Here is a 112,978-nt window from a genome sequence, read left to right as displayed (position 1 = left end):
CGTGGATGTCCGAGCCGGACGACGCGGCCCACGCGTGCCCGAACGCGTGCCGGCCGCCGTGGGTGGCCATCGGGCGGTCGCCGTCGAAGCGGGTGCGGCCCTCGTACGCCGCCTTCAGCCCCTCGCCGTGCGCCAGGTAGCCGATCTCCTCGGCCATCACCAGCGACATGATGTGTGAGCAGTCGTGGGTGTGCAGGTAGTCCAGGTCGTGCGGCCCGACGCCCGACATCGCGAACGCCTTCTTGATCGCGGCCCGGTCCACGGCCCAGTCGGTGGGGTCCTCGTGGTACCACGGCAGGTCCGAGACGGCCTGGCCGAAGCCCTTCAGCTCGACCGGCTGGGACGGCAGCCCCTTGGCGAGGTCCGCGCGCATCAGCACCACGGCGGCCGCGCCGTCGGCGGCCTTGACGAGGCTGCGCAGGCGGGCCGGCCAAGACAGGAACGGGTTGGCGTCCGAGGTCCACATGCTCCAGGCGTCGGCGTACCCGAGCCGGGCGGCCTCGTCCTCGAGGGTCTCGCGGATCATCGCCCGGTCGGTCATCGCCGCGTGCATCCGGCGGGTGCGCGAGAGCTCGAACATCGAGCGGTCGTACTCCTCGAAGGAGACGCCGTACTTGCGCATGTAGCCCTGCGCGATGATGCCGTTGTACGTCGAGAAGATCTCGTAGCCCTGCGGCTCGCCGTACGCCTGGTTGACGCAGTAGTCCGTCCAGAGCCACATCGTCTCGTTGTCGATGTCCTCGCGCTCGTAGGGGCTGGTGCCCTGCGGGCGGTTGCCCGTGGCCTCGACGCCGACGACCAGGGCGGTGTCGATCGTCCCGGACGCGATGGCCTGCGCGGCCATGCAGACGCCGGTGGCCGTGGTCGAGCAGGCGGCGTCGATGTGGACGCCCATCGCGAGCTGGGTGCCCATCCACTTCGACAGCTGGCTGTAGGTGGCGGGCAGCTGGGAGGAGTGGGTCATCACGTTGCCGACGTAGACCGCGTCCACGTCGGGTCCGCGGATCCCGGAGTCCTCGAGGGCCTCGCGCGCGGCGTTGGCGGCGAGCTCCTGGAGGGTGAGTCCGGCGATCTCCTTGCGGGTGCGGAGGTTGCCGAACGGTGTGCAGCCGACTCCCGTCACGACGACGGGGGCGGTGAGGCGTGTGGTCATGGGAGCGCCTCCTTCCTCTACCTCGACGCTAGGAAGGAGAGGCGCCGTCGCCCATGGCTGGGACTGCACTCCTCTGGCCGCTCCCTGCACGCCCGTTCACGACTCGAGCGTCAGAACTCACGGCTCCACGGCGGTGGAGGCCTGGCTCGGTGGGTAGCCGTAGTGCGCACGGAAGGCGCGGCTGAAGTGCGCGGGGTCGGTGAAGCCCCAGCGGCGGGCCACCTGGTGGATCGCGAGGTCGCGACCCGGGCGGGTCAGGTCGGCGTGCGCCCGGGCCAGCCGGCGCCGGCGTACGTAGGCCTGGACCGTGTCGCCCTCCTCCTCGAACAGCGCGTAGAGGAGGCGCTCGGAGATCGCGTGGTGGGCGGCGATCGTGCGCGGCGAGAGGGCCGGGTCGGCGAGCCGGGCCTCGACGTAGCCCTTCACCCGCTGGCGCAGCTCGTGCCTGCGGGCGACGCCGGTGGCGGGCGTGCTCAGTGTCGACAGGGCCGCTCCCAGCAGCTCGAGCGCGGCGTTGCCCGCACCGGCCGCTGCCTCGGGGGTCAGCTCGAGGGTGGTGACGAAGCTGAGGTACGACGTCAGCAGCAGGCGGGCGGAGTTCGGGCGCAGCAACCGGGCCGTGGTCAGCTCGGGGCTGGGCACCACGTCGCGGAACCGTGCCACCGGCACCAGCAGGGTCTGCTTGCGCAGCGGTTCGAGCACGTCGAAGCGGATCGGCCGCGCGGAGTGCCAGGCGACCACGTCGCCGGCGCCCACCGCGATCTGCTCGTCGTCCTGGGTCAGCACCTCGCGGCCGTCGCGGACGACCAGCACCCCGACGTACTCGCCCTCGGTGCGGCGCAGGTCCGAGCGCAGCCGCTGCCCGCCGCACAGCCCGCACCACGTGTCGAGCAGCTGGATGTCCCCGAGCCGGCGGCGCAGGATCCGGCCCTCCACGGGATCGGCGTCGTGGGCGCTGGGGGGTGTCCGGTCGAGGGTCCACGGCAGGTGGGTGCTGGACACGATCGAGCGCCAGACCTCGTCGCGGTCGCGAGGCGCGACCTCGGCGACATCCCAGCGCTCGGTGTCCACGACCGTGTCCACGCAATCCACGCTAGGAGCGGATGCGGTGGCCGGCCATGGTCCTTGGACCCGACTCTCCGGCCGGATCTGTAAACTACATTCGTGTAATTCGTCAAGCCGACACGCCGATAGGTCTGAGAAAAGTGAGACGAAATGTTCCTTTTGGGACGAAAGTTGTCTAGCGTGCTGCGAGTGCCGCGAGGGGCGGCACCCGGATCCACGACCTGGGGGACAGCACGGTGCGAGCGCTCGGCCCGGTGGCGGCACTCGTCGCGACCCTCCTGACCGGCAGCGTGCTGACCGGAGTCGCGGTCGCCGACGACGAGACACCGTCGCGCCACGACGTCCGCGCGGCCCGGGCCGCGGTCCGCGACGGCGCGGACGACGTCGCGTCGGTGCGTGCCCGGCTCGCGGTGGCCAACCAGCACCTCCAGGACGCCGGAGTGCGCGCCGCCCAGGCCGCCGAGGCCTTCAACGGCGCCCGCTGGCGAGCGGCCCAGGCGCGCCAGGCGGCAGTCGCGGCCCGACAGCACGCGCAGGTCGCCGCCGACGACGTCGAACGCCAGCGTCAGGCGTACGGCGACGCGCTGGTGTCGTCGTACGAGCTCTCGCCGGGCCTCACCGCGCTCTCCGCGATCGTCGGCTCCGAGGGCATCGGCGAGGTCGTCGACCAGACCACGACGCTGCAGAACGCCGAGAGCGCGCTGGACGCCAACTACGACGGGTTCCGCGCCGCGGCGACCCTCGCCGACGTCGCCGTCGAGCAGGCCCGGCAGGCCGAGGACGACGCCGTCCGTGCCGCGGCCGACGCCCGCACGGCCAGGGACGCCGCCCGGACGGCCGCCGCCGACGCGGCCACCCAGGCGCAGGCGATCGCCGCCGAGAAGACCGCTCTCATCGGTCGGCTGGCCGAGCTCCAGCACGTGAGCGTCCGGGTCGCCCAGCGCCGCCAGTCGGCGCTCGAGGAGCAGGCAGCGGCCGCCGCGGCGGCTGCCGCCCAGGAGGAGGCCCAGGCCGAGGCCACCCAGGAGCAGCCCACCCCCACGCCCACGCCGACGCCCACGCCGACGCCCACGCCGACGCCGACGCCGACGCCCACCCCCGCGCCCGACCCCACGCCCGCGCCGGAACCCACGCCCACGCCCGACCCGACGCCGCCTGCTCCGCCGGCGCCCGCGTCGGGAGCGCAGGCCGCGATCGCGTTCGCCCGCGCCCAGCTCGGCGAGCCCTACCGCTGGGGCGCCGCCGGACCCAGCGCCTGGGACTGCTCGGGGCTGACGATGGGTGCCTGGGCGGCCGGCGGCACGTCGCTGCCGCACTACTCGGTCGCGCAGTACGAGCAGTCGACCCCGATCTCGGCGAGCCAGCTCCGGCCCGGGGACCTGGTCTTCTGGGGATCCTCGAGCGACCCGGGCTCGATCTACCACGTGGCGCTCTACGTCGGCGACGGCATGATCATCCAGGCGCCGCGCACCGGCCGCCCGGTCAGCGAGGACTCCATGTACTACTGGATCCCCCCGAACTTCTACGCCCGGCCATGACGCCCCCGCGGCCCCTCGTCACCGGTGGAGAGGTCCAGATCACCGCTTGAGACGGGTGCGTGCTGGGTAGCGTCCGTCCATGGCAACCGACACCGCCGCGCCCGCGTCGACCGGCTACGTCCAGCCCGAGATCGACGTACCCGCCCTCACTGCGCTCCTCGACGGCAGGTATGCCGAGGTCCGCGACCTGGTGCGCGCCAACCTCGCGGAGTACGCATCGATCCTCACCGACGCCGAGGAGCTGTCGATCGACGACTTCCGCGAGCGCGTGAAGGACGTCGTGGTCGAGATGGCGGCGACCGGGCAGACCGGGATGGGCTTCCCGGAGGAGTACGGCGGGGGCGGCGACATCGGCGCCTCGATCGCGGCGTTCGAGACCCTCGCGTACGGCGATCTCTCGGTGCTGGTGAAGGTCGGGGTGCAGTTCGGCCTGTTCGGCGGCGCGATCCTTCAGCTCGGCACGAAGGCCCACCACGACGCCTACCTCGCGGACCTCATCACCGGGAAGCTGATGGGCTGCTTCGCGATGACCGAGACCGGCCACGGCTCCAACGTGCAGGCGCTCGGCACGGTCGCGGCCTACGACCCCGAGGCGCAGGAGTTCGTGATCACCACGACGCGCGAGGACGCCTGCAAGGACTACATCGGCAACGCCGCCAAGCACGCCGAGGTGGCGGTGGTGTTCGCGCAGCTCGAGGTCGGTGGCGAGTCGCACGGCGTGCACGCGTTCGTGGTGCCGATCCGTGTCGGGGGCGAGCCCGCGCCCGGCGTACGCATCGAGGACGACGGCCGCAAGATGGGGCTCAACGGCGTCGACAACGGGCGGCTGTGGTTCGACCACGTGCGCGTCCCGAGGACCGCACTGCTCAACAGGTTCGCCGACGTCACGCCCGAGGGGGTCTACGAGAGCGCGATCGAGAACCCCAACCGGCGCTTCTTCACGATGCTCGGCACGCTCGTGCAGGGGCGGGTCTGTGTCGGCGGCGGGGGCATCAACGCCGCCAAGGTCGCGTTGGCGATCGCGACGAAGTACGCCGTACGCCGCCGCCAGTTCGAGGCGACCTCGGACGAGCACGAGGAGCTGCTGCTCGACTACGGCATGCACCAGCGCCGGCTGCTGCCGCTGATCGCGCGGACCTATGCGCTGCACTTCGCCCAGGAGGTCGTGGCCGGTCAGCTGCACGACGTCTTCTCGGGGGTGACGGACGACGACCACGCGCGCCGGGAGCTGGAGGCGCGGGCCGCCGGCACCAAGGCGCTCGGCACCTGGCACGCGACCCGCACCATCCAGGAGTGCCGTGAGGCGTGCGGGGGCGCGGGCTACCTGGCGGTGAACCGGTTTGCGGCGCTCAAGGCCGACAGCGACATCTTCACGACGTTCGAGGGCGACAACCACGTCCTGCTGCAGCTGGTCGCCAAGGGCCTGCTCACCGACTACGCCAGCGAGTTCGAGGACCTCGACCAGCTCGGGATGGTCCGGTTCGTCACCGGGATGGCGGTCGAGACCGTGATCGAGAGGACGTCGGTCCACAAGCTGCTGGAGCGGGTCCGCGACCTGCTGCCCGGGGGCGACCAGTGGGACCAGGAGGCGGGTCTGCTCGACCCCGACTACCAGCTCGCGATGCTGCGGTTCCGTGAGGAGCACATGCTCGCCGGGGTGGCCCGGCGGCTCAAGCGCGGCATGGACAACGGGATGAACCCGGGCGAGGTCTTCTCCCGCGTGCAGGACCACGTGATCGCGGCCGCCAACGCGCACGTCGAGCGACTCGTCCTGGAGGCCTTCGTCGCCAAGGTCCGCGACCTGCCCGACGGTGATCTCAAGGTGGCGCTGAACCTGCTGTGCGACCTGTTCGCGCTGACCACGATCGAGGCCGACCGGGCCTGGTTCATGGAGCACGGCCGGCTGACCGTGCAGCGATCCAAGGCGATCAGCCGCGAGATCGGCAGCCTGTGCCGCAAGGTCCGTCCGCTCGCCGTCGACCTCGTCGACGCCTGGGCGGTCCCGCGGGAGATGCTGCGCTCGCCGGACTTGGTGGGCTAGCCCGAGTCGGCGCGTCTGCACGCGGTGAGGTGTCGAGTCGGCGCGTCTGCACGCGGTGGGGTGTCGAGTCGGCGCGTCTGCACGCTGTGGGGTGTCGAGTCGGCGCGTCCGCACGCGGTGGGGTGTCGAGTCGGCGCGTCTGCACGCTGTGGGGTGTCGAGTCGGCGCGTCTGCACGCGGTGGGGTGTCGAGTCGGCGCGTCTGCACGCTGTGACGCGACCCGTCCTGGCGTGCAGTTGCGCCGAGTCGAGCTGTGTGGGCGTGCAGTTGCGCCGATTCGGGCTGTGTGGGCGTGCAGTTGCGCCGAGTCGGGCTGTGTGGGCGTGCAGTTGCGCCGATTCGGGCTCTGTGGGCGTGCAGTTGCGCCGAGTCGGGCTGTGTGGGCGTGCAGTTGCGCCGACTCGGCGAGTCCTGGGTCAGTGGCCCCCGGACGCCTTGAGGCGGTCGAAGGAGGCGTGCACCTCGGCCTCGGCCTCGGTGCGGCCGACCCACTCGGCGCCCTCGACGGACTTGCCGGGCTCGAGGTCCTTGTAGACCTCGAAGAAGTGCTGGATCTCGAGACGATCGAACTTCGAGACGTGGCTGATGTCGCGCAGGTGCTCCAGGCGCGGGTCCGTGGCGGGGACGCAGAGGACCTTGTCGTCACGCCCGGCCTCGTCGGTCATCCGGAACATCCCGATGGCGCGGCAGCGGATCAGGCACCCCGGGAACGTCGGCTCCTGGAGGATCACCATCGCGTCGAGCGGGTCGCCGTCCTGGCCGAGGGTGTTCTCGATGTAGCCGTAGTCGGCGGGGTACTGCGTGGAGGTGAACAGGGTCCGGTCCAGCCGGATCCGACCTGACTCGTGGTCGACCTCGTACTTGTTGCGCTGACCCTTCGGGATCTCCACCAGCACGTCGAACTCGAGCACGTCTTCCTCCGCCATCATCAGGTCAATCGTCAGGGGTCAATCGTCAGGGTCGAGCGGGCCCGCGGGACGGGCCGGGCTCAGTCTCGCGCACAATGTCACCAATTGGGCAGCCGGGGAAAGGTGGATCGTGGGCGGACGTGACGGATCCCACCCCTCGCGCGCGTCCCGTCTCGCCACGTGGCTGCCCGTGGTGCTGGTGCTCGCCGTCCTGGCGGCGGCCACGGTCGCGTGGCGGCTCGACCCGGCCGGCCCGGACCCGGCCGAGCAGCCCCAGGCGGTTCCGCCGCCGCCGGGGCTGGTCGTGGACGACCCACGGTCGCCCGCCCCCGTCGCCGCGGCCGCGGCCGGCGTACCTGACGCTGCGAAGGTACGCCGGGCCCTCGCGCCGGCGCTTCGTGACGCCGACCTGGGACCCCACGTGCTCGCCACGGTGGCCGGCCTCGACGGGACCCTGCTCTACTCCACCGGCACGGGAGAGGCGACCCCCGCCTCGACCCTCAAGCTGCTGACCTCGGCCGCCGCCCTGGCGACCATGGGGCCCGACCACACGTTCACGACCACGGTCGTGGCCGCCGGCCCGCGCCGCCTCGTGCTCGTCGGGGGCGGCGATCCGCTGCTGTCCGACGCCGACCTGCGACGGCTGGCCCGCGCCACCGTCGCTGCGCTCCCCGCCGGGAGCCCGGGCACGATCCGGCTGGGCTACGACACGAGCCTCTTCAGCGGCCCCGCGGTCAGCCCGCACTGGCCGCCCGACTACGTGCCCGACGCGGTGGTGTCCCCGATCGTGCCGTTGTGGACCGACGAGGGTCGTCCCCCGAGCGGCGAGGGCCGCGTCGCGGACCCGGCCGCGGCAGCCGCCGCGGCGTTCGCGACCGCGCTGGGCAGGGCCGGCGTCGCGGTGGCCGGCTCGCCCCAGGAGACGCCGGCGCCGCCGGACGCCACGGAGCTCGCTCACGTCACCAGCGACCCGTTGGCCGAGATCGTCGAGCACACCCTCGAGACCAGCGACAACGAGGCGGCCGAGGTGCTGGCCCGCCACGTCGACCTCGCGACCGGCGGCACCGGGTCGTTCGTGGGCGGTGCACGCGCCGTGCTGCGGGTCCTCGACGAGCTGGGGGTCCCCACCCAGGGCGCCACGACGTACGACGGGAGCGGGCTCTCCCGCCAGGACCGCCTCGACCCGGACACGCTGACCGCGGTCCTCGAGCTCGCCGCCTCGCCCGACCACCCGGAGCTGCGGGCGGTGCTGACCGGGCTGCCGGTCGCCGGGTTCACCGGCTCCCTGGTGGAGCGGTTCGCCGACGACGCCGTCGGCCGGGGGCTGGTCCGCGCGAAGACCGGGACGCTCTCTGGGGTGAGCGGGCTGGCCGGCGTCGTGACCGACCGCGAGGGCCGGCCCATGGTGTTCGCCCTCCTGGCCGACCGGATCGACCTGGTCGACACCCTCGGCGCCCGCGCCGCGCTCGACGCCGCCACCAGCGCCCTCGCCGGCTGCCGGTGCGGTTGAGGGGTGGCCCGGGCCACGTGACGGCGGCCGGGCCTGTGGTCGACGCGGGTACCGTCGCCGCATGAGCGCGCGCGACGCCGGCGGAGCCGGAGGCATGGTCGACTGGAACCTGGCCGTGTCCCTCGGCTCCCGGATCGCCGGCGACGGCCCGGTGGTCGACCGCGCCACGGCCGCCGCGGTGGTCGCCGAGCTCCGAGCCGACGCCGAGCGTTCGACCGGGTTGGTGCGCGACTACACCGGGCTGGTCGCCGCCGAGCGCACCGCTCCGGTCCTGGTCGTGGACCGCGCCGGGTGGGTGGCCGCGAACGCCGACGGTTTCGCCACCGTGCTCGCCCCGGTCGTCGACAAGCTCTCCGAGCGCAAGGGTCAGCCGACCGGACTGACGAAGGCGATCGGCTCGCGGATCACCGGCGCCGAGGTCGGTGCGCTCCTGGGCTTCCTCGCCGGCAAGGTCCTCGGCCAGTTCGACCCGTTCTTCGCGCCGACCGGCCGGCTCCTGCTGGTGGCGCCCAACATCGTGCACATCGAGCGCGAGCTCGGCGTCGAGCCCCATGACTTCCGGCTGTGGGTCTGCCTGCACGAGGAGACCCACCGGGTGCAGTTCACCGCCACCCCGTGGCTCGCCGGCCACCTGCTCGGCGAGATGCACGCCCTGGCCGAGACCCTCGAGCCCAGCGGCCTCCTCGAGGACGGTCTGAGCCGCATCTCCGACGCCATCAAGAGCGCCCGCGACGGCGGCGGGAGCCTCCTCGACATGGTCAGCTCTCCGGAGCAGAAGGAGATCGTCGACCGGGTCACCGGGGTGATGTCGCTGCTCGAGGGCCACGCCGACGTGGTGATGGACGGGGTCGGGCCCGGGGTCATCTCGACGGTCGCGGACATCCGCCGGCGCTTCAACAAGCGCCGCGGCGGCGTCGGTGTCCTGGACCGCGTGCTGCGGCGGGTGCTCGGCCTGGACGCCAAGATGGCGCAGTACCGCGACGGCGCGAAGTTCGTCCGCGCGGTCGTCGACAAGGCCGGCATGGCGGACTTCAACGCGGTCTGGGAACGTCCCGAGAACCTCCCCTCCAAGGCCGAGATCGCCGACCCGCAGGCCTGGATCACCCGCGTGCTGTGAGCCTCCACCCTGCGGTCGCCGCCGTCCGGCTCGCCGTACGCCGCACCCTGGCCGACGTCGAGCCGGGCCGGACCGTGCTCGTCGCCTGCTCCGGCGGCGCCGACTCCCTCGCGCTCCTGTCCGCCACGGTCTTCGAGGCCCGGCGGACCGGCTGGCGCGTGGTGGGCGCGACCGTCGACCACGGGCTCCAGGACGGATCCGCCGCCCACGCGGCCCACGTGGTCGAGCAGATGGCCGCCCTTGGCGCCGACGAGACCGTCACCGCGACCGTGCACGTCGAGGCCACGGGCCACGGCCCGGAGGCGGCGGCGCGCCAGGCCCGCTACGCCGTGCTCGGCCAGCTCGCCGAGCGCTTCAAGGCCGTCGCTGTGCTGCTCGGCCACACCCGCGACGACCAGGCCGAGACCGTGCTGCTCGGCCTGACCCGGGGCTCTGGCGGCCGGTCGCTGGCGGGCATGCGTCGCACCTTCGACGGGTTCGTCCGCCCCCTGCTCGACGTGTCGCGGGTCGACACGGTGACCGCGTGCCAGGTCGAGGGCATCGAGTTCTGGGAGGACCCGCACAACGAGGACCCCGGCTTCACCCGGGTGCGGGTGCGGCACACGGTGCTGCCCCTGCTGGAGGAGCAGCTCGGCCCCGGCGTCGCCGAGACTCTCGCCCGGACCGCCGACCAGCTGCGCGACGACATGGACCTGCTCGACGACGTCGCGGAGGCGGCGTACGACGGGCTGCGCGACCTCCCCGTCGACGGGCTGCTCGCCCAGCCGACCTCGATCCGGCGACGCGTGCTGCGTCTCGCGGCGCTCCTCGCCGGCGCCCCGGCCGCCGAGCTGTTCCACACCCACGTGCTCGCGATGGATGCGCTGCTCACCGACTGGCACGGGCAGCGGTGGGTGGACCTGCCGGGCCGTCTGCGGTGCCGGCGCGAGCACGCGCGGCTCCTGGTCGAGCGGGGCGAGATCGGCAGCACGGGGTGAGAATCCTCAGGTTCGGGTCCTGTCGGTCGATTTTCGGATCACACTCACGGTGACCAGCCGCCTGGTCCGTGCGCCCACGAACCGAGGTCAGCCCATGTCGCACTACCGTCGTACCGCCGTTCTCGTCGCCACCGGGATCGCCGCCCTGATGGTCGCCCCGCAGGCGCTCCCCGCCTCGGCGGCGCCGCACGGCGGGGCATCCGTCGCCGTCGCGCGCGCCGGGCAGGCGCTGATCCAGGGGGTGGTCGTGGACCAGTTCGGCAACCCCGTCGACGACGTGACCGTCCAGGCGACGAACGCCGACGGCGACCCGGCCGCCTCGGACATCACCTACGCCAACCAGGTGGAGGACGGTCCGCAGCACGGGTACTTCGCGCTCCACGTCTCGCGCGGCACCTACTCGGTGACCTTCACGCGCGACGGCTACAAGTCCCTCGTGCTCGACGACCTCCAGGTCGACCGGGCCCGCCAGAAGCTCAGCCTCGGCGAGATCGAGGTCCAGAAGCTGCTGCCCCAGAGCAAGACGGTCGCGACGCTCGTCGCGCGCACGATCAGCACCAAGCAGAACGGCGAGGTCGAGGTCGCCGTCACCGGCAAGGGCGGCGCCACCGGCCTGGTCGAGGTGCTCGAGGGCCGCGACAGCGTCGGACAGGGCCGGCTCAAGAGCCGCAACGGCGGCGAGCTCACGATCGTGCTCGACCGGCTCCCCAAGGGCGCCCACGTGCTCAAGGCCCACTACCTGGGGTCGGACTCTCTGCGCGACTCGACGTCGAAGACCTTCACCCTGGTCGTCACCAAGGGCCGGCACTGACCTAGAGTCTGCGCCATGCACGCATCCGACGTGGAGAACGACCTGGTCAACGTCCTCTTCACCGAGGAGCAGATCCAGGACCGGCTGGCCGAGCTGGCCCGCGAGATCGAGGTCGACTACGAGGGCAAGGACCTGCTCATCGTCGGCGTGCTGCGAGGCGCGGTGATGGTGATGGCCGACCTGGCCCGCAGCTTCTCCCGGCACCTCGAGATGGACTGGATGGCGGTGTCGTCGTACGGCTCCGGCACCAAGTCCAGCGGCGTCGTACGCATCCTCAAGGACCTCGACACCGACATCTCGGGGCGGCACGTGATCGTGGTCGACGAGATCATCGACACCGGGCTGACCCTGTCGTGGCTGACCTCGAACCTCTCCTCGCGCAACCCCGCGAGCGTCGAGATCTGCACGCTGCTGCGCAAGCCCGAGGCGCTCACGATGCCGGTCGAGGTGAAGTACGTCGGGTGGGACATCCCCAACGAGTTCGTGGTCGGCTACGGCCTGGACTACCAGGAGCGCTACCGCAACCTGCGCGACATCGGCACCCTCGCCCCCCACGTGTACTCCTGAGCGGGGACGTGACAGCGGCCCCGCTGATGGTGGTCGCCCTTCGAGGTCCCTCGTCCCTCGGCTCCTGAGGAACCGCAGCCGCGCGACCGAGCCTGCGAGGTCGCGACCGGCGTGTCGAGACCCATCGGGCTGGTGGACGGACGACGACGGGGCCCGCCGGCCACGGACGCGGACTGCGCCGGTCGGCGGATTCCTGAGACAATGCTGATTGCCGCCGTTGTGTACCGTCGGCAGTTCAGATGAGCGTCCGCCCGGCGACCCGTCCGGGGGGCGGCAAAGCCGTGTCGAGAGAAGCCTGTGAAGCGCATATTCAAGGGTCCCTGGCTGTGGATCGTGCTCGCCGTGGTCGGCGTGCTGCTCGCCCTGCAGTACCTCGCGCCTAACCGCGGGGGCGAGGAGGTCGACGCCTCCAAGATGCAGGAGTACATCTCCACCGGCGAGGTGCGGGAGATCACCTTCGTCGATGGCGGTGAGCAGCAGATCAAGGCCACGCTCGACGACGGCAAGAAGGTCACGACCTTCTGGCTCGACGGCACCCAGGCCGACATCGAGGCCGCCGTGAAGACGCAGGTCGACGAGGGCAACATCGAGACGTTCAACGTCGACGTGCCCAAGCCCAGCCTGCTCGGCTCGATCCTCGCCACGCTCCTGCCGTTCGCGCTGATCATCCTGCTCTTCCTGTTCTTGATGAACCAGGTCCAGGGCGGCGGTGGCCGCGGGGTCATGCAGTTCGCCAAGTCCAAGGCCAAGCTGATCTCCAAGGACATGCCGAAGACGACGTTCTCCGACGTCGCCGGCTGCGAGGAGGCCATCGAGGAGCTCGGCGAGATCAAGGAGTTCCTCCAGGAGCCCGCGAAGTTCCAGGCCGTCGGGGCCAAGATCCCGAAGGGTGTGCTGCTCTACGGCCCGCCCGGCACCGGCAAGACCCTGCTGGCCCGCGCCGTCGCAGGCGAGGCCGGCGTGCCGTTCTACTCCATCTCCGGCTCAGACTTCGTCGAGATGTTCGTCGGCGTGGGTGCCTCCCGGGTGCGCGACCTGTTCGAGCAGGCCAAGGAGAACGCCCCGGCGATCGTCTTCATCGACGAGATCGACGCCGTCGGCCGCCACCGTGGCGCCGGCATGGGCGGCGGACACGACGAGCGTGAGCAGACCCTCAACCAGCTGCTCGTCGAGATGGACGGCTTCGACGTACGCGGCGGCGTGATCCTGATCGCCGCGACCAACCGGCCCGACGTGCTCGACCCGGCCCTCCTGCGCCCGGGACGCTTCGACCGTCAGATCGCCGTCGATGCCCCCGACCTCAACGGCCGCCACATGATCCTCAAGGTCCACTCGCGCGGCAAGCCGATGGCACAGGACATCGACCTGCTGTCCGTCGCCCGCCGTACGCCCGGCTTCACCGGTGCCGACCTGGCCAACGTCCTCAACGAGGCGGCGCTGCTCACCGCGCGCGGCAACGAGAAGCTGATCACCAACGTGAACCTCGACGAGGCGATCGACCGGGTGATCGCGGGTCCGCAGCGGCGCACTCGCCTGATGAGCGAGAAGGAGAAGCTGATCACGGCCTACCACGAGGGCGGGCACGCCCTGGTGGCCGCGGCGCTCCCCGGCACCGACCCGGTGCACAAGATCACGATCCTGCCGCGCGGCCGTGCCCTGGGCTACACGATGGTGCTGCCCGACGAGGACAAGTACTCCCAGACCCGGTCGCAGATGCTCGACTCGCTCGCCTACATGCTCGGCGGCCGGGCCGCCGAGGAGATGGTCTTCCACGACCCGACGACCGGTGCGGGCAACGACATCGAGAAGGCCACCAACCTGGCCCGCGCGATGGTCACGCAGTACGGCATGACCGAGCGACTGGGGGCGATCAAGCTCGGCGAGTCCAACTCCGAGCCGTTCCTCGGACGCGACTTCGGCCACTCCCGCAACTACTCCGAGGAGATCGCGGCGATCGTCGACGAGGAGACCAAGAAGTTCCTCGCCAACGCCCACCAGGAGGCCTTCGAGATCCTCGAGGAGAACCGCGACGTCCTGGACGCGCTGGTGCTCGAGCTCTTCGACAAGGAGACCCTCGACAAGGAGCAGGTCGCGCGCGTCTTCGAGCCGCTGCGCCGCCGTCCCGAGCGGCCCGCCTGGACCGGCTCGGACCAGCGCAACCCGTCGGCGCTGCCGCCGGTCGAGATCCCGCAGTGGATCCGCGACCGCACGGTCGCCAACGGCCAGGCCAAGGACGAGGGCGGCGCGGGTCCCGTGCTGACGCCCCCGGGCTCCGGTGGCGACGTCCACGGCGATCCCGGGGTCGGGGGCGCCCCGGGCGGCTCGGGCCTGCCGCCCCGGTGAGCTCGGACGCGGCCGTGGGTGCGGGTCGCTAGGGTCTGGAGCATGACCGACTCGATCCGGCCGGACGGGCGCGCTGCTGCCGACGTGCCGCCGTTCGACCAGGCCCGTGCGGAGGCCGCCGTACGTGAGCTGTTGCTCGCGATCGGGGAGGACCCCGACCGCGAGGGCCTGCTCGAGACGCCGGCCCGGGTCGCTCGGGCGTACGCCGAGCTGACCGCCGGGCTGCGGATGGAGCCCGAGGACGTCCTCACCACCACCTTCGACATCGGCCACGACGAGATGGTGCTGGTGCGCGACATCGAGCTGTGGTCGATGTGTGAGCACCACCTGGTCCCGTTCACCGGCGTCGCCCACGTCGGCTACATCCCGGCCGAGAGCGGCAAGATCACCGGCCTCTCCAAGCTGGCCCGGCTCGTCGACGTCTACGCCAAGCGCCCGCAGGTCCAGGAGCGGCTCACGACCCAGGTCGCCGATGCGCTGATGCGCCTGCTCGAGGCCCGCGGCGTGATCGTGGTCATCGAGGCCGAGCACCTGTGCATGACGATGCGCGGGGTCAAGAAGGCGGGCGCCCGCACGATCACCTCGGCCGTGCGCGGTGCGATGCGCAACAACCCGACGACCCGGGCCGAGGCGATGGCCCTGATCCACCGGCGATGAGCCGACCGTGACGAGCGCCGACCTCTTCGCGCCGCGGTCCCGACCTCGGCTGATGGGCGTCGTCAACGTCACCCCCGACTCCTTCTCCGACGGCGGCCGGTGGCTCGAGCCGCGCGACGCGATCGCCCACGGACGTGAGCTGCTCGCGGACGGCGCGGACATCCTCGACATCGGCGGTGAGTCCACGCGACCCGGGGCGACGCGACCCCTGGTCTCCGAGGAGCTCGGCCGGGTCCTCCCGGTGATCACCGCCCTGGCGGCCGACGGCGCGGTGCTGTCCGTCGACACCATGCGCGCCGAGGTGGCCGAGGCCGCGCTCGCGGCGGGCGCCACGATCGTCAACGACGTCTCGGGCGGTCGGGCCGACCCCCGGATCCTCGAGGTGGTCGCCGCCACTGGAGCGCCGTACGTCGCCATGCACTGGCGCGCCCACGCCGACCACATGCGCGACTTCGCGGTCTACGACGGCGCCGGCGGCGTGGTGGGTGCGGTCTGTGCCGAGCTCTCCGAGCGGGTCCAGGTGATGCGGGCAGCGGGGGTCGCCCCCGAGCAGATCGTCCTCGACCCCGGTCTCGGCTTCGCCAAGCGCGCCGAGCACAACTGGGAGCTGCTGCGCCACGTCGACGAGCTGACGGCGCTGGGCTACCCCCTGCTCGTGGGCGCGAGCCGCAAGTCGTTCCTCGGCCGGCTCCTCGCCGACCCGAGCGGGACGCCCCGCCCCGTCGACCAGCGCGAGCACGCCAACACCGCGATCACCCTGCACCTGGCCCAGCACCGGGTCTGGGGCGTGCGGGTGCACGACGTACGCGCCGCCCGGGACGCCCTCAGCGTCGCCGCACGCCTGAGCGAGGAGGACCCGGAGTGACCGACGAGCTGGCCGTCACCGGCATCGAGTGCTACGGACACCACGGCGTGTTCGAGTTCGAGAGGCGGGAGGGGCAGACGTTCCTCATCGATCTCCGCCTGGGCATCGACACGGCTCCCGCGGCCCGCTCCGACGACTTGCAAGACACCGTCGACTACGGGAGTCTCGTGGCCTCGGTGAAAGACGCCGTGGAGCAGGACCCGGTCGACCTGATCGAGACCCTGGCCCAACGGATCGCGGACGTGTGTCTCTTGGACGCCCGTGTTGAATGGGCGAGGGTGACGGTCCACAAGCCAGACGCACCCATCGAAGCGACGTTCGCAGACGTCACGCTGACGATCACCCGGAAACGTGAGGGCCCCCGTGACTGAGACCCCGAACCCCCACATCATCGACGCCGACACGCTGACCGGGGAGATGCGCCCGATCCGTCGTGCGGTGCTCGCCCTGGGGTCCAACCTCGGGGAGCGGTTCACGAGCCTCCAGGGCGCGATCAACGCGCTGGCCGACACCCCCGACGTGTGGATCACCGCGGTGTCCCCGGTCTACGAGACCGACCCGGTGGACAGCCCGCCCGAGGCCAAGACCTACCTCAACGCCGTGGTGCTGATCGACACCACGCTCGCGGCGACCCGCCTGCTCGACCGGGCCCTCGCGATCGAGGACGCCTTCGGCCGCGAGCGCGGCGAGCACCGCAACTCCCCCCGCACCCTCGACGTCGACCTCATCGTCGTCGGCGACCGCCGCAGTGACACCGAGGCGCTCCAACTGCCCCACCCGCGGGCCGGCGAGCGGGCGTTCGTCCTGCGGCCCTGGTACGACGTCGAGCCGGCTGCGGAGCTCCCCGACCGCGGGCCGGTGGCCGACCTCCTGGAGCGGACCGACCAGAGCGGCCTCAAGTTGCGCGACGACCTGGTCCTCGAGATCCAGTGACCGGACGGTGAGCACCCGGCCCCCCGGTGACCCGTCCGGCGAGGACCCGCGGCCGACCGGACACCTCCGGCCGACCTCGGGCGGCGCGCTCACTGCCTGGGCGGTCCTCGGGCTGATCGGGGGCTGGCTGCTCCACCCGGCGGCCGAGCGGTTCCGTGACTCCGCCCCGATCGTGACCTGGGCGCAGCCGCTCGCACTCCTGCTGGTCGCAGCGATCCTGGGCGCCACGGCGTACCTCACCTGGCGCACCGTGCAGGTCCACCAGCAGCGTCTCGAGCCGCACCGGGCGGTCAACCGCCTGGTGCTGGCGCGCTCGTGCGCGCTCGTCGGCGCCCTCGTCGCGGGTGGCTACCTCGGGTACGCCGTGAGCTGGCTCGGCGTGGACACCGAGCTCGCCAACCAGCGGGCCTGGCGATCGGCGATCGCGGCCCTCGCCGGACTCGGCATCGTGGTCACCTCGCTGCTCCTCGAGCGCGCGTGTCGCGTCCGGTCCGACGAGGAAGACGCTTAGGTCATCCCGCCCGCTCCGAAGCGCCGGCCGCGCGGGCCGTCGCATCCGATCTGGCGGCGAAGTCGCCACCCCACGGAAAGCGCTCGCTGCGCTCGCGTTTCCGCGGGGACCCCGGACGATCGGCGACTCGACGGGCCTCCGGCCCGCCTTCGCACCTCCGCCTTGCCAGATACGGCGCGACACCCCGCTCGCTACGGCGCCGGAGCGAGCGACATGACCTAGCCTGCTTGCATGGCCCCTTCCCCTGCTCCGGCCTCCCGCCGCCGCCAGCGCAGCACCCGTCTGACCGTCGCCGTCGTCCTCCTCGTCGTCGCCGCCCTGGTCGTCGCCGGTGCCGTGGCCACGGGGTCGACCGTGCTGGTCGCCCTCGCCGCCGTCCTCGCCGTGGCGCTGGGCGCCGCCGCGACCCGGATCACGCACTCCGAGCTGGCCGCCACGCGCCGTGAGGCCGCGCGCGACCGCGCCGAGCAGGCCCAGGCCTACCGAGCGCTCACTGAGGCGCGCACGGCCGAGAACGCGGCGTTCGCCGACACCATGCGCTCGCGGGTCGAGGGTCAGGAGCGGGCGATCCACGAGCTCGAGGACGCACTCACCGCCGCCCAGGGACGCGCGGCCGAGGCGACCCGCAAGCTCAACGCCGAGGCCCGGCGCGCCGACGCCGCGGAGCGCGGCGGGCGCGAGCTCGCCGAGAGCCTGGCCCACGCCGAGCAGCGTGCCGCCGAGGCGATCGTCCGGGTGGCCGAGCTGGAGCAGGAGCTCGACGTCGTCCGCGCCGAGCTCGACGTCGTCACCCAGGCCTGGCACGCAGCCGAGGCGGGTCAGCGCAAGCACGCGTGAGCCTCGCTCGTCGGGGCCGGACGGCCCTCGATGAGTTCTAGCCCACGTTTCCGCGAGGGCAGGGTGCGGCAGACTCAACGGTCGTGATCCCCCACGAGAACCGGTTCGAGAGTGACCCCGACGCCGTCCTCGGCGACCTGCCCGGTCTGCCGCCCGGTTGGACGGTCGGCACGCCCGACCCGTCCGACCGGTTCGACGTGGCCCGCCTGACCCACCTGCTGCGCGCGCACGAACGCCACGGCCGCGGGTGGGCGGGCTCGGGGGTCGACGACGTGCTCGTCGAGGTCTCCGAGCACGGCCTGCGGATGCGCGAGAACGTCGTCGTCCGCGACCAGGACGGCGACATCCACGCGTGGGGGAGCGTCCACGACCGCTCGGTCGGGCGGATGCTGTTCGTGCACATCGTCGAGCGTGACCTCCCCGACGAGGTCGCCGACTGCTGCTCGGACCTGCTCGTGGAGTGGGCGGAGGCGCAGGCCCGGTCGGTCGGCCGGGCCCGCGGGCTCGGCGTCCAGCAGATCGACACCGGCTCGTTCGAGGGCGACGAGCGACAGCACCGGTGGTTGAGCGGGGCGGGGTTCGAGAAGGTCCGCACGTGGTGGCAGATGACCCGGCCGGTTGCGCCGGACGAGGAGGGCCTGGTCGCCACCCCGGACCACTGGGAGGACCGAGGCGTGGTGTTCCGGCTCGTCCGGCGTACCGGAGACGGGATGCCCGACCTGGACGACCTGCGCGAGGTGCACGAGGTCCTCGAGGGCGCATTCGTGGACCACTTCAACTCCAGCGAGGAGACCTTCGAGGAGTTCATCCACCGGCTGCGCGAGGATCCCGGCCACCGCTGGGACCACTGGTGGCTGGCCGAGCTGATCGATGACGACGGCACGCCGCGCCCGGTCGGTGCTTTGGTCGGGACGGTGTCGGAGAGCACGTCCGGTCCCGACGGCTCCTACGTGTCCTACCTCGGCGTTCTCGAGGCTGCTCGCGGGCGCGGCGTGGCCAAGGGCCTGCTGCGCACGATCATCGCCGACGCCGCCGGACGCGGCCGCGACCGCGTGGGCCTCGAGGTGGACGCCGACTCACCCACCGGGGCCGCCGGGCTCTACACGTCGATGGGGTGGACGACCAAGTACGTCACGGAGTCCTGGCACCGCGACATCCCCGTGGACTGACGGCTACGCCTCGGCCATCTCGGCGAGCGCGGCCCGCAGCGCCCGGTGGATGCCGTTGGGGGTGAGCACCCCGACGAACCGGGCGCCGTCGCGTACGCCGACCATCCCGGTGTCGTCGCGCAGCAGCACGGCCATCGCGTGGCCGAGCGTGGAGTCGACGCCGATCGCGGCCCCGAGGTCCCCACCGGTCACGCCGTCCAGCGGCTCGAGGTGCGCCGGGTCGAGCGGGGTGACGTCGAGCCGCCGCAGGCCCGAGGTCGAGCCGACGAACTCCGCGACGAAGTCGTCGGCCGGGCGGCCCAGGATCCGTGCGGGCGTGTCGTACTGCGCGAGCCGCCCACCCGTGGCGAACACCGCCACCCGGTCGCCGAGTCGCACCGCCTCGTCGATGTCGTGGGTCACGAACACCACGGTCACCCCGAGGTCGCGCTGAAGGCGCAGGAACTCGTCCTGCAGCCGGAGCCGCACCAACGGGTCGACCGCGCCGAACGGCTCGTCCATCAGCAGCACCGGCGGCTTGGCCGCCAGCGCCCGGGCGACGCCCACCCGCTGCTGCTGGCCACCCGAGAGCTGACTGGGGTAGCGGTCGGCGTACGTCGTCGGATCGAGCCCCACCAGCTCGAGCAGCTCGTAGGCCCGCTGCCGGGCCGTCGCGCGGGACTCGCCGTACAGCAGCGGCACGGTCATCACGTTGTTGACGATCTTCTGGTGCGGGAAGAGACCGACCTGCTGGATGACGTACCCGATCCCACGGCGGAGCTTGACCGGGTCCTGCCGGGTGACGTCCTGGCCGTCGATCTCGATGGTCCCGGTGGTGGGCTCGATCAGCCGGTTGATCATCTTCAGCGTCGTGGACTTGCCGCACCCGGAAGGGCCGACGAGGCAGACGAGCTCGCCGTGGTCGATCGACAGGTCGAGCTCGTGGACGGCCACGGTGCCGTCGTCGTACGTCTTGCCGATCCCCGAGAGAGCGATCATGGGCTGGGGTCCCCGGGACCCGGTACCGTCCATGCGGTGACCCTACTCGGGGCCGTGTCGGCGGCCGACGGACCGAGCTGCTACAGCCGGCTGACCAACGACTGGTTCTGCGGGCAGTACCTCACCGACTACCGGCACGAGCTCACTGACGCCACGGTCCAGCATCTCCAGATCACGGTCGCGTCGGTCGTGCTGGGCCTGCTCATCGCGTTCCCGCTGGCTTTGGTCGCCCGCAGGCTGCCGAGCTTCGAGACGCTCATCGTGGGCGCTGCCACCGGGCTCTACACGATCCCCTCTCTGGCGCTGTTGCCGCTCCTCGTGCCGTTCACCGGTCTGAGCACGACCACGGTCGTCATCGGGCTGGCGCTCTACGCGCTGACGATCCTGGTGCGCAGCATGCTGGAGGGCCTGCGCTCCGTGCCCGCCGACGTGCGGGAGTCCGCGATCGGGCTCGGCTACGGCGCCACCCGCCTGCTGGTGCTCGTGGAGCTGCCGCTCGCGCTGCCGGTGATCATGGCCGGACTGCGGGTCGCGACGGTGTCGACGGTCGCGTTGACCACGGTGGGCTCACTGGTGTCGTACGGCGGGCTCGGCAACCTGATCAAAGACGGCGTATCGACGAACTTCCGCGCCGAGCTGATGACCGCCGCCATCCTCTGCGTGGTGATCGCCGTGTTACTCGACGTACTGATCGTCATCGCCCAGCGGGTGCTGACGCCGTGGACCCGGGGAGCGCGCTCGTGAACCTCTTCGTGGACACCTGGGACTACCTGTTCACGGCCGCGCACTGGTCCGGGGAGGGCGGCATGCTCCAGCTGATGCTTCAGCAGCTGCTGCTCAGCCTCACCGCGATGGTCCTGGCGGCGCTGGTGGGTCTCCCGGTCGCCCTGTGGCTGGGACATCTGGGCCGTGGCGGCTTCTTGGCCATCAACATCAGCAACGTCGGCCGCGCCGTACCCACCTTCGCGCTGCTCGCGCTCCTGGTGACCGCCGACTGGCCCGGGACGTCCACGTGGGGGCCGTTCGGGAGGGCCGGGCACGCGACGATCATCGCGCTGACGCTGTTCGCGCTGCCGCCGATCATCACGAGCTCCTACGTCGGCATCCGCGAGGTGTCGCCTGCCGTCAAGCAGGCCGCGGACGGCATGGGGATGACCGGCCGGCAGAGGTTCTTCCGCGTGGAGCTGCCGTTGGCCGCGCCGTTGGTGCTGCTCGGCCTGCGTCTGGCGCTGGTGCAGGTGTGGGCGACCGCGACCATCGCGGCGCTGGTCGCCGGTCCGGGGTTGGGCCGCGTCATCACCGACGGCTTCTACCGCACCAACTATCCCAAGGGAATCGCCGGCGCCGTGGTGGTCGCGCTCGTGGCGCTGGTCCTCGAGCTGGTGTCGGCCGCGGGGCAGCGGATCCTCGATCCGACCCGACGGGCCTCGTCACCGAAACGTCACCGGGGAATGTCGGTGGGCGCACCTACAGTTACCGAGTCGACCGGCGCCGCTGGTCGCTAGCAGCATCCGGACACGCGCGGACGCCCGTCCGCGGGACACAGAAGGACCAGCCATGCAGGCACGACGCTCCCTCGCCGCGGCCCTCGCCGTCGGCTCCCTCCTCCTCACTGCCGGTTGCGCCGGCAGCGACCTCTCCGACGGCAAGGCCGACCAGGGCTCCCCGTCCGTCGCGCCCGACAAGGGCACGGTGCACATCGCCGGCCAGAACTTCACCGAGGCGGCAATCGTGGCGGCGATGTACGACGAGGTCCTCACCGCCGCTGGCTACGACACCGACGTCAAGCTCGTCGACACACGAGACGCCTACATGGCGACCTTCCCGGGCGACGTCGACGTCGTGCCGGAGTATGTCGGCGGCATCGTGAACTTCCTCAACGCCAAGGCGAATGGCGCGGACGCGGATCCGTTCACCGCCGGCGACGGCCAGGAGCTCGCGGATCAGGGCAAGTCGCTGCTCGACAAGGCTGGGATCACCCTGCTCGACCTCTCGTCGGCCACCGACACCAACGCCTTCTTCGTGACGAAGGACTACTCCGAGTCCGAAGGCGTCACCAAGCTCTCCGACCTGAGCGGCAAGTCCGTGGTGCTCGCGGCGGCCCCCGACTGCAAGGGGCGGCTGGACTGCGAGGGCGGCCTGTCCGACCAGTACGGCATCAACATCACGAAGGTGCTTCCGCTCGGCTACGCGAGCGACCAGACCTACAAGTCGGTGATCGACGGCGAGTCCCAGCTCGGTGAGACGAGCACCACCGACGGCACGCTCGACTCGCAGGGTCTGGTCGTCCTCCAGGACGACAAGCAGATCCAGCCGGCGCAGAACCTCGTCCCCGCCATCTCGTCGGAGTTCCTCGCCGCGCACCCCGACGTTGCCGACGTCCTCAACGGGCTGATGGCTGCGCTGACCACGGAGAAGCTCACCGAGCTGAACGCCTCCGTGGCGGTCGATCGTGACAAGCCCGAGGACGTCGCCCACCAGTTCCTGGTGGACCAGGGCCTGCTGTAGGTCTAGATCCGCACCTCGAAGTCCCGCAGCGCGAGGGCCGCGGGGTCGACGTCGTCGGGATCGATGCCCGGCACGTCGATCCGCGGCCCTCGCGCCGAGGGCACCTGGGGGACCGGGCCGGCGTGCGTGGCGACGTACGCCATCACCAGCTCGGCCTCCTCGCGGCGTCCCTGGCCGACCAGCCAGCCGGTGAGCCGGTGCACGGGCGGCAGGCCCGAGTGCGCCAGGGTGCGCCCACCCCACAGCTCACGGACGCCCGCGACCAGCAGCTCCCACCAGTCGTCGGCGCAGCCCGGGATCTCGGAGAAGTAGCGGTGCATGTCCCCGGCGAGCACCTTGTCGACGAACACCCGGGTGACCTTGTCGGAGCCGAAGCCGCGCACGGTCTCCAGCGACATCCGCTTGGTCGTCCAACGGTCGCGCAGGTCGTCGAGCGACGAGCGCTGCTGGGTGATCGAGGAGCCGTCGTGGCGGATCCGCCAGTGGTAGACCACGTCCGGCACCACCCCGAAGCGGCGCGAGGCGATGAACGCACGGGTGACCGTGGGCTGGTCCTCGTAGCGGATCCCCTCGGGCCACGCCAGGCCCGCGTCGTCCCAGAACGAGCGGCGGAACAGCTTGTTCCACGCGAACACGTCGCCGAGGATCTCGGGGTGCTGCTCGATGTAGTACGCCGCCCGCGGCGTGTGCAGCCTCCGCATCCACGGCAGCTCCGCGAGCTGGTCCCCGTCCCAGCGGGCCACCGACCCGGCCACGAAGTCGGCGCCGGTGCGCCGCTGCTGGCGCAGCAGCACCTCGTAGGCCTGGGGCGGGACGACGTCGTCGGAGTCGGCGAAGGCCAGCAGCTCGCCGGTCGCGTGCCGGACGCCCTCGTTGCGGGCGGCGCCCAGTCCGTGGTTGTCGGTGTGGACCACCCGCACCCGGTCGTCACGCGTGGCGTACGCGTCGGCGATCGCGCCGGAGCCGTCGGTGGACCCGTCGTCGACGACCACGACCTCGAGTGCTCGGTGGGTCTGTGCCAGGACGCTGTCCAGCGCCGCGGGCAGGTAGGCCTCCACGTCGTAGACGGGCACGACCACGCTGACCAGCGGGGTCCGCCGCCCGAACTTCATGGGCTCACCGTACTGACCGTTAGGCTCGTCCCTCGTGAGTGACCGTCCCGCCGACCCCGCCGACATCGACCCCGCCGACTACCCCCGCAAGGTGCTGTTCGTCGCCGGTGCGGGCCGCAGCGGCACCAGCACCATGGCGGGCCTCATGCAGATCATGGGCCTGCACGTCCCGCAGCCCGAGGTCGCCGCCGACGAGACCAACCCGAAGGGCTTCGGCGAGCCGGCGTGGGTGGTCGCGCACCATGACCGGCTGCTCAAGGAGGCCGGTGTCCAGGTCAGCGACGCCCGGCCCGACGCGTGGTTCGAGACCGGCCGCGTGTCCACCCGGGAGCCGGAGCGGATCCGGACCGCCGAGTGGCTCGACGGGCACTTCGCCGTCAACCCCGAGCTGGTCGTCAAGGACCCGCGGCTGAGCTGGTTCCTCTCGCTGTGGCGGGTTGCCGCTCTCCGCACGGGTGCGACCCCGGTCTTCGCGACCATGCTGCGCCCGCCGGCGGAGGTGGTCGGCAGCAAGCAGACCTACTACAAGAACCGCCTGGGCTCGGCCCACCTCGCGGCGTCCTGGCTGAACATGCTCCTGCACACCGAGCGTGCGACCCGCGAGTCCGTCGCCGACGGCGGGCGCGTCTTCGTCCGGTACGCCGACCTCCTCGACGACTGGACCCGCACCGTGATGTACGCCGCGGAGCACCTCGGGCTGCAGCACGTGCTGCACGCCGACAGCGAGGCGATCCGCGACGGGCACCGGTTCGTCGACCCCAGCCTGCGCCGGATGACGCAGACGCTGGAGGACCTCGCCCTGCCGCCGCGGCTGCACGAGCTGACCGCCCAGACCTGGGAGGAGCTCAACAAGCTCGCCGAGCCCGGCGGTGACACCCCCGAGGTGCACGCGGCTCTGGACCAGCTGCGGGAGGGCTACGTGGAGCTGTACGAGGAGTCCGAGGCGATCTCGCAGTCCTCGGTGGTCGCGGCCGAGCAGCGGCTCCGCAAGCAGCTCAAGGGCGGGGCGAGGCCCGCGCCGGGTGCGCCCGGCGACCCGGCCGACAAGATCCCCCACGGCGTACGCGCCGCGATCCCCGCGCCGGTACGTCGCGGCCTGCGCAAGGCCCTGGGCCGCGCGCGGTGACCGCTCACCTCGGGGCCACCGGACTGTCCAACCTGGAGGGCCACACTGACTTCGACATCACCTGGCCGTGGCTGCGCCCCGGGGGCCTGCGCCCCGGGTCGACCGCGGTGCTGCGGGTCAAGAACGAGGCGCCGTCGCTGCCGTTCGTGCTGCCCCCGTTGCTGCGCGCCTGCGACCAGGTGCTGCTCGTCGACAACGGCTCGGACGACGGCACCCCGGAGGTCGCGCGCGAGACGGCCGCGCGGGTCGGCCGATCCGACAAGCTGACGGTCACGACGTACCCGTTCGCGGTCGCGCGCGCCGGCGCCGAGCACCTGGCCCAGCACGAGCTGTCGGTGCACTCGCTGTCGTACTTCTACAACTGGTGCTTCGCGCAGGTCACCACCCGCTACTCCTGGAAGTGGGACGGCGACATGGTGCTGACCACCGAGGGCGAGGTGTCGATCGCCGATCTCGCCTGGCAGATCGGCGACGTGCAGTCGATCATCCGCGTGCCGCGGCACGGGCTCTACCTCGAGAGCGAGTCCAAGGGCTACCTCGACCTCGGCTGGCGCAACGCCGAGGAGTGGGGCTTCCCGATCGGGCCGGACTTCGTCTTCACGAAGGCCTTCGAGTGGGAGATCCGCACCACGCCCGAGAACGTGCGCACGATCGGCCTGCCCCACGGTCTCTGCGTGGAGCTGAAGTACCTCCACGGCGAGGAGTTCGCGCATTGGACCGATCCGGCGTCGTTCGCCACGAGCTACCGCAACCGGCGCAAGCGCCGCGAGTGGACGGTCTTCCACGCCCTCAAGGAGGGGCGTGTGCTTCCCGGCGTGCACGAGATCACCGCGCCTCCGGGCGTCCACATCGTCGACCACGTCACCCACGACTGGCTGCCGCGCGCCCCCCGCCCGCTCCAGGTCGGGTAGGCGCCTCCCGCCGAGGACCCACGGCCGAGTGACCGATGGCCCGGGTGCCGGACCTTTGGCTCTGCCGCCGCGGCGCCGCGTCGCCCTACGTTCGGAGTGGGGGGAGAGGAGGCCGAATGCCGCGGACCAGGGGCTTCCTCCAGCGCTTCCGCGGGGCCGGCGCCCCGGGTGCCGCGTCCGCCGTCGGCGTGCCCGCGGACCGGGTGGCGGAGACCGCCGCCGAGCTGGAGCCTGTCTTCGCCCGGCTCGCCCCGGTCCAGGTCGAGGCGGAGGCGATCCGTGACCGGGCACGGGTGGACGCCGAGCGGTCGCGCCGACAGGCCGAGGAGCAGGCCGTCGCCGTGCTCGCCGCCGCCCGCGAGCGCGCGGAGGCCGAGCGCGTGGCCGCGTCGCTCGCCGCGAGCCGGCGCGTCGACGACGACCGCGAGCGGGCCCTCGCCGCCGCGGACGAACAGGCCGCCCGGGTGCGCCGGCACGCCGCCGAGGTGATGCCGCAGTACGTCGATCGCATCGTGTCCGAGGTGCGGTCGTTGCTCGACCACGACGAACCGCCCCGTGACGACCAGCCGGGGGCGCCTGTGCCATGAGTGCGTCGTGGGTCGCGGGGACTGTGCGCGCCCGGGCCTTGGCCCGCCGCCGGCTCGGCGCGGGCGGGGCGCGCGCCCTGGCGGACCGGCCGACCCTGGCCGAGGCGGTCACGGCGCTCGCGGACACGCCGTACGGCCACGACGTGCGGGTGGGGCAGGACCTCGCCGAGTCCGAGCACGCCGTCGGCGCGGCCCTGCTGTGGAACCTGCGCGTGCTCGCCGGCTGGCTGCCCCGGGAGGGCTCATCGGTGGTCCGGCTGCTCGCGGGCTGGTTCGAGCTCGCCAACCTCGACGACCGCCTCGCCGAGCTGGAGGGGGCCGCGCCCGCGGAGCCGGCGTACGAGCTCGGCGCCCTGGCGACGACGGCCACCCGGATCGCCTCGGCCGGGTCCCGGGCGGCGGTGGCGCAGGTGCTGACGCGGCCCCCGTGGCGGGTCCGGGACGGCGACTCGCTGCGCGACCTGCGGGTCGGCGCTCGGCTCGGCTGGGCCGAGGCCGTCCTCGGCACGGTGCCCGAGGCCGGCGGGTGGGCGCGGGGCGGGGCCACGATCCTGCTGCTCGCCGAGCTCGTGGCTGCCGGTCGGGCCCCGGCGCCCGCGACCGCGACCCGGATCGCGCGGCTGCTCGGACCGGGCTTCCTCGCCGCGATCCCACCCGGCTCGACCGACCTCGCCCGGGTGCGGGCGGCGCTGCCGCGCGAGACCACCTGGGTCCTCGACGGCATCGAGACACCCGAGGAGCTGTGGCGCGGTGAGCAGCGGTGGTGGCGCCGGCTGGAACGTGACGGCTTCACGCTGCTCGGTGGCACGGAGTTCGGCAGGGCGCCGGTCGTGGGCGCCGTCGCGATCCTCGCGGCCGACGCCCGTCGCGTGCGCGCCGCCCTCGAGACCGCCGCCCGCGGTGGGGCTGCTGCCCGGGAGGCCTTCGATGACCTCGTCTAGCGAGACCAGGCGGCGCGAGCCCCGGTGGCGCGAGCTGGCGGAGCCGGTGCGGATGCAGCGCGTGGCCCTGGTCGCGCCTGCCCACGCCGCGCGCGAGGCGCTGGCGATCGTCGGAGCGGCCGGCGTCCTCGAGCTCGACGCACCCATGCAACCTGGCACGACCGAGGACACGAGCCTGGAGGCCGTCGCGGGGCGCGCGGTGGTCCGCGGCGAGGTCGCCGCCCTCACCGGATGGGTGCCGGTCTCCGAGCTGGCCCCCCTCGGCGAACGGCTCCGTGCGGTCGGCGGCGCCGCCGTCTCGATCCCGACGCCGCGCGGCACCGACCCGCCCACGCTCCTGCACGAGGGCGGCGGTCTGCGCCGCGCGTTCACGCCGCTCGTCCAGACGTACGGCACCGTCCCCTACGAGGACGTCGACCCGAGCCTGGTGGCCGGACTGGCCTACATCGTGATGTTCGGGATGATGTTCGGCGACGCGGGCCACGGCGCGTTGCTCGCGGCGCTGGGCCTCCTGGTGCGCTCGGGACGGGTGCGGCGGCTCGCGCCGATCCGCCGGCTCTGGCCCTTCGTGAGCGGCGCCGGCCTGGCCGCGATGGTGTTCGGGCTGCTGTACGGCGAGTGCTTCGGGCCCACCGGCCTGGTGCCGGTGCTGTGGCTCTCGCCGTTGGACCACCCCGTGACGCTGCTCGCCGCGGGCGTCGCCGTCGGCGCCGTACTGCTCGCGATCGCCCAGGGCATCGCCACCGTCAACCGCTGGCGGGAGGGTGGGTGGTCGCGCGCGGTGAGTGCCCCCTCGGGCGTGGCCGGCGCGGCGATGCTCGCCGGTGTCGGTGTGATCACCGGCGGCGTGTGGCGCGACCTGTTGTGGCTGACCGCCCTCGGCGGGGTGCTCGTCATGGCCGGGGTCGGTCTCGCGTTCGTCGGCTTCCTCGCCCGCTCGGGCGGTGGCGCCTCCGGGGCGACCCAGGCGGTGGTCGAGGTGTTCGACGCCGTGCTCCGGGTGGGCACCAACCTGGTCTCGTTCACGCGGCTGGCCGCCTTCGGGCTGACCCACGCCGCGCTGGGCCTGGTCGTGTGGGACGGGACGACCGCGCTGGCGGCGTCCGGCCCCGCGATGCTCGCGGCTGCCGTCGTCCTGCTCGTGCTGGGCAACGTGCTGACGTTCGGGCTCGAGGCGCTCGTCGCCGGCATCCAGGCGCTCCGCCTCGAGTACTACGAGCTGTTCTCGCGGCTCTTCGAGGGCGAGGGCAGGCCGTTCCGGCCGTGGCGCCTCTCGCCCGCACCGTCCGACCAAGGGAGATGACCATGACCATCTGGCTGCTCGGCCTGCCCGTGCTGGTGGCGGTGTCCGCCGGCCTGGCGACGCTGCTGCGGCGCCGCCGCGGGCTCGTGCTCAAGGCGGTGATCGGGCTCAACGCGGCGGTCCTCGCGGTCGCGGCCGTGGTGATCCTCGCGGCCTCCTCCTCCGGCAACGACCCGGCGACGGACGTCACGCTGGTGGCCGCGCAGACCGAGTCGGGCTCCTCGAGCTGGGCGGCCCTGCTCGGCGCGGCGATCGCCGTGGCGGGCTCGTCCATCGGTGCCGCGATCGCGGTCGCCTACACCGGTGCCGCGGCACTGGCCGCGATGAGCGAGCGTCCCGAGCTGTTCGGCCGCGCCATGGTGATCGTCGGACTCGCCGAGGGCATCGCGATCTACGGCCTGATCATCGCGGTGATCCTGATCGGACGGGCCTGATGGCCGGGATCGCCGTCCTCGGCGAGCGCGGCCGGGTCGCCGGCTACGCGCTCGCCGGTGCGCTCGTGGTCGTCGCCGATGACGACGCGTCGGTCCGCGCGGCGTGGTCCGGCCTCGTCGACGAACCGGGCCGCGACGTCGCGGTGCTCATCGTGACCCGACGCGCCGCCGAGGCGTTGCCCGCTGGCTTCGCCGACCGGGATCGCCCCCTCACGGTGGTGATGGACGCGTGACCGAGACCGTGCCCGCCCCGGCCACCGGACCCGACGGCCTGGCCACGGTCGGCGCCGCCCTGCTGGCGCGCGCCCGGGGCGACGCCGCCGACGCGGCCGCCGAGGCGCGCGCGGCCGCGGACGCGATCGTGGCGCGGGCGCGGGAGCAAGCGGACGAGGCCGTCGCCGCGGCGCGGGCCCAGGGCGCCGCCGACGCGGCCGAGGCCCTGAGTGGGGAGCGGTCGCGGACCTTGCTCGAGGCCCGGACCCGGGTGCTGCGGGCGGAGCGGGAGGCGTACGACGAGCTGCGCCGGCGGGCGGTCACCGAGGTGACGGCGATGCTCGATGGCCTCGGCCCGCGGGTGCTGGCTCGGCTGGCCCACGAGGCCACCGAGCGGCTGGGACCGGAGGCGGAGCTCGTCCCCAGCGCGGGCGGCCCGGTCGCGGTCGTCGGTCTGCGGCGGCTGGTCCTCGAGCCCGAACGGCTGGTCGAGCGGGTGATCGAGGACCTGGGTCCGGCACTGGTCGGGGTGTGGTCGCCGTGACCACCGGCGCAGCCCCCACGGTGGGGCGGGTCGTGAAGGTCTCGGGCTCGCTCGTGGAGGTCGAGGAGGCTCCCGGAACGGTCGTCTCGGAGGTCGTCGCGCTCGGCCGGGCCGGCCTCCTCGGCGAGGTCGTCGCGATCGCCGACGGCGTCCTCACCGTGCAGGCCTACGAGGACACCGGCGGACTCGCGCCGGGAGCGCCCGCCGTCGCGCTCGGCCGTCCGCTCTCGGCCACCCTCGGTCCGCACCTCCTCGGTGGGGTGTTCGACGGACTGCTGCGCCCGCTCTCCGAGGCCGGTGACTGGCTGGAGAGCGGGAGCGGCGCCGGCTCCTACGACCCCCGCCGGTGGTCGTTCACGCCGACTGTCACGGCCGGCGCACTCGTGGGCGCGGGGGAGGAGGTCGGAACCCTCGACGGGGACGGGCCCCTCGCGCTGCGGGTGACGGTCCAGCCCGGCACGACCCCCGACGGCCGGGTCGCCGTGCAGAGCGTCGTCCCGGCCGGCGAGTACCGCTCCGACGAGACCGTGGCCGTCGTCGGAGGCCGGCCGGTCACCATGGCGACGACCTGGCCGGTACGCCGCCCCCGCCCGTTCCGGGATCGGGTGGACGACGTGGTGGCCCTGCACACCGGGCAGCGGGTCCTCGACCTGCTGCAGCCGGTGGCGCGCGGCAGCACCGCCTCGGTCCCCGGGGGCTTCGGCACCGGCAAGACGATGCTGCTCCAGCAGATCGCCAAGTGGTGCGACGCCGACGTCATCGTCTACGTGGGTTGCGGGGAGCGCGGCAACGAGATGGCCGACGTCGTCGAGGAGCTCAGCTCGCTCATCGATCCTCGCACCGGGCGGGCACTACGGCTGCGCACCGTCGTGATCGCGAACACCTCGAACATGCCGATGATGGCCCGCGAGGCGAGCATCTACACCGGGGTCACGGTGGCGGAGTACTTCCGCGACATGGGGCTCCACGCGGTCGTCATCGCGGACTCCACCTCGCGGTGGGCCGAGGCGCTCCGGGAGTTCGCGTCCCGGCGCGGTGCGCTCCCCGCGGAGGAGGGCTACCCGGCGGGCCTGGCGTCCGCGCTCGCCGCGTTCTACGAGCGGGCCGGCGAGGTCGTCACGCTCGGCGGGCGGCCCGGGTCGGTGACGATCATCGGCGCGGTCTCTCCTCCCGGAGGGGACATGACCGAGCCCGTCACCGCGCACACCCAACGCTTCGTCCGAGCCACCTGGATGCTGGACCGTGACCTGGCCTACGCGCGCCACTACCCGGCCGTCGCCTGGGCCGGGTCGTTCTCCCGCGACGCCGGCGCCCTGGTCGGGTGGCACGCCCGGAACGGCGACGCGGCCTGGGGACGGCGGCGCGCCCGGATGGCCAGCCTGCTGGCCGACGCGGACCGGCTCGCCTCGCTCGCCGAGCTGGTCGGGGAGGGCGCGATGCCCGGCTCCGAGCGGGTCATCCTGCTCGCGGGCCGTCTGCTCCGCGACAGCGTGCTGCGACAGAACGCGCTGAGCCAGCACGACGGCTTCTGCTCGGCCGCCAAGGGTGCCGCGCTGGTGGCGGCCGTGCTCGCGGTCGTGGACCGCTGCCAGAGCCTGGTGGAGGCCGGGGTTCCCGCCACCCGGATCGAGGAGGTCGACCTCGGCCCCCTGGTGCGCGCGGCCGAGGCGACCGGCCCCGACGACGTCGACGGGGTGCTCGCCCGCCGCGACAGCGTCCTGGCCGAGCTGGAGGGGTTGGAGGGGGCGTGATGACGCGCTGGATCGGGACCGTCGAGCACCTCGGGATCGCCCAGCTGCGCGGGCCGCTGCTCGTCGTCCGGGACGTCCACGGCGTCGGCTGGGACGAGTCGGCGACGATCCGCACGCCGGACGGCCAGGTCCGCAACGGGCTCGTGCTGAGCGTCGACCGGGACCTGGCCGTCGTCCAGGTGCTCGAGGGCACCGACGGCGTCGGCGCTGAGGGCACCTCGGTCGTCTTCGCCGGGGAGTCGACGCACGTCCCGGTCGGCCTGGACTGGCTCGGGCGGGTCTGCAACGGCCGCGGGGCACCGATCGACGGCGGACCCCCGGTGGTGGGCGTGCGGCGAGCTCCCGTCTCCGGCCGGCCCCTCAACCCGACCCGACGCGAGCCGCCGTCCGAACCGGTGCTCACCGGCGTCTCCGCGATCGATTCGCTCACCACGCTGGTGCGTGGCCAGAAGCTGCCGGTGTTCTCCGTCGCGGGCCTGCCGCACCTCGAGCTGGCGACCCAGGTCGCCGCACAGTCGACGGTCCAGGACGCGCCGTTCGCCGTGGTCTTCGCCGGGATGGGGCTCACCCATCCCGACGTGGCGGCGGTGCGCGACGCCTTGGCCGCTCGCTCCGCGCGCAGCGAGCTGGTGATGCTCCTCAACACCGCCGACGACCCCGTCGTCGAGCGGATCCTGACCCCCCGCATCGCGCTGACGGTCGCCGAGCACCTGGCCTTCGAGCACGGGCGGCACGTGCTCGTCGTGATGGCCGACATGACGTCGTACGCCGAGGCCGTGCGCGAGGTCTCCGCGGACCGCGAGGAGATCCCGGGCCGGCGCGCCTACCCGGGCTACCTCTACAGCGACCTCGCGTCGCTCTACGAGCGCTGTGGCCGCATCCGGGGGCGCGAGGGCTCGGTGACGCTGGTCCCGGTCCTCACGATGCCCGGGGGCGACATCACCCACCCGGTCCCGGACCTCACCGGCTACATCACCGAGGGCCAGGTCGTCCTCTCCGCGGCCGCGCACGCCGCGGGGATCTACCCGCCGGTGGAGCCGCTCAGCTCGCTGTCGCGGCTGATGCGCAAGGGTGCCGGGCCGGGACGGACCCGGGAGGACCACCTCGACGTGGCGGCCCAGACCATGGCCTGCCTGTCGCGGGCCCGGCAGATCAGGGAGCTCGCCGACCTGATCGGCGAGGAGGGTCTGAGCGGCACCGACCGCGCCTACCTGGCCTTCGCCACCGAGGTGGAGCAGCGGGTCCTGACCCAGCGCCCGGACGAGGCGCGGTCCATCGAGGAGACCCTCGACCTGGTCTGGCACGCCCTCGCCCTGGTGCCCCGCCGCGAGCTGACGATGCTCCCCGAGGACGCGCTCGCCCGCCGCTGCGACCCGCTGCTCGGCGGGTGAGCCGATGTCGCGCCGCCTCCACGTCCCGCCCGGCCGCGCCGGCCAGCTGTGGCTCCTCCACCGCCGGGAGGTCGCGCGTCGTGCCGTCGACCTGCTCGACCAGAAGCTGCGGATCCTGCGCTCGGAGCGACTGCGCCGCTCACTCGTCGAAGAGCGCACCCGTGCCACCTGGACGGCCGCGGTGCGAGACGCCGACGTCTGGCAGCTGCGACTCGTCCAGCTCGGCGGCCAGCGTGCCCTGCGCCTCGGCACGTCGGGCGAGGCGGCCGACGTCGACGTGCGCTGGGACCAGGTGGTCGGGGTGCGCTACCCGGCGTACGTCGTGGTCCGCGAGCCGGCCGACGACGACGGGCCGGGCGGCAGCGCGGCGCTCACCGAGACCCGCCGGAGGCTGAACGTCGCGGTCGCCGCGGGGGCCCAGCACGCGGCCGCGCTGGCGGCGCTGCGCACGCTGGAGGCCGAGGAGGCCGCGACCCGACGACGGCTGCGCTCGATCCGGACCCGGTACCTCCCGCGACTCGAGGCGACGCTGCGCGAGGTGGAGGTCTCGCTGCAGGAGGACGAGCGCGCCGACATCCTGCGGCTGCGGTGGGCCACGGGGCACGGCGGCGGGCGGGACGACGGGCGGGTCGAGGAGAGGACGGTGGGGCCATGAACGCGGCGATGCAGCGGCTCCTGGTGGCAGTCGACGACTCGGCGGCCGCCCTGCGGGCGGTCGATCTCGCGGTGCGGCTCGCGGCGACGACCGGCGCCGAGGTGCGGTTCGTCCACGTCACCGGCGACGGGGTGCTGCGGCGGGCGCTCGCGACGGCCGGCGACGCAGGCCTTCCCGACCGGGTCGGTCGCGGCGTCGGGGCGCTCATGGACCATGTCGCCTCCCGCGCGCGCCAGGCGGGCGTTCCGTGCAGCGTCGTGTCCCTGTCCGGTGAGCCCGAGGCCGAGGTCGTCGCGGAGGCGCGCGCCTGGGGTGCGGACCTGGTGGTCATCGGCCGCTCGCAGTCCGGCGCCGTCGGTCAGCCCTACGTCGGGCACGTCACGCGGCACATCCTCGAGTTCAGCGACGCCCCGGTGCTCGTCGTACCCCGGCCGCGGGCCGCGGTGTCAGGTAGGTCACGTCACGGCTCGGTTTCACCGGAGAAACCCGAGGCGTAGATTCGTCGTGTCCGGGGAACACCCTCTCCGACAGGTTCATCCAGACGAGCACACCGTCCGGTACCCACACCGGCCCGTCACGCCGCCGATCGCGGCAGACGGGTGGTCGGAGGGACTGGAACGAAAGGTTCGACTCATGACGCACCCTCCCCGGGACCCTGCCGTGCGCGCAGAGCAGCGCGGCCCCCTGCGCATCGGCGTCGTCGGTGCCGGTCGCGTCGGCGCCGTGCTGGCCGCCGCGCTCCAGGCCGCCGGTCACCACGTGGTGGCCGCCGCCGGCGAGTCCGACGCCTCGCGCTCCCGCATCGCCGACCTGCTGCCCGGCACCCGCATCGCCAAGCCCACCGACGTCGCGCGGTCGAGCGACCTGCTGCTGCTGACGGTCCCCGACGACATGCTCGCCAACGTCGTGACCGTGCTCAGCGACAGCGGCGCGATCCGTCCCGGGCAGTACGTCGTGCACACCTCGGGCCGGCACGGTCTGGCCGTCCTCGCGCCGGCCGCGCGCCTCGGTGCTCGCACCGTTGCGCTGCACCCGGCGATGACGTTCACCGGCACCGCGCTCGACCTGGACCGCCTGCCCGGCTGCGTCTACGGCCTCACCGCCGAGGCTGGCGAGCGAGCGTTCGTCGAGGCCCTGGTCGCCGACCTGCGGGGTCGCCCCATGTGGGTGCCCGAGGAGATGCGCACGCTCTACCACTCCGGCCTGGCCCACGGCGCCAACCACCTCGTGACCCTGGTCAGCCAGGCGATGGAGCTGTTGACCGCGGCCGGTGCGGCCGACCCTGCCGGCACCCTCCGTCCGCTCCTGACCGCCGCGCTCGACAACGCCCTCGAGCACGGCGACGCCGCGCTCACCGGGCCGATCGTCCGCGGTGACGTCAACACGGTCCGGGCGCACCTGGCCGACATCGCGACGAATGCGCCCCACACGCTCCCGTCGTACGTCGCGCTCGCTCGCGACACCCTCGACCGGGTGGTGACCGACGGCCGGGTGCTGCCGATCCGCGCGGCCGCGATCCAGCGGGTGCTGGAGCAGGCCGAGCAGTCCGCGTCCAGGACCGCGGCGCCACGGACCTCCGCGCGCCGCCGGTGAGCACTCGGACCGCCGGGCCCGTCCTCGCGCACACCCGCGACGAGCTCGCCACGCTGCTCGCGGCCGCCCGTGCCGGTGGCCATCCGGTCGGCCTGGTGCCGACGATGGGCGCGCTGCACGAGGGCCACGCCAGCCTGGTCCGCGCCGCCCGGAAGCGGGTCGGGGAGGACGGCGCGGTGGTCGTCTCGGTCTTCGTCAACCCGCTGCAGTTCGGCCCCAGCGAGGACCTCGACCGCTATCCGCGCACCCTCGACGCCGACCTCGAGGTCTGCGCTCGAGAGGGCGCCGACATCGTGTTCGCGCCCTCCGTCGAGGAGGTCTACCCCGGCGGGACTCCCCAGGTCACCGTCCGCCCCGGGCCGATGGGCAAGATCTTCGAGGGCAAGACCCGGCCCGGCCACTTCCGCGGGGTGCTGACCGTCGTCGCGAAGCTCTTCGGGCTCGTCCGTCCCGACGTCGCAGTGTTCGGCGAGAAGGACTACCAGCAGCTGACGCTGATCCGGCGGATGGTCCTCGACCTCAACCTGGGCGTCGAGGTGGTCGGCGCCGAGACCGTCCGTGAGGCCGACGGGCTGGCGCTCTCCAGCCGCAACCGGTACCTCGACGCCGAGCAGCGGCAGGACGCGGTGGCCCTGAGCCACGCACTGCGAGCCGCGCAGGAGAGCGCGCGGTACGGCGCGCAGGTGGCCCTGACCGAGGCGCGCGCGGAGCTGCGGGCCGCCCCGGGGGTCGACCTCGACTACCTGGTGATCACCGACCCCGACCTGGGTGAGCTGCCCGACGACGTACCGGCCGGCGCCGCGGCCCGCATCCTCGTCGCCGCGCGCGTCGGGACGACCCGCCTGATCGACAACATGCCGCTCACCCTGGGCGCTGTTCCCTACGAGCGAAGCGAGTAGCCGTGCTCCGGACCATGATGAAGAGCAAGATCCACCGGGCGACGGTCACGCAGGCCGACCTGCACTACGTCGGCTCCGTCACCGTCGACGAGGACCTCCTCGACGCGGCCGACCTGCTGCCCGGCGAGCTGGTGCACATCGTCGACATCGACAACGGGGCCCGGCTGGAGACCTACACGATCGCCGGCGAGCGTGGCTCCGGGGTGATCGGCATCAACGGCGCCGCCGCCCGGCTGGTGCACCCCGGTGACCTCGTCATCCTCATCGCCTACGGGCAGATGGAGGATGTCGAGGCGAAGGGGTTCGAGCCGCACGTCGTGTTCGTCGACGCCGACAACCGGGTGGTCAGCACGGGCAGCGACCCGGCCGAGGCGCCCCCCGGGTCCGGGCTGCTGCGCGGCGACCGACCGGCCGAGCGCTAGCCTGCCCCCGTGCCCGACGAGCCAGCCTCCGACGTACCGGTCCGCGAGATCGACGCGCCCGTACGCCGGGTTCCAGGCCGGCTGGTCGCGCCCGAACCGGGCTGGACGACCACGGCCGACGTGGTCGTCATCGGCTCGGGCATCGCCGGACTGACCGCCGCCCTGCGGCTGCGCGGCGAGGTCGGCAAGGTCTTGGTCGTCACCAAGGACGTGCTCGCCGCGGGCTCCACCCAGTGGGCCCAGGGCGGCATCGCCGCCGCGCTCGGCCCGGGCGACACCCCGGCGGAGCACGAGCTCGACACCCTGGTCGCGGGTGCCGGTGCCTGTGATCGCGACGCCGTGCACGCGCTGGTCACCGAGGGCCCCGACGCGGTCCGCGAGCTGATCGCGCTGGGCACCAACTTCGACCACGACCCCGACGGCGAGCTCTCGCTGACCCGCGAGGGCGGCCACCACCGCGACCGCATCGCCCACGCGGGTGGAGACGCGACCGGTGCCGAGATCCAGCGGGCGCTGATCGCCGCCGTCGAGCAGGCGCCCGAGATCGAGGTGATCCAGCACGCGCTCGCCGTCGACCTGCTGCTCGCCGAGGACGGCGGCGTCGCCGGCCTGACCCTGCACGTGATGGGGGAGGGCCAGCGCGACGGCGTCGGCGCCGTCCACTGCCGCGCGGTCGTGCTCGCCAGCGGCGGGCTCGGCCAGGTCTTCTCCCAGACGACCAACCCCGCCGTCTCCACCGGCGACGGCATGGCGGTCGCGCTGCGCGCCGGCGCGGTGCTCCGGGACCTGGAGTTCGTGCAGTTCCACCCGACCGTGATGTACCTCGGCCCCGACTCGCTCGGCCAGCAGCCGCTGATCTCCGAGGCCGTGCGCGGCGAAGGCGCCTTCCTGGTCGACTTCGAAGGCAACCGCTTCATGCAGGGCGTGCACGAGCTGGCCGACCTCGCACCGCGCGACGTGGTCGCCAAGGCGATCACTCGTCGGATGAACGAGACAGGGCAGCCGCACATGTGGCTGGACGCCCGGCACTTGGGTGCCGAGGTGTGGGAGCGGCGCTTCCCCACGATCCTGGCCACGACCCGCAGCCACGGCGTCGACCCGGTCACCGAGCTGATCCCGGTCGCGCCCGCGTGCCACTACGCCTCCGGCGGGGTCCGCACCGACCTGTGGGGCCGCTCGACCGTGCCCGGCCTCTACGCCACCGGCGAGGCCGCCTGCTCCGGCGTCCACGGCGCCAACCGGCTCGCCTCCAACTCCTTGCTGGAGGGCCTGGTCTTCTCGCGCCGCATCGCCCAGGTGCTGCCCGGCGAGCTCCGCCCGTTGCTGCCGCCCGTGGCCGACACCCGGACCGCCGGCCTGGTCTCCGGCGGCGTACGCCGCGAGCTGCAGGACGTCATGACCACCCGGGTCGGGGTGCTGCGCAGCGCCGCCGGGCTCGCCGACGCCACCGGGCTGCTCGACAAGCTGGCCGGCCAGGGCGCGGAGGCGATCGACCAGCAGTCGTGGGAGACCACCAACCTGCTCACGATCGCCGTGGCGCTCGCGGACGCCGCCGCGCTGCGCGAGGAGACCCGCGGCTCGCACTGGCGCGAGGACTTCCCCGAGCGCGACGACGCCGGCTTCGCCGGTCACTTCGACGTGGTGATGGCCGATGGCGCCAGCACCTTGGAGTTCGTGCCCGCACCCCCGACCGATCGCGGCGCGGCATGACCACGGCGTACGACGAGGAGCTGCGCGCCGCCGGCCTCGACCCGGCCGCGGTCCGCGCGCAGATCACCGCCGCGCTCGCCGAGGACCTGCCGGCCGGCGACGTGACCTCGATCGCAACCATCGCCGCGGATGCCCGCGGCAGTGGCGTGTTCGCGGCGCGGGAGGCTGGCGTGGTCGCCGGCCTCGGCGTCGCCGCCCTGGTCTTCGACGAGGTGATGGGCGACACCGTCGAGATCACCGACCGGGTCCCCGACGGCACCCGGGTGACGCCCGGTGACGTCGTGATGCGGGTCGCGGGTCCCACCCGCGGGCTGCTCACCGCCGAGCGCACCGCCCTCAACTACGCCAGCCACCTCTCGGGGGTCGCCACCGCCACCGCGCACTGGGTCGACGCGCTGGCCGGCACCCGAGCCCGGGTGCTCGACACCCGCAAGACCCTGCCGACGTTCCGCGCGCTGCAGAAGTACGCCGTCCGCTGCGGTGGCGGCGTCAACCACCGGTTCAGCCTCAGCGACCGGGCGATGGTCAAGGACAACCACGTGGTCGCGGCCGGCGGCGTGGTGCCGGCGTACACCGCCGTGCGCGCGACCTACCCCGATCTGCGTGTGGAGGTGGAGGTCACCGACCTCGACCAGCTCCTCGAGCTGCTCAACGCCGGCTGCACCGAGATCCTGCTCGACAACATGGACACGGCCACGATGGCCGAGGCGGTCCGCCTCACCGCCGGTCGCGCCACGCTGGAGGCCTCCGGTGGGCTCACCCTCGAGCGGGCCCGCGAGGTGGCCGAGACCGGGGTGGACTTCATCTCGGTCGGCGCGCTCACGCACTCGGTCAAGGTCTTCGACCTCGGCCTGGACCTCTCCGACGACGAGGGCTGAGTCGTGCCGCTGCTCTGCGCCGACATCGGCAACAGCCACACGGTCCTCGGCCTGGTCAGCGACGGCACCGTGCTCGCCGACTGGCGGGTCGCCACCGACGAGCGCAACACCGCCGACGAGTGGGCGGTGCTGCTGCGTGGCCTGCTCGGCGCGGCACTCGACGAGGTCGACGGGATCGCGGTCTGCGCGACGGTCCCGGCCGTGCTGCACGAGTGGCGCGAGATGCTCGCCCGCCACTTCACCGATGTCGCCCGAGTCGTCGTCGAGCCCGGGGTGCGCACCGGGGTGCCGGTGCTCATGGACAACCCGCGTGAGGTCGGCACCGACCGGATCATCAACGCGCTCGCCGCCGTCCACGAGTACGGCGGCCCCGCGATCGTCGTCGACTTCGGCGGCACCGCGACGACGTTCGACGTGGTCAGCGTGCAGGGGCAGTACGTCGGGGGCGCGATCTCCCCGGGAATCGAGGTCTCCCTCGAGGCGCTGGGTCGCCGTGGCGCCCAGCTGCGAAAAGTCGAATTGCTGCGGCCGCGATCGGTGATCGCCAAGAACACCGTCGAGGCGCTCCAGTCGGGGATGGTCTTCGGCGTCGCCGCCCAGGTGGAGGGAATTGTCGACCGGATGATCGGCGAGCTCGGCGCCGATGCCTCCGACGTGCACGTCATTGCCACCGGATATCTCGCGCCGGTCGTGCTCGATGAATGCCGTTGTTTCACCCACCACGCGCCATGGTTGACGTTGCGCGGACTGGAACTCGCGTTCCAACGCAACTCCTGAGTCACCCGATTCCTTTGCGCAGGGTTAGCGGAGACCTTTTCCGACGTGGCATGATGTCTTTTGCTTTATTCATCCCCCGAATTCGAATTGAGTGAGGTCGACACATGGCCCAGAAGGTCAACATCGTTCTCGTGGACGATCTCGACGGCAGCGAGGCGACCGAGACGGTCACCTTCGGCTTGGACGGAACGACGTACGAGATCGATCTGAACGACACCCATGCCGCAGCGCTGCGTGAGGCGCTGTCGGGCTACGTCGGGCACGGTCGCAAGGTCGGTGCCGCCCCGCGTCGCGGGCGACGCTCCGCCGCCGCCTCCGCTGCCGCCACCGGTGGCGCCAGCGCCAAGGAGATCCGCGACTGGGCCCGCGCCAACGGTCACGACGTACCCGACCGCGGCCGGGTGTCCAGCGAGGTCCGTGAGGCCTACGACGCCGCGCACTAGTTGTCTGACTCGATGAGACCGGTGGTCGAGCTCGTCGAGACCCCATAGCCGAGCGGCAGGGCGGTGATCTGAGGATCACCGCCCTTTGTCGTCTCACCGGATTTCGACGCGCCCGTCGCGGCTTCGTTCCTCAGCCGCGGGGATTGCTCAATCTCCCCGAGCCCACGCGCCGCGCTCGTCCCTCGCGCGCCGCTGCCAGGGAGTTGTTCGCTCTCAGCGGACTGACTGGGGCCTGAGGTGGGAACGCGTAGGCTGTCAGCGGGGTTAGTTGTCTCGTACCTCCCCTCCAGACGACGGGGGAGAGGCCCCACAAGCTTGTAGGAGCGATGCGCATGTTCGAGCGGTTCACTGACCGAGCCCGCCGGGTGGTCGTGCTGGCCCAGGAAGAGGCCCGCATGCTCTCCCACAACTACATCGGGACCGAGCACATCCTGCTCGGCCTCATCCACGAGGGCGAGGGCGTGGCCGCCAAGGCGCTCGAGAGCCTCGACATCTCCCTGGAGGCCGTGCGCGCCCAGGTCGAGGAGATCATCGGCCAGGGCCAGCAGGCCCCCAGCGGCCACATCCCGTTCACCCCGCGCGCCAAGAAGGTGCTCGAGCTGTCCCTGCGGGAGGCGCTGCAGCTCGGCCACTCCTATATCGGCACCGAGCACATCCTGCTCGGCCTGATCCGCGAGGGGGAGGGCGTCGCCGCCCAGGTGCTGCAGAAGCTCGGTGCCGACCTCAACCGGGTGCGCCAGCAGGTCATCCAGCTGCTCTCCGGCTTCCAGGGCAAGGAGTCGGCCGGCTCGGCCGCGGCCACCGGCGCCGCCGGCGGCGACGCGCCGTCCAGCTCCCTGGTGCTCGACCAGTTCGGTCGCAACCTGACCCAGGACGCCCGCGAGGGCAAGCTCGACCCGGTCATCGGCCGGGAGCAGGAGATCGAGCGGGTCATGCAGATCCTGTCTCGGCGTACGAAGAACAACCCGGTGCTCATCGGAGAGCCGGGCGTCGGCAAGACCACGATCGTGGAGGGTCTGGCCCAGGACATCGTCAAGGGCAACGTGCCCGAGACGCTCAAGGACAAGCAGATCTACACCCTGGACCTGGGTGCCCTGGTCGCCGGCTCGCGCTACCGCGGCGACTTCGAGGAGCGCCTGAAGAAGGTGCTCAAGGAGATCCGCACCCGCGGCGACATCGTGCTGTTCATCGACGAGATCCACACCCTCGTCGGCGCCGGTGCGGCCGAGGGCGCGATCGACGCGGCGAGCATCCTCAAGCCGATGCTGGCCCGTGGCGAGCTGCAGACCATCGGAGCGACGACCCTCGACGAGTACCGCAAGTACCTCGAGAAGGACGCCGCGCTCGAGCGCCGCTTCCAGCCGATCCAGGTCGCCGAGCCGTCGATCGCACACACGATCTTGATGCTCAAGGGCCTGCGTGACCGTTACGAGGCACACCACCGCGTGACGATCACCGACGAGGCGCTGGTCTCGGCGGCGACGCTGGCCGACCGCTACATCTCCGACCGCTTCCTGCCCGACAAGGCGATCGACCTGATCGACGAGGCCGGCTCGCGGCTGCGGATCCGCCGGATGACGGCGCCCGCCGACCTGCGCGAGTACGACGACAAGATCGGCGAGGTGCGCCAGCGCAAGGAGGCCGCGATCGACGGCCAGGACTTCGAGGCCGCGGCGCGCCTGCGCGACGAGGAGAAGCAGCTCATCGCCAAGAAGGCCGAGCGCGAGAAGCAGTGGCGCGCCGGTGACATGGACGAGGTCGCCGAGGTCGATGAGGAGCTGATCGCCGAGGTGCTCGCCGTGGCGACCGGCATCCCGATCGTGAAGCTCTCCGAGGAGGAGTCGACCCGGCTGCTCAAGATGGAGGACGAGCTCCACAAGCGGGTCATCGGCCAGGAGGAGGCCGTCAAGGCGCTCAGCCGCGCGATCCGGCGTACTCGTGCCGGCCTGAAGGACCCCAAGCGTCCCGGCGGGTCGTTCATCTTCGCCGGCCCCTCGGGCGTCGGCAAGACGTGGCTGTCCAAGACGCTGGCGGAGTTCCTGTTCGGCGACGAGGACGCGCTGATCCAGCTCGACATGTCGGAGTTCGGTGAGAAGCACACGGTCTCGCGGCTCTTCGGCTCGCCTCCGGGCTACGTGGGCTACGAAGAGGGTGGCCAGCTCACCGAGAAGGTGCGGCGCAAGCCGTTCTCGGTCGTGCTGTTCGACGAGGTCGAGAAGGCGCACCCGGACATCTTCAACAGCCTGCTGCAGATCCTCGAGGAAGGTCGCCTGACCGACTCGCAGGGCCGGGTGGTCGACTTCAAGAACACCGTGATCATCATGACCACCAACCTCGGCACCCGCGACATCGCCAAGGGCATCAACCTCGGCTTCCAGCAGTCCGGGGACGCAGCCGGGTCCTACGACCGGATGAAGGCGAAGGTGTCGGAGGAGCTCAAGCAGCACTTCCGCCCGGAGTTCCTCAACCGTGTCGACGAGATCATCGTGTTCCCGCCGCTGTCGCAGGAGCAGATCGTCGCGATGGTCGACAACATGATCGCGTCGGTCGAGCTGCGGATGCGCGACCGCGACATGCGCATCGAGCTGACCCAGGCCGCCAAGAACCTGCTCGCCGAGCGGGGCTTCGACCCGGTCCTGGGTGCGCGACCGCTGCGCCGCACGATCCAGCGCGAGATCGAGGACGTGCTCGCCGAGAAGATGCTGTACGGCGAGGTGGGCCCCGGTCAGATCGTGCTCGTCGGTGTCGAGGGTGAGGGGCCGGCCGCGTCCTTCACCTTCGAGGGCCAGAAGGTCGGCGAGCTGCCCGACCTGCCGCCGTTCGAGGCCGTCGAGGCCGTAACCGGCGAGACCGTCATCGAGGGTCCCGACGACTCCGACAGCGGCACGGACATCCCCAAGTCCACCGGCGCCGACAGCTGATCATCTGAGACGTTGACCCGCCCGAAACTCTCGGGCGGGTCAACGTCATTTCAGGGGAGGGCGTAGGTGTCCGGGCCGGCGTGGCCGACGAGCCCGTCCTCCACCAGGGACGCCAGGCAGCGGATGCGCTGGGCCTCATCGGTCCAGGTCACGTCGAGCCGGCTGCGGTGCACCGGGCCGTCGCTGTCGCGGAGCACCGCGAGGATCCGGCCGCGGCACTGCCGGTCGGTGCCGGCCCAGGTCTGCACCTTGCGAGGAGGCCCGTCGTACGCCGGGTAGCCGGCCGCCCGCCAGGTACAGAGGTCGGCGACGGGGCAGGTGCCGCAGCGTGGGTTGGCGGCGGCGCAGACAAGGGCGCCGAGCTCCATCACCGCGACCGACCAGGTGGCTGCCGTCGCCTCGTCCTCGGGCAGCACCTCGAGCGCGACCTCGCGCTCGGCCCTCGTCACCGACTGAGCCGGGAACTCGACGCCTCCCAGGGTGCGCGCGAACACCCGGCGCACGTTGGTGTCCAGCACCACGTGCCGCCGCCCGTAGGCGAAGCTCGCGATCGCCGCGGCCGTGTAGTCCCCGATCCCGGGCAGCGCTACCAGGTCGTCGTACGCCGACGGCACCACGCCGTCGTGCCGCTCGACGATCGCCGTGGCGGCTGCGTGCAGGCGTAGCGCGCGGCGCGGGTAGCCCAGCCGGCCCCAGGCCCGGACGGCCTCGCCGCTGGGTTCCGCGGCGAGGCCGGCCGGGGTCGGCCACCGGGTCAGCCACTGGTCGTGGACGGGCAGCACCCGCGCCACGGGTGTCTGCTGGAGCATGAACTCCGACACCATCACCGACCAGGGCGAGGCCTCGGGCCGGCGCCAGGGAAGGTCGCGGGCGTGCTCGTCGTACCACCGAAGCAGCGGCTCGTGAAGACTACTCATGCGCGTACTCGCTCCGCTCCGTGCGCGCATGAGGCACGTTCACGCTCCCTTGGATGATTCGCTCGCTGCGCTCGCTCATGCGCGTACTCGCTCCGCTCCGTGCGCGCATGAGGCACGTTCACGCTCCCTTGGATGATTCGCTCGCTGCGCTCGCTCATGCGCGTACTCGCTCCGCTCCGTGCGCGCATGAGGCACGTTCACGCTCCCTTGGATGATTCGCTCGCTGCGCTCGCTCATGCGGCGTACTCGCTCCGCTCCGTGCGCGCATGAGGCACGATTCCCACTCCCTGGCTGACTCGCTCGCTGTGCTTGCTCATGTCGGAGCCATTCTCGCCGGTGTGGCACCACCAGTCCGACGCCTCCCCTGACTAGCGTGACCCCATGCCCGCCCTGACTCGTGGCCCGCTCCCGGCGCGCGTCTACTGGGTGCGCCGGACCCTGGTGCTCGGAACCGCCGTGCTGCTGGTCGTCGCGATCGCCCGTCTGCTCGGTGGCGGCAGTGACGCCTCCTCCGGGCCGGACAAGGCCACTGAGGTCGGCGCGGAGTTCACGCCAAGCACCTCGGTCTCCGGCTCCGGCCTGCCGACCGCGCCCGAGAGCAGCAACAAGCCCGGCAAGCACGGATCGAAGAACCAGCCGGTGCTCGCCGAGCCCGACGGGCCCTGCGCCAACGACGACATCGCCGTCACGCCGACGGTCGAGAACGCGGTCGGTGGTCACGACGTCCGGATCGTCCTCCAGCTGCGCACGCTGACCTCCGACGCGTGCACCTGGAAGGTGTCGTCCGGGACGCTGGCGGTCAACATCACCTCCGGCAAGGACCGCATCTGGACCAGCCGCGACTGCCCGGCCGCGATCGTTCCTCGCGACGTGATCGTCCGCAAGGCGGTGACCGCCGACGTCGCCGTGATCTGGACCCAGGCGAAGCGCTCCAAGAGCGACGGCTGCACCCGGTTCACGGGGTGGGCCGAACCCGGTTGGTACCACGTCACGGCCGCCGCTCTCGGTGGCGAGCCCTCGGACCTGCAGTTCGAGCTGACCACCCCCGTGGCGGGGACGATCACCAAGACCGTCACGCCGAAGAACTCGCCGACGAACTCGCCGTCCGGTTCGCCGTCGGGCCGGCCGGTGACGCCGGGTCACACCACCAAGGGCCCCGGTCAGGGCCCGGGCAAGTCGCCCTCCGGGGCCGTCGAGCCCGGCTGAGCGACCCCTCGGGTTGAGTCGGGAGTTCTGAACGTCGATTCGGGAGTTCTGAACGTCAGACTCCCGGCCGGCCGTCAGAATTCACGACCCGAGCGTCAGAACTCACGACTCGACGTTCGGTCAGACGTATCGCTCCAGGATCGTCGACTCGGCCAGGCGGGAGAGACCCTCGCGGACGCTGCGGGCGCGCAGCTCGCCGACGCCCTCGACGGCCTGCAGGTCATCGACTCCGGCGGAGAGCAGCTTCTGCAGGGTGCCGAAGTGGTCGACGAGCCGGTCGACGACCGTGGTGGGCAGCCGCGGCACCTTCGCGAGCAGCCGGAAGCCGCGAGGTGCGACCGCGCCGTCGAGGTGCTCGCCGTTGCCCAGCCCGAGTGCCCGGGCCGCGGCCGCGGGGTCGACGAGCTCGGTGGAGGAGAGTGACTCGAGCCGGTTGAGGAGCGCTTCGGGGCTCTTGGTACGCCGGCCCGCGGGCAGGTAGTCACGGATGACCAGCTCGCGCTCGGTGTCGACGCCGGTGATCAGCTCCTCGAGCTGCAGCGACAGCAGCCGGCCGTCGGTGCCGAGCTCGAGCACGTAGTCCTCGATCTCGCTGGCGATCCGGGTGACCATCTCCAGGCGCTGCGCGACCACGGCGACGTCGCGGACGGTCACCAGGTCCTCGATCTCCAAGGCCGACAGGGTGCTGGAGACCTCGTCGAGGCGGAGCTTGTAGCGTTCCAGGGTCGCCAGGGCCTGGTTGGCGCGCGACAGGATCTGGCCGGAGTCCTCCAGCACGTGGCGGGTCTCGCCGACGTACGCCGCGATGATCTGCATCGACTGGGAGACCGAGATGACCGGGAACCCGGTCTGGCGGGCGACCCGGTCGGCGGTGCGGTGCCGGGTGCCGGTCTCCTCCGACGGGATCGTGTGGTCGGGCATCAGGTGCACGGCCGCGCGCAGGATCCGGGTGACGTCCTTGTCAACGATGATCGCGCCGTCCATCTTCGCCAGCTCGCGCAAACCGGTGGCGGTGAACGGCACGTCGAGGGTGAAGCCGCCGGTCGCGATGGACTCGACCACCTTGTCGTGACCCATCACGATCAGCGCGCCCGTGCGGCCGCGCAGGATGCGCTCCAGCCCGTCGCGCAGCGGGGTGCCGGGAGCGATGGTCGCGAGCGTCGCCCGCAGCCGCAGTGTCTCGTCGGAGCGATCCGTGGCCACCTCGGTGGTCCTCCCTGTGTGCGCGGCCTCCTCCGGCCGCTGCGCCTGAGTCTAGGGGAGCGCCTCAGAGGCCCTCGACCGAACGCGGTTTCCCGTGCTCGGCGGTGACGAGCTGCAGCAGCCGCAACGCGGAGTGGACGTCGGACACGTCGAGCACGCGCATGCCGTCGACCGTCCAGGACTCCGGCGACCGGGCGGGAGGCCGGCCCGGCTCCGTCGGCACCACGGCGAGCTGGAATCCCAGCCGGGCGGCCTCGGCGAGGCGCAGCGGCAGGTCGCGCACCCGGCGCAGCTCGCCGGACAGCCCGATCTCACCCATCGCCACCACGCCCCGCGGGGCGGGGGCGCCGCGGCTGGCGGACGTGAGCGCGACGGCGACGGCCAGGTCGCTGGCCGGCTCGACGACCCGGGCACCGCCGACGGTCGATGCGAACACGTCGCGGGTGTGGAGGTGCACGCCACAGTGCTGTTGGAGGACCGCCATCACCATCGCGACCCGGCTGGAGTCGAGCCCGGAGGTCGTACGCCGGGGACGCTCCGCGGAGCTGTGCGTCACCAGCGCCTGCACCTCGGCGAGCATCGGCCGCCGGCCCTCCATCGACACCGCCACGCAGGTGCCGGGGACCTGGGCCTGGTGGCTCTCGACGAACAACCCGGTCGGGTCGGTGACGGCGGTGATGCCCTCGGCGCCGAGGTCGAAGCAGCCGACCTCGTCGATCGGGCCGAAGCGGTTCTTCATCGCCCGGACCATCCGGAACCGGGACTCCCGGTCGCCCTCGAAGTGGAGCACCACGTCGACCACGTGCTCGAGCACCCGGGGCCCGGCGATCGACCCGTCCTTGGTGACGTGGCCGACGATCACCGTGGTGATGTTGCGGGTCTTGGCGACCCGGATCAGCGCGGCGGCCACCTCCTTGACCTGGGTGACCCCGCCCGGGACCCCGTCGACGCCGGAGGCCCCGATGGTCTGGATCGAGTCGACCACGAGCAGGGTGGGCCGCACCTGCTCGATGTGGGTGAGCACGGCCCCGAGGTCGGTCTCGGCGGCTAGGTAGAGCTCGTCGTGCACGCCGCCGGTGCGGTCGGCGCGCAACCGCACCTGCGAGGCGGACTCCTCTCCGGTGACGTAGAGGGTGCGGCGCTGGTAGCGAGCCGTCTGCGCGGCGACCTCGAGGAGCAGCGTGCTCTTGCCGACGCCCGGCTCGCCGGCCAGCAGGATCGCCGCCCCCGGCACCAGGCCGCCGCCGAGCACCCGGTCGAGCTCGGGGACCCCGCTGGTGCGGAACCGGGAGTCCTCCACCGAGACCTGGCCGATCGGCACGGCCGGGCGGGTCACCGGGCTCGCCGCGGTGCGGCCCGCGGGTGCCGCGGCGGCCTCGGCGACCGAGCCCCAGGCCTGGCACTCCCCGCACCTGCCGACCCACTTCGCGGTCTCCCAGCCGCACTCGGAGCAGCGGAACGCGGGGTGGGAGGACTTGGCCATGGGAAGAACCTAGGCGGGGGCGCCGACACCGGCGCCGTACGCCGCGCAGCGGCCCTGCCCCCAGGCGGCTCGAAGTGCGATCCGGCGTGTGAGGAGTGCCGCGCCCGGGCGACGGCCGCACGTGGATATGCTCACCTTGGAACGATCAAGACGATCCCCGTCAGTCGAGGAGGTGGGGTTGTCCAGGACACCGGCCGGAACGGGGCGTGCGGCCTGGGCCCCGACGACCCCTCCGACGCTCGCCGACGTCGCCGAACGGGCGGGCGTCTCGCGGCAGACGGTCTCCAACGCCGTCAACAACCCCGACCTGCTGCGGGCCGACACCCTGGCCCGGGTGCTTCGAGCGATCGACGACCTCGGTTACTCGCCCAACCGCGCGGCCCGCAACCTGCGCACCCGCTCCTCCCACCTGATCGGCATGCGCATCGGCCCGGCCCAGGAGGGCACGGCCAACGCGACCATGGACCGGTTCGTGCACTCGCTCGTGGAGACCTCGCGCGATGCCGGCTACCACGTGCTGCTCTTCGCCGGTGACCCCGAGGACCCCCTCACCGGCTACGACGACCTGCTCCGCTCGACCGCGGTCGACGCCTTCGTCGTCACCGACACCTACCTCAACAATCCGCAGGCCGCCTGGCTGGAGGAGCGCCGGGCGCCGTTCGTCGCGTTCGGGCGCCCGTGGGACAACCCCGCCTCCGAGCACCCGTGGGTCGACGTCGACGGCGCGGCCGGCACCGACCTCGCCACGTCGTACCTGCTCGACCGGGGTCACGAGCGCATCGCCTGGATCGGGTGGCGCAAGGACTCCTGGATCGGCGAGGACCGGCGCTCGGGCTGGAGCCGCGCCCTGCACGCGCGCGGACTGCCCACGACGGGGCTCGCCTCGCGGGTCGAGGACACCGTCGCGAGCGGCCGCGAGGCCAGCGCGGTGCTGCTCGACGAGGCTCAGCCCACGGCGTTCGTCTGCGCCTCCGATACCCTCGCGATGGGCGTCCTGCGGACGCTGTCCGAGCGTGGTCTGACCCCCGGACGCGACATCTCCGTGATCGGCTTCGACGACTCTCAGGTCGCCCAGGTCGTCTCCCCGGGGCTGACGTCGGTCCGGCAGCCGCTGGAGGACGCGGCGGTCGAAATCGTGAAGGCGCTCGAGGGCCTGCTCGGCCACCCGCCCGCCATCGGGCCCGGCGTGATGCTGGAGCCGACCCTCGCCCTGCGCGGGACCAGTTAGGGGCTGTCGGCGGTCTCCCCGGCCAGCCGGGGAGACCGGGGTGGCCTCAGAAGCGCCTCCACCACAGGTTGACGGCGTAGTCGACCTCGGTGCCCTGGTGGCCGGCGAGCACCTCGTCGGCCACGGCGGGCGCGAGCTCGATGCGTACGACGGCCTCCAGGTCGGCCCGGGACGAGAATGACCAACGCAGGTCGACCGGCACCCGGGTCCACCCCCGCACCGACCAGAACCGTTCGACGGCGACGGGGTCGACCTCGGGGTAGCCGCGACGGAACCACGCACCGAACGTCGAGCGGGTCGGATCGTTGTCGATGACGTACGCCGTGCCGCCGCGGCGGACCACGCGGTCGAGCTCGGCCAGGCCCGGCTCGCAGCCGGGCCCGAAGAAGTACGCCCAGCGGGCGTGGACCACGTCCACGGAGGAGTCGGGCAGCGGCAGCGACTGGGCGGTGCCCTGGTGGACGGTCACGTGCGGCAGCCGGCGGGTGCGCCGGCGGGCGAGCCCGGCCAGGTCCGCGTGCGGCTCGACGCCCACGACCGATGCTGCGGTCTCGGCGAACCAGGGCAGGTGGAAGCCCGTGCCGCAGCCGACGTCGAGCACGGTGCGCCCGGCCCAGTCGTCGACCGCGAGCATCGCTGTCGCGAGTGCGCCGTCGGGGTCGACGGCACGGTTCTCGATCTCGTAGGTCGCGGTGTGGTGCCAGATGTTGGGGCTCGGCCGCGCCCCCTCGGCGATGTTCAGTGCGCCACGCTCAGAGACGGACGAGCCCGTTCGGGGTCTGGAACTGCGCCGCGACGATGCCGGGGGTGCCGTTGGGGGCGGCCCACTCGACCTTCACGTCCTCCAGCGGTGCCTCGACGGTCTCGCCGAGCCACTCGCTGACCCGGCGCGGGTCGCCCGCGATCTCCAGGCAGGCAAGGGAGAACGACCCGTCGGCACCGTTGCTCGGGTGCAGCTCGGCGGGGGAGTCCCACTCGATGAAGAACGGCAGCTGGGGGTCGGCGATGAGGCCGTGGACGCCGATCTGCTTCCAGCGCAGCTCGGTGCCGTCGGGGCGGTGCCGGCTGCCGATCACGGCCTCGCGGCCGAGCCTCCGCTCGACGACGGTGATGTCCGAGACGGCGACGACCCAGCCCAGCCAGCCCCCACCGAGGGCGGAGCGGGCCCGGACGGCCTGGCCGAACGGCGCCTTGTCGGACGCGGGGTGGTCGAGGACCTCGACGATCTCGAGGTAGGTGTTGCCGGCGAGCGGCAGGATCATGTTGCGAGTGCCGAAGCGAGGGTGGACACCACCATCGACGAAGTCCTTGCCGAGCAGTCCCCCGATGCGCTGGGCAGTGCTGGCGAGGCCATCCGGTCCGGCTGCGAAAGAGAGATGGTCCAGGCGCATACGAAGATTCTCGGCGTTCTCTCAGGAAGGTCGTACGCCGGGGTCGGGTTCTCTTGATGTCGAGATGTCTAGAGGTCCTGGACCCTTGTGTTCCGGGCCGATCGTTCGAGCGGGTCGGGCCGCCGTGCTCAGTGCGGGTCGGCCGGGTGGAGAGCCAGGGCCGAACGCGATCGGACGTGGGCCTCGCAGTGGCGGACCAGCTCGTCGTACGCCGGCCGGCCCATCAGCTCGGTGAGCTCGGCCTCGTTGGTGACGTAGACCGGCTCGACCGCGACGTGGGCCTCGGTGTTGCCCGAGCAGTACCAGTCGAGGTCGTGGCCGCCGGGGCCCCAGCCGCGCCGGTCGTACTCACCGATCGACACCTCGGTGTACGTCGAGCCGTCCTGGCGGGTCACCTCGCGGAACGTGCGGCGGATCGGCAGCTGCCAGCACACGTCGGGCTTGGTCTCGAGGGGGTTCTTGCCCAGCACGTAGGCGAGCGCGTGCAGGGCGCAGCCGGCGCCGCCCCCGCCCTGGGACGGAGCGAAGTCCGGTCGGTTCTGGAACACGCACGCCTGCTGACCGTCGACCACGGTGACCCGGGTCTTGCGCTCGCCGTCGTCGTCGAGCTCGATCCAGTCCGACTTGCGGACCTTGCCCGCGGGCTTCTGCTGCCACAGCTGTTCGTCGAGCATCCCGACGTACGCCGCGACCCGCGACTCGTCGTCCTTGTCGGCGAAGTGCGCACCGAGCGTGCAGCATCCGACATCGGGTGCGTCGGCGTAGATGCCCTGGCAGCCCTGGCCGAAGATGCAGGTGTAGCTCGAGGTCAGCCAGGTGAGGTCGCAGCGCATCACCTCGGTCTCGTCCGCCGGGTTGACGAACTCCACGTAGGCGCGGGGGAAGACCAGGTCGACTTCAGGCACGCGCCAACCCTACGGGCCCGCCCCGACCCGCCTAGTAGCGTGGACCCATGCGGCTGGGAGTCCTCGACATCGGGTCCAACACCGGGCACCTGCTCGTGGTGGACGCCCATGGAGGCGCGGCCCCGCTCCCGGCCTTCTCCTACAAGGAGCCGTTGCGGCTCGCCGAGCACCTCGACGACGACGGAGCCGTCGCCCAGGTCGGCATCGACGCGCTGGCGACGTTCACCGCCGAGGCCCTGGTCGTCGCGGAGGACAAGGGCTGCGAGGACATGCTGGCGTTCGCGACCTCCGCCGTGCGCGACGCGGGCAACTCCGAGGCGGTGCTCGAGCACGTCCACGCGGCCACCGGCCTGCGGATCGCGGTGCTCTCCGGCGAGGACGAGGCGCGGCTGACGTTCCTCGCCGTCCGCCGCTGGTTCGGCTGGTCGGCCGGCCGGTTGGCGGTCTTCGACATCGGGGGTGGCTCGCTGGAGATCGCCGGTGGAGCGGACGAGTCGCCCGACGTCGCCTGGTCGCTCCCGCTCGGGGCGGGGCGGCTCGCGCGGCAGTTCTTCGGCGGCGGTTCGCCCGACGACGAGGCGATCCGTGGGCTGCGCAAGCAGATCCGGGCCGAGATCGCCCGCAATGCCGGGCAGCTGCTGAGGACCGGCAGCCCCGACCACGCAGCGGCGACGTCGAAGACGTTCCGCTCGCTGGCCCGCATCTGCGGCGCCGCACCCTCGGCGGACGGGCCGCTCGTCCCTCGGGTCCTCGAGCGCGATGCCCTGCGGCAGTGGATCCCCAAGCTCGTCGCGATGAGCCCCGACGAGCTCGCCCACCTGCCGGGGGTGTCGCCGAGCCGGACCCACCAGATCGTGCCCGGCGCGCTGGTCGCCGAGGCAGCGATGGACATCTTCGACCTCGCGGAGCTGGAGATCTGCCCGTGGGCGCTGCGCGAGGGTGTGATCCTCGAACGTCTCGACCAGATCAGCGTGCTGGGATAGCCGCGGTGGCGCCTCGCATCGGACTCTCGACGGTCTCGGTCTATCCCGAGTCCTCCGCGCATGCGTTCGCGTACGCCGCCGGGCTGGGCTACGACACCGTCGAGGTGATGGTCGGCATCGACGCGCTGAGCCAGCAGACGTCGGCGATCCAGCAGCTCTCCCGCCACCACGGGATCCCGGTCTCGGCGGTGCACGCGCCCTGCCTGCTGTTCACCCAGCGGGTGTGGGGCACCGAGCCCTGGGGCAAGCTCGAGCGCTCCGCCGAGATGGCTGCGGTGCTCGGGGCCGAGGTCGTCGTGGTGCACCCGCCGTTCCGCTGGCAGAAGACCTACGCACGTGACTTCGTCGACGGGATCGCAGCCCTCGAGGAGTCGACCGGCATCGCGTTCGCGGTCGAGAACATGTATCCCTGGCGCGCCTCGAGCCGCGGGATGGAGATGTACCTGCCCGGGTGGGACCCGTCGGCCGAGCCCTACGCCAACACCACCATCGACCTCTCGCACGCCGCGATCGCCCGGTCCGACCCGATCGCGATGGCCGAGCGGCTGGGCGACCGGCTGCGACACATCCACCTCACCGACGGCACCGGTTCGGCGAAGGACGAGCACCTCGTCCCGGGGCGCGGCTCCATCGGTGCCCGCGAGTTCCTGCGACACCTCGCCGACACCGGCTTCGGGGGCGAGATCGTCATCGAGATCAACACCCGCAAGTGCCGCGACACCGTCGAGCGCGAAGCCGACCTGCGCGAGTCGCTGGAGTTCGCCCGCGAGCACTCGACCGTGGGCACCCGGTGACCCAGGCGGTTCCCCGCCGCGGCCGGCGACCCGGTGCGCCCGACACGCGCGCGGCGATCCTCGCCGCCGCGCAGGAGCTGTTCGCCGCTCAGGGGTACGCCGGCACCTCGGTCCGTGCCGTCGCCGCTGCGGCCGGGGTGGACGCGTCCCTGGTGCACCACTACTTCGGCACCAAGGACGACCTGTTCGTGGCCGCGCTCGAGATCCCGGTCGACCCGCGCGAGCGGTTGGCGGAGGTCATCGCCCAGGGTCCGGATGGTGCCGGTGAGCGGATCCTGCGGGTGTTCTTGTCGGTGTGGGACGACACGGAGCTCAGGCTCCCGCTGCTCGCGCTGGCCCGGAACATGCTCGATCCGTCGGGGCCGCCGCTGCTGGCCGACGGCTTCCTCCTCGCGGTGCTCCAGCCGGTCGGCGTCGCTCTGGGGGTGGACCGTCCCGAGATCCGGATGACCCTGGTGGCCAGCCAGATGGTCGGTCTGATCCTCGCGCGGTACCTGCTCGAGATCGAGCCGATCGCCTCGATGCCGACCGAGGACGTCGTCACGATCTACGCGCCGACGCTCCAGCGCTACCTCACCGGCCCCCTGCCCTGATCGCACCTGGCGCGCCGGCTTCGTCGCCACGCGCGGCCGAGGCCGCGTCTCGCCCGTCGGCTTCGCCGCCACGCGCGGCCGCAGGGTCGCTCTGGGGTCGGTCGTCCGACGGGGTGGTTGCGGTGGGGTGCGTTGGCTGCGGCGCGAATTGCAGGACTTTGGCGCTTGCCGTTGGTGCGTTCACGGGAGCATAATTCAACGCATGGTGAATAACGCGGTGGAGATCCGCGACCTCCACGTCGTCCGAGGACGTCACACCGTCCTCGAGCACCTCGACCTGACCATCGGCGGCGGGGTCACCGGGCTGCTCGGGCCGTCGGGGTGCGGCAAGTCCACGCTGATGCGCTGCCTGGTCGGCGTGCAGCAGATCGCCGGTGGGACCGTGACGGTGTTCGGGGAGCAGGCGGGCAGTGCGACGCTGCGGGCGCGGGTCGGGTACGTCACCCAGGCCGTCAGTGTCTACAACGACCTCACGCTCGCGGAGAACCTCCGCTTCTTCGCGCGGGTGCTCGGCGCCGGCCACGACGCGGTCGACCGCGCGGTCGAGGCGGTCGACCTGGTGGCCTACCGCGACGACGTGGTCGGCCGGCTCAGCGGTGGCCAGCAGTCCCGGGCCAGCCTCGCGGTCGCGTTGCTCGGCAAGCCGGACCTGCTGGTGCTCGACGAGCCCACGGTGGGCCTCGACCCGGTCCTTCGCCAGGACCTCTGGCAGCTCTTCCACCGCCTCGCCGGCTCCGGGGTCGCCGTGTTCGTCTCGAGCCACGTGATGGACGAAGCCGAGCGCTGCGACCGGCTGCTGCTGATGCGCGAGGGCCGCATCCTCGCCGACGGCACTCCGGCCGAGATCAAGGCCAGGGCTGGTGTCGACGACGTCGAGGCCGCCTTCCTCTCGATCGTGAGGGGAGACGCGGCATGAACCTCAAGATCACGATGGCCGTGGCCCACCGAGTGCTGATCCAGCTGCGCCGGGACCGCCGTACGCTCGCGATGCTGCTCGTGCTCCCGTGCCTGCTGATCAGCCTGCTCTGGTGGATCTACGACGACGCCAACCCGGTGCTGTTCGACCGGATCGGGCCCGCCCTGCTCGCGATCTTCCCGGTGATCGTGATGTTCCTGGTGACCAGCGTGACCACGCTGCGCGAGCGGTCCAGCGGCACCCTCGAGCGGCTGCTCGCGATGCCGATGGGCAAGCTCGACTTCCTCGTCGGCTATGCGATCGCCTTCGGCCTGGTCGCCGCCGTCCAGTCCGTGCTCGCCGTCGCGGTCAGCGTGGGGCTCCTCGACCTCGAGGTGTCCGGCCCGCTGTGGCTGCTGACGATCGTCGCCGTCGTCGACGCGGTCCTCGGGAGCGCGCTGGGGCTGTTCGTGTCGGCCTTCGCGCAGACCGAGTTCCAGGCCGTGCAGTTCATGCCCGCGCTGGTGATCCCCCAGCTGCTGCTGTGCGGGCTGCTCGTGCCGCGTGACCTGCTGCCCGGCGCGCTGGAGGCGGTGAGCGACGTGCTGCCGCTGTCGTACGCCGTGGACGCGATGCAACACCTGACGACGAGCTCGCAGACCGGCCAGGTGTGGCAGGACGTCGCGGTGGTCGCGGTGTTCGCGGTGGCGGGCCTCGCGCTCGGTGCGGCCACCCTGCGGCGCAGGACCCCCTGAGTCCCTTCCCTCGGCGCACGGCCGCGGCGCACCGTTCGTCCGTCGCGTTCGCTCGTCGTCGGGCGGCGGTCCCAGGCCCTCCGACCTGGGACCGGCGGCCTCGGATCCGCGTCGTAGCCTGGGTGCATGTCGCTCCTCCGTCAACCGCTCCTCCTCCTCTCCCGTAGCGCGCTGGTGAAGAGGGTGGTCAGCGGGATGCCGGTCTCGGCCGGCATCGTGCGCAGCTACGTGCCCGGTGAGACCACCGAGTCAGCCGTGGCCGCGACCGCCGGGCTGAGCGAGGACGGGCTGCGGGTGACGATGGACTTCCTCGGCGAGGACACCACCGACGCCGAGCAGGCCGACGCCACGGTCGCGGCGTACCTCGACCTGCTCCAGCAGCTCTCCGCCCGCGGGCTGACCCGGGGCGCGGAGGTCTCGGTCAAGCTCAGCGCGATCGGCCAGTTCCTGCCGGAGGTCGGCCACAAGGTCGCGCTCGAGAACGCGCGCACGATCTGCCGGGCCGCTCGCAATGCCGGCACCACGGTCACCCTCGACATGGAGGACCACACCACCACCGACTCGACGCTGATGATCCTGCGCGAGCTGCGCAAGGACTTCCCCGAGACCGGTGCTGTCCTGCAGGCGGCACTGCACCGCACCGAGTCCGACTGCCGGGCGCTGGCCTACGAGGGCTCCCGGGTGCGGCTGTGCAAGGGCGCCTACCTCGAGCCGGAGTCGGTCGCGTTCCAGGACAAGCTCGACATCGACAAGTCCTACGTGCGCTGCCTCAAGGTGCTGCTCGGTGGCGAGGGCTACCCGATGATCGCCACCCACGACCCGCGGATGGTCGAGATCGCGTCGTCGCTCGCGAGCCGCTTCGGCCGCTCGCCCGACACCTACGAGTTCCAGATGCTCTACGGCATCCGCCCCGAGGAGCAGCGCCGCCTGGTCGCCAGCGGTGAGAAGGTCCGGGTCTACATCCCCTACGGCACCGAGTGGTACGGCTACCTGATGAGAAGGCTCGCGGAGCGTCCGCAGAACCTGACATTCTTCCTGCGGTCCCTGATCTCCAAGAACTGAGACCGCAGCGGCCGCGACGAAGGAGCGGCCGCGTCGCGGGCGAAGATCGAGCAAGACGCGCGTCGAAATCCATCAGAGGAGCGGAACGAAATGGCTCAGACTGCGATCCTGGGCGCCGGGGTGATGGGGGAGACCCTGCTCTCGGGCCTGGTCCGAGCAGGTCGCCGCGTCGACAACCTCCTGGTCGGGGAGAAGCGCCCCGACCGCGCCCAGGAGCTCGAGGAGCGGTACGGCGTGGCCGTGGTCGGCAACGTCGAGGCGGCCAGCAAGGCCGACACGCTCGCGCTGGTCGTCAAGCCCCAGGACATGGGCGACCTGCTCGACGAGATCGCGGGTGTGCTGCGCCCCGGCCAGCTCGTCGTCTCGCTCGCCGCCGGCATCACCACCGCGTTCATCGAGGCCCGCGTGCCCGAGGGCGTTGCCGTGGTCCGCGTCATGCCCAACACGCCGGCGCTGGTCGATGAGGGCATGGCCGCGATCTCCCCCGGCTCGCACTGCAGCGAGGAGCACCTGGCCGAGGCCGAGGCGCTGATGGCGTCGGTCGGCAGGGTGCTGCGCATCCCCGAGCGCCAGCAGGACGCGGTGACCGCGATCTCCGGCTCCGGCCCGGCCTACATCTTCTTCGTGGTCGAGTCGATGATCGAGGCCGGCGTCCACCTCGGGCTGCCGCGCGCGACCGCGACCGACCTGGTCATCCAGACCCTCGTCGGGTCGGCCAAGATGCTGCGCGAGACCGGCACTCACCCGGCGGTCCTGCGCGAACAGGTGACCTCCCCGGCCGGCACCACCGCCGCCGCCCTGCGCGAGCTCGAGATCCACAAGGTGCGTGCGGCGTTCCTGGCCGCGATGGAGGCTGCGCGCGACCGGTCGCGGGCGCTCGCCGAGGGGTCGTGACGGGCCTTCCCCTCGTCTGGGGCGCCACCGACGCGGAGGTCACGCGCGCCTATCCCGCCGACACCGCCGTGGCGCCCGACCCGCTCCTGCTGACCCGGGCGGTCGACGTCGCGGCCCCGACCGAGGTCATCTGGCGCTGGCTGTGCCAGGTCTCGGTGGCGCCGTACGCCTATGACTGGATCGACAACCGAGGTCGCCGCAGCCCCCGGCAGCTCACCCCCGGCGCTGACCAGCTCGAGGTCGGGCAGACGATGGCGGGGGCGTTCGAGATCGTGTCCGTCGAGGCGCCGCGCCACTGGACCGTGCTCACCACGCGCCGCGGCGAGCGGATGTTCGGCCCGACCGCGATGACGTACGCCGCGGAGAGCGGCCGGATCGTGTGCCGGATCGCCGTCGCCCGGCGTGGCCGCCTCGACCGGGCGCGCGGCCGGCTGCTCGCGTGGGGCGACCTCGTGATGATGCGCAAGCAGCTGCTCACCCTCAAGGTGCTCGCCGAGCGCGGCGCGGCGGCCTGACCGAACCGGATGCTCCCGCGGGCATCCTGCGGCAGCCCTTCGTCACGAGGTCGTACGTTGCGACCGCGGGCCGAGAAGGGACCTGCACAGGAGCACGTTGGCGACCGCCGCCGCGGTCAGCGCGACGACCCCGAGGATGTCGGCCGTGACCAGGAACCAGGTCGCGGCGTCTCCCGTGGACGACCATTCGCACTGCCCGTCGGCGGCGCACGTCGCGGACCCGCTGCTCTCGGACGGGTTCGCCCCGGGCACCTGGGCGAGCAGCCCGTAGGCCGCGTAGTAGCCGACGATCGCCGGAACGCCGCTCGGCAGCGTGAGGGCCGCGGCGAGCAGGATCGCGGTCGTCGAGTCGTGGACGAAGCCGGACGTCGCCAGGGCCGCCACGGCCACGACGTACGCCGTGGCGGAGACCCTCCTGGTCACGAGGGTGACCGGAGCTCGTGCACGAGGCCGACGACGTCGTCGACCACCCCGCGGACGACGGGCAGTCGCGCGAGGCGCATCAGCCGGTCGACGATCGGGACCACCCGCGCGACCAGCATCCGGCTGCGCTGCTGGCCCGGGCTGGCGTCGTACACCCAGAACAGCACGACGCCCATCTGCAGCAGCCACAGCAGCTCGGGCAGGTCCCGGCGCAGACCGGGCGCGAGCTTGGCGTCCGACCCGTCGACGAGCCGGGCGAACAGGGCGATGCTCGCCTCGCGTGCCGGAGCTGATTCGGGGCTGAACGGCGAGAGCGGGCTGTGCGGGTCGGCGGCGTTGCGGAAGAACTGCCCGGCGAACTCGTGGTGCGGCTCGGCGACGTCGAGCCAGGCCAGAAGCACGGCCTCGAGTCGCCGCGCGAACCCGCGCTCGCGGCCCAACGCGTCCGCGGCCCGCTCGGCGTGCTCGACCTGGAGCTGGTCGTAGAACGCCTGGACCAGGTGCTCCTTGGAGCCGAAGTAGTAGTAGGCGTTGCCGAGCGACACGCCGGCCTCGGCGGCGATCGCGCGCATCGTGGTGCGGCCGTACCCGTTGCTGCGGAACAGCCGCGTGGCCGCGTCGACGATCGTCTGACGCGTCTGCTCGGCCTTCGGAGACCGGCTCATGGGCGCTGAGCTGGTCACGTGAGCACGCCGAAGGACACGGCGATCCAGAGGTAGCAGAACGCGGCCACCGGGAGGGAGAGCCCCGCGACGACGAGACCGGCCCCCCACCAGCGGGTGGGCGCCGGGCACAGGGCCAGGACAAGTCCGCCGAGCACCAGGATCCAGCTGGTCGCCACGAACGGCCGCCCGAACGGTTCCAGCAGGAAGGCGACGGCGATCGCGAGGACCCCCGCCGCCGTCGCGCCCATGAAGGTCGCATCGCGCCAGTCCGTCCCGTCGTGGGAAGTTTTGAACGCGTTCGAATCCATGGGTGGAGTGTAGGCGCCGGTCTTGAACATGTTCAAGACCGGCGCCGGGGTCAGAGCCCCATCGCGGCTTGCGCAGCCGCGAGCACCGGTGCGGTCACCTCGCGGCAGCGCGCGGCCCCGGCCTCGTAGACCCCGGCCACGTGCTCCGGGTCCGCGGCCAGGTCGGCGTACGCCTTCTGAAGCGGCTCGAGCTGGGCGACGACCGCGTCGGTCACCGCCTTCTTGAGCGCACCGTAGGTGGTGATCCCGTCGGCCGACCCATCGCAGGCGGCGAGGATCTCCAGCAGGTTCGTCACGCCCGGCTTGGCCGGGTCGCGGCGCACCGCGTCGGGGCCGGTGTCGGAGTCGGTGACGGCGCGGGCGACCTTGCGGCGTACGACGTCGGGCGGGTCGAGCAGGCGCACCACGCCGGGCCCGTCGCCGGACTTCCCCATCTTGCGGGTGGGGTCGTCGAGTCGCATCACCCGCGCACCGGCCGCGGGCACCGTGATCTCGGGGACGGTGAAGACCGGCCCGTAGGTGCTGTTGAACCGCATCGCGAGATCGCGCGCCAGCTCCACGTGCTGGCGCTGGTCGGCGCCCACCGGCACCTGTCGGGCCCGGTAGAGCAGGATGTCGGCCGCCATCAGGGCGGGATAGGTGTACAGCGACGCGCGCGTCGACGGCTGGTCGCGACCCTTCTCCTTGAACTGGATCATCCGGCCCAGCTCGCCGGTGGTGGCGGTGCACTCGAGCAGGTAGGCCAGCTGCGTGTGGGCCGGCACCCGGCTCTGCACGAACAGTGTCGAGCTGTCGAGCCCGGCCGCGAGCAGCAGCGTGGCGGTCTCGTGGGTGAGCGATCGAAGTCGGCCGGGGTCGTGCGGCGTGGTCATCGCGTGCAGGTCCGCGATGCCGTAGAAGCAGTCGGCGCCGTCCTGCTCGGACGCCATCGGGCGAAGCGCGCCGAGCAGGTTGCCGAGCGTGAGGTGCCCGCTCGGGGTGAGCAGCGACAGTCGGCGGTGCGAGGTGGTGTGCATGGGATCTCCGGAGGTCAGTGCCCCGGGCGCCCGGCGTCGACGTGCTGGTCCGACGAGAACGGCCGCCCGTGGGCGGCCGATGGGTGAAGTGGGTGTGCTTCGTGCGCGGTCCGCCGTCAGGCGGGCCACCACTGTGTGGAACAGAACGTCAGCACGGAGCCAGACTACCGGTAGCGTCCGTCACATGCAGGAGTGCGCGGGACCGGCGACCGTCGTCTTCGACCCCAGCCTCACCGACTACGACTTCGGCCCGACGCACCCGATGTCGCCGCTGCGCGTCGACCTCACGATGCGCTTGGCCGACGAGCTCGGCGTCCTGGCGTCGCTGAACCGTGTCGATGCCCCGGTCGCCACCGACGACGTGATCGCGACCGTGCACCGGCGCTCGCTCATCGAGGCGGTCGAGCGGGCTGGGACGACGCCGGGCACTCTCGACGAGGCGCACGGGCTCGGCACCGATGACAACCCCACCTTCCCGGGCATGCACCACGCGGCCGCGCACATCGTGGGCGCCACCGTCGAGGCATGCCGGCAGGTCTGGTCCGGGGAGTCGCGCCACGCCGTGAACATCAGCGGTGGTCTGCACCACGCGATGCCGGACCGAGCCAGTGGGTTCTGCATCTACAACGACGTGGCGATCGGGATCCAGCACCTGCTCGACAGCGGCGCCCAGCGGATCGCCTACGTCGACGTCGACGTCCACCACGGCGACGGGGTGGAGAAGATCTTCTGGGACGACCCCCGGGTGCTGACGATCTCGCTGCACGAGACCGGACAGATGCTGTTCCCCGGCACCGGGTTCCCGACCGATCTCGGCGGGCCGGACGCCCGAGGGTCGGCGGTCAACGTCGCCCTCCCGCCCGGCACCGGGGATGGGGGTTGGCTGCGCGCCTACCACGCCGTCGTACCTCCCCTGGTGCGCGAGTTCGCGCCCGACGTACTGGTCACCCAGCACGGCTGCGACTCGCACATCGAGGACCCGCTCGCGCACATGATGCTCTCGGTCGACGGTCAGCGCGCGGCCTACCTCGCCCTGCACGAGCTTGCCCATGAGGTCTGCGACGGACGCTGGGTGGCGACCGGCGGCGGCGGGTACGCCGTCGTCGAGGTCGTGCCCCGCGCCTGGACCCACCTGCTGGCGATCGTCGGCGGCCATCCGCTCGACCCCGCGACCGAGACGCCGCCGGGCTGGCGCAACTACGTCCAGACGCTCCTCGACCAGGTCGCGCCGCACCGGATGACCGACGGTCGCACCCCGGCGTACCGAGACTGGATCGACGGCTACGACCCCGAGACCTGGCTGGACCGCAGCATCCACTCCACCCGCATGGAGATCTTCCCGCTGCACGGGCTCGACCCGTTTCCCTGAGGCGAACCAGAGCGTCGCGGCGTGGCCGCGCAAGCCGACACGCCGGTGCCCCTCGAGCTACTTTGGTGAACCCCTTCCCCACGAGTCACATCAGGCCCTATTCTCACCGTGCGCGACGCGTGCACTCACCGGCGGGGAAGCCGGTGGCGCGTCAGACAGAAAGTATCGGTGCACGATGGCTACCAACCCCGGGGACAGTTCCTCCTCGAAGTTCCTGACCGTCGCCGAGGTCGCGGCGATGATGCGCGTCTCCAAGATGACCGTCTACCGCCTGGTCCACGGCGGCGAGCTCCCGGCCGTCCGGGTCGGCCGGTCGTTCCGCGTCCTGGAGAACGACGTCGACGAGTACCTCCGCAAGAGCTTCTACAGCGCCGGCTGAGCGAGCGGACTGCAAGCGACCTCACACGTCCAGGTCGCCCCGGCCGATTCTGTCCGCGGGGGCCCGGCGGCTAGGCTAGCCCGGTCCTCCGGGCAGATCCCGGTGGACGGTACGGCTGTTGAAAGGTATCCCGTGGGTTCTGTCATCAAGAAGCGGCGCAAGCGCATGGCCAAGAAGAAGCACCGCAAGCTGCTGAAGAAGACGCGCGTCCAGCGTCGCAAGCTCGGCAAGTAAGCACCGGGCTTCTCCGCAGCTCGCCGCATGGGCAGCGCCGGCAGGGTCGTCCTGGTCACCGGGGTCTCTCGTGACCTCGGTCGCCGGTTCGCGCGCGCCATCGCGGGCGACCCTTCGGTCGACCGCGTCGTCGGGGTCGACGCGGTGCCGCCGCGCGGCGACATCGGCGACGTCTCCTTCGTCCGGGCCGACATCCGCAACCCGGTCATCGCGAAGGTCATCGTCAAGGAGGACGTCGACACCGTCGTCCACATGAGCGTCATCTCCACCCCCGGCAGCGCCGGGGGGCGGAACACGATGAAGGAGCTCAACGTCATCGGGACGATGCAGCTGCTGGCGGCCTGTCAGAAGGCCCCGGGTCTGCGGGCGCTCGTGGTGAAGTCGTCGACGTCGGCCTACGGCGCGAGCCCGCGCGACCCCGCGATGTTCACCGAGGACATGGAGCCGCGCCGCGCCCCGCGCGCCGGCTACGCCAAGGACGTCATCGAGATCGAGGGCTACGTGCGCGGGTTCGCGCGCCGTCGTCCCGACGTCCGCGTGACGACGCTGCGCGCCGCCAACGTCGTGGGCCCCGCGGTCACGAGCCCGATCACCAACTACTTCCGGCTCCCGGTGGTCCCCACCGTGCTGGGCTATGACCCGCGGCTGCAGCTCCTCCATGAGAGCGACGTCCTCGCCGCGCTGCGCCACGCGATCACCGCCGAGGTCGCCGGCACGTTCAACCTCGCCGGCGACGGTGTCCTCATGCTCTCCCAGGCCGTACGCCGCCTGCAGCGGCCGACGGTCCCGCTCCCGTCGTTCGCGGTCGGGCACCTCGGCTCGACGCTGCGCTCGGCGCGGGTCGCGGACTTCCCGCCCGAGCTGTTCGGCCTGCTCACCTACGGCCGCGGGGTGGACACCACGCGGATGCGCACCGAGCTCGGGTTCGAGCCGGCGTTCACGACCGCCGCGGCCTTCGCGGACTTCGCGGCGCCGCTCGCGCCGACCGGTGGCTACGCCGACCGGCTGCTCGGCCGCGTCGCGCAGAGCCTGCCCGAGCCGCCCGCGGCGCCCGTCGGCGAGATCGAGCGGCCCGCCCCGGCCTACCAGCGAGGAGCGGACCGTGGGTGACGCGGAGATCATCCCCATCGGCACCCGTGGCCGCCCCGGTCGTGGCAGCGGCAAGCAGCCGTCCTCGGCCGCGCGCAGCCTGGCGCCCGGCGCGCGGCCGAGCAGATCGACTCCGACCCCGCCCGCACCCACGCCCGAACCGGCCGCCGAGCCCGGGGCTCCGGTCGAGACGGTGGGGGCCGCCGCGAGGCCGGCCGCGACGACCCGGGACCGTGCCCCGATGGCCGCGATCCCGGCCGCGGACTGGCTCGCTGCCTTCCAGCAGGGCGCCCGCGAGGTCTTCGGTGAGCAGTGGGAGCCGCAGCTGGCTCGCTTCCTGGCGTTCCTGCGCCGACGGGTCACCGGCGACTACGTCGTCGACGAGTACGGCTTCGACCAGGAGATCACCGAGCGGTTCTTGATGGCCACGCTGCGCCCGATCGCGGAGAAGTGGTTCCGCATCGAGGTGCGGGGTGTCGAGAACATCCCCGCCGAGGGCGGCGCGCTCGTCGTCTCCAACCACTCCGGGACCATCCCGGTCGACGGTCTGATGACGCTGGTGTCCATCCACGACCACACCGGACGGTTCCTGCGGCCGTTGGGGGCGGATCTGGTGTTCCGGCTGCCGTTCGTCAGCTCCCTGGCCCGCAAGAGCGGAGCGACCCTCGCGTGCAGCGAGGACGCCGAGCGGATGCTGACCAGCGGCGAGCTGGTCGGGGTGTGGCCGGAGGGCTTCAAGGGCATCGGCAAGCCGTACGGCGAGCGCTACAAGCTGCAGCGGTTCGGCCGGGGCGGGTTCGTGGCCGCCGCGCTGCGCACCGGCGTCCCGATCATCCCGCTCTCGGTCGTGGGTGCCGAGGAGATCTACCCCCTGGTCGGCAACCTTCCGTCGCTGGCCCGGGTCCTCGGGCTGCCCTACCTGCCGATCACGCCGTTCTTCCCCGCCCTCGGGCCGCTGGGGCTGGTGCCGCTGCCGTCCAAGTGGCTGCTGGAGTTCGGTGAGCCGATCCGCACCGACGAGCTCGACACCGGCGCGGCCGACGACCCGATGCTGGTCTTCAACGTCACCGACCAGGTTCGCGAGACCATCCAGCAGACGCTCTACACGCTGCTCATGCAGCGGGAGTCGGTGTTCGGGTAGCGGTGCGCTCGACGCCGCTTCTCGGTTCACCGGGACTCGACACGGCGGTCGCAATCACGGGGTCCGCTGGCGCGTCCCCGGTCAGGGTGTCTTGGGTTGCAGCGGGTCGGTGAGGCCCTCGACGACACCCTCGAGGATGCCGGTGACGCCCTTGACCACGTCCGTGACGACCGGGACCGACGGGGCGCCCGAGGGCGACCCGCCGGTGAGGCTGTTGGCCAGGTCCTGGAGGGGGTTGGAGCCGCCGCTGGTGGCCGTGCCCGGGGGGATCGTGACGCCGGGGTCGGAAACGCTGCCCGGCCCGACGTCGTTCGGGTCGACGTCGGGCAGCTTGGTCCCGGGGTGGTGGTGCTTGCCGCCGCGGTGCGTCTGCACGCCCTGGGCCGCCGGGGTGACCGGCGGCTTGGGCACGTTGACGACCTCGCCGGCGGCCGACGCCAGGCTCGGCGGGATCGAAGCGATGCCGGCTCCGCCGCAGTCGGGGCAGCGCAGCGCGGCCTCGGTGTCGATCGTGGTGAGGACGCCGGCTGCGCGGATGAGCTCGTCGCGAGCGTCCGCCGGCACCAGGGGCTCGAGCGCCGCGAGCTGGGCGATGCTGGCGGCCGCGAAGTCGCGCAGCCGGGCGATCGAACCGGCAGAGCCGGTGTGGGCGTAGTCGGCCAGCAGCAGGTCGGAGGCCTCGGTGGCCTGGTCGGTGAACGCGTTGAGCGTCTCGGCGACCCGAGCCTCGTCGCCGAGGTGGTCCTGACGGGTGAGCGCGTCGACCTCGTCGAGCCGGTCCGAGGCGCTGGCGAGGACCGTCGCGCCCTTGCTGCCCTCGCCGACCGACAGACCGGTGTGGGCCTGCTCGATCGCCCGCTTGATGGGGTAGAGCGAGTCGCCGGGCAGGGCGGACTGGGAGGCGACCGCCAGCGACGTGGTCGCACCGACGATCGCGAACCCGCCGACGACGGCGGCGAGCCGGCGTTCGCGGGTGGGGCGCCGTGCCGGGAGCGTGAGCCGGGAGACGTCGTCGGGGACGAGCACGGCAGGGGCCTCGGCCATCAGGCGCTCGCGCAGGGAGGCGACGAACTCGGGTCGGGCAGCGACGTCGGGTGTGGCGCGCAGCGCGCCGACGACCTCGAGGAGCGCGGCGTCGCGTGGATCGGGCGCGGCGGCCGTCGAGGTGCCCTCGACCAACGCGTCGAACTGCTCGGCACGGCGCTGCGCCGTGAACCCCCACGTCATCTCGTCTGCCCCATCCAGGTGTGCGGTCGGCCCCCGGTCGGGGGCGTCGACATGGGACTCAACGACGCGCGGGCGGGCGGGGTTACGCCGCGCGGGGCGGCTGCGTAAACGATTTCGCGGAGGCGGCTCATCAGTCCCGGATCCCCTCCGGCATCAGCTTGGCGAGGTTGCGCACGCCGCGCAGCTGGAGCTGCTTGACCGCGCCGTCGCTGCGGCCCAGGACCGCCGCGGTCTCGGCGATGCTCATCCCCTGGAGGAACCGCATGACCAGGCAGTCGCGCTGCTCGGGGGGCAGGTCGGTGAGCGCCCGCAGGAGGATCTCGTTGGTGAGACCGGCCAGGACCGTGGACTCGGGGCCCTCGGTCGCGTCGTCGTGCAGGCCCATGTCCTCGGTGGTGAGCTCGAGCCGCGTGCGCCCGGCCTTGAAGTGGTCGGTGGCGAGGTTGCGGGCGATGGTCATCAGCCAGGCGCCGAAGTCCTTGCCCTGCCAGCGGAAGTTGTTCATGCTCCGCAGCGCGCGGAAGAACGTCTCGGAGGTGAGGTCCTCCGCGAGCGTCCCCGAGCGGGTCCGGTAGAAGAGGAAGCGGTAGACCGAGGGCTGGTAGTGGTCGTAGAGCAGCCCGAACGCGTCGGAGTCACCCTTGCGGGCCAGCTCGACCAGCGCGATCAGCCGACTGCGCTCGGCCTCGTCCTCCTCCGAGGACGTCGCCAGCTCGGCGTCGCCGTACCCGTCGGGACCGGGCGGCCCGGAGGCAGAGTCCGAGGCGGACCCCGGTCCGGCCTCGGTGCGTCCGCCGGTGATCGCCTCGGTGGCGAGCATCCCCGCGGCTCCCGCGAGCCGGGGGGTCTCGACGGCGAGGGCGGGGGCGAGCAGCACCTGGGTGACGAGTCGTCGGAGCGCGTCGAGACCGCGCGCTGCGTCGCTGTCCTCCCACGACATGAGTGTTGATCCTCCCGATAGCTTCCCCCGAAGCCAGGGAGCCATCGTAAACGTGAGTTACGTCCCTGGGAACAGTTGTTCACGTAAAGGACGCCCGTGCCGGCTATCCGGACGCCGCGGCGGGTGGCGGCGGATCAGGTGACTCTGAGCCGCACGGTCCCGGCGTCGTACCCGCTGTGCGTGGCCCGGGCGACGAGCACGCCCGGCTTCGTCGTCCGCGGGAACGTGATCGAGCACCGGCCCCTCCAGTCGGTGGTGCAGGTGCGACCCCCGACCTTCACCCGGATGCCCTTGTAGTGCTTGTCAGCCGCGCCGGTGAAGTTCACCTTCTGCGCGGTGCCGTGCCGCCACGACCTCGGCGTCGCCTTCACGCTCACGGCGAGCGCGGGCTGCGCGTGCCAGAACGCGTGCCCGGTGTTGACCACCACGTCGGCGACGCCGTCCCCGGCGTCGATCGAGATGCCGTACGTCGCGTCAGCGCCCTGCGGCCGGCCGAGTGTGTTGAGACCGGTGAAGCCGGGGGCCGTGGTGGTGATCGTGCGGACGAGACCGTCCTTGTCGCTCCAGGCGACCCAGATCCGCTCGTTGTAGGAGCCCGGACCGGTGCTCATCGCGATGTCGGTAGCGCCGCGGCTGTTCGGCACCTTCCTGGGAGCTCTGGTGGTCCAGTCAACGACCCACGACAGGGCGACGTGGTCGCAGGTCGGGTAGCCGGTGCAGTACGCCACCCAGACCCTGGGCCCCCCGTCCTCCTCGTTGACCCACTGCACGACCAACGGGACCCTGCGCGTCGGCACGGAGTGGGCGCCGACGCTCGAGTCCGGCGCCTTCACGGTCGGGCCCACCTCCGGCAGGAGCCGCTTGAAGAAGACGCCGTTCGTGTCGCGGGTGCGACCGTTCTGGTGCCACGCGATCCAGACGGTGCCGGCGTTGTTCACCATGTTCAGGGCGCTGGCGCAGCAGCCGTCGATCGCGATCGTCCGGTCCGGGTCGTCCCCGGTGCCGACGTGCCAGACGATCTGGGACCCGCGTGCGTACGCCGCGACCGGCGTGCCGTCCGCCAGCTCGACGGCAGCGGTGCCGCGGCTGCGGTAGGCGGAGTGGCTCTGCCCCACGGCTTCGCGCGGCAGGGTCCACTCGTCGCCGTCCTCCGGGGCGGTGGCGGTGTACATCCGGCCGTCGGACCAGAACCCGGACCCGGCATCGCGGACGCCGCCGAACACCGCCCGCAGGCCGTCGCCGTCGCCGATCAGCGCGGGGGTCGGGTCCAGCGCCGACCACCCGGGCACGAGCACGTCGCTCCGCCCGGCCAGCGACCCGTCCGGGGCGACGGCGGCCTGGCCGTAGGTCATGGTGTCTCCACCGTCGTTCGACTTCGGGTAGAGCACGTGCAGCACCTCGTCGGGGGTGCGATGGAGGCTCGCCTGGTAGGTGGTCGCACCGGTGCCGGTCGAGATCCGCGACCAGTCGCCTTGGCCCGCGCTCGCCGGGGACGCGAGGTCAACGCCGAGCGTCAGGAGGAGGGCGGCGGCCGTGAGGTGGGTCAGGACTCGTCGTACTGATGTGGGCATTGCTTCTCCGAGATGAGGCTGCTGCGGTGAGGTGACCGATCGGCCACCGCGTTCGAGGCTAGGCCACGATCCACGGGTGGTCGACGCTCCTCAGGGCCGGCGGCGGCCGCGCAGCGCCAGGCCCGCGGCGACGGTGCCGCTCGCCGCCCCGGCGAGCCCGCCCGCCAGGATTCCGGCGCGCAGGGCCTTGCGGCCGGTCCGGTAGTCGCGGATGCGCCAGCCCTGCTCGCGTGCGTAGGCCCGCAGCCGGGCGTCCGGGTTGATCGCGCACGGGTCGCCGACCATGGTCAGCATCGGCAGGTCGTTGAAGGAGTCGGAGTACGCCGAGCAGCGGTGCAGGTCGAGCCCCTCGCGAGCGGCCAGCGCGCGCACCGCCTCGCCCTTGGCCGGTCCGTGCAGGAGGTCGCCGACCAGGCGGCCGGTGTAGACGCCGTCGACGTGCTCGGCCACCGTGCCGAGCGCGCCGGTGAGCCCGAGCCGCCGGGCGATGATCTGGGCGATCTCGATCGGCGCCGCGGTGACCAGCCAGACCCGCTGTCCCTCGTCGAGGTGCATCTGCGCGAGTGCGCGGGTCCCCGGCCAGATGCGGTGCGCCATGGCCTCTTCGAAGATCTCCTCGGCCAGGCTCTGCACCTCCGTCACCGAGTGCCCGGCGATGAACCCGAGTGCCGAGGTGCGGGCCTCCGCGACGTGGTCGGGGTCCTCCACGCCGACGATGCGGAAGTAGGCCTGCTTCCAGGCCGCGCCGAGGAGCTCGCGGGTGGTGAAGAACTTGCGGCTGTGCAGCCCGCGGGCGAACAGGAAGATGCTCGCGCCCTGCATGATCGTGTTGTCGACGTCGAAGAAGGCGGCCGCGGCGGCGTCCTGCGGAGGGGTGAGCGCGGACTCCACCTCGGCGGCGGCGGCCGCGGCCTCGCCGGCCAGCACCGATCGCACCTGGAGGTTCCGCGGGCGGGCTCTCTTGTCGGGCGACGGGGTCACACCGGCAGGGTAGACCGCACGGCGGGTGGGGGCCGGGCTCAAGGCGGTGTGGAAGTATCCCCCCATGTCTGGCACCCGCGACATCGCCGAGCTGGTGAGCGTGGCCGCCGCCGAGCAACCCGACCGGCTGGCGATCGTCGAGGCCGGCGGTCGCAGCCTCACCTGGGGTGGGCTCGAGGACGAGGTCGGCCGGATCGCCACGGGTCTCGGCGCCCTCGGGCTAGTCGGCGGCAACCGGGTCCTGCTCGCGGTGGGCAACCGGTTGGAGTTCGTCACGACGTACCTCGGGGTGCTGCGCGCCCAGGCCGTCGCCGTCCCCGTGAACCCGCGTTCGACCCCCGGCGAGCTCGCCCGCGTGGTCGCCGACTGCGGTGCCCGGCTGCTGGTCGCGGACGCGGACACGGTCGGCGCCGTCCGGGAGGCGCTCGCGTCCCTGGAGTCGCCGCCGCTGCTGGTGGTGATCGGCGCCCCGCACCTCCCGGGCGAGCGGTCCTACGAGTCGCTGCGTGAGCTTCCGGCCCGGCCCGTGCCGCCGCTCCAGGACCCCGAGAAGCTCGCGGTGCTGCTCTACACGAGCGGTACGTCGGGCCTGCCGCGAGCCGCGATGCTCACGCACCGGGCGCTCCTCGCGAACCTCGACCAGGTCGCCCAGGTCGAGCCGCCGATGATCCACGGCGACGACGTCGTCCTGGGGGTGCTTCCGCTGTTCCACGTCTACGGGCTGAACGCGGTGCTCGGCGGGGTGCTGCGCCACCGCGCCAAGCTGGTGCTCGTGGAGCGGTTCGACCCGCACGAGACGCTCACGCTGATCGACGACGAGGCCTGCAGCGTGGTGCCGATCGCCCCGCCGGTGTTCGCCTACTGGCAGGACGAGGAGCACCTCGTCGAGCACCTGGGCCCGGTCCGCCTGGTGCTGTCCGGGTCCGCGCCACTGGCCCCCGAGCAGGTGGAGCGGTTCACCGGCCGCACCGGGATCCCGGTGCACCAGGGCTACGGCCTGACCGAGGCGGCACCGGTCGTCACCAGCACGCTGTGCAGCGCCGCCCTGCCCGTCGGGTCGGTCGGGGCCGCGTTGCCGGGTGTCGAGCTGCGGCTCGTCGACGAGTCCGGTCGCCCGCCCGAGGGCGATGACCCCGGTGAGATCCAGGTGCGCGGCGCCAACCTGTTCAGCGGGTACTGGCCCGACGGTGCCGACGGCCCGGACGCCGATGGTTGGTGGTCCACCGGCGACGTGGGGTTCCTCGACCCGGCCGGTGACCTCTTCCTCGTCGACCGGATCAAGGACCTGGTGATCGTGTCCGGCTTCAACGTCTACCCGGTCGAGGTCGAGGAGGTGCTCACCGAGGTCGAGGGTGTCGCGGAGGCGGCGGTCATCGGCGTCGAGGACCCGGTGACCGGCGAGGCCGTCGTCGCCTACGTCCGCGCGCCCGGCGCCGACCCGGCGGCGATCGAGGAGGCCGTGCGCGCGCACTGCGACCACCGGCTCGCCCGCTTCAAGCGACCCACGCGCATCGAGGTCGTCGACGCGCTTCCCAAGACCGGCACCGGCAAGGTCCAGAAGGGCCGGCTGCGTGGCATCGAGCGCCGCCGCACCCTGGGGCTGCTGGAGTGAGCGGTCCACGGGTCACCCTCTACTCCCGGGCCAGCTGTCACCTGTGCGACGTGGCCCGCGAGGTGATCGAGCGGGTCTGCGCCGACCTCGGTGAGCAGTACGCCGAGGTCGACATCGACGCCGACCCGCAGCTGCGCGAACGGTTCACCGACGAGGTCCCGGTGACCTTCGTGGACGGCCGCCAGCACGACTTCTGGCGGGTCGACGAGGCCCGGCTGCGCGCGGCACTCGCGCCCTCCTGACGACGCCGTCCCCGCAGACCGGGCCGAGGTGGGCCATCTCACAGGCGCCTGTCACCGGCGGTGAGACGCCGTCGTCCCGGTTTGTTCTCGCGTTCACAAACTCCTACAGTGAACGAGCCGCCGGGTGCGAGGACGGGGTCGTCCCGCAGTGCCCGACGACGGCCCTGCCCCATGGCGTTGGAGACGAGAGCAGTGACCGCACGGACCTCCCCCGAGAGCTCCCGGGACATCCCCGAAGCGACCGTCGCGCGACTCCCCGTCTACCTCCGGGCGCTCGTCACGCTGTCCGAGCAGGGCACCGCGACCTGCTCCAGCGAGGAGCTCGCCGTCGCCGCCGGCGTCAACAGCGCGAAGCTGCGCAAGGACCTCTCCTACCTCGGCAGCTACGGCACCCGTGGCGTGGGCTACGACGTCGACTACCTGCGCTACCAGATCGCCCGCGAGATCGGCGTCACCCAGGACTGGCCGGTCGTGATCGTCGGCATCGGCAACCTCGGGCAGGCCCTGGCCAACTACTCCGGCTTCCGCAGCCGCGGCTTCCGGGTGGTGGCGCTCCTCGACGCCGACCCCGCCCGCCACGAGGCCGTGGTCGCGGGCATCGACGTACGCCCCTTCGACCACCTCGAGCGGATCGCCCGCGACCACGACGTCGCGATCGGGGTGATCGCGACCCCGGCGGTCGCGGCCCAGGACGTCGCCGACCGGATGGTCGCCTGCGGCATCACGAGCATCTTGAACTTCGCCCCGACCGTGCTGAACGTCCCGGCCGAGGTCGACGTGCGCAAGGTCGACCTGTCCATCGAGCTGCAGATCCTCGCCTACCACGAGCAGCGCAAGACCCAGGGGGCCGCCACCGCATGAGCGTCCTGGTCGTGGGCATCTCCCACAAGTCCGCGCCCGTCGCGCTGCTCGAGCAGCTCGCGCTCGACGCGCCCGCGCTGCACAAGCTCATCGACGACGTCGCCGCCAGCGAGCACGTCACCGAGGCCACGGTGATCGCGACCTGCAACCGCCTGGAGATCTACGCCGAGGTGGACCGGTTCCACGGCAGCGTCGAGGAGGTCTCGAGGCTGGTGATCGACCGGGCCGGCGAGAGCACCGAGGCGATGCTCCGGCACCTGTACGTCCACTACGACGACGGCGCCGTCTCCCACCTGTTCCAGGTGGTGGCCGGTCTGGACTCGATGGCGATCGGCGAGGCCCAGATCCTCGGCCAGACCCGGGCCGCGCTCAGCACGGGCCAGGAGATCGGCACCGTCGGGCCGTCGCTGAACCTGCTGTTCCAGCAGGCCCTGCGGGTCGGCAAGCGCGCCCGCGCGGAGACCGGCATCGACCGGGCCGCCCCGTCGCTGGTGACCGCCGCGCTCGACCGCAGCCGCGCCGCTGTCGGCGACCTGTCCGGCAAGCGGGTGCTCGTGGTCGGTGCCGGCTCGATGGCCGGGCTCGCGACCGCGACGGTGGCCGGCCGCGGCGCCGCGAGCATCACGGTCGTCAACCGCACCTCCGGCTCCGCCGACCGCTTGGCCCAGGAGTACGGCGCCCGCGCCGCGGCGCTCGACGACCTGGTCGCCGAGCTGTCCGTCGCCGACGTGGTCGTGTCCTGCACGGGCGCGGCCGGCATCCTGATCACCCGCGACATGGTCGCCGCCGCCACCGCCGACGGACGCGAGGTCGCGATCCTCGACCTGGCGCTGCCCCACGACGTCGACCCGGCGGCCACCGACCTGCCGGGCGTCACCCTGGTCAACCTCGCCGACCTGGCCGACGAGCTGCGCGACTCCGAGGCGGGCCAGGAGGTCGAGGCGGTCCGCGACATCGTGACCCAGGAGGTCGCGGCGTTCCTCACCGCCCGCCGCCAGGCGAGCGTCACCCCCACGGTCGTCGCGCTCCGGTCGATGGCGACCTCGGTCGTGGACGCCGAGATGGAGCGGCTGATGAGCCGCCTGCCGGACCTCGACGACGCCGCCCGTGCCGAGGTCCTGCACACCGTGCGCCGGGTCGCCGACAAGCTGCTGCACCAGCCGACGGTGCGGGTGCGTGAGCTGGCCAACGAGACAGGCGCGGTGTCCTACGCCGCCGCGCTGGCCGAGCTCTTCGCGCTGCACCAGGACGCCGTCGACGCCGTCACCCGGCCCGAGGGGCTCGCATGAGCGCCCCCCTGAGCACCCCCCGGAGCACCGCCGTGATCCGGGTCGGCACCCGAGCGTCCGTGCTCGCCACCACCCAGTCGAGCCTGGTCGCCGACCGGATCCGTGCTGCCCTGGGTCGCGAGGTCGAGCTGGTGGAGGTGTCCACCGAGGGCGACCGCAGCCAGGCCGCAGGCACGCCCCTGCAGGGAGCGGCGAGCACCGGTGTCTTCGTGACCGCGCTGCGCGAGGCCCTGCTGCGCGGCGACGTCGACGTCGCGGTCCACTCCCTCAAGGACCTCCCGACCTACCCGGCAGCGGGTATCACGCTGGCCGCCGTACCCACCCGTGAGGACCCGCGCGACGTCGTCGTGGCCCGCGACGGGCTCACGCTCGGCGAGCTGCCGGTCGGCAGCAAGGTCGGCACGGGCTCCCCGCGGCGTGCGGCGCAGCTCCACGCGCTCGGCCTCGGTTTGGACGTCGTCGCCATCCGTGGCAACGTCGACACCCGGATCGGCAAGGTCCGCTCGGGGGAGTACGACGCGGTGATCCTGGCGCGAGCCGGGCTGGCCCGCATCGGACGCCTCGACGAGCTGACCGAGGTGCTCGACCCGCTCCAGATGCTCCCCGCCCCCGGGCAGGGTGCCCTGGCGGTGGAGTGCCGCGCCGACGACGACCTGGTCGTCGACGTCGCGGCGATCCTGGACGATCCGCGGACTCGGGCCGCGGTCTCGGCCGAACGAGCGGTGCTCGCGACGCTCGAAGGCGGGTGCTCCGCGCCGATCGGGGCGCTCGCGGAGATCGTCGAGGGCGAGCATGACGAAGAGCTCTGGGTGAGATCAGTGGCGCTCTCACTCGACGGGGGGCTCGCGGTGCGGAGGTCCGCAGCGGGAGACCCCACCGATGCCGTCGGCGTCGGGACCCGGCTGGCGCAGGAGATGCTCGACGACGGGGCCGGACGACTGGCGGATCCCGACATGAACACAGCAGACAAGGTGCAGAACGCATGACGCGAGGCAAGACCACCACCGCCACCGGCTCGGGAACCACCCGAGGCTGGGTGTCGTTCGTCGGCAGCGGCCCGGGTGACCCCGGACTGCTGACCGTGCGCGCTGTGGACCTGCTCCAGCAGGCCGACGTCGTCGTGACCGAGGTGCCCGACCACGCGGCCCTGGTCCGCACGGTGCTCGGCCTCCCCGCGGACGCCGAGGCCGTCGACGGCGAGGGCCCTGAGGGCTCCGGGGCCGGTGGCCCCGAGCTGGTCGACGGTGGCTTCGGCGAGGACGGCCAGCCGCTGACCCACGCCGCCCGCGCCAAGGTCGTGGTGCGCCAGGCCAAGCGCGGCCTGCGGGTCGTGCGGCTGATGGCCGGTGACCCGTTCCTCTACGCATCGGGGCCCGAGGAGGCCCAGGCGTGCGTGAAAGCCGGCGTGGGCTTCGAGATCGTCCCCGGCGTCTCGTCGGTCAGCGCCGTCCCGGCGTACGCCGGCATCCCGCTCACCACCAAGGACAGCCGCGAGGTCGCGGTCGTGACCTGCGGCGAGCGCGTCGACTGGAGCCAGTACGCCGACACCCGCACCCTCGTGCTGCTCTCCGCCGTCGGGCAGATCGCCGACATCAGCAAGGCCCTGGTCGCCGCGGGCCGCTCGCCGCAGACCCCCGTCGCGATGACCCGGGTCGGCACGACCACCGAGCAGGTCACCGTCACCTCGACGCTCGAGCGCATCGGCGCCGACGCCCGCGCCGCCCGGATGACGCCGCCGGCCATCACCGTGGTCGGCGACGTGGTCGACCTGCGCGACACCCTGTCCTGGTTCGAGACCAAGCCGCTCTTCGGCTGGCGGGTCCTGGTGCCCCGCACCAAGGAGCAGGCCGGGTCGGTCTCGACTCGCCTGCGTGGCTACGGCGCCGTGCCCGACGAGGTGCCGACGATCTCCGTCGAGCCGCCCCGCAACCCCCTGCAGATGGACAAGGCCGTCCGCGGCCTCGTCGAGGGCCGCTACGAGTGGATCGCGTTCACCTCGGTCAACGCCGTGCGGGCCGTGCGCGAGAAGTTCGAGGAGTACGGCCTCGACGCCCGCGCGTTCTCCGGCCTCAAGATCGCCGCAGTCGGCGACAAGACCGCCCAGGCCATCGCGGCCTGGGGGCTGCGGGCCGACCTGATGCCCTCCGGTGAGCAGTCCGCCGCCGGGCTCCTGGCCGACTGGCCGGAGTACGACGAGCTCCTCGACCCGATCAACCGGGTCTTCCTGCCCCGCGCCGACATCGCCACCGAGAACCTCGTGGCGGGGCTCGTCGACCTCGGCTGGGAGTGCGACGACGTGACGGCGTACCGCACCGTCCGCGCGGCCCCGCCGCCGGCGCCCACCCGTGACGCGATCAAGACCGGCAAGTTCGACGCGGTGGTCTTCACCTCCTCCTCGACGGTGCGCAACCTGGTCGGCATCGCTGGCAAGCCGCACCCCTCGACGATCATCGCCGTGATCGGTCCCGCGACCGCCAAGACCGCCGAGGAGCACGGCCTGCGGGTCGACGTGCTGGCCGCCAAGCCCGACGTCGACGCGCTGGTCGACGCGCTCGCCGACTTCGGTGCGTCGCGCCGGATCGCGATGGTGGAGGCCGGCCAGCCGGTGACGAAGCCCTCGGACCGCAAGCCCTCGGGCCGGCGCAAGACGACGTCGGCTCGGTGAGCTGCAGCGATGACTGACGCGCCGCGGCCGTCCGGTCCGACCATCCGGCCCCGCCGGCTGCGGACCACGGCCGCGCTGCGGCGGATGGTCGCCGAGACCTCGCTCGAGGCTCGTCAGCTGGTGCTGCCGGTGTTCGTCCGCGAAGGCCTCGACGAGCCGCGGCCCATCTCGTCGATGCCCGGCGTGGTCCAGCACAGCCGGTCCTCGCTCCGCGCCGCCGTGTCCGAGGCTGCCGAGCTGGGTCTGGGCGGCGTGATGCTCTTCGGCATCCCTGAGACCAAGGACGCGACCGGGTCCGGCGCGATCGACCCGGGCGGCATCCTCAACCTCGCGATCGCCGACGTCGTCGGCGAGGTCGGCGACGCGCTGACCGTGATGAGCGACCTGTGCCTCGACGAGTTCACCGACCACGGCCACTGCGGGGTGCTGACCCCCGACGGGCGGGTCGACAACGACCGGACCCTGGGCCTGTACGCCGAGATGGCGCTCGCCCAGGCCGACGCGGGTGTCGACATGGTCGGTCCGAGCGGCATGATGGACGGCCAGGTCGCGGTGGTCCGCCAGGCGCTGGACGCCGGCGACCACACCGACGTCTCGATCCTCGCCTACTCCGCGAAGTACGCCTCCGCGTTCTTCGGCCCGTTCCGCGAGGCCGTCGACTCCTCGCTCCAGGGTGATCGCCGGACCTACCAGCAGGACCCCGCCAACGGCCGCGAGGGCGTCCGCGAGGCACTGCTCGACGTGGAGCAGGGCGCGGACATCGTGATGGTCAAGCCCGCCCTCGCCTACCTCGACGTGCTGCGGCAGGTCCGTGACGCCGTCGACGTTCCGGTCGCGGCGTACAACATCTCCGGCGAGTACGCGATGCTCGAGGCCGCCGCCGCGAACGGCTGGATCGACCGCGAGGCGGCCATCCTCGAGACGCTCATCTCGATCCGCCGGGCCGGCGCCGACATCGTGCTGACGTACTGGGCCGCCGAGGTCGCGCGGATCCTGGCGCGCTGAGCTTCCCGGCAGCGTTGAGCTATGGAGGCCACGGGAATCTCACTGGGTCTCGAGACGCCGGTCGCGAGCTCGTTCCTCGCTCGCGCGGCTCCTCGACCTGGCGCCGATCGTGAGCCCGAGCAAGCTCGGGCTCACGCGCTCACCTAGTGCGTGTAGGCGTAGACGCACTTGTCGAACGGGTCGTCGCTCTTGAGGATGTTGTCGATGTAGCCCTCGAGCGTGCACTGCACGATCGCCTGGGCCTGGGACAGGATCGCGTCGACCGGGGGGATCGAGGTCGAGGGCAGCGGAGGCAGGCTCGGGACCGGCAGGTGGATGCCGCCACCGCCGCCACCGCCGGTGGGCACGCCCGGGTTGGCGGGCTGGGTCGGCTGCGTGGAGGGCTGCTCGGTGGGCTGCGGCGTGGGCTCGCCGGGACCGGAGGTCTGGGTCGCGTGGGGGTGTCCGTGGTGCTTGGTGGGCCCGCTCTTGACGGGCTGGGACTGCGCGGGCACGAGGTAGCCGGCCGAGGTGGTGCCGTTGGGCACCGAGGTGAACTCACCGTCGAGGTAGGCGTTCATGATCGACAAGACGAGGTCGACGTACGACGAGCTGTGGTTGTAGCGGTAGACCGCGCCTCGCTGGCCGGCCGAGGTGGACAGGTCGTCGTTGCCGGAGCAGAGGTAGACGGCGGTGGCGAGCGCCGCGTCGTTGATGTCCTGGGGGTTGCGCTGGCCGTCACCGTCGGCGTCGACCCCGACGACCGACCAGGTCGAGGGGATGAACTGCATCGGGCCGATGGCCCGGTCGAACCGTGCGTCGGCGTCGTACTGACCCGCGTCGGTGTCGGCGACCTTGCTGGTGCCGTGGGTGCCGTCGAGGGCCGGGCCGTAGATGCCGGGCCGCGCGACGCCCTGGGCGTCCAGGGTGTTGCCGTTGGTGCGGCCGTGGTCGGACTCGACCCGCCCGATGGCCGCGATCAGCTGCCAGGAGAGGTGGCAGCTCTTGTCGGCGGCGTTGATGACGGTCTCGGCGCGCTGGTAGGCCGCCAGGGCGGCGGACGGGATGCCGGAGGTCGAGGCCGTCGAGACGACCTGCTGGACGTTGCCGTGGATGCCCGGCGCCACGCCGCCGGCGGTCGAGACGCTGGCCGGGGCCGTGATGACCTGCGTCGGGACGCTGGACCCGTCGGGGAGCGTCGCGTCGGGCTGGGTCTCGGCGCTCGCGGTCGCGGTGCTCGCGCCGACGCCGGCGATGCTGGCGGTCCAGGCGGCGGACAGCAGCGCCAGCGGCACCAGCGCCATGGCCTTCTGGGCGCGTCCGAGACGCGCCGTGGACCCGGAAGTCGTCCTGTTCGTCGACAGGAAAGTCGGCATCGTGGTTCTCTCCCTGTTTCCCTCGCCCGGTGCTCCCTCAAGCGCCCGCGGTGTCCCCTCCAACGAGTGGCGTCACACACAGTTACGGTACGTCGTCCCCCCGGCGCCGTGCCGTTCCCCGTGGAAACGGTCATTCCCCCGGGCCATGACGGTGAAACACGTTCCTGCGATCTTGGTGACCCGCGTCACGCGACCGTTCCCGCGGTGGCGGACCTCGGCGCGGGGCGGTTGGCGGTCTCGGGGACAATGACCCGGTGACCGTCGGCGACCCGCTCCCCACCACCGCGTCCAGCAGGCTCTTCGAGCGTGCCCGGGCGGTGACGCCGGGAGGCGTGAACTCACCGGTCCGGGCCTTCAACGCGGTCGGTGGCACCCCGCGGTTCATCCGCTCGGCCAGCGGCGCGTGGCTCACCGACGTCGACGGCAACCAGTACGTCGACCTGATCTGCTCGTGGGGACCGATGCTGCTCGGCCACGCCCACCCCGAGGTGCTGGCCGCCGTCACCGCCGCGGTCGCCCGCGGCACGTCGTACGGCGCCCCCACGGAGCCCGAGGTCGAGCTGGCCGAGGAGATCGTCGCGCGCACGCCGGTCGACCGGGTCCGGTTCGTCTCCTCGGGCACCGAGGCCACGATGTCGGCGATCCGGCTGGCCCGCGGCTTCACCGGCCGCGACGTGGTCGTGAAGTTCGCCGGCTGCTACCACGGGCACGTCGACTCGCTGCTCGCGTCGGCCGGCTCGGGCCTCGCGACGTTCGCGGTGCCGGGCACCCCCGGGGTCCCCGAGTCCTCGACCGCGCTGACGCTGGTGCTGCCCTACAACGACCGCGCGGCGGTCGAGAAGGTCTTCGCCGAGCACGGCGACCGGATCGCCTGCCTGATCACCGAGGCCGCCCCGGGCAACATGGGCGTCGTCCCCCCGCAGCCCGGGTTCAACGCCTTCCTCGCCGAGACCTGCACGCGCCACGGTGCGCTGTTCGTCAGCGACGAGGTGATGACCGGGTTCCGCGCCTCCGCCCAGGGACACTGGGGCCTCGACGGTGCCGCAGAGGGCTGGCGACCCGACCTGATGACGTTCGGCAAGGTGATGGGTGGCGGCTTCCCGGCCGCGGCGTTCGGTGGCCGCGCCGACGTGATGTCGCGGCTCGCACCGGAAGGGCCCGTCTACCAAGCCGGCACGCTGTCGGGCAACCCGATCGCCACCACCGCCGGCCTGGCCACCCTGCGGCTGGCGACCGACGAGGTCTACGCCCACATCGGCGTCGCCGCCGACACGATCAAGACCGCGGCCTCGGACGCGCTCAGCAAGGCCGGCGTCGAGCACGTTGTGCAGTCCGCCGGCACGATGTTCTCGGTGTTCTTCGCCGGGGGACCGGTCCGCGACTTCGAGGACGCCTCCCTCACCGACGGCACGGCGTACGCCGCGTTCTTCCACGCGATGCTCGACCAGGGGGTCTACCTCCCGCCGTCGGCCTACGAGGCGTGGTTCCTCTCCTCCGCCCATGACGACCGCGCGGTGCAGACCGTGCTCGACGCCCTGCCCGCCGCCGCCCATGCCGCGGCCGCGGCCCAGCAGTAGGAGCCCCTCCCGTGAGTCAGACACCCGACACGATCGTCCACCTGCTGCGCCACGGCGAGGTGTACAACCCCGAGGGCGTCCTCTACGGACGCCGCGACGGCTTCCACCTCTCCGACCTCGGCGTGCAGATGGCCGAGAGGGTCGCCGCCACGATCCAGGACCGCGACATCGTGCACCTGCGGTCCTCGCCGCTCGAGCGGGCCCAGGAGACGATCCGGCCCCTCGCCACCGCACGCGGGCTCGACGTCCTCATCGACGAGCGCGTCATCGAGTCGACGAACAAGTTCGAGGGCAAGCGCTTCGCGGGCGGTGAGAACGCCCTGCGTGACCCGCGCACCTGGGCGATGCTCTGGAACCCGCTGCGGCCCTCGTGGGGCGAGCCCTACAAGCAGGTCGTGGCCCGGATGATGGCCGCCGTCCACGATGCCCGCGAGGCGGCCCGTGGCCACGAGGCCGTGGTCGTCTCCCACCAGCTGCCGATCTGGATCACCCGGCTCGCCGCGGAGAAGCGCTCGTTCCTCCACGACCCGCGCAAGCGCCAGTGCACGCTCTGCTCGCTCACCTCGTTCCACTTCGTCGGCGACCGGCTCGCCCAGGTGAGCTACTCCGAGCCCGCGGGCGACCTGATCCCGGTGAAGGACAAGTCGGCGCCGTTCTCGGCCGGCGGAGCCCCCGAGCAGCGCAGGCCCTGACGTGCGGATGAGGCTGATCCTCGGCACGCTCCTCGTCGGCGTGCTGTCGCTGACGGGCTGTACGTCGCTGGGGTCCACCGGCGACAAGGGCTGGATCAGCGACGACGGGAGCGTGCGGATCATCGACGCCGCCGACCGCGGTGACCCCATCGACTTCTCGGGCGAGACCCTCACCGGGGAGCAGGTCACCTCCGACGACTACCGCGGCAAGGTCCTCGTGGTGAACAAGTGGTGGTCGGGCTGCGGTCCGTGCCGCGCGGAGATGCCGATGCTCGCCGACGCGTCGAAGCAGCTGTCGTCCGAAGCGGCCTTCCTCGGTGTCAACATCCGCGACCCCAGCGCCGAGCAGGGGCTCGCGTTCATGCGCGGAGTCGGGGCCGACTACCCCTCGATCTGGGACGTCAAGGGCACGACGATGCTCGCCTTCGCCCACCAGGTCCCGATGGTGGCCCTGCCGGCCACGGTCGTGCTGGACGCCGAGGGCCGGGTGGCTGCGGTGATCTCGGGGGCGATCCCCTCGAAGCAGACCCTGGTCGACGTGGTGGACGAGGTCGCCAAGGAGACCACCGATGGGTGACTGGTTCCGCGAGACGGCGTTCTCCGGCTCACTGGTCCTCGCCGTACCCGTGGCGCTGGTCGCCGGGCTCGTCTCGTTCTTCTCCCCGTGCGTGCTCCCGCTGCTGCCCGGCTACCTCTCCTACGCCACCGGTCTCTCGGGGGCCGACCTGGCCAACGGCGTCGCCGGCACCCGCCGCGGCCGCATGCTGCTCGGGTCCGTCCTGTTCGTGCTGGGTTTCGCGACGGTCTTCGTGATCCTCGGATCGGCCTCCGGCGCCCTCGGCTCGTGGCTCGTGGAGTGGGAGAGCCGGCTGACGGTCGTCCTGGGTGTCGTGATGGTGGTGCTCGGGCTGGCGTTCGCCGGCTGGGTCCCGATGATGCAGCGTGACTGGCGCATCCACCAGGTACCCGCGGTCGGCCTGGGCGCTGCGCCGCTGCTCGGGTTCTTGTTCGGCCTGGGCTGGGCTCCGTGCACCGGGCCGACGCTGGGCGCGATCCTCACGCTCTCCATCACCGAGTCGACGGTCGGCCGGGGTGCGTTCCTGGCGGGCATCTACGCCCTGGGGCTCGGCATCCCGTTCATCCTCGCCGGCCTCGCCTACGAGAAGGCGCTCTCCGCCGTCGGGTGGGTACGCCGCCACCAGGCCTGGGTGATGCGCGCCGGCGGACTGATGCTCGTCGCCGTCGGCGTGCTCCTCCTGACCGGCTGGTGGGACCAGGCTGTGACCTGGCTGCAGATCCACCTCGTCAACTCCTCGGAGACGGCTCTATGAGCACCCGGACCTCGCTCTCCACCCGGCCACCCGAGGACGACCGGCGTCCCGGCGAGCTCAACTTCCGCGAGCTGTTGCGCTGGGTGTGGCGCCAGCTGACCTCGATGCGCACCGCGCTGATCCTGCTGCTGCTGCTCGCGCTGGCGGCCGTGCCGGGGTCGATCATCCCGCAGGAGGGGGTCGACTCCCTCAAGACCTCCAACTGGCAGGCCGACCACACCAAGCTCACGCCGATCTACGACCGGCTCGGCCTCTTCTCGGTCTACGACTCCCCGTGGTTCTCCGCGATCTACCTGCTGCTGATGGTCTCGCTCGTCGGCTGCATCGTGCCCCGCACCTGGCACTACTGGCGCGGCATCTGGGCCAAGCCTCCGACCGCGCCCCGCAACCTCACCCGGCTGCCCGACCACGCGACGTACCCCACCGAGGCGGAGCCGAGCGCGGTCCTGCAACGCGCCGAGGCCGTGCTCCGGCGGCGCCGCTACCGGCTCACGGTCGAGGGGGACGCGGTCTCGGCCGAGCGCGGCTACCTACGCGAGGCCGGCAACCTGGTCTTCCACCTCGCGGTCGTCGTGGTGCTCGTGGGGTTCGCGATGGGCGGCCTGCTCGGCTACAAGGGCGGGGTGATCCTGCTTGTCGGCGACAAGTACGGCTTCTCCAACACCCCGGACCAGTACGACCAGTTCAACCCGGGCAGCCTCTTCAGCGCCGACCGCATGGAGCCGTTCACGTTCTCGATCGACGACTTCTCCTGGGACGTCTACCCCGACGGCCCGCGTGCGGGGATGTCGCGGGGCTTCCAGTCGCAGCTGACCTACCGATCCTCGCTCGACGCGCCCGAGAAGTCCTACGACCTCAAGGTCAACCACCCGCTGAGCATCGGGAGCACCGAGGTCTTCCTGATCGGCCACGGCTACGCGCCGGTGATCACGATCCGCGACGGCAAGGGCCAGGTCGTCACCACCGGGCCGACGGTGTTCCTGCCCACCGACCAGACCCTCCAGTCGATCGGCGTGGTCAAGGCACCCGACGCGAAGCCCACCCAGATCGGCCTGGAGGGCGAGTTCTACCCGACCGTCGCGTTCTCGAAGCAGACCGGAAGCTACTTCTCCGTGCTGAGCAAGCCGGCGGACCCGATGGTGTCGATGCTCGTCTACACCGGCGATCTCGGACTCGACAACGGCGCCGCACAGTCGATCTACGCCCTCGACAAGAGCAAGATGACGATGCTGAAGAAGGCCAACGGCGCGCCGTACCGCATCGACCTGCGCCCCGGGCAGAAGGTCGTCCTGCCGAACGGGCTCGGCACGGTCAGCTTCGACGGCCTGGAGCAGTGGAACAAGATCCAGATCAGCCAGACCCCCGGCAAGTGGCTTGCCCTCGGCGGGGTGGTGCTGGCGCTGATCGGCCTGCTCGGGTCGCTGTTCATCCGTCCACGACGTGTCTGGGTTCGCGCTCGTCATGGCGAGGACGGCACACTGGTCGAGGTGGCCGCGCTCGACCGGTCCGGTGGCGGCGACGTCGCGGCCCTGGTGGACGAGCTCGTGAAGGTCCTGCAGCAGCAACCGGAGGAGAAGCGTTGACCGACGTGCAGTGGGAGAGCCTGAGCAACTGGGCGGTCGCGGCCTGCGGGACCGTCTACTTCCTCGCGCTGCTGGTCCACCTCGCCGAGTGGGCCTCGCTGCGCAAGGTCCCGGTCGCCGTCGGCGCCGCGTCCGTGGCGTCCCTCGACATCCCCGGCGGCGTCGCGCTCGCGACCGGTCCGGGTGAGGAGGAGGACGGGCAGCTGCGACGTTCGGAGTTCCTCGGACGGCTGGGCTACCTGCTCACCGGACTCGCCGTCCTGGTCCACCTCGTGGGCCTCGTCGGTCGCGGCATGGCCGCGGACCCCAACCGGGTGCCGTGGGGGAACATGTACGAGTTCACCCTGACCGGCACCTTCGTCGTGGCCGCACTGTACGTCGCGCTCTACGCACGGATGCGGCTGGCGTGGATGGCGCCGATCGTGCTCGCGTTCGTGCTCACCGTGCTCATGGTGGCCGTCATCTGGCTGTACTCCCCGGTCGCCCCGCTCACCGAGGCGCTGTCGTCGTACTGGCTGGTGATCCACGTGGTCTCCGCGATCATCGCCACCGGCGCGTTCACGCTCGGCGGCATCACCTCCGCGCTCTACCTGGTCAAGGAGCGGGCGCCCGAGCGGGACTCCGGCTACGTCGCCCGGCTGCCCAAGCCCGAGGTGCTCGACCGGGTGTCCTACCGGCTGCACGCGTTCGGGTTCCCGGTGTGGACCTTCGCCGTGCTGATCACCGGCCCGATCTGGGCACACCAGGCCTGGTCGTCGTACTGGAACTGGGACCCCAAGGAGGTGTGGGCGTTCATCACGTGGGTGGTCTACGCGGCGTACCTCCACGCGCGCACCACCGCCGGCTGGAAGGGCCGCAACGCCGCGATCCTCGCCCTGGTCGGCGTCGGCACGCTGTGGTTCAACTTCATCGGGATCAACTACTTCTCGACCACCAGCCAGCATTCCTACGCCAGCGGCGCGCCGGCGTTCGTGACCGGTGAGAGCCTCCAGCGCTAGCCATCGAGTCGGCGCCAACTGCCCGCTGAAGGGCGCCGAGTCGGCGCGTCTGCACGCTGTGGGGTGGCGAGTCGGCGCGTCTGCACGCTGTGGGGTGGCGAGTCGGCGCGTCTGCACGCTGTGGGGTGGCGAGTCGGCGCGTCTGCACGCTGTGGGGTGCCGAGTCGGCGCGTCTGCACGCTGTGGGGTGGCGAGTCGGCGCGTCTGCACGCCGGCAACCCGCCGAGGTCGGGGCCGCCTCTCGCTTGCCGGCCTTGGGGTGATCGCCGAGTCGGCGCAAGCCGCCTCGACTCCTGTCCGGAGCGCGCCCCGACGCCTCGCGCCGGGGACCTACTCCGGGTCCTCGGGCTGGCGGCGCTTGCGGTCGAGGTCGCGCAGGAAGTCGGGGTCGTCGTCGGGGCCCATGACTCGCGGCGGAGGCTGCTGACGGCGCGGGGCAGGAGCAATGCCGCGGCGCTGGATCACCCGCACGGTGTAGTACACGGCGATCGCGATCAGGATCACGATCAGCAGGAGCTTGAGCACCCCTCCAGGGTAGGCGGTGGTTGGTCACGCCTACGCTGGATCCGTGAAGGAGTTCTGGATCTACACCGGCCTGCGGTTGCTGCTCTTCATCGGGTCGCTCGGGCTCATCGTCGGGGTGTGGCTGCTGGTGGCCGACTCGGTGCCGATCCTGTGGGCGATCGTGCTGGCCTTCGTGGTCAGCGGGTTCGGCTCCTACTTCCTGCTCAACGGCCCCCGCGACGCGTTCGCGCGCCGGGTCGAGACCCGAGCCGAGCGGATGACCGCCAAGATCGAGGAGATGCGCGCCAAGGAGGACGCCGACGACGCGTGAGGCGTCCCGGCCGTCCGCGGCCGGTCAGTGCTTGGGGCGGTTGAGCCGTCGCTCGATGCGGCTCTGCGGCTGACCGAGGATCTTGGCCAGCAGCGGCACCCGGAAGCGGTAGGCCGCGATGGCCACCACGACGAGCAGCAGGATGATCCAGATCATGTCGCCAGCGTACGCCGGGGCCGGGCGCTGTCAGCCCGCGAGCGAGAGCGCGACCGCGACGCAGGCCGCCCAGGCCAGCTCGGCGAGCCCGGTGCTCTGCAACACCGGGATCAGCCCGGGACCCGTCGCCCCGCCCAGCACCGTGCGACCCGCGGGCACGGCCAGCACGAGGAACCCGAGCCCGATCAGGGCCCACCACGAGGTCGCGACGGCGACGGCGGCGACCGCAACCGCGGCGAGCGCCACCAGCAGCACGTAGAGCACCCGGGTGCGCCGGTCGCCCAGGACCACGGCCAGCGTCCGCTTCCCCGAGACCGTGTCGGTGGGGATGTCGCGCAGGTTGTTGGCCACGAGGATCGCGCAGGCAAGTGCCCCGACGCCGACCGCGGCGTAGAGAGCCGCCCACTCCCAGGTCTCCGTCTGCACGTAGGTCGTGCCGACCACCGCGACGAGCCCGAAGAAGACGAACACCATGACCTCGCCCAGGCCGAGGTAGCCGTAGGGCTTCGAGCCGCCGGTGTAGAACCACGCCGCCAGCACGCAGACGACGCCGACCGCCACCAGCCACCACGCGGTCGTCGCGGCCAGCACCAGACCCGCGACCCCGGCCACACCGAACGCCAGGAACGCCGCCCGCTTGACCGCCGCGGGAGCGGCCGCACCCGAGCCCACGAGGCGCATCGGGCCGACCCGGTCGGCGTCGGTGCCGCGGATGCCGTCGGAGTAGTCGTTGGCGTAGTTGACCGCGACCTGCAGCGCGAGGGCGACCACGAGGGCGAGCAGCGCCTTCCACCACACGAACCCGTCGACGTACGCCGCGACGCCGGTGCCGGCGAGCACGGGTGAGACGGCCGCGGGCAGGGTGCGGGGTCGCGCGCCGGCGAGCCACTGATCGGGAGTTGCCACGAAGGGAGATTCAAGCAGCCGCGCGGTCGGGGACGGGCGCGAGGTGCCGCTCGGCCGCCCGCGCGGCCGGGTGCATCGCCACGGTCGCGATCACCACGACCGCCGCGATCAGCAGCCAGCCGGTCGTGCCCCACTCCAACGCGAGGAACGTGAACGCCGCCGGAGCCCACACCTGACCCAAGGTCTCGCCGAGCTTCGCTGCCCCCTGGTACTCCCCGCGCCGGGCCGGGTCGGAGAGCTCGGACAGGAATCCCCAGCGGCCCGCGGACTGGAAGAGCTCGGCGCCGGTGACCGTCACGTGCCCGAGCCAGACCAGGGCGATCGTGGTCCAGCCCAGCGTGTCGTGGGTGACCAGGACGATCAGGCAGGAGAGCACGAAGAACGCCGCGCTGATCCGGGCCGCTCGCAGCGACGTGGCGACCGAGTTGACGCCCCGGGACGCAGGCACCTGCAGCAGCACGGCCAGCACGGTGTTCGTCCCGAACAGCCAGGCGAGCAGCACCCGCGGCGCGTCGGTCTCCTGCACCAGCCACAGCGGGATCACGATGTTGAGCAGCACCTGGTTGTTGCTGAGCACCCCGTCGAAGACGTTCAGCAGCACGAACCCCCGGTTGCGCAACGCTCCGCCGGACAGCGCCTTCTCGGCCTCCTCGCCGAGCGCGCCCCGGTCGTGGGCCGCATCGGGCAGTCGGGTGATGAAGAGCGCGTTGAGCAGCAGCACGACCGCGGTGAGCCAGGGGACCGCCCGGACCATCGTGTTGCTGTCGAAGGCCAGCGCCAGTCCGCCGAGCAGCGCGCCGAACGTGAAGCCGATGTTGAGGGCCGCGCGCATGAACGCCAGCGACCGGACCCGCTCCTCGTGCGGAAACACATCCAGCGTGTAGGCGCCTCGCCCCGACCAGCCCGCGTTGTTGACGAGCTCGAGGACGACCACCATCGCGACGTACGCCGCGAACCCGGAGATGAACGGCCACAGCAGGTACAACGCAGCCGCCGAGAACGCGCCGAGCGCCCACTGCCGCTTCGGCCCGATCCGGTCGGCGAGCTTGCCGAGCGGTACGGCGAACAGGAACGACACCCCGCCCGCGATCGTGAGCCCGAGCCCGACCTGGGCCGCGCTGAGCCCGACGATCTGGGTGAAGAACACCGCGCTGCCGGTGATGAAGGCGCCCTCGCCGGTCGCGAACAGCACCGACTGCAACGAGAGGCGACGTGCCAGCGGGGTCGGCGGCAGGAACCGCTCCAGGCGGGAGGGCACGATGGCCATCCCACCACGCACGGATACTGTCGTCGCGTGATTTCCGCGGTGCGTCCGGTCGAGGAGTGGCTGGCGGCCGAGGACCCGGCACCGTGGGTCGTGGAGACCTCCGGTTCGACCGGGACACCCAAGCGGGTCCTGCTCTCCCGGGCCGCGGTGCTCGCGTCGGTGCGCGCCTCGGCCGCCCGCCTGGGCGGGTCGGGGCAGTGGCTGCTCGCGCTGCCCGCGTCGTACGTCGCCGGGCTCCAGGTGGTCTGCCGGTCGCTGGTCGCGGGCCACGAGCCGGTGCTGCTGGACGACCACGGATCGTTCGCGGCCGCGACCGCGGCGATGGGCGATGGCGATCGCTTCGTCTCGCTCGTGCCCACGCAGCTGCACCGGTTGCTCGAGACCGACGTCAGGAGCCTGCGCGCGTTCCACACGGTGCTGCTGGGCGGGGGGCCGATCGACCCGGCCCTGCGCAGACGGGCCGCCGACGAGGGCGTCCGCGTGGTCGCGACGTACGGCTCCGCGGAGACCGCCGGCGGCTGTGTCTACGACGGCTACGCCCTCGACGGCGTCGCCGTGGCGATCGGCGCCGACGGGCGGATCCGGATCGCGGGGCCCACGCTCTTCGACGGGTACGACGGCGACCCGGGCCTGACCGCGGAGGTGCTCGCCGACGGGTGGTTCCGCACCGCCGACGCAGGACGCCTCGACGAGGACGGGCGGCTCCAGGTGCTCGGGAGGCTCGACGACATAGTGGTCACCGGCGGCGTCAACGTGCCGGCCGCCGCCGTAGCCGCCCGGCTGCGCGAGCACCCCGATGTCACCGCGGCGGAGGTGCTCGGGGTGCCGGACGAGGAGTGGGGCAACCGGGTGGTGGCGTTCGTCGTCGGCACCGTCTCCCTCGACGCGGCGCGGGACTGGGTCGCCGAGGTGCACCCGCGCTCCTGGGCGCCTCGTCAGCTGGTGCGGGTGGACGCGATCCCGCTGCTGGCCAACGGCAAGCCGGACCGGCTCACGATGAGGGGGCTCGCGTGATCGTCTACAGCCTGCCGATGCGCACCCGCTTCCGCGGCATCACCGTCCGCGAGGGCGTGCTGCTGCGCGGCCCTGCCGGATCTGGGGGGCAGGGCTGGGGCGAGTGGAGCCCCTTCCTGGAGTACGACGCCGCGGTCGCCGAGCCCTGGCTGCGCTGCGCCGAGGAGGCCGCTGCCGGTGACTGGCCCGCACCCGTGCGCGACCGGGTGCCGGTCAACGTCACCGTGCCCGCGGTTGGGCCCGACCAGGCCCACACGATCGTTCTCGCCGGGGGGTGCCGGACCGCGAAGGTCAAGGTCGCCGAACCCGGTCAGACCCTCGCCGACGACCAGGCCAGGCTCGAGGCGGTGCGCGACGCCCTCGGCCCGGACGGTCGGGTGCGCATCGACGTCAACGGGCTGTGGGACCTCGACACCGCGGTCGCCGCGATCCCGGTGCTCGACCGCGCGGCCGGCGGGCTGGAGTACGTCGAGCAGCCCTGCGCGAGCGTCGAGGACCTCGCCGCCGTACGCCGCCGCGTCGAGGTGCCGATCGCGGCTGACGAGTCGATCCGGCGGGCCGCCGATCCCTACCGGGTGCGCGACCTGGAGGCCGCGGACGTGGCCGTGCTCAAGGTGCAGCCGCTGGGCGGGGTGCGGGCCTGCCTGCGGATCGCCGAGGACATCGGCCTGCCGGTCGTGGTCTCGTCCGCGCTGGAGACCAGCGTCGGCATCGCCGCCGGCGTGGCGCTGGCCGCCGCCCTGCCCGAGCTGCCCTATGCCTGCGGACTGGCGACCGTGCAGCTGCTGGCCGCCGACGTCGTCACCGAGTCGCTGCTGCCGGTCGACGGCGAGCTGCCGGTGCGGGTGCCGCAGGTCGACGACTCCCTCGTGCGCGCCGAGCCCGACCGCGTCGCCCATTGGGAGGCCCGGCTGGCCGAGGTGCGGGCGCTGCGGGAGGATCGTCGCTCGTGACCACCTCCGCCACCGACACCGCCCGTCGGGTCCTGACCGCGCTGATCGAGGCCGGCGTGACCGAGGTCGTGGTCGCTCCGGGCTCGCGCAACGCGCCGCTCTCGTTCGCGGCGTTCGACGCCGCCACGGCGGGACTGGTCCGCCTGCACACCCGCATCGACGAGCGCAGCGCCGGGTTCCTCGCCCTCGGACTCACCAAGAACGGCAACCGCGCCGCCGTCGTCTGCACCTCCGGCACGGCGGTCGCCAACCTGCACCCGGCCGTGCTCGAGGCCGCCCACACGGGCCTCGACCTGGTCGTGGTGACCGCGGACCGGCCGGCCCGCCTGCGTGGCACCGGCGCCAACCAGACCACGGACCAGGTGGGCATCTTCGGACCGCTGGTCGTGACCCAGGACGCCACCGGGCCGTTCGACCTCATGGCCGCGGGCCCCGTCCACCTCAATGTGCCGCTCGAGGAGCCGCTCGTCCCCGCGGACCGGTGGGTGCCCGACGTGGTGCCCGGCGAGCCCCCGGGCTGGGCAGTGCCTGCCTCGCTTACCCTCCTGCCGTCGGGGCCACGCACGGTCGTCATCGCCGGCGACGACGCCGGCCCACGCGTGCGGGTGCTCGCGGAGCAGGCCGACTTCCCGCTGCTCGCGGAGCCCTCGAGTGGCTCACGGACCGGCGACCACGCGATCCGGACCTACCGGTTGCTCCTCGACGGCGACCTCGGCGACCGCGTCGAGCGGGTCCTGGTCGGCGGCCACCCGACATTGTCGCGTCCGGTGAGCCGGTTGCTGGCGCGAGACGACGTGGAGGTCGTCGACCTGGGGTCGTGGGGCGTCTGGAGCGAGCGGCCGTTCCCGGTCACGTCCCGGGTGGTCGGCGGAGCGGTGGTCGAGGGTGCGGCCGACCCCGCATGGCTCGAGGAGTGGCGGGCGGCCGACCGGTCGGTGTCCGCCCAGCTCGACGCGCTGCTCGCGGCCGAGCCCGAGCTGACGCCGCACGAGGTCGCCGGCGCCGTCGCACGCGCCCTTCCGGCCGGGGGTCTGCTGGTGGTCGGTGCGTCCAGCCCGATCCGCGACCTCGACCTGATGGTGCCCCGCTACGACGTGGGCGCGCGGCGCAAGGTCGTCGCCAACCGCGGACTCGCCGGCATCGACGGCACGATCTCGACGGCGGTCGGGGCCGCCCTCGGCCGGCCGCGCAGCACCCGGGCGCTCGCGCTCATGGGTGACGTGACGTTCCTCCACGACGCGGGCGGGCTGGTGATCGGCCCCGGCGAGGCGGTCCCCGATCTCACGATCGTGGTCGTCAACGACGACGGCGGGTCGATCTTCGCGATGCTGGAGCAGGGTGCGGCCGACTACTCCGATCAGTACGACCGGCTCTTCGGCACCCCGCACCACGTCGACCTGGCCAGCCTCTGCGCCGCGACCCGCACGCCGCACTGGCGGGTCGACTCGCTGGCCGAGCTCGAGCACGCCCTCGCCTCGCCCGCGGGCGGCATCGAGGTCATCGAGGCCGTCGTACGCCGCGACAACCGCCGCGACCTCGACCTCCGGATCCGGGCACTGCGTCCCTGACCGCGTCTGGCGTGTCGGCTGCGCCGCCACGCCGGCCGCGGTGGTCGCTCTGGGGCCTGTTGTTTCGACGTCGTGGTTGCGGTAGGCGGGGAGGGGTCGAGTCGGCGCGTCTTGCCCGCTGCGAGGGGTCGAGTCGGTGCGTCTTGCACGGACCGCGGGCAGATCGCGCAACCTGGATCAAGAACGCCGGACCCGTCCTGGCCGATGATCGACTCATGCCCGCCACCGACACGTTCGCCCAGTTCGTGGACCAGCTCGCCGAGGCCCTGGACGACCACGAGCTCAGTGCCGAAGAACGGGCCGCGCGGCTGCACTTCTCCCGCTACCACCTCGACCGGATGATCCGGTCGGTGGCTGGCGAGCCGCCCCAGGCGCTGCGACGCCGGGTGCTGCTCGAGCGCGCCGCCTACCGGATGGTGACCACCACGGCACCGCTGATCGACATCGCGGTCGAGGCGGGCTACGGCTCGCACGAGGCGTTCACCCGGGCGTTCGCGCGGGCGTACGGCGTCCCACCGGCGACGTGGCGTCGCAGGCCCGGCCAGATCCGGATCGCCGCGCCCAGCGGCGTCCACTTCCACCCACCCGGCAGCCTCCGGCTGCCCGCACGAGAGACGGTGACCGCGATGGACCTGCTGACGAAGATGGTCGAGCACCACGTGTGGCTGACCGGCGAGATGATCCGCGTCGCCGGACGCCTGAGCGACGAGCAGCTCGACGAGGTGATCGAGCTCGACGTCGACGAGGACCGGCAGACCATCCGCTCCCTGCTGTCCCGGCTCGTCGGACAGATGGGCATGTGGAACGCCGCGCTCGCCACCCGCGACTACGACTGGTCGGTGGAGGAGCACGAGACGCTGGCCTCCCTGCGCGAGCGCTTGGCCGTCGAGGCCCCGACGTACCTCACTCACGTCCGCGAGGTCGTTGACGCGGGCCGACTCGACGACACGTTCGTGGACGCACTGTGCGAGCCCGCCGAGGTGTTCACGTACGGCGGGATGATCGCCCACGTCCTCACGTTCGCGGCCCATCGCCGCACGCTCGTGGTGCTCGCGCTGGGCCGGCACGGCGCGGACGAGCTGGGCTGGGGCGACCCGATGCTCTGGGTCGCGCAACCCGCCTGACTCACCCGTCCGTGACAATGTCCGGGTGGACGTCGCCCTCTTCCTCGTCGCGCTGGCCGTCGGTGTGCTCGCCGGCGTGGTCCTGGCGCGCCGGCTGGGTGTGCCGTCGCCCCTGCTCCTGGTCGTCGTCGGCGGGGGCGCGTCGTTCCTGCCGTTCGTCCCGCAGGTGCACCTCGAACCCGACATCGTCCTGATCGGTCTGCTGCCGCCACTGCTGTACGCCGCCGCGATCTCGTCCTCGCTGGTCGACTTCAACACCTACCGCCGGCCGATCCTGCTGCTGTCGGTGGGTCTGGTGCTGTTCACGACGGCCGGCGTGGGCTGGTTGGTGCACGCGCTGGTCCCCGGTGTCTCGTGGCCGGTGGCTTTCGCGCTCGGCGCGGTGGTGGCGCCCCCGGACGCGGTGGCGGCGACCGCGATCGGGCGCCACATCGGGCTGCCGCGCAAGATCGTGACGATCCTCGAGGGCGAGTCGCTGTTCAACGACGCGTCCGCGCTGGTGCTGCTGCGCACCGCACTCGCTGCGGTCGCTGCCACCGGGACGGTCCGGCCGTGGGAGATCGGCCTCGACTTCGTGATCGCAGCCGCCGGCGGGGCGGCGGTCGGGCTGGTGGCCTACTGGCTCGCGGCCTGGATGCGGCGGCGGATCACCGACCCCTCCGTCGACGTCGCCCTCTCGCTGGTGGTGCCGTTCACCTGCTACATCGTCGCCGAGGAGATCCACTCCTCGGGCGTGATCGCCGTGGTCGTGGCCGGGCTCCTCCTCGGCCACCGGGCGCCCGTCCTGCAGACCGCCCAGTCGCGGATCGCCGAGCGCATCAACTGGCGCACGATCGCGTTCCTGCTCGAGAACACCGTCTTCGCGCTGATCGGCCTGCAGACCCAGTGGCTGGTGCAGGACCTCGCCGACAGCGACCTGAGCGCGGCCCGGATCGCGACCGTCTGCCTGGCGACCCTGGCCGCGGTGATCGTGCTGCGGCTCGTGTGGGTGTTCGGCTCGCGCTGGGTGCTGTTCCGGCGCCCGCGCAACCGCGAGGGCGGCTACGGGGCCCCGCCCTGGTCCTTCATGTTCCTGCTCGGCTGGGCCGGCATGCGCGGTGTGGTGACGCTCGCGGCCGCCTTCGTGATCCCCCCGAAGACCGAGCACCACGAGGTGCTGCTGATGGCGGCGTTCACCGTCGTGGCCGGGACGCTGCTGCTGCAGGGCCTCTCCCTGCCGTGGTTCGCCCGCCGGCTCCGGGTCCCGTCGCCGGACCCCCTCGACGACGCCCTCGCCCGCGCGACCCTGCTCCAGCAGGCGTCGAAGGCCGCGCTCGAGGAGCTCGACGGGCTCGAGTACGACGACCAGGCCGGCGTCGTCGACCTGATCCGGCAGCGGCTCGACCAGCGCAACTTCGCCGCCTGGGAGCGCCTCGGCACCCAAGCCAACCAGGAGTCCCCGGCCGCGCTCTACTACCGGATCCGCACCCGGCTCATCGACGCCGAGCGCCGCCGGATCCTCGAGATCCGGGGCGACGGGCAGGTCCCCTCCGAGGTCGTCGCCGACGTCCTGGCGATGCTCGACGTCGAGGAGTCCATGCTCGACAGTGCCGAGCAGGAACGCGACGAGACCGCGGCGTACGCCGCCCGCCGCTGGCAGATCGGCGACCTCTGCGACGACCTGGAGCGCTACCCCGCGGTCGACGAGCCGCCGGCGACGTACTGCCAGGCCTGCCTCGACGAGGGCACCCGCTGGGTCGCGCTGCGGCGGTGCCTGGAGTGCGGGAACGTCGCCTGCTGCGACTCCTCGCCGCGGCAGCACGCGACCGAGCACTTCCACGACAGCCAGCACCCGGTGATGCAGTCCGCCGAACCCGGCGAGGACTGGCGCTGGTGCTACGTCCACCACCTCACCGCCTGAGCGTCACGCTGCCTCGACGCGGTCGTCGCCGCCGATGAATGCGGCGACCCGGGCGATCACGGCGGGGTCGCGCAGGATGCGGCGGTGCCCGAGCCCCTCGGTGCTCACCAGCCGGGCGTCGGGCAGGGTCTCGACGAACGCCTGGGCATCGGCGTACGCCGTCTGGCGGTCACCCACGTCGTGCACGACCAGGGTCGGGACCGGGCCGGCGTGCTCCGCCTGCACCCGGGCGTCGAAGTCCGCCACGGGCACCCCGACGAGCCGGTCCACCGCTCGGTCGAACGCCCGACGGGTGCGCGGGCCGAAGCCGAGAGCGGCCTGGAACCCATCGAAGAGGCTCTCCGCCTCGACCATCGGCGCCACCAGAACCAGGCGACGGGTCCCCAGCCATCCGAAGCGCAGCGCCAGGTACGTCGCGATCGTCCCCAGCGAGTGGGCCACCACGGCCTCGGCCGGGCCGAACCGTGCGGCGACCGCGTCCAGCGCCCGGCCCAGCTCGACGCCGTGCGTCCGCCGGGCACCGGCCGGCCCGGGGTCGGAGTCGCCGTGCGCAGGGCCGTCGAACAGCACCACTCGATGGCCGCTCGCGACCAGGGGCTCGACGAACCCGGACAGCTGGGTGCCGCGTCCGCCCCAGCCGTGCACGAGGTAGACGACCGGCCCCGTGCCCCACACGTGGCCGCGGACGGCGGCACCCTGCGCGGTGACGGTGAACGCCTCGCCGCCCGGGGGGAGCGGCGTCGCCGCCAGCGTGGGCGGGACGGTGAACCACAGGTCGCAGGCCCGGCGGCCCGTGACCTCGGGGGCGAACCGGTCGCCGAGCCGGAAGACTCCGCCGAGCGCCAGGTTCTTGATACGAACGATCGTGCTTTTCTGTGAGGATGAGAAGGTCATGCCGGATCTGCCTTTCGGGAGGGTTCAGCGTGCGCGGGCGTGCTCGAGGATCGCCTCGAACGCCGTCCGGACGTGGTCGGCCGCGTGCTCGTCGCCGAGCAGCCGAGCGAAGTGATGGAAGCCGAGCGTGAGGGCCTGCAGCTCGAAGGCGACCTGGCGTGGGTCGACCTCGGGCCGGAGGTCGCCCTCGGCGATCGCCGTCTCGGTGACGGTCGCGATCGTGTCCAGCCAGTCGCGCTGGTCGGCGACCAGGGCGTCGCGCATCGGCCCCGGCTGGTCGTCGAACTCGATCGAGCCGGTGACGAAGATGCAACCGCCCGGCAGGGCCTGGGTCTCCCAGACGAGCCACCGCTCGAACAGCTCGCGGAGGCGCTTCTCGCCGCGGGGCACAGTGAGCGCGGGGCGAACCGTGGTGTCGACGAACTTGCGCCGGGCGTGGGCGAGCGTCTGGAGCTGGAGCTGCTCCTTGGACTGGAAGTGGGCGAACAGGCCGCTCTTGCTCATGCCGGTCCGCTCGGCGAGGTGACCGATCGAGAGCCCGGTGAAGCCGACCTGCGACGCGACGGCGAGCGCCTCGTCGAGGATCGCGGACTTCGTCTCCTGGCCCTTGCTCACGTCGTCACGATAGAACGGTCGTGCTTTTCTGGGAAGCCGCGTCTCGCGCGTCGACTTCGTCGCCGCGCGGGCCGCGGATCGCTCTTGGGTCGGTCTCACGACGGTGTGGTTGCGGTCGGCGCGTTGGCTGCGGGCCCCGCGGACGTCCCAAGACGTCAACGAAGCGTGGGTCCGAGGGCTCGAAAGGTATGGCGCCTTGTGGTGACCACAGGTCGGTGCCCTCTCGATGGGCGGCAACTCGACCGGAGTCGGTCGGGTCAAGGGCGGCGACGCCGCCGAAGGGAACCACGAGCCGGCCGGTGGAGGACAAGCAATGACGCCAGCGGGAGGATACCGCTCCCAGCCATGAGCGACGGGAGAGCGCGAACCGGCGCGCCTTGCCCGCACGCCAACGCGACGTCGTGCAGCGTGAGGGCGTCAGGCGAGCATCGTGTGGACGGCGAGACCCGCGACGACCACGGCCGAGACCAGGCCGGTGACGACGTGGGCGCGCTGCCCGGTGGCGACCCGGCCGAGGGCGGCCCCGCCCCCGGCGAGCACCAGCTGCCACGACGCGCTCGCCGCGAACGCCGCGGCCACGAAGACCGCGCCCTGGACCGGTCCGGTCGTCAGGTCCTGGTTGCCCAGCACGACGGCCGCGAAGTACACGACGGTCGTGGGATTGACCGCGGTGATGCCGAGGAACAGGGCGTACGCCGCGGCCGGGCTCATGGTCGACGCCTGCCGGACGCGGCCGGCCCGGCCGAGCGCGTGGACCGCCGTGAGCGCGGCGATCGCGAGCAGCACCACGCCGGACGCGATCTGCAGGCCGTGGGCCACCGGAGCGAGGGCGTCCGCCACGGCCGCGCCGGCGATGACCGCGAGCAGTGCGTAGCCACCGTCGACCGTGGCGACGCCCAGGGCTCCGGCCGCACCGACGCCGACCGACGTACGCGCCGAGAGCGTGACGAGGAACGCCCCGACCGCGCCGATCGGGATCGCGATCGCCCAGCCGGTGACGAGACCGGACAGGACCACACTGAGCAGGTCCGAGCTGGGCACGGGACCGATCGTCCCAGCGGACTACCGTGCAACGCATGCGCATTACGAAGTTCGGCCACGCCTGCGTCCGGCTCGAGCACGACGGCACGACGGTGGTGCTCGACCCGGGTGTCTTCACCGACGTCTCCGCCGTCGACGGCGCGGACGCGGTGCTGATCACCCACGAGCACCCCGACCACTACCTGCCCGCGCACCTGCTCGCGACCGACGCCCCGGTGTTCACGATCGAGGCGGTCGCCGCCAAGATCCGCGAGGACTCACCCGCGGTCGCCGAGCGGCTGACCGTCGTCGCCCCGGGGGAGGCGTTCGACGTCGGCGTACCCGTGCGTGCGATCGGTGAGCTGCACGCGGTGATCCACCCGGAGTACCCGCGGATCACCAACAGCGGCTACGTCCTGGACCTCGGCGGGACCAAGGTCTACCACCCGGGCGACGCGCTGACCGAGCCCGGCGAGGACGTCGACGTACTGTTCTGCCCGGTCTCGGCGCCCTGGATGCGGGTCTCCGAGGCGATCGAGTTCGCCCGCGCCGTGAAGGCGCCTCGCAACCTGGCGATCCACGACCGGGTCTACAGCGAGGCGGGGCTCGGCATCGCCGACACCCACATGAACGTGTTCCTGCCGAAGGACGGCCTGGAGTACGTGCGCCGCGCCGACGGCGAGGACCTCTAGCCGCGTCTGGCGTGTCGGCTCCGCCGCCACGCCGGCCGCGGATCGCTCTTGGCTTGACCTTCCGACGTCGTGGTTACGGTCGGCGCGCCCCGGTCAATCCGCTGTGAGGGCGTCGCGTACCGGCACGAACTTGGCCTGGGCCTCGGCGAGCTCGGCCTCGGGGTCGGAGTCGGCGACGATGCCGCAGCCGGCGAACAGCCGCACGGTGGCGCCGTCGAGGCGGGCCGAGCGCAGGGCGATGCCCCACTCGCCGTCACCGGAGGAGTCCATCCAGCCGACGGGGCCGGCGTAGCGGTCCCGGTCCATCCCCTCGATCTGCGAGATCAGCGCGGTCGCGACGGGGGTCGGCGTGCCGCCGACGGCAGCGGAGGGGTGCAGCGCCTCGGCGAGCTGGAGCGAGGAGACCGTCGCGGCGTCGTGGACGACCCCGGCCACGTCGGTGGCCAGGTGCATGACGTTCGGCAGGTGCAGGACGAACGGCGCCTCGGGGACGTTCATCGAGGAGCAGTGCGGCTCCAGCGCGTCGGCGACCGACCGGACGGCGTACTCGTGCTCCTCGAGGTCCTTGGAGGACCGGGCGAGGGTCGCCGCCAGGGCCAGGTCGCGCTCGTCGTCGCCGGTGCGGCGGATCGTGCCGGCCAGCACCCGCGAGGTGACCAGCCCGCGCTCACGGCGGACCAGCATCTCGGGGGTCGCGCCGAACATGCCGTCGACGTGGAACGTCCAGCACATCGGGTACGTCGCGGCGAGCCGTCCCAACGGCCAGCGCACGTCGATGGGCTCGGTGGCCGTCGCGATCAGGTCGCGCGCGAGCACGACCTTCTCCAGGTCGCCGGAGCTGATCCGCGCGACGGCGTCGGCGACGACCGACATCCACTGCTCGCCGTTCAGTGCCCCGTCGGCGAAGCTCACGGACGAGGGCGCCGACGGCGGCTCCGCGGCGGCGATCGGGTCGGTGACCTCCCCGACGGTTGTCAGCCAGGTCAGGTCGCCGCGCCTGCCGACGACCACGCGGGGCACGACCAGGATCGAGTCGCCGGGCTCGTCGGCGAAGGCGAACGAGCCGAAGGAGACCAGGCCGGTGCCGGGCTCGTTGACCTCGTCGTGCACGGACGCCCGCGCGATCGTCTCGCTCCACCACTTGCCGGCGTCGGCGAACCGGGTGTCGCCGTGGGTCCGGACCTCGGCGGCGACGCCCCAGCCGACGAGGCCGTCGCCACGTCGCAGCCAGGTCACCGGGCGGTCTGCGGGCACGAGGGCGAGCAGGCTCGCGGCCTGGTCGAGGTCGAGGGCGACCGTGCGGACGACCAGCGCGTCCGCCGGGGCCGGCGAGGCGTCGCCGGGCGTGGGGCTGCTCGTCACCCTGCGAGGGTACTCGCGGACCCCGCCGGAGCCCGCACCCACGGGCGGGGTACCGTCCCCCGACGTGAGCAGCCGCACGTCACCGGACCGGACCTCCACCTGGGTGGGCATCGCCGTCGGCGTGCTCTTCCTCGGTGTGGTCGCCGCCTTCGCCATCGGCCTGCCGAAGGCGGTGGGCGACGAGGAGCCGACCAGCCTGACCCTGCCGGACACGCTGCCGGGCGGGTACGCCGCGGCCGACGACCCGGCGTCCTTCGCGAAGGGCGACTACGCCGACCAGGCCGACTCGATCGCCGGGCAGGAGAAGTCGAACTCCGACTACGGCAACCGGGTCCTGCCCGACGTGCTGGGTCATGCCGCCGCGACCCGTACCTACGTGCTGGACGGGTCCAAGGCCGTGTTCGTGCAGGTCTTCGCCGCCGAGGGCGGCGCCTTCGCACCCAACAGCGTGCCCGACCCGAAGGCCTCCGGCGGTGCCCCGGCCACCGAGATCACCGCCGTGGGCGACGGGGTCTGCATCCTCAGCTACGGCCAGGGCTCGACCGGCACCGACCAGGCCGACCCGGTGTTCAGCCAGTGCCAGGTCACCCGCCACGGCCTCACCGCCCAGATCGGTGCCTCTGAGGTGGACGCCGAGGACCTGGTCCACACGGCCGACACCCTGCTCGACGAGCTCTGACTCCGGGCTGAGAGCCCCTCAGGACCAGTACACGACGACCGCGTCGCCCACACGGACCTGCGAGAACAGGTGGACGAGGCCGTCGTAGTCGCGCACGTTCACGCAGCCGTGTGACGCGCCGGCGTACCCCACCGTGGCGAAGTCCGAGGAGTAGTGCACGGCCTGGCCGCCGGAGAAGAACATCGAGTACGGCATCGAGGACCCGTAGAGCCGGGACACGTGGTCGGCGTCCTTGAGGTAGACGTGGAACAGGCCCTCCCGGGTCGGGGTGCTCGAGGCGCCGAACCGCACGTCGAGGGTCTGCTGGACGGTGCCGTCGACGACCCAGCGCAGCGTCGAGCTGGTCTTGTCCACGCAGAGGACGCGGCCGGTCCGGCAGCGCGGGTCGAGCGCACCCGGAGTGTTGCCCCGGTTGTGGAGCTCGGCGTCCGTCGGCGTGGAGGTCATCGCCCGCAGGCGGTCCAGGGTGCGCTGGTCGACCTCGCCGGTCACCGGGATCTCGCGCTTGGCCTGGAAGCCGCGGACCGCCGCGGTGGTGACGTCGCCGTACACGCCGGTCACGTCGGTGTTGAACCAGAAGATCTGCTTCAGCCGGGCCTGCAGGTCACGCACGTCGTCGCTCTGGTCGCCAGGACCGAGGAGCCGCGGACCCGGCTCGAGCGTCGGCGTGCGGGTGGGGGTCGGAGTCTGTGCCGGCGTGGGCGTCGAGGTCGGTGTCGAGGTCGGCGTCGCGGTGGGCGTCGAGCCCGGAGCGGCGGTCGGGGTCGACGTGGGCGTCGGGGTCGAGGTGGGCAGGTGCCCGGCCGTGGGGACCGATCGGGGGTCGGATGCGGCGGGCCGTGCCGAGGAATCGTCCTCGAGCGCGTAGCCGGCGACGAACGCGACCGCGCACAGCAGGGCCGCGACCGCGGCAACGAGGAACAGGCGACGCGCGAGGAGCATGGAGCTCTCCAGGGGAAGTAGACGAGTCCGACACGAGGGTGACTCCCGGCGAGGGCGTTCGGTTGCAGCCGCGCGGGCGGAACCTCTGGTCGTGACCAACCTGTGACCTGGACGGTGGGGGCGGGTGGACGGTTCGGGCGGTGTGGTGGGGCCGTAGCCTGTGCCCGTGGTCCGCGCAGAGCTCGACAAGCAGCCGTACGACGTCCGCCGCATGTTCGACGCGGTGGCCCGGCGCTACGACGTCACCAACGACGTCTTGTCCCTGGGGCAGGACCGGAGGTGGCGCAAGGAGGTCATCGCCGCGGTCGACCCCCAGCCCGGCGAGCGGGTCCTCGACCTCGCCGCCGGCACCGGTACGTCGAGCCAGCCGTTCGCCGACCGCGGCGCGACCGTGGTGCCCTGCGACTTCTCGCTGGGGATGCTCCGCGTCGGCAAGCAGGCCCTGCCGCACCTGCCCTTCACCGCCGGCGACGGCACCCGGCTGCCGTTCGCCGACGGCACGTTCGACGCCGCCACGATCTCCTTCGGGCTGCGCAACATCGTCGACCCCCTAGCCGGGCTGCGCGAGCTGCGCCGGGTCACCCGCCCAGGTGGCCGGGTCGTGGTCTGCGAGTTCAGCCACCCGACGTTCGCGCCGTTCCGCACCGTCTACCTCGAGTACCTGATGCGGGCACTGCCGCCGATCGCCCGGGCCGTCTCCTCGGCTCCGGACGCGTACGTCTACCTCGCCGAGTCGATCCGCGCCTGGCCCGACCAGGAGGGCCTGGCGGCGATGCTGGGGGAGGCCGGATGGCAGTCGCCGCAGTGGCGCAACCTGTCCGGCGGCATCGTCGCGCTGCACCGCGCGACCCGCTGATCGGGCCTACCCGCCGGTAGCCGCCACGGGCTTCTCTGGGCCCATTTAGGGCACGTCCGCGTTCGTAAAATGCCCTGGTCAGCGGGCGTTTCGGAGACTGCTTCCTGCTTTGCCCACCCTCGCGTGCGGACCGCCGAACGGAATGGTTAACTGTGTGGCGCGCCTCCTCGTGATCGCATTCACAAAGTCACAAACGGGCCCGCTGGTGAGGGGCCACCCCGGCGCAGCGGCACAGCTCTAGAAAGGCGCGGCATGGATCTCTACACGCCTGTGGTCGTCCTGGTCGTCCTCGCGACGCTCTTCGGACTCGGCGGGGCGGCGATGGCCTTCCTGATCGGCCCGTCGCGGTACAACCGGGTCAAGCTCGACTCCTACGAGTGCGGCATCGAGCCGACTCCGCAGCCGATGGGCGGCGGGCGGTTCCCGGTGAAGTACTACATCACCGCGATGCTCTTCATCGTCTTCGACATCGAGATCGTCTTCCTCTACCCGTGGGCCGTGCAGTTCGACGAGCTGAAGTTCTTCGGGCTGGTCGAGATGGTCCTGTTCATCGCCACCGTCTTCGTCGCCTACGCCTACGTATGGCGCCGCGGCGGCCTGGACTGGGACTGAGGGTCGTGATGTCCGCACCCTGCCTGCGTTCTCTTCGGTCGGCGGCCGCTCCGCTTCGCTCCGCACCAAGGCCGCCTTCCCTCGTCGGCCTTGGCATGGCACGAACCTCACGACCCTCAGCTGGAGGATTGCTCCATGGGAATTGAAGAAAAGCTCCCGGCGGGAGTCCTGCTCTCGACCGTCGAGGGCCTCGCGGGCTACATGCGCAAGGCGTCCTTCTGGCCGGCGTCCTTCGGCCTCGCCTGCTGCGCCATCGAGATGATGACCAGCGGCGGCCCCAAGCACGACCTCGGCCGCTTCGGCATGGAGGTGTTCCGCGCCAGCCCGCGCCAGGCGGACGTGATGATCGTCGCCGGCCGGGTCAGCCAGAAGATGGCCCCGGTCGTCCGGCAGATCTACGACCAGATGCCCGAGCCCAAGTGGGTGCTCGCCATGGGCGTGTGCGCCAGCAGCGGCGGGATGTTCAACAACTACGCGATCGTCCAGGGCGTCGACCACATCGTGCCCGTGGACATGTACCTCCCGGGGTGCCCACCACGTCCGCAGATGCTCATCGACGCGATCCTCAAGCTGCACGACAAGGTCCAGCACACCAAGCTCGGCGCCCACCGGGTCGCCGAGATCGAGGAGCTCGAGTCGGCCGCCCTCAAGGCGCTGCCGACCTCGGAGATGAAGGGTCAGCTGCGGTGAGCGACTCCAGCGACGTCAAGCCGGACCCGAAGGGTCCCGAGCAGGCGGCGACCGACCAGTCGCCCGAGAACGTCCCCGCCCCCGCGGGCGAGGTGCACCAGGTCGGTGAGCGCCACGGCATGTTCGGCGTGCGCGGCACCGGCGACACCAGCGGGTACGGCGGCCTCCAGCAGGCCATCGTGCTCCCCGGCGACGCCCAGCGTCCCTACGGCGGGTGGTTCGACGAGGTCGCGGACGGGCTGGAGGCGGCGACCCGCGACGCCGGACTCGAGATCGCGGCTCCGCGGGTGGTGATCCACCGCGGTGAGATCACCTTCCACCTGCGCCGCGAGGACCTGCTCCCCGTGGCGCAGGTGCTGCGTGACGACGAGCGGCTCCGCTTCGAGCTCCTCTCCGGAGTCAGCGGCGTGAACTACCCCGACGACTCCGGGCGCGAGCTGCACGCGGTCTACCACCTGCTCTCGATGACTCACAACCGCCGGATCCGGCTCGAGGTCGCTGCCCCTGACGCCGACCCGCACATCCCCTCGGTCGTGTCGGTCTACCCGACGGCCGACTGGCACGAGCGCGAGACGTTCGACATGTTCGGGATCGTCTTCGACGGGCACCCCGCGCTCACCCGGATCCTGATGCCCGACGACTGGCCGGGCCACCCCCAGCGCAAGGACTACCCCCTCGGGGGCATCCCCGTGGAGTACAAGGGCGGTACCGTCCCGCCGCCGGACCAGCGCAGGAGCTACAACTAATGGCTGATCAGGACCTCTACTCCGGCACCAGCGAGACCAGCGAGGGCCGGGTCTTCACGGTCACCGGGCAGGACTGGGACCAGATCGCCGACGGCCTCGCCGAGGAGGAGGGCCAGGAGCGCATCGTCGTCAACATGGGCCCGCAGCACCCCTCGACCCACGGCGTGCTGCGGCTCATCCTCGAGCTCGACGGTGAGACGGTCACCGAGGCCCGCGCGGGCATCGGCTACCTCCACACGGGCATCGAGAAGAACATGGAGTACCGCTCCTGGACGCAGGGCGTCACGTTCTGCACCCGGATGGACTACCTGAGCCCGTTCTTCAACGAGGCGACGTACGTGCTCGGCGTCGAGCGGCTGCTCGACATCGAGGACCGCATCCCCGAGAAGGCGTCGGTGATGCGGGTCCTGCTCATGGAGATCAACCGCATCGCCTCCCACCTGGTCTGCATCGCCACCGGCGGCATGGAGCTCGGCGCCCTCACCGTGATGACGATCGGCTTCCGTGAGCGCGAGCTGTGCCTGGACCTCTTCGAGCTGATCACCGGCCTGCGCATGAACCACGCGTTCTTCCGCCCCGGCGGCGTCGCCCAGGACCTGCCCCCGGGCGCCCTGGACGAGATCCGCGGCTTCGTGGCCCTGATGAAGAAGCGGCTGCCGGAGTACGCCGCGTTCTGCAACGCCAACCCGATCTTCAAGGGCCGCCTCGAGGGCATCGGGCACCTCGACATCGAGGGCTGCCTCGCGCTCGGCATCACCGGCCCCGTCCTGCGCAGCACCGGCTACCCGTGGGACCTGCGCAAGACCCAGCCGTACTGCGGCTACGAGACCTACGACTTCGACGTCCAGACCTGGGACACCTCCGACTCCTACGGCCGGTTCCGGGTGCGGCTCAACGAGATGTGGGAGTCCCTGCGGATCATCGAGCAGGCAGCCGACCGGCTCGCCGGCCTCGACGGCGCCCCGGTGATGATCGACGACAAGAAGATCGGCTGGCCCAGCCAGCTCGCGATCGGCAGCGACGGCATGGGCAACAGCCTCGACCACATCCGCCACATCATGGGTGAGTCGATGGAGGCCCTGATCCACCACTTCAAGCTGGTGACCGAGGGCTTCCGGGTCCCGGCGGGCCAGGCGTACGTGCCGGTGGAGTCGCCCCGCGGCGAGCTCGGCGCCCACGTGGTCTCCGACGGCGGCACCCGCCCGTTCCGGGCGCACTTCCGCGACCCGTCGTTCACCAACCTGCAGGCGACCAGCGTGATGGCGGAGGGCGGCATGGTCGCCGACGTCATCGTCGCGATCGCCTCCATCGACCCGGTCATGGGAGGCGTCGACAGATGAGAGCCACCCCACTCAGTTCTTCGCTCCCCCGCTTCGCTCCTCCGCGAACAACTTCGCAGGGACCCCGGAAGGCCACGAGTTGATGCTCAGCGAAACCACATTCGGCGAGCTCCGCGAGATCGCCGCGCGCTACCCGGAGCCGCGCAGCGGGCTGCTGCCGATGCTCCACCTCGTGCAGTCGGCCGAGGGCCGGATCACGCCCGAGGGCATCGAGGCCTGCGCCGAGCTGCTCGGCATCACCGCGGCCGAGGTCAGCGGGGTGGCGACGTTCTACACGATGTACAAGCGCCGTCCCGTCGGCGACTACCACGTGGGCGTCTGCACCAACACGCTGTGCGCGGTCATGGGCGGCGACGCGATCTTCGAGCGGCTCAAGGACCATCTCGGGGTTGGCAACGACGAGACGACCGAGGACGGCAAGATCACCCTCGAGCACATCGAGTGCAACGCGGCCTGCGACTACGCGCCGGTGATGATGGTCAACTGGGAGTTCATGGACAACATGACCCCGGAGACGGCGATGCAGATCATCGACGACCTGCGCGCCGGCACCGAGGTCCACTCCACCCGCGGACCGCGCATCGTGACCTGGCGCGAAGCCGAGCGGGTGCTCGCCGGGTTCCCCGACGACCTCGCCGACGAAGGCCCCGCGGCCGGCCCCGCCTCGCTCGTCGGGCTCGGCCTGGCGCGCGAGCGCGGCTGGAAGGCGCCCGCCGCCGGCCAGGACGGATCGAGCCACAGCGTCGCCGACGAGCCTCACCAGGCCGCGGCCGACGCGAGTCCGCCGCAGTCCGAGAACGCCACGGTCGAGAAGGAGAGCGGCACGTCCGAGACGGCCGCGGAGAAGGGAGAGGCGAAGTGACGGACACGCTCACCCCCGTCCTCACCGACAACTGGGACCAGGAGCGCTCCTGGACGCTCGCGGCGTACGAGCAGCGCGGCGGCTACCAGGCGCTCGACAAGGCGTTCTCGATGGAGCCTGGCGCGGTCATCGACGCGGTCAAGGAGTCCGGACTGCGCGGCCGTGGCGGCGCGGGCTTCCCGACCGGCATGAAGTGGGGCTTCATCCCGCAGGACAACCCCAAGCCCAAGTACCTCGTGGTCAACGCCGACGAGTCCGAGCCGGGGACCTGCAAGGACATCCCGTTGATGATGGCCAGCCCGCACACGCTGGTCGAGGGCGTGATCATCAGCTCCTACGCGATCCGCGCCAACAAGGCGTTCATCTACATCCGCGGCGAGGTGCTCCACGTGATCCGCCGCGTGCAGCGGGCGGTCCAGGAGGCCTACCTGGCCGGCCACCTCGGCACGAACATCCACGGCTCCGGGTACGACCTCGACATCGTGGTGCACGCCGGTGCCGGCGCCTACATCTGTGGCGAGGAGACCGCACTGCTCGAGGGCCTCGAGGGCCGTCGCGGACAACCCCGGCTGCGCCCGCCGTTCCCCGCGGTCGCCGGCCTCTACGCCAGCCCGACCGTGATCAACAACGTCGAGTCGATCGCCTCGGTCCCCAGCATCATCGCCAACGGGCACGCCTGGTTCGCCTCCATGGGCACCGAGAAGTCCAAGGGCGTCGGCATCTTCTCGCTCTCGGGCCACGTCAAGCGGCCCGGTCAGTACGAAGCGCCGCTGGGCATCACGCTGCGGACGCTGATCGACCTCGCCGGCGGCATCCGCGAGGGCCACCAGCTCAAGTTCTGGACCCCGGGCGGGTCCAGCACGCCGCTGCTGACGGCCGAGCACCTCGACGTACCTCTCGACTTCGAGGGCGTCGGCGCCGCCGGCTCGATGCTCGGCACCCGCGCGCTGCAGATCTTCGACGACACCACCTGTGTGGTGCGGGCGACGCTGCGGTGGACGGAGTTCTACAAGCACGAGTCCTGCGGCAAGTGCACGCCGTGCCGCGAGGGCACGTGGTGGCTGGTCCAGGTGCTCACCGCTCTCGAGAAGGGCCAGGGCACCGAGGACGACCTCGACCTGCTGCTCGACCAGTGCGACAACATCCTCGGCCGGTCGTTCTGCGCGCTCGCCGACGGGGCGGTCAGCCCGGTCGCGAGCTCGATCCAGTTCTTCCGCGACGAGTACGTCGCGCACCTCACCCATGGCGGCTGCCCGTTCGACCCGGCGGCGGCCACCGTCTTCGCACCTGCCGGAGCCACAGCATGAGCACACCCGACAAGGCCGCGGACAACCTGGTCACCGTCACGATCGACGGCATCCAGACCAGCGTCCCCGCGGGCACCCTGGTGATCCGGGCCGCCGAGCGCGTCGGCGTCCAGATCCCGCGGTTCTGCGACCACCCGCTGCTGGCGCCGGTCGGTGCCTGCCGCCAGTGCCTGGTCGACATCCCCGACGCCGGCAACGGCCGCGGCTTCCCCAAGCCGCAGGCGTCCTGCACGCTGCCGGTGGCCGAGGGCATGGTCGTCAACACCCAGGCCACCAGCCCGGTCGCCGACAAGGCACAGCAGGGGATCATGGAGTTCCTCCTGATCAACCACCCGCTGGACTGCCCGGTCTGCGACAAGGGCGGCGAGTGCCCCCTGCAGAACCAGGCGATGTCCAACGGCCGGGGCGAGTCCCGGTTCACCGGCTACAAGCGCACCTACCCCAAGCCGATCAACATCTCCGCGCAGGTGCTCCTCGACCGCGAGCGTTGCGTGCTGTGCGCGCGGTGCACCCGCTTCTCCGAGCAGATCGCCGGTGACCCGTTCATCGCCCTGATCGAGCGCGGCGCCCTGCAGCAGGTCGGCATCTACGAGCGCGAGCCGTTCGAGTCCTACTTCTCGGGCAACACGATCCAGATCTGCCCCGTCGGTGCCCTCACCAGCGCCGACTACCGCTTCCGCTCCCGCCCGTTCGACCTGGTCTCGACGCCCTCCGTCGCCGAGCACGACGCCTGTGGGTCCGCGATCCGGGTGGACCACCGGCGCGGCAAGGTCATGCGCCGCCTCGCGGGCAACGACCCCGAGGTCAACGAGGAGTGGATCACCGACAAGGACCGCTTCGGGTTCCACTACGCCACCGAGGACGACCGGCTGACCTACCCGCAGGTGCGCGACGAGGACGGCTCGCTCCGCCCTGCGTCGTGGACCGAGGCCTTCGCCGTCGCCGCCCGCGGACTGCGTGAGGCCGGCTCGGTGGGCGTGCTCACCGGTGGCCGCGTGACCGCCGAGGACGCCTTCGCCTACAGCAAGTTCGCGCGCGTCACGCTCGGGACGAACGACGTCGACTTCCGCTCCCGGCCCCTCTCGGCCGAGGAGACCGCGTTCCTCGCTGCCGAGGTCGCGCTGCGCGGCCCCGGCAACGGCGGCGTGACGTACGCCGACCTCGAGTCCGCCAAGACGGTGGTCCTCGCCGGACTCGAGCCCGAGGACGAGGCCGGCATGATCTTCCTGCGGCTCCGCAAGGCGTCCAAGGCCGGGACCCGCGTGGTCTCGATCGCGCCGTACGCCTCGCGCGGCCTGGCCAAGATGAGCGGCCAGCTCGTCCGCACCGCCCCTGGCGGCGAGGCGACCGCGCTCGACAGCCTCACCTCCCACGCCGAGTTCGGCATCGACTCGACCGCCGTGATCCTGGTCGGCGAGCGGCTCGCGACGTCGCCCGGCGCCCTGAGCGCCGCGGCCGGACTGGCTGCCCGCACGGGCGCCCGGCTCGCCTGGGTGCCGCGTCGCGCCGGTGACCGCGGGGCGATCGAGGCCGGCTGCCTGCCCAACCTGCTGCCCGGTGGTCGGCCGGTCGCCGACGCCGCCGCCCGAGTCGACGCCGGTGCCACCTGGGGTGTGGAGTCGCTGCCCGAGACGCCCGGCCGCGACGCCGACGCGATCGTCGCCGCGCTGCGCTCCGGTGAGCTCGCCGGGCTCGTGGTCGGCGGGGTCGACCCCGACGACACGGCTGACCCGGCCGCGACCCGCGCCGCGCTCGAGGCCGCCTCGTTCGTGGTCGCGCTCGAGCTGCGCGAGACCGAGGTGACCCGCCTCGCGGACGTGGTCTTCCCGGTGGCCCCCGTCTCCGACAAGGCCGGCACGTTCGTCACCTGGGAAGGCCGCCCCCGGCCGTTCCCGGCGGTGTTCTCCAAGCCGACGTCGCTGCCCGACCTCCGCGTCCTGTCCGGGATCGCCGAGGAGCTGAGCGCTCTCGGTACGGGCAGCCCGCTGGGCTTCCGCACCGTCGAGGAGGCCCGCTCCCAGATGGAGGAGATGGGCCCCTGGGACGGTCAGCGTGCCGGGTTCGACGGGTTCGAGACGGCTGTCGCCTCGAGCACCGACGGGCTCGCCCTGGCGACCTGGAAGCTGCTCGTCGACAACGGCTCGATGCAGGACGGTGACAAGGCCTACCGGGCCACCGGTCGCCAGCCTGTGGCGCGCCTGAGCCGGGCGGCGTACGACGCCGTCGGCCCGACCGTCACCCTGACCGGTGACCGCGGCTCGGTGACGCTGCCGGCCGAGCCCGCCGACCTCGACGACGGCGTGGTCTGGGTGCCGGCGAACTCCTTCGGCAACGGGGTGCTGGCCGACCTGGCCTCACCCGGCAGTCGCGTGACCGTCGCGAAGGGATCTGACTCATGAGCGCCCTGCTCCCGGCCATCCTCCCGCTGGAGGCCGACGACCTCTCGCAGTTCGGGCACGACGCCTGGTGGGTGATCGGCCTCAAGGCCGTGACGATCCTGGTGCTCCTGCTGCTGCTGACGCTGTTCAACATCTGGTTCGAGCGACGCGTCGTCGGACGCATGCAGCACCGGCCGGGTCCCAACGTCAACGGCCCGTTCGGCCTCCTGCAGTCGCTCGCCGACGCCCTCAAGCTGATCTTCAAGGAGGGCATCATCCCGAAGGCGGCCGACAAGGTCGTCTACCTGGTGGCCCCGGTGATCGCGGTGATCCCGTCGTTCGTGACGTTCTCGGTGATCCCGTTCGGGCCCGAGGTGAAGATCCCGTTCACCGACACCCGCACCCCGCTCCAGCTCACCGACATGCCGGTCGCCGTGCTGTTCGTGATGGCGATCGCCTCGATCGGCATCTACGGCATCGTGCTCGGCGGCTGGTCGAGCGGCTCGACGTACTCCCTGCTCGGCGGCCTCCGCTCGAGCGCCCAGATGATCTCCTACGAGGTCGCGATGGGGCTCGCGCTGGTCGCGGTGTTCCTGTACGCCGGCTCGATGTCGACCTCCGAGATCGTCGCGGCGCAGGACAACCTGTGGTTCGGGCTGGTGCTCGTGCCGTCGTTCGTCATCTACATGATCGCGATGGTCGGTGAGACCAACCGCGCGCCGTTCGACCTCCCCGAGGCCGAGGGCGAGCTGGTCGGCGGCTTCCACACCGAGTACTCCTCGATGACGTTCGCGCTGTTCTTCCTCGCCGAGTACATCAACATGGCCACGGTCTCCGCGGTCGCCACCACCCTGTTCCTCGGCGGTTGGCACGCGCCGTTCTGGCTCGACCACGCGTGGGCGGGCGCCAACGAGGGCTACTGGCCGGTGCTGTGGTTCCTCGGCAAGGTGATCTTCTTCGTGTTCATCTTCATCTGGCTGCGCGGCACGCTGCCCCGCCTGCGCTACGACCAGTTCATGGCGTTCGGCTGGAAGCGGCTGATCCCGGTCTCGCTGGTCTGGATCGTCGCGGTCGCCACGATCCGCGCGATCTCGCTCGACGGCGGTGTCGACCGGCAGTACCTCCTGATCGGCATCGGCGTGCTCGCGGTGCTGTTCCTGGCGCTGTTCTTCTTCGGTGGTGAGACCGAGGACGAGTCGACCGCCCCCGCCGCGGCCCTCGCCGGGGCGTACCCCGTCCCGCCGATGCCCACCGGCGGCCCGGTCCGCGGCGCGGCCCAGCCGCTGACGTTCGACCGTCGTTCGCCCGTCACCGCGACCAGCTCGCAGTCGACATCGCAGTCCACGTCACAGCCCAGCGCCACCACCGGCGGCGCGGGGGAGGAGATCTGATGGCTGGCCCATCCGAGTCCAAGAGCCTGCGCGAGCAGTTCTGGGACCCCATCGCGGGGTTCGGGGTGACCTTCCGGACCATGTTCAAGAAGGTCGTCACCGAGCAGTACCCCTTCGAGAAGGTCCCGACCGCACCGCGCTTCCACGGCCGACACCAGCTCAACCGGTGGCCCGACGGCCTCGAGAAGTGCATCGGCTGTGAGCTCTGCGCCTGGGCCTGCCCGGCCGACGCGATCTACGTCGAGGGCGCGTCGAACTCCGACGAGCTCGGCCCCGACGGCGAGTCCGGCCGGTTCAGCCCCGGCGAGCGCTACGGCCGCGTCTACCAGATCAACTACCTGCGCTGCATCCTGTGCGGCCTGTGCATCGAGGCCTGCCCGACGCGGGCGCTGACGATGACCAACGAGTACGAGCTGGCCGACGACAACCGCGCCGACCTGATCTACGAGAAGTCCGACCTGCTGGCGCCGCTGCTGCCGGGCATGGAGCAGCCCCCGCACCCGATGCGGCTCGGCGACGACGAAGGCGCCTACTACCGCGGCGAGTACGCCGCCCCGGCGCCCAGCGCCCCGGCCGGCACGAGCACGGAGGCGGGAGCATGATCGCGTTCTGGATCCTCGCCCCGATCATGGTGATCGCGGCCCTCGGCATCCTGTTCGTGCGCAAGGCGGTCCACGCCGCCCTGCTGCTCGCGGTCGTGATGATGTCGCTGGCGGTGCTCTACGCCGCGCTCGAGGCGCCGTTCCTCTTCGCCGTGCAGATCATCGTCTACACCGGCGCGATCTTGATGCTGTTCCTGTTCGTGGTGATGCTCGTCGGCGTCGATGCCTCCGACTCCGTGGTCGAGACGATCCGCGGTCAGCGGGTCCTCGCGGTGATCGCCGGGCTGGCCCTCGGGTTGGTGCTGGTGCTCGGACTCGGGCAGATCTCGCTCGGCAGCGCGGTCGGCCTCGACAAGGCCAACTCCGGCGGCAACATCGAGTCGCTGGCGAACATCTTGTTCTCCCGCTACGTGTTCGCGTTCGAGACCACCAGCGCGCTGCTGATCACCGCAGCGGTCGGCGCGATGGTGCTCGCCCACCGCGAGCGACTCACCCCCAAGGTCACCCAGGCCTCCCTCACCGCCCAGCGGATGAAGGACTACGCCGACCACGGCGCCCACCTCGGCCCGCTGCCTCCTCCGGGCGTCTACGCCCGGCACAACGCCGTGGACACCCCGGCGCTGCTGCCGGACGGCACGGCCGCGGAGTCCTCGGTGTCCCGGGTGCTCGCTGCCCGTGGCACGGTGCGCTCCGCGCCGGCCCGCGCTGAGGACATCGAGCCGATCCAGGGCCAGATCGGTGGAGCGCCGCACGCCGGCCGCGACGCGGCCGCCCCCGCGACCACGACCGAGGCCGCCCCTGCCACCGGAGAGGACGCCACCGAATGAATGTGACCGCCTACGTGGTCCTCTCGGGGATCCTGTTCACGATCGGCTGTGTCGGGGTGCTCACCCGGCGCAACGCCATCGTGGTGTTCATGTGCGTGGAGCTGATGCTCAACGCCTCGAACCTCGCGCTGGTCGCCTTCGCCCGCCAGCACGGCAACCTCGACGGCCAGATCGCCGCGTTCTTCGTGATGGTGGTCGCGGCCGCCGAGGTGGTCGTCGGGCTCGCGATCATCATGACCATCTTCCGGACCCGTCGCTCGGCCTCGGTCGACGACGCCAGCCTGCTGAAGTACTGAGGTGACTGGGTCTATGTACGCATTCAACGAGGGAGCCATCCCGGTCGTCCACCCGACGAGCGCGGACGGGATCTACTCGCTGCTCTGGCTCGTCGTCGCGCTGCCGCTCGCCGGCGCCGCGATCCTCCTGGTCGGCGGGAAGTTCACCGACAAGTGGGGACACCTGCTCGGCACCCTGCTCCCGATCGGCTCCTTCGGCATCTCGCTGGCGCTGTTCCTCGACCTGCTCGGTCGTGACGAGGGTGACCGCCAGATCAGCCAGCACCTGTACAGCTGGATCCAGACCGGTCACCTCGACGTCGGCATGGACCTGCTCTACGACCCGCTGTCGGCGCTGTTCCTGCTGCTGATCACCGGCGTGGGCTCACTGATCCACATCTACTCCATCGGCTACATGGCCCACGACCCGCGACGGCGCCGGTTCTTCGGCTACCTCAACCTGTTCGTGGCCTCGATGCTCACGCTGGTGCTCGCCGAGAACTACCTCGGGCTGTTCCTCGGCTGGGAGGGCGTCGGCCTCGCGTCGTACCTGCTGATCGGCTTCTGGCAGCACAAGCCCTCCGCGGCCGCCGCCGCGAAGAAGGCCTTCGTCATCAACCGGGTCGGCGACATGGGCATGTCGACCGCGATCATGATGTTCTTCGTGACCTTCGGGTCGACGAGCTTCA

General features: G+C 72.2%; 117 protein-coding genes (2 of these 117 only partly in view). 87 read left to right on the top strand and 30 right to left on the bottom strand.

Annotated elements, in window-relative coordinates; genetic code table 11:
* Both AC3ANS_RS21040 and AC3ANS_RS21035 read right to left on the bottom strand, forming a co-directional pair.
* Positions 1–1,153, bottom strand: the 5' portion of a protein-coding gene (locus AC3ANS_RS21040) for a thiolase family protein (RefSeq protein ID WP_488293522.1). Its footprint begins 125 nt before the window's first position; only the first 1,153 of its 1,278 coding nucleotides appear in the window; it begins with the start codon at positions 1,151–1,153; its stop codon lies off the left edge, out of view.
* 117 nt (positions 1,154–1,270) lie between these two features.
* Positions 1,271–2,236, bottom strand: coding sequence for a helix-turn-helix domain-containing protein (locus AC3ANS_RS21035; RefSeq protein WP_488293521.1), 966 nt, complete (start codon positions 2,234–2,236; stop codon positions 1,271–1,273).
* Positions 2,237–2,454: 218 nt separating this feature from the next.
* Between AC3ANS_RS21035 and AC3ANS_RS21030 the strand changes: the two genes are divergently transcribed.
* Both AC3ANS_RS21030 and AC3ANS_RS21025 read left to right on the top strand, forming a co-directional pair.
* Positions 2,455–3,756 carry a C40 family peptidase gene (locus tag AC3ANS_RS21030; protein WP_488293520.1) on the top strand — a complete coding sequence of 434 codons (1,302 nt, stop codon included), beginning with the start codon at positions 2,455–2,457 and terminating at the stop codon, positions 3,754–3,756.
* Positions 3,757–3,835: 79 nt separating this feature from the next.
* Complete coding sequence (locus tag AC3ANS_RS21025; protein WP_488293519.1) at positions 3,836–5,797, top strand: acyl-CoA dehydrogenase family protein; 1,962 nt, start codon at positions 3,836–3,838, stop codon at positions 5,795–5,797.
* A 416-nt stretch (positions 5,798–6,213) separates the two neighbouring features.
* Here the strand turns inward: AC3ANS_RS21025 and AC3ANS_RS21020 are convergent, their stop codons facing one another.
* Entirely contained in the window at positions 6,214–6,723 is a 510-nt protein-coding gene (locus AC3ANS_RS21020; protein WP_488296542.1) for an inorganic diphosphatase, read from the bottom strand.
* A 112-nt stretch (positions 6,724–6,835) separates the two neighbouring features.
* Between AC3ANS_RS21020 and dacB the strand changes: the two genes are divergently transcribed.
* The 13 genes from dacB to AC3ANS_RS20955 all read left to right on the top strand — a co-directional run bounded on the left by dacB (position 6,836) and on the right by AC3ANS_RS20955 (position 19,002).
* On the top strand, positions 6,836–8,215 hold the full coding sequence (gene dacB / locus AC3ANS_RS21015; RefSeq protein WP_488293518.1) for a D-alanyl-D-alanine carboxypeptidase/D-alanyl-D-alanine endopeptidase: 1,380 nt from the start codon (positions 6,836–6,838) through the stop codon (positions 8,213–8,215).
* Positions 8,216–8,276: 61 nt separating this feature from the next.
* Positions 8,277–9,332 carry a zinc-dependent metalloprotease gene (locus AC3ANS_RS21010; protein WP_488293517.1) on the top strand — a complete coding sequence of 352 codons (1,056 nt, stop codon included), beginning with the start codon at positions 8,277–8,279 and terminating at the stop codon, positions 9,330–9,332.
* A gap of 74 nt (positions 9,333–9,406) precedes the next feature.
* Complete coding sequence (tilS, locus tag AC3ANS_RS21005) at positions 9,407–10,309, top strand: tRNA lysidine(34) synthetase TilS (protein WP_488296541.1); 903 nt, start codon at positions 9,407–9,409, stop codon at positions 10,307–10,309.
* 94 nt (positions 10,310–10,403) lie between these two features.
* Positions 10,404–11,120 carry an Ig-like domain repeat protein gene (locus AC3ANS_RS21000; RefSeq protein WP_488293516.1) on the top strand — a complete coding sequence of 239 codons (717 nt, stop codon included), beginning with the start codon at positions 10,404–10,406 and terminating at the stop codon, positions 11,118–11,120.
* Positions 11,121–11,135: 15 nt separating this feature from the next.
* A complete protein-coding gene (hpt, locus tag AC3ANS_RS20995; protein WP_488293515.1) occupies positions 11,136–11,687 on the top strand; it encodes a hypoxanthine phosphoribosyltransferase in 552 nt (183 codons plus the stop codon).
* 297 nt (positions 11,688–11,984) lie between these two features.
* On the top strand, positions 11,985–14,030 hold the full coding sequence (gene ftsH / locus AC3ANS_RS20990; protein ID WP_488293514.1) for an ATP-dependent zinc metalloprotease FtsH: 2,046 nt from the start codon (positions 11,985–11,987) through the stop codon (positions 14,028–14,030).
* 42 nt (positions 14,031–14,072) lie between these two features.
* Positions 14,073–14,687: a GTP cyclohydrolase I FolE gene (gene folE, locus AC3ANS_RS20985; RefSeq protein ID WP_488293513.1), complete on the top strand. Its 615-nt coding sequence runs from the start codon at positions 14,073–14,075 to the stop codon at positions 14,685–14,687.
* A 7-nt stretch (positions 14,688–14,694) separates the two neighbouring features.
* A complete protein-coding gene (folP, locus tag AC3ANS_RS20980; protein ID WP_488293512.1) occupies positions 14,695–15,552 on the top strand; it encodes a dihydropteroate synthase in 858 nt (285 codons plus the stop codon).
* The gene (gene folB, locus AC3ANS_RS20975; RefSeq protein WP_488293511.1) at positions 15,549–15,923 is read left to right on the top strand and encodes a dihydroneopterin aldolase; all 375 of its coding nucleotides are present in this window, start codon (positions 15,549–15,551) and stop codon (positions 15,921–15,923) included. Before folP ends, folB begins: the two co-directional genes overlap by 4 nt.
* Positions 15,916–16,485 carry a 2-amino-4-hydroxy-6-hydroxymethyldihydropteridine diphosphokinase gene (gene folK, locus AC3ANS_RS20970; protein WP_488293510.1) on the top strand — a complete coding sequence of 190 codons (570 nt, stop codon included), beginning with the start codon at positions 15,916–15,918 and terminating at the stop codon, positions 16,483–16,485. Before folB ends, folK begins: the two co-directional genes overlap by 8 nt.
* Positions 16,486–16,492: 7 nt before the next feature.
* Positions 16,493–16,996: a DUF3180 domain-containing protein gene (locus AC3ANS_RS20965; RefSeq protein ID WP_488293509.1), complete on the top strand. Its 504-nt coding sequence runs from the start codon at positions 16,493–16,495 to the stop codon at positions 16,994–16,996.
* 231 nt (positions 16,997–17,227) lie between these two features.
* Positions 17,228–17,833, top strand: a complete 606-nt coding sequence (locus tag AC3ANS_RS20960) for a hypothetical protein (protein WP_488293508.1) — start codon at positions 17,228–17,230, stop codon at positions 17,831–17,833.
* An 83-nt stretch (positions 17,834–17,916) separates the two neighbouring features.
* Positions 17,917–19,002: a GNAT family N-acetyltransferase gene (locus tag AC3ANS_RS20955; RefSeq protein WP_488293507.1), complete on the top strand. Its 1,086-nt coding sequence runs from the start codon at positions 17,917–17,919 to the stop codon at positions 19,000–19,002.
* Between the two features lie 3 nt (positions 19,003–19,005).
* Here the strand turns inward: AC3ANS_RS20955 and AC3ANS_RS20950 are convergent, their stop codons facing one another.
* On the bottom strand, positions 19,006–19,980 hold the full coding sequence (locus AC3ANS_RS20950) for an ABC transporter ATP-binding protein (protein ID WP_488296540.1): 975 nt from the start codon (positions 19,978–19,980) through the stop codon (positions 19,006–19,008).
* 36 nt (positions 19,981–20,016) lie between these two features.
* On the opposite strand from AC3ANS_RS20950, the gene AC3ANS_RS20945 reads away from it, so the two are divergent.
* From AC3ANS_RS20945 to AC3ANS_RS20935, 3 genes are read left to right on the top strand one after another with little or no spacing between them, the layout of a single operon-like run.
* A complete protein-coding gene (locus AC3ANS_RS20945) occupies positions 20,017–20,724 on the top strand; it encodes an ABC transporter permease (protein WP_488293506.1) in 708 nt (235 codons plus the stop codon).
* On the top strand, positions 20,721–21,485 hold the full coding sequence (locus AC3ANS_RS20940) for an ABC transporter permease (RefSeq protein WP_488293505.1): 765 nt from the start codon (positions 20,721–20,723) through the stop codon (positions 21,483–21,485). Before AC3ANS_RS20945 ends, AC3ANS_RS20940 begins: the two co-directional genes overlap by 4 nt.
* A 52-nt stretch (positions 21,486–21,537) precedes the next feature.
* Positions 21,538–22,488 carry an ABC transporter substrate-binding protein gene (locus AC3ANS_RS20935; RefSeq protein WP_488293504.1) on the top strand — a complete coding sequence of 317 codons (951 nt, stop codon included), beginning with the start codon at positions 21,538–21,540 and terminating at the stop codon, positions 22,486–22,488.
* Between the two features lie 2 nt (positions 22,489–22,490).
* On the opposite strand, the gene AC3ANS_RS20930 is transcribed toward AC3ANS_RS20935, so the two are convergent.
* Positions 22,491–23,600, bottom strand: a complete 1,110-nt coding sequence (locus AC3ANS_RS20930) for a glycosyltransferase family 2 protein (RefSeq protein WP_488293503.1) — start codon at positions 23,598–23,600, stop codon at positions 22,491–22,493.
* Between the two features lie 34 nt (positions 23,601–23,634).
* On the opposite strand from AC3ANS_RS20930, the gene AC3ANS_RS20925 reads away from it, so the two are divergent.
* From AC3ANS_RS20925 to AC3ANS_RS20830, 20 genes are all read left to right on the top strand, one after another.
* Positions 23,635–24,726, top strand: a complete 1,092-nt coding sequence (locus AC3ANS_RS20925; RefSeq protein WP_488293502.1) for a sulfotransferase family protein — start codon at positions 23,635–23,637, stop codon at positions 24,724–24,726.
* A complete protein-coding gene (locus AC3ANS_RS20920) occupies positions 24,723–25,637 on the top strand; it encodes a hypothetical protein (RefSeq protein WP_488293501.1) in 915 nt (304 codons plus the stop codon). The genes AC3ANS_RS20925 and AC3ANS_RS20920 overlap by 4 nt, the downstream gene beginning before the upstream one ends.
* Positions 25,638–25,753: 116 nt before the next feature.
* Positions 25,754–26,224: a hypothetical protein gene (locus AC3ANS_RS20915; protein ID WP_488293500.1), complete on the top strand. Its 471-nt coding sequence runs from the start codon at positions 25,754–25,756 to the stop codon at positions 26,222–26,224.
* Complete coding sequence (locus tag AC3ANS_RS20910) at positions 26,221–27,165, top strand: hypothetical protein (protein WP_488293499.1); 945 nt, start codon at positions 26,221–26,223, stop codon at positions 27,163–27,165. Before AC3ANS_RS20915 ends, AC3ANS_RS20910 begins: the two co-directional genes overlap by 4 nt.
* Entirely contained in the window at positions 27,152–28,468 is a 1,317-nt protein-coding gene (locus tag AC3ANS_RS20905; RefSeq protein ID WP_488293498.1) for a V-type ATPase 116kDa subunit family protein, read from the top strand. The genes AC3ANS_RS20910 and AC3ANS_RS20905 overlap by 14 nt, the downstream gene beginning before the upstream one ends.
* 2 nt (positions 28,469–28,470) lie before the next feature.
* On the top strand, positions 28,471–28,902 hold the full coding sequence (locus tag AC3ANS_RS20900) for an ATP synthase subunit C (RefSeq protein WP_488293497.1): 432 nt from the start codon (positions 28,471–28,473) through the stop codon (positions 28,900–28,902).
* Positions 28,902–29,135, top strand: a complete 234-nt coding sequence (locus tag AC3ANS_RS20895) for a V-type ATP synthase subunit F (protein ID WP_488293496.1) — start codon at positions 28,902–28,904, stop codon at positions 29,133–29,135. Before AC3ANS_RS20900 ends, AC3ANS_RS20895 begins: the two co-directional genes overlap by 1 nt.
* A complete protein-coding gene (locus AC3ANS_RS20890; RefSeq protein ID WP_488293495.1) occupies positions 29,132–29,659 on the top strand; it encodes a hypothetical protein in 528 nt (175 codons plus the stop codon). Before AC3ANS_RS20895 ends, AC3ANS_RS20890 begins: the two co-directional genes overlap by 4 nt.
* A complete protein-coding gene (locus tag AC3ANS_RS20885) occupies positions 29,656–31,410 on the top strand; it encodes a V-type ATP synthase subunit A (RefSeq protein WP_488293494.1) in 1,755 nt (584 codons plus the stop codon). Before AC3ANS_RS20890 ends, AC3ANS_RS20885 begins: the two co-directional genes overlap by 4 nt.
* Complete coding sequence (locus tag AC3ANS_RS20880; protein ID WP_488293493.1) at positions 31,410–32,801, top strand: V-type ATP synthase subunit B; 1,392 nt, start codon at positions 31,410–31,412, stop codon at positions 32,799–32,801. Before AC3ANS_RS20885 ends, AC3ANS_RS20880 begins: the two co-directional genes overlap by 1 nt.
* Positions 32,802–32,805: 4 nt before the next feature.
* On the top strand, positions 32,806–33,456 hold the full coding sequence (locus AC3ANS_RS20875) for a V-type ATP synthase subunit D (RefSeq protein WP_488293492.1): 651 nt from the start codon (positions 32,806–32,808) through the stop codon (positions 33,454–33,456).
* On the top strand, positions 33,453–33,953 hold the full coding sequence (locus tag AC3ANS_RS20870; protein ID WP_488293491.1) for a universal stress protein: 501 nt from the start codon (positions 33,453–33,455) through the stop codon (positions 33,951–33,953). Before AC3ANS_RS20875 ends, AC3ANS_RS20870 begins: the two co-directional genes overlap by 4 nt.
* A gap of 136 nt (positions 33,954–34,089) precedes the next feature.
* On the top strand, positions 34,090–35,049 hold the full coding sequence (locus AC3ANS_RS20865; RefSeq protein ID WP_488293490.1) for a Rossmann-like and DUF2520 domain-containing protein: 960 nt from the start codon (positions 34,090–34,092) through the stop codon (positions 35,047–35,049).
* Positions 35,046–35,948, top strand: coding sequence for a pantoate--beta-alanine ligase (gene panC / locus AC3ANS_RS20860; protein WP_488293489.1), 903 nt, complete (start codon positions 35,046–35,048; stop codon positions 35,946–35,948). The genes AC3ANS_RS20865 and panC overlap by 4 nt, the downstream gene beginning before the upstream one ends.
* 2 nt (positions 35,949–35,950) lie before the next feature.
* The gene (gene panD, locus AC3ANS_RS20855) at positions 35,951–36,370 is read left to right on the top strand and encodes an aspartate 1-decarboxylase (RefSeq protein ID WP_488293488.1); all 420 of its coding nucleotides are present in this window, start codon (positions 35,951–35,953) and stop codon (positions 36,368–36,370) included.
* A gap of 9 nt (positions 36,371–36,379) precedes the next feature.
* Complete coding sequence (locus AC3ANS_RS20850) at positions 36,380–38,080, top strand: L-aspartate oxidase (RefSeq protein WP_488293487.1); 1,701 nt, start codon at positions 36,380–36,382, stop codon at positions 38,078–38,080.
* On the top strand, positions 38,077–38,958 hold the full coding sequence (gene nadC, locus AC3ANS_RS20845) for a carboxylating nicotinate-nucleotide diphosphorylase (RefSeq protein WP_488293486.1): 882 nt from the start codon (positions 38,077–38,079) through the stop codon (positions 38,956–38,958). Before AC3ANS_RS20850 ends, nadC begins: the two co-directional genes overlap by 4 nt.
* 3 nt (positions 38,959–38,961) lie before the next feature.
* Entirely contained in the window at positions 38,962–39,735 is a 774-nt protein-coding gene (locus AC3ANS_RS20840; protein ID WP_488293485.1) for a type III pantothenate kinase, read from the top strand.
* Between the two features lie 104 nt (positions 39,736–39,839).
* A complete protein-coding gene (locus AC3ANS_RS20835; RefSeq protein WP_488293484.1) occupies positions 39,840–40,178 on the top strand; it encodes a histone-like nucleoid-structuring protein Lsr2 in 339 nt (112 codons plus the stop codon).
* Positions 40,179–40,510: 332 nt separating this feature from the next.
* Positions 40,511–43,099 carry an ATP-dependent Clp protease ATP-binding subunit gene (locus AC3ANS_RS20830; protein ID WP_488293483.1) on the top strand — a complete coding sequence of 863 codons (2,589 nt, stop codon included), beginning with the start codon at positions 40,511–40,513 and terminating at the stop codon, positions 43,097–43,099.
* A 50-nt stretch (positions 43,100–43,149) separates the two neighbouring features.
* Here the strand turns inward: AC3ANS_RS20830 and AC3ANS_RS20825 are convergent, their stop codons facing one another.
* Entirely contained in the window at positions 43,150–44,016 is an 867-nt protein-coding gene (locus AC3ANS_RS20825; RefSeq protein WP_488293482.1) for an HhH-GPD family protein, read from the bottom strand.
* A 381-nt stretch (positions 44,017–44,397) separates the two neighbouring features.
* Between AC3ANS_RS20825 and AC3ANS_RS20820 the strand changes: the two genes are divergently transcribed.
* Positions 44,398–45,222: a hypothetical protein gene (locus tag AC3ANS_RS20820; protein ID WP_488293481.1), complete on the top strand. Its 825-nt coding sequence runs from the start codon at positions 44,398–44,400 to the stop codon at positions 45,220–45,222.
* Between the two features lie 120 nt (positions 45,223–45,342).
* On the opposite strand, the gene disA is transcribed toward AC3ANS_RS20820, so the two are convergent.
* The 3 genes from disA to AC3ANS_RS20805 all read right to left on the bottom strand — a co-directional run bounded on the left by disA (position 45,343) and on the right by AC3ANS_RS20805 (position 48,043).
* Positions 45,343–46,425, bottom strand: coding sequence for a DNA integrity scanning diadenylate cyclase DisA (gene disA, locus AC3ANS_RS20815; protein ID WP_488293480.1), 1,083 nt, complete (start codon positions 46,423–46,425; stop codon positions 45,343–45,345).
* Positions 46,426–46,489: 64 nt separating this feature from the next.
* Positions 46,490–47,908 carry a DNA repair protein RadA gene (gene radA, locus AC3ANS_RS20810; protein ID WP_488293479.1) on the bottom strand — a complete coding sequence of 473 codons (1,419 nt, stop codon included), beginning with the start codon at positions 47,906–47,908 and terminating at the stop codon, positions 46,490–46,492.
* A gap of 9 nt (positions 47,909–47,917) precedes the next feature.
* Complete coding sequence (locus AC3ANS_RS20805) at positions 47,918–48,043, bottom strand: hypothetical protein (protein ID WP_488293478.1); 126 nt, start codon at positions 48,041–48,043, stop codon at positions 47,918–47,920.
* 43 nt (positions 48,044–48,086) lie between these two features.
* On the opposite strand from AC3ANS_RS20805, the gene AC3ANS_RS20800 reads away from it, so the two are divergent.
* A complete protein-coding gene (locus AC3ANS_RS20800) occupies positions 48,087–49,136 on the top strand; it encodes a LacI family DNA-binding transcriptional regulator (RefSeq protein WP_488293477.1) in 1,050 nt (349 codons plus the stop codon).
* Between the two features lie 46 nt (positions 49,137–49,182).
* Here the strand turns inward: AC3ANS_RS20800 and AC3ANS_RS20795 are convergent, their stop codons facing one another.
* The 3 genes from AC3ANS_RS20795 to AC3ANS_RS20785 form a co-directional block, all read right to left on the bottom strand.
* On the bottom strand, positions 49,183–49,770 hold the full coding sequence (locus AC3ANS_RS20795; protein ID WP_488293476.1) for a class I SAM-dependent methyltransferase: 588 nt from the start codon (positions 49,768–49,770) through the stop codon (positions 49,183–49,185).
* Between the two features lie 118 nt (positions 49,771–49,888).
* Positions 49,889–50,527 carry a VOC family protein gene (locus tag AC3ANS_RS20790; RefSeq protein WP_488293475.1) on the bottom strand — a complete coding sequence of 213 codons (639 nt, stop codon included), beginning with the start codon at positions 50,525–50,527 and terminating at the stop codon, positions 49,889–49,891.
* A gap of 128 nt (positions 50,528–50,655) precedes the next feature.
* Positions 50,656–51,432 carry a DUF3109 family protein gene (locus AC3ANS_RS20785; RefSeq protein ID WP_488293474.1) on the bottom strand — a complete coding sequence of 259 codons (777 nt, stop codon included), beginning with the start codon at positions 51,430–51,432 and terminating at the stop codon, positions 50,656–50,658.
* A 47-nt stretch (positions 51,433–51,479) separates the two neighbouring features.
* Here AC3ANS_RS20785 and AC3ANS_RS20780 point away from each other — a divergent pair, with 47 nt between their 5' ends.
* From AC3ANS_RS20780 to AC3ANS_RS20745, 8 genes are all read left to right on the top strand, one after another.
* Entirely contained in the window at positions 51,480–52,415 is a 936-nt protein-coding gene (locus tag AC3ANS_RS20780; protein ID WP_488293473.1) for a Ppx/GppA family phosphatase, read from the top strand.
* Positions 52,416–52,420: 5 nt separating this feature from the next.
* Positions 52,421–53,209: a sugar phosphate isomerase/epimerase family protein gene (locus AC3ANS_RS20775; RefSeq protein ID WP_488293472.1), complete on the top strand. Its 789-nt coding sequence runs from the start codon at positions 52,421–52,423 to the stop codon at positions 53,207–53,209.
* Positions 53,206–53,802 (top strand): TetR/AcrR family transcriptional regulator, encoded by a 597-nt coding sequence (locus AC3ANS_RS20770; protein WP_488293471.1) that lies wholly within the window; start codon positions 53,206–53,208, stop codon positions 53,800–53,802. Before AC3ANS_RS20775 ends, AC3ANS_RS20770 begins: the two co-directional genes overlap by 4 nt.
* 202 nt (positions 53,803–54,004) lie before the next feature.
* A complete protein-coding gene (locus AC3ANS_RS20765; protein WP_488293470.1) occupies positions 54,005–54,718 on the top strand; it encodes an ABC transporter ATP-binding protein in 714 nt (237 codons plus the stop codon).
* Positions 54,715–55,452, top strand: a complete 738-nt coding sequence (locus AC3ANS_RS20760) for an ABC transporter permease (RefSeq protein ID WP_488293469.1) — start codon at positions 54,715–54,717, stop codon at positions 55,450–55,452. The genes AC3ANS_RS20765 and AC3ANS_RS20760 overlap by 4 nt, the downstream gene beginning before the upstream one ends.
* A gap of 126 nt (positions 55,453–55,578) precedes the next feature.
* The gene (locus AC3ANS_RS20755; protein WP_488293468.1) at positions 55,579–56,514 is read left to right on the top strand and encodes a proline dehydrogenase family protein; all 936 of its coding nucleotides are present in this window, start codon (positions 55,579–55,581) and stop codon (positions 56,512–56,514) included.
* 90 nt (positions 56,515–56,604) lie between these two features.
* Positions 56,605–57,408: a pyrroline-5-carboxylate reductase gene (proC, locus tag AC3ANS_RS20750; RefSeq protein ID WP_488293467.1), complete on the top strand. Its 804-nt coding sequence runs from the start codon at positions 56,605–56,607 to the stop codon at positions 57,406–57,408.
* Positions 57,405–57,923, top strand: coding sequence for a hypothetical protein (locus AC3ANS_RS20745; protein ID WP_488293466.1), 519 nt, complete (start codon positions 57,405–57,407; stop codon positions 57,921–57,923). Before proC ends, AC3ANS_RS20745 begins: the two co-directional genes overlap by 4 nt.
* 42 nt (positions 57,924–57,965) lie before the next feature.
* On the opposite strand, the gene AC3ANS_RS20740 is transcribed toward AC3ANS_RS20745, so the two are convergent.
* The 4 genes from AC3ANS_RS20740 to trpS are packed head-to-tail and all read right to left on the bottom strand — an operon-like array spanning position 57,966 to position 60,335.
* Positions 57,966–58,346, bottom strand: coding sequence for a hypothetical protein (locus AC3ANS_RS20740; RefSeq protein ID WP_488293465.1), 381 nt, complete (start codon positions 58,344–58,346; stop codon positions 57,966–57,968).
* Positions 58,343–59,011: a TetR family transcriptional regulator gene (locus tag AC3ANS_RS20735; protein WP_488293464.1), complete on the bottom strand. Its 669-nt coding sequence runs from the start codon at positions 59,009–59,011 to the stop codon at positions 58,343–58,345. Before AC3ANS_RS20735 ends, AC3ANS_RS20740 begins: the two co-directional genes overlap by 4 nt.
* 14 nt (positions 59,012–59,025) lie before the next feature.
* Positions 59,026–59,319 carry a hypothetical protein gene (locus AC3ANS_RS20730; protein WP_488293463.1) on the bottom strand — a complete coding sequence of 98 codons (294 nt, stop codon included), beginning with the start codon at positions 59,317–59,319 and terminating at the stop codon, positions 59,026–59,028.
* Positions 59,320–59,369: 50 nt separating this feature from the next.
* Complete coding sequence (gene trpS / locus AC3ANS_RS20725) at positions 59,370–60,335, bottom strand: tryptophan--tRNA ligase (RefSeq protein ID WP_488293462.1); 966 nt, start codon at positions 60,333–60,335, stop codon at positions 59,370–59,372.
* A gap of 184 nt (positions 60,336–60,519) precedes the next feature.
* Here trpS and AC3ANS_RS20720 point away from each other — a divergent pair, with 184 nt between their 5' ends.
* From AC3ANS_RS20720 to AC3ANS_RS20700, 5 genes are all read left to right on the top strand, one after another.
* Entirely contained in the window at positions 60,520–61,704 is a 1,185-nt protein-coding gene (locus tag AC3ANS_RS20720) for an acetoin utilization protein AcuC (protein WP_488293461.1), read from the top strand.
* Positions 61,705–61,879: 175 nt separating this feature from the next.
* Positions 61,880–62,083: a helix-turn-helix domain-containing protein gene (locus tag AC3ANS_RS20715; protein WP_488293460.1), complete on the top strand. Its 204-nt coding sequence runs from the start codon at positions 61,880–61,882 to the stop codon at positions 62,081–62,083.
* Between the two features lie 132 nt (positions 62,084–62,215).
* Positions 62,216–62,317: a 30S ribosomal protein bS22 gene (locus AC3ANS_RS20710; protein ID WP_008356322.1), complete on the top strand. Its 102-nt coding sequence runs from the start codon at positions 62,216–62,218 to the stop codon at positions 62,315–62,317.
* 27 nt (positions 62,318–62,344) lie between these two features.
* A complete protein-coding gene (locus AC3ANS_RS20705) occupies positions 62,345–63,427 on the top strand; it encodes an NAD-dependent epimerase/dehydratase family protein (RefSeq protein ID WP_488293459.1) in 1,083 nt (360 codons plus the stop codon).
* Positions 63,420–64,547 carry a lysophospholipid acyltransferase family protein gene (locus tag AC3ANS_RS20700; protein ID WP_488293458.1) on the top strand — a complete coding sequence of 376 codons (1,128 nt, stop codon included), beginning with the start codon at positions 63,420–63,422 and terminating at the stop codon, positions 64,545–64,547. The genes AC3ANS_RS20705 and AC3ANS_RS20700 overlap by 8 nt, the downstream gene beginning before the upstream one ends.
* 81 nt (positions 64,548–64,628) lie before the next feature.
* Here AC3ANS_RS20700 and AC3ANS_RS20695 read toward each other — a convergent pair whose 3' ends face one another.
* The 4 genes from AC3ANS_RS20695 to AC3ANS_RS20680 form a co-directional block, all read right to left on the bottom strand.
* Positions 64,629–65,774 carry a DUF5667 domain-containing protein gene (locus AC3ANS_RS20695; protein ID WP_488293457.1) on the bottom strand — a complete coding sequence of 382 codons (1,146 nt, stop codon included), beginning with the start codon at positions 65,772–65,774 and terminating at the stop codon, positions 64,629–64,631.
* A gap of 130 nt (positions 65,775–65,904) precedes the next feature.
* A complete protein-coding gene (locus tag AC3ANS_RS20690) occupies positions 65,905–66,714 on the bottom strand; it encodes a sigma-70 family RNA polymerase sigma factor (RefSeq protein WP_488293456.1) in 810 nt (269 codons plus the stop codon).
* A 134-nt stretch (positions 66,715–66,848) separates the two neighbouring features.
* The gene (locus AC3ANS_RS20685; RefSeq protein ID WP_488293455.1) at positions 66,849–68,285 is read right to left on the bottom strand and encodes a hypothetical protein; all 1,437 of its coding nucleotides are present in this window, start codon (positions 68,283–68,285) and stop codon (positions 66,849–66,851) included.
* Between the two features lie 90 nt (positions 68,286–68,375).
* Positions 68,376–69,266, bottom strand: a complete 891-nt coding sequence (locus tag AC3ANS_RS20680; RefSeq protein WP_488293454.1) for an HAD family hydrolase — start codon at positions 69,264–69,266, stop codon at positions 68,376–68,378.
* A 64-nt stretch (positions 69,267–69,330) separates the two neighbouring features.
* On the opposite strand from AC3ANS_RS20680, the gene AC3ANS_RS20675 reads away from it, so the two are divergent.
* The 7 genes from AC3ANS_RS20675 to hemB all read left to right on the top strand — a co-directional run bounded on the left by AC3ANS_RS20675 (position 69,331) and on the right by hemB (position 76,940).
* Positions 69,331–70,878, top strand: a complete 1,548-nt coding sequence (locus tag AC3ANS_RS20675) for a class I adenylate-forming enzyme family protein (protein ID WP_488293453.1) — start codon at positions 69,331–69,333, stop codon at positions 70,876–70,878.
* Entirely contained in the window at positions 70,875–71,120 is a 246-nt protein-coding gene (locus AC3ANS_RS20670; RefSeq protein WP_488293452.1) for a glutaredoxin family protein, read from the top strand. Before AC3ANS_RS20675 ends, AC3ANS_RS20670 begins: the two co-directional genes overlap by 4 nt.
* Before the next feature lie 192 nt (positions 71,121–71,312).
* Positions 71,313–71,981 carry a redox-sensing transcriptional repressor Rex gene (locus tag AC3ANS_RS20665; protein WP_488293451.1) on the top strand — a complete coding sequence of 223 codons (669 nt, stop codon included), beginning with the start codon at positions 71,313–71,315 and terminating at the stop codon, positions 71,979–71,981.
* Positions 71,978–73,270: a glutamyl-tRNA reductase gene (locus tag AC3ANS_RS20660; protein WP_488293450.1), complete on the top strand. Its 1,293-nt coding sequence runs from the start codon at positions 71,978–71,980 to the stop codon at positions 73,268–73,270. The genes AC3ANS_RS20665 and AC3ANS_RS20660 overlap by 4 nt, the downstream gene beginning before the upstream one ends.
* A 32-nt stretch (positions 73,271–73,302) precedes the next feature.
* Entirely contained in the window at positions 73,303–74,256 is a 954-nt protein-coding gene (hemC, locus tag AC3ANS_RS20655; protein WP_488296539.1) for a hydroxymethylbilane synthase, read from the top strand.
* Positions 74,253–75,935, top strand: coding sequence for a bifunctional uroporphyrinogen-III C-methyltransferase/uroporphyrinogen-III synthase (locus AC3ANS_RS20650; protein ID WP_488293449.1), 1,683 nt, complete (start codon positions 74,253–74,255; stop codon positions 75,933–75,935). Before hemC ends, AC3ANS_RS20650 begins: the two co-directional genes overlap by 4 nt.
* Positions 75,936–75,944: 9 nt before the next feature.
* Complete coding sequence (gene hemB, locus AC3ANS_RS20645) at positions 75,945–76,940, top strand: porphobilinogen synthase (RefSeq protein WP_488293448.1); 996 nt, start codon at positions 75,945–75,947, stop codon at positions 76,938–76,940.
* A gap of 143 nt (positions 76,941–77,083) precedes the next feature.
* On the opposite strand, the gene AC3ANS_RS20640 is transcribed toward hemB, so the two are convergent.
* The gene (locus AC3ANS_RS20640; RefSeq protein ID WP_488293447.1) at positions 77,084–78,223 is read right to left on the bottom strand and encodes a lytic transglycosylase domain-containing protein; all 1,140 of its coding nucleotides are present in this window, start codon (positions 78,221–78,223) and stop codon (positions 77,084–77,086) included.
* A gap of 326 nt (positions 78,224–78,549) precedes the next feature.
* Here AC3ANS_RS20640 and hemL point away from each other — a divergent pair, with 326 nt between their 5' ends.
* Genes hemL through ccsB form a run of 6 tightly spaced genes read left to right on the top strand, consistent with a single transcriptional unit; the run spans position 78,550 to position 84,476 of the window.
* Complete coding sequence (hemL, locus tag AC3ANS_RS20635; protein ID WP_488293446.1) at positions 78,550–79,872, top strand: glutamate-1-semialdehyde 2,1-aminomutase; 1,323 nt, start codon at positions 78,550–78,552, stop codon at positions 79,870–79,872.
* A gap of 11 nt (positions 79,873–79,883) precedes the next feature.
* A complete protein-coding gene (locus tag AC3ANS_RS20630) occupies positions 79,884–80,564 on the top strand; it encodes a histidine phosphatase family protein (protein WP_488293445.1) in 681 nt (226 codons plus the stop codon).
* A 7-nt stretch (positions 80,565–80,571) separates the two neighbouring features.
* On the top strand, positions 80,572–81,141 hold the full coding sequence (locus AC3ANS_RS20625) for a TlpA disulfide reductase family protein (RefSeq protein ID WP_488293444.1): 570 nt from the start codon (positions 80,572–80,574) through the stop codon (positions 81,139–81,141).
* Positions 81,134–81,895 (top strand): cytochrome c biogenesis CcdA family protein, encoded by a 762-nt coding sequence (locus tag AC3ANS_RS20620; protein WP_488293443.1) that lies wholly within the window; start codon positions 81,134–81,136, stop codon positions 81,893–81,895. The genes AC3ANS_RS20625 and AC3ANS_RS20620 overlap by 8 nt, the downstream gene beginning before the upstream one ends.
* Complete coding sequence (gene resB, locus AC3ANS_RS20615; protein ID WP_488293442.1) at positions 81,892–83,478, top strand: cytochrome c biogenesis protein ResB; 1,587 nt, start codon at positions 81,892–81,894, stop codon at positions 83,476–83,478. Before AC3ANS_RS20620 ends, resB begins: the two co-directional genes overlap by 4 nt.
* Positions 83,479–83,483: 5 nt before the next feature.
* Positions 83,484–84,476, top strand: a complete 993-nt coding sequence (gene ccsB, locus AC3ANS_RS20610; protein WP_488296538.1) for a c-type cytochrome biogenesis protein CcsB — start codon at positions 83,484–83,486, stop codon at positions 84,474–84,476.
* A gap of 330 nt (positions 84,477–84,806) precedes the next feature.
* Here the strand turns inward: ccsB and AC3ANS_RS20605 are convergent, their stop codons facing one another.
* On the bottom strand, positions 84,807–85,001 hold the full coding sequence (locus AC3ANS_RS20605) for a hypothetical protein (protein ID WP_488293441.1): 195 nt from the start codon (positions 84,999–85,001) through the stop codon (positions 84,807–84,809).
* Between the two features lie 43 nt (positions 85,002–85,044).
* On the opposite strand from AC3ANS_RS20605, the gene AC3ANS_RS20600 reads away from it, so the two are divergent.
* Positions 85,045–85,311, top strand: a complete 267-nt coding sequence (locus AC3ANS_RS20600; protein WP_488293440.1) for a DUF4229 domain-containing protein — start codon at positions 85,045–85,047, stop codon at positions 85,309–85,311.
* 24 nt (positions 85,312–85,335) lie between these two features.
* Here AC3ANS_RS20600 and AC3ANS_RS20595 read toward each other — a convergent pair whose 3' ends face one another.
* Genes AC3ANS_RS20595 through AC3ANS_RS20585 form a run of 3 tightly spaced genes read right to left on the bottom strand, consistent with a single transcriptional unit; the run spans position 85,336 to position 87,631 of the window.
* Positions 85,336–85,467, bottom strand: coding sequence for a hypothetical protein (locus tag AC3ANS_RS20595; RefSeq protein ID WP_488293439.1), 132 nt, complete (start codon positions 85,465–85,467; stop codon positions 85,336–85,338).
* Between the two features lie 30 nt (positions 85,468–85,497).
* Positions 85,498–86,373 carry a 1,4-dihydroxy-2-naphthoate polyprenyltransferase gene (locus tag AC3ANS_RS20590; RefSeq protein ID WP_488293438.1) on the bottom strand — a complete coding sequence of 292 codons (876 nt, stop codon included), beginning with the start codon at positions 86,371–86,373 and terminating at the stop codon, positions 85,498–85,500.
* Between the two features lie 10 nt (positions 86,374–86,383).
* Positions 86,384–87,631 (bottom strand): MFS transporter, encoded by a 1,248-nt coding sequence (locus AC3ANS_RS20585; RefSeq protein WP_488293437.1) that lies wholly within the window; start codon positions 87,629–87,631, stop codon positions 86,384–86,386.
* A 36-nt stretch (positions 87,632–87,667) separates the two neighbouring features.
* Between AC3ANS_RS20585 and AC3ANS_RS20580 the strand changes: the two genes are divergently transcribed.
* The 5 genes from AC3ANS_RS20580 (at position 87,668) to AC3ANS_RS20560 (ending at position 94,199) form a co-directional block, all read left to right on the top strand.
* A complete protein-coding gene (locus AC3ANS_RS20580) occupies positions 87,668–88,654 on the top strand; it encodes an AMP-binding protein (RefSeq protein WP_488293436.1) in 987 nt (328 codons plus the stop codon).
* The gene (locus AC3ANS_RS20575) at positions 88,651–89,607 is read left to right on the top strand and encodes an o-succinylbenzoate synthase (RefSeq protein WP_488293435.1); all 957 of its coding nucleotides are present in this window, start codon (positions 88,651–88,653) and stop codon (positions 89,605–89,607) included. Before AC3ANS_RS20580 ends, AC3ANS_RS20575 begins: the two co-directional genes overlap by 4 nt.
* A complete protein-coding gene (menD, locus tag AC3ANS_RS20570; protein WP_488293434.1) occupies positions 89,604–91,175 on the top strand; it encodes a 2-succinyl-5-enolpyruvyl-6-hydroxy-3-cyclohexene-1-carboxylic-acid synthase in 1,572 nt (523 codons plus the stop codon). The genes AC3ANS_RS20575 and menD overlap by 4 nt, the downstream gene beginning before the upstream one ends.
* 215 nt (positions 91,176–91,390) lie before the next feature.
* Complete coding sequence (locus AC3ANS_RS20565; protein ID WP_488293433.1) at positions 91,391–92,299, top strand: helix-turn-helix domain-containing protein; 909 nt, start codon at positions 91,391–91,393, stop codon at positions 92,297–92,299.
* 25 nt (positions 92,300–92,324) lie between these two features.
* Positions 92,325–94,199 carry a Na+/H+ antiporter gene (locus AC3ANS_RS20560; protein WP_488293432.1) on the top strand — a complete coding sequence of 625 codons (1,875 nt, stop codon included), beginning with the start codon at positions 92,325–92,327 and terminating at the stop codon, positions 94,197–94,199.
* Between the two features lie 3 nt (positions 94,200–94,202).
* Here the strand turns inward: AC3ANS_RS20560 and AC3ANS_RS20555 are convergent, their stop codons facing one another.
* The 3 genes from AC3ANS_RS20555 to AC3ANS_RS20545 form a co-directional block, all read right to left on the bottom strand.
* Entirely contained in the window at positions 94,203–95,093 is an 891-nt protein-coding gene (locus AC3ANS_RS20555; protein WP_488293431.1) for an alpha/beta fold hydrolase, read from the bottom strand.
* A 24-nt stretch (positions 95,094–95,117) separates the two neighbouring features.
* On the bottom strand, positions 95,118–95,708 hold the full coding sequence (locus AC3ANS_RS20550; RefSeq protein ID WP_488293430.1) for a TetR/AcrR family transcriptional regulator: 591 nt from the start codon (positions 95,706–95,708) through the stop codon (positions 95,118–95,120).
* 417 nt (positions 95,709–96,125) lie between these two features.
* Complete coding sequence (locus tag AC3ANS_RS20545; RefSeq protein ID WP_488293429.1) at positions 96,126–96,749, bottom strand: LysE family transporter; 624 nt, start codon at positions 96,747–96,749, stop codon at positions 96,126–96,128.
* Positions 96,750–96,784: 35 nt separating this feature from the next.
* On the opposite strand from AC3ANS_RS20545, the gene AC3ANS_RS20540 reads away from it, so the two are divergent.
* The gene (locus AC3ANS_RS20540; protein ID WP_488293428.1) at positions 96,785–97,420 is read left to right on the top strand and encodes an MBL fold metallo-hydrolase; all 636 of its coding nucleotides are present in this window, start codon (positions 96,785–96,787) and stop codon (positions 97,418–97,420) included.
* Between the two features lie 93 nt (positions 97,421–97,513).
* On the opposite strand, the gene AC3ANS_RS20535 is transcribed toward AC3ANS_RS20540, so the two are convergent.
* Complete coding sequence (locus AC3ANS_RS20535) at positions 97,514–98,782, bottom strand: isochorismate synthase (RefSeq protein WP_488293427.1); 1,269 nt, start codon at positions 98,780–98,782, stop codon at positions 97,514–97,516.
* A 64-nt stretch (positions 98,783–98,846) separates the two neighbouring features.
* Between AC3ANS_RS20535 and AC3ANS_RS20530 the strand changes: the two genes are divergently transcribed.
* Entirely contained in the window at positions 98,847–99,461 is a 615-nt protein-coding gene (locus tag AC3ANS_RS20530; protein ID WP_488293426.1) for a hypothetical protein, read from the top strand.
* Between the two features lie 18 nt (positions 99,462–99,479).
* Here the strand turns inward: AC3ANS_RS20530 and AC3ANS_RS20525 are convergent, their stop codons facing one another.
* Positions 99,480–100,403: a L,D-transpeptidase family protein gene (locus AC3ANS_RS20525; RefSeq protein WP_488293425.1), complete on the bottom strand. Its 924-nt coding sequence runs from the start codon at positions 100,401–100,403 to the stop codon at positions 99,480–99,482.
* Positions 100,404–100,569: 166 nt separating this feature from the next.
* On the opposite strand from AC3ANS_RS20525, the gene AC3ANS_RS20520 reads away from it, so the two are divergent.
* The 13 genes from AC3ANS_RS20520 to nuoL all read left to right on the top strand — a co-directional run.
* Complete coding sequence (locus AC3ANS_RS20520; RefSeq protein WP_488293424.1) at positions 100,570–101,259, top strand: demethylmenaquinone methyltransferase; 690 nt, start codon at positions 100,570–100,572, stop codon at positions 101,257–101,259.
* Between the two features lie 252 nt (positions 101,260–101,511).
* Positions 101,512–101,871 (top strand): NADH-quinone oxidoreductase subunit A, encoded by a 360-nt coding sequence (locus tag AC3ANS_RS20515; RefSeq protein ID WP_488293423.1) that lies wholly within the window; start codon positions 101,512–101,514, stop codon positions 101,869–101,871.
* 135 nt (positions 101,872–102,006) lie between these two features.
* A complete protein-coding gene (locus AC3ANS_RS20510; protein WP_488293422.1) occupies positions 102,007–102,561 on the top strand; it encodes a NuoB/complex I 20 kDa subunit family protein in 555 nt (184 codons plus the stop codon).
* Positions 102,558–103,307 carry an NADH-quinone oxidoreductase subunit C gene (locus AC3ANS_RS20505; protein ID WP_488293421.1) on the top strand — a complete coding sequence of 250 codons (750 nt, stop codon included), beginning with the start codon at positions 102,558–102,560 and terminating at the stop codon, positions 103,305–103,307. The genes AC3ANS_RS20510 and AC3ANS_RS20505 overlap by 4 nt, the downstream gene beginning before the upstream one ends.
* Positions 103,307–104,647, top strand: a complete 1,341-nt coding sequence (locus AC3ANS_RS20500) for an NADH-quinone oxidoreductase subunit D (protein WP_488293420.1) — start codon at positions 103,307–103,309, stop codon at positions 104,645–104,647. Before AC3ANS_RS20505 ends, AC3ANS_RS20500 begins: the two co-directional genes overlap by 1 nt.
* An 82-nt stretch (positions 104,648–104,729) precedes the next feature.
* Positions 104,730–105,509, top strand: coding sequence for an NADH-quinone oxidoreductase subunit NuoE (gene nuoE / locus AC3ANS_RS20495; protein WP_488293419.1), 780 nt, complete (start codon positions 104,730–104,732; stop codon positions 105,507–105,509).
* Positions 105,506–106,816, top strand: coding sequence for an NADH-quinone oxidoreductase subunit NuoF (nuoF, locus tag AC3ANS_RS20490; RefSeq protein ID WP_488293418.1), 1,311 nt, complete (start codon positions 105,506–105,508; stop codon positions 106,814–106,816). The genes nuoE and nuoF overlap by 4 nt, the downstream gene beginning before the upstream one ends.
* Entirely contained in the window at positions 106,813–109,215 is a 2,403-nt protein-coding gene (locus AC3ANS_RS20485) for an NADH-quinone oxidoreductase subunit G (protein ID WP_488293417.1), read from the top strand. The genes nuoF and AC3ANS_RS20485 overlap by 4 nt, the downstream gene beginning before the upstream one ends.
* Positions 109,212–110,585 (top strand): NADH-quinone oxidoreductase subunit NuoH, encoded by a 1,374-nt coding sequence (gene nuoH, locus AC3ANS_RS20480; RefSeq protein WP_488293416.1) that lies wholly within the window; start codon positions 109,212–109,214, stop codon positions 110,583–110,585. The genes AC3ANS_RS20485 and nuoH overlap by 4 nt, the downstream gene beginning before the upstream one ends.
* Positions 110,585–111,187, top strand: a complete 603-nt coding sequence (gene nuoI / locus AC3ANS_RS20475; RefSeq protein ID WP_488293415.1) for an NADH-quinone oxidoreductase subunit NuoI — start codon at positions 110,585–110,587, stop codon at positions 111,185–111,187. The genes nuoH and nuoI overlap by 1 nt, the downstream gene beginning before the upstream one ends.
* Positions 111,184–112,014: an NADH-quinone oxidoreductase subunit J gene (locus AC3ANS_RS20470; RefSeq protein WP_488293414.1), complete on the top strand. Its 831-nt coding sequence runs from the start codon at positions 111,184–111,186 to the stop codon at positions 112,012–112,014. The genes nuoI and AC3ANS_RS20470 overlap by 4 nt, the downstream gene beginning before the upstream one ends.
* Positions 112,011–112,310 carry an NADH-quinone oxidoreductase subunit NuoK gene (nuoK, locus tag AC3ANS_RS20465; protein ID WP_284532386.1) on the top strand — a complete coding sequence of 100 codons (300 nt, stop codon included), beginning with the start codon at positions 112,011–112,013 and terminating at the stop codon, positions 112,308–112,310. The genes AC3ANS_RS20470 and nuoK overlap by 4 nt, the downstream gene beginning before the upstream one ends.
* A 13-nt stretch (positions 112,311–112,323) precedes the next feature.
* Positions 112,324–112,978 carry the start of an NADH-quinone oxidoreductase subunit L gene (gene nuoL, locus AC3ANS_RS20460; protein ID WP_488293413.1) on the top strand. 1,274 nt of this gene lie beyond the right edge of the window, so only the first 655 of its 1,929 coding nucleotides appear in the window; its start codon is at positions 112,324–112,326; the stop codon falls past the right edge of the window.

Source organism: Nocardia sp. 149-1B (genome assembly GCF_057747975.1).
The sequence above is the reverse complement of the archived record's forward strand: the minus strand, read 5'-3'. Positions and strand labels throughout refer to the sequence as shown.

Coding starts and splice junctions, on each gene's coding strand:
- AC3ANS_RS20620 (WP_488293443.1), top strand. CDS start 81,134: ATGGGTGACTGGTTCCGCGAGACGGCGTTCTCCGGCTCACTGGTCCTC.
- AC3ANS_RS20470 (WP_488293414.1), top strand. CDS start 111,184: ATGATCGCGTTCTGGATCCTCGCCCCGATCATGGTGATCGCGGCCCTC.
- nuoE (WP_488293419.1), top strand. CDS start 104,730: ATGCTCAGCGAAACCACATTCGGCGAGCTCCGCGAGATCGCCGCGCGC.
- AC3ANS_RS20485 (WP_488293417.1), top strand. CDS start 106,813: ATGAGCACACCCGACAAGGCCGCGGACAACCTGGTCACCGTCACGATC.
- AC3ANS_RS20865 (WP_488293490.1), top strand. CDS start 34,090: ATGACGCACCCTCCCCGGGACCCTGCCGTGCGCGCAGAGCAGCGCGGC.
- AC3ANS_RS20650 (WP_488293449.1), top strand. CDS start 74,253: ATGACGCGAGGCAAGACCACCACCGCCACCGGCTCGGGAACCACCCGA.
- AC3ANS_RS20960 (WP_488293508.1), top strand. CDS start 17,228: ATGGCCCCTTCCCCTGCTCCGGCCTCCCGCCGCCGCCAGCGCAGCACC.
- trpS (WP_488293462.1), bottom strand. CDS start 60,335: ATGCACACCACCTCGCACCGCCGACTGTCGCTGCTCACCCCGAGCGGG.
- AC3ANS_RS20515 (WP_488293423.1), top strand. CDS start 101,512: ATGGATCTCTACACGCCTGTGGTCGTCCTGGTCGTCCTCGCGACGCTC.
- AC3ANS_RS20950 (WP_488296540.1), bottom strand. CDS start 19,980: ATGATCGCTCTCTCGGGGATCGGCAAGACGTACGACGACGGCACCGTG.
- AC3ANS_RS21000 (WP_488293516.1), top strand. CDS start 10,404: ATGTCGCACTACCGTCGTACCGCCGTTCTCGTCGCCACCGGGATCGCC.
- AC3ANS_RS20500 (WP_488293420.1), top strand. CDS start 103,307: ATGGCTGATCAGGACCTCTACTCCGGCACCAGCGAGACCAGCGAGGGC.
- AC3ANS_RS20900 (WP_488293497.1), top strand. CDS start 28,471: ATGACCATCTGGCTGCTCGGCCTGCCCGTGCTGGTGGCGGTGTCCGCC.
- AC3ANS_RS20760 (WP_488293469.1), top strand. CDS start 54,715: ATGAACCTCAAGATCACGATGGCCGTGGCCCACCGAGTGCTGATCCAG.
- AC3ANS_RS20830 (WP_488293483.1), top strand. CDS start 40,511: ATGTTCGAGCGGTTCACTGACCGAGCCCGCCGGGTGGTCGTGCTGGCC.
- AC3ANS_RS20765 (WP_488293470.1), top strand. CDS start 54,005: ATGGTGAATAACGCGGTGGAGATCCGCGACCTCCACGTCGTCCGAGGA.
- AC3ANS_RS20780 (WP_488293473.1), top strand. CDS start 51,480: ATGCGGCTGGGAGTCCTCGACATCGGGTCCAACACCGGGCACCTGCTC.
- AC3ANS_RS20835 (WP_488293484.1), top strand. CDS start 39,840: ATGGCCCAGAAGGTCAACATCGTTCTCGTGGACGATCTCGACGGCAGC.
- AC3ANS_RS20510 (WP_488293422.1), top strand. CDS start 102,007: ATGGGAATTGAAGAAAAGCTCCCGGCGGGAGTCCTGCTCTCGACCGTC.
- AC3ANS_RS20735 (WP_488293464.1), bottom strand. CDS start 59,011: ATGAGCCGGTCTCCGAAGGCCGAGCAGACGCGTCAGACGATCGTCGAC.
- hpt (WP_488293515.1), top strand. CDS start 11,136: ATGCACGCATCCGACGTGGAGAACGACCTGGTCAACGTCCTCTTCACC.
- AC3ANS_RS20690 (WP_488293456.1), bottom strand. CDS start 66,714: ATGTCGTGGGAGGACAGCGACGCAGCGCGCGGTCTCGACGCGCTCCGA.
- AC3ANS_RS20730 (WP_488293463.1), bottom strand. CDS start 59,319: ATGGATTCGAACGCGTTCAAAACTTCCCACGACGGGACGGACTGGCGC.
- nadC (WP_488293486.1), top strand. CDS start 38,077: ATGACCACGGCGTACGACGAGGAGCTGCGCGCCGCCGGCCTCGACCCG.
- AC3ANS_RS20880 (WP_488293493.1), top strand. CDS start 31,410: ATGACGCGCTGGATCGGGACCGTCGAGCACCTCGGGATCGCCCAGCTG.
- AC3ANS_RS20685 (WP_488293455.1), bottom strand. CDS start 68,285: ATGCCCACATCAGTACGACGAGTCCTGACCCACCTCACGGCCGCCGCC.
- AC3ANS_RS20870 (WP_488293491.1), top strand. CDS start 33,453: ATGAACGCGGCGATGCAGCGGCTCCTGGTGGCAGTCGACGACTCGGCG.
- resB (WP_488293442.1), top strand. CDS start 81,892: ATGAGCACCCGGACCTCGCTCTCCACCCGGCCACCCGAGGACGACCGG.
- AC3ANS_RS20540 (WP_488293428.1), top strand. CDS start 96,785: ATGCGCATTACGAAGTTCGGCCACGCCTGCGTCCGGCTCGAGCACGAC.
- AC3ANS_RS20720 (WP_488293461.1), top strand. CDS start 60,520: ATGCAGGAGTGCGCGGGACCGGCGACCGTCGTCTTCGACCCCAGCCTC.
- AC3ANS_RS20915 (WP_488293500.1), top strand. CDS start 25,754: ATGCCGCGGACCAGGGGCTTCCTCCAGCGCTTCCGCGGGGCCGGCGCC.
- AC3ANS_RS20565 (WP_488293433.1), top strand. CDS start 91,391: ATGCCCGCCACCGACACGTTCGCCCAGTTCGTGGACCAGCTCGCCGAG.
- nuoK (WP_284532386.1), top strand. CDS start 112,011: ATGAATGTGACCGCCTACGTGGTCCTCTCGGGGATCCTGTTCACGATC.
- folE (WP_488293513.1), top strand. CDS start 14,073: ATGACCGACTCGATCCGGCCGGACGGGCGCGCTGCTGCCGACGTGCCG.
- AC3ANS_RS20625 (WP_488293444.1), top strand. CDS start 80,572: ATGAGGCTGATCCTCGGCACGCTCCTCGTCGGCGTGCTGTCGCTGACG.
- proC (WP_488293467.1), top strand. CDS start 56,605: ATGGCTCAGACTGCGATCCTGGGCGCCGGGGTGATGGGGGAGACCCTG.
- nuoI (WP_488293415.1), top strand. CDS start 110,585: ATGGCTGGCCCATCCGAGTCCAAGAGCCTGCGCGAGCAGTTCTGGGAC.
- AC3ANS_RS20695 (WP_488293457.1), bottom strand. CDS start 65,774: ATGACGTGGGGGTTCACGGCGCAGCGCCGTGCCGAGCAGTTCGACGCG.
- AC3ANS_RS20935 (WP_488293504.1), top strand. CDS start 21,538: ATGCAGGCACGACGCTCCCTCGCCGCGGCCCTCGCCGTCGGCTCCCTC.
- AC3ANS_RS20555 (WP_488293431.1), bottom strand. CDS start 95,093: ATGACCTTCTCATCCTCACAGAAAAGCACGATCGTTCGTATCAAGAAC.
- AC3ANS_RS20660 (WP_488293450.1), top strand. CDS start 71,978: ATGAGCGTCCTGGTCGTGGGCATCTCCCACAAGTCCGCGCCCGTCGCG.
- AC3ANS_RS20820 (WP_488293481.1), top strand. CDS start 44,398: ATGCCCGCCCTGACTCGTGGCCCGCTCCCGGCGCGCGTCTACTGGGTG.
- AC3ANS_RS20640 (WP_488293447.1), bottom strand. CDS start 78,223: ATGGCGCTGGTGCCGCTGGCGCTGCTGTCCGCCGCCTGGACCGCCAGC.
- AC3ANS_RS20895 (WP_488293496.1), top strand. CDS start 28,902: ATGGCCGGGATCGCCGTCCTCGGCGAGCGCGGCCGGGTCGCCGGCTAC.
- hemB (WP_488293448.1), top strand. CDS start 75,945: ATGACTGACGCGCCGCGGCCGTCCGGTCCGACCATCCGGCCCCGCCGG.
- AC3ANS_RS20910 (WP_488293499.1), top strand. CDS start 26,221: ATGAGTGCGTCGTGGGTCGCGGGGACTGTGCGCGCCCGGGCCTTGGCC.
- AC3ANS_RS20795 (WP_488293476.1), bottom strand. CDS start 49,770: ATGCTCGCGGTCGACGACTGGGCCGGGCGCACCGTGCTCGACGTCGGC.
- AC3ANS_RS21020 (WP_488296542.1), bottom strand. CDS start 6,723: ATGGCGGAGGAAGACGTGCTCGAGTTCGACGTGCTGGTGGAGATCCCG.
- AC3ANS_RS20755 (WP_488293468.1), top strand. CDS start 55,579: ATGTCGCTCCTCCGTCAACCGCTCCTCCTCCTCTCCCGTAGCGCGCTG.
- nuoH (WP_488293416.1), top strand. CDS start 109,212: ATGAGCGCCCTGCTCCCGGCCATCCTCCCGCTGGAGGCCGACGACCTC.
- AC3ANS_RS20930 (WP_488293503.1), bottom strand. CDS start 23,600: ATGAAGTTCGGGCGGCGGACCCCGCTGGTCAGCGTGGTCGTGCCCGTC.
- AC3ANS_RS20790 (WP_488293475.1), bottom strand. CDS start 50,527: ATGCGCCTGGACCATCTCTCTTTCGCAGCCGGACCGGATGGCCTCGCC.
- AC3ANS_RS20595 (WP_488293439.1), bottom strand. CDS start 85,467: ATGATCTGGATCATCCTGCTGCTCGTCGTGGTGGCCATCGCGGCCTAC.
- AC3ANS_RS21025 (WP_488293519.1), top strand. CDS start 3,836: ATGGCAACCGACACCGCCGCGCCCGCGTCGACCGGCTACGTCCAGCCC.
- AC3ANS_RS20675 (WP_488293453.1), top strand. CDS start 69,331: ATGTCTGGCACCCGCGACATCGCCGAGCTGGTGAGCGTGGCCGCCGCC.
- AC3ANS_RS20905 (WP_488293498.1), top strand. CDS start 27,152: ATGACCTCGTCTAGCGAGACCAGGCGGCGCGAGCCCCGGTGGCGCGAG.
- AC3ANS_RS20525 (WP_488293425.1), bottom strand. CDS start 100,403: ATGCTCCTCGCGCGTCGCCTGTTCCTCGTTGCCGCGGTCGCGGCCCTG.
- AC3ANS_RS21010 (WP_488293517.1), top strand. CDS start 8,277: ATGAGCGCGCGCGACGCCGGCGGAGCCGGAGGCATGGTCGACTGGAAC.
- AC3ANS_RS20715 (WP_488293460.1), top strand. CDS start 61,880: ATGGCTACCAACCCCGGGGACAGTTCCTCCTCGAAGTTCCTGACCGTC.
- AC3ANS_RS20875 (WP_488293492.1), top strand. CDS start 32,806: ATGTCGCGCCGCCTCCACGTCCCGCCCGGCCGCGCCGGCCAGCTGTGG.
- AC3ANS_RS20825 (WP_488293482.1), bottom strand. CDS start 44,016: ATGAGTAGTCTTCACGAGCCGCTGCTTCGGTGGTACGACGAGCACGCC.
- radA (WP_488293479.1), bottom strand. CDS start 47,908: ATGGCCAAGTCCTCCCACCCCGCGTTCCGCTGCTCCGAGTGCGGCTGG.
- AC3ANS_RS20705 (WP_488293459.1), top strand. CDS start 62,345: ATGGGCAGCGCCGGCAGGGTCGTCCTGGTCACCGGGGTCTCTCGTGAC.